We start from the raw sequence: 114,769 nt of genomic DNA, 5'->3' as shown, positions 1-114,769 counted from the left end.
CCGTGGCCCCAGACTGCTGTCGATCGACGAGATCGACGCGGCGTTCGATGAGGAGAACCTGCGGCAGGTACTGGCGCTGCTGCGCTCCTGGGATTTCGATGTACTCGCGACGACTCCGACGATCACTCCGCTCATCAAGCGGGAAGCGGGGCAGGTGGTCGTGCACCAGGTGGTCACCACCGGCCGCACTCGGGTGACCGTGCCATGGCTGTGGCAGGGCTCCGGGGAACCGCGGCCGCTCACGCTGGACCTGTGGTCCGCCGGCACGGACGGGCCGTAGACGTGGCGGCCGATCTTGCGATGCTCGCGGACGATCCCGAGCTGGCGCCGCTGTGGCAGGCCGTGCATGCACGGCTGTGCGCCGGTGAGGCCGCGAATGCCCTCGCGACAGTGCGGGTCGCCGGCATGTCCCGCAGTGGGGTCGCCGCGCTGCGTTCCTGGTTGGACACCACCACCCGACGCCGTCGCGGGCCGTCGGCGGTCCGGACCGACACGGACGGCACGTTGGTGCCATTGCGCGAGCTCCTCGGCGTGCTCGGGCTGGCTGCGGAGCAGCTGCAGGCACTTGTCGAACGCGCCGTGGGCGTTCCCGTGGTCGATCGTAGTGCTGCGCAGCGCCTCGGAGCCGGCCGCCGCGAGCGTCTGTGGGAGGAGGCGGCCGAGCGACTGCCCCAGGTACCCCGCCTGCTTGCCCGTATGCGGGCCGCCGGTGTCGGCGCTGACGACACCGACATTCGTCGGCTTATCGACGCACTCGCCGCGGCACTGGCCCGGATCCCGGCGCGGCCGCCGGTCCCGCTGGCGAAGCTCGCTCACGACACGGCCGGCGACCCGCACTTCTTCGACCTCGACACTACGGCCGGCGGCCGGCTGGTCGCGGCGGTCGCCGAGATATCCGGCCACGAGCAGCCGACCCGACCCGACAGGGTTCGTGCCCTGCTCGCCGGGGCAGGTGTCATCGCTGATCGCCTCTCGGCAACTGTGTTGTTACTCAATGTGGCAGCCAGTGGCGACGGGCCCGTCGACCGAAGGCTGCGGGAGGCGGTTGCGCCCGTCGCCTTGACTCTGCTGGACCTCCTCGAAACACCGCCCGTGCTGTGCCCTCAGCAGCTGACGATCGTCGAGAACCCGTCGGTGCTCGAGATCGCACTGATCCGAGGCGTCCGCAAGCCGCTGGCCTGTACCAGCGGTCATCTCCGTGCCGTGGACCACACGCTGCTCGCCCTCGCTCAGCGTTGCGGAGTCACCCTGCGCTATGCCGGTGACCTTGATGGCCCGGGTCTTCGGATCGCCACCACCGTCGCCCACACATACGGCGCCGAGCTGGTTGCGATGGACAACGCGACGTTGGCGGAAGCCGCCGTGCCGCCATCCGCTGTTCCTCTCGACGCACCGATCTTTGCCGACGACTTGGCGCTCGCCGACGGACTGAACGCACATGGCCGTGCGGTCTTCCAGGAACACGACGAGCTACTGCGCAGAGTTCTCGATCAGAGCTCCTAACCTCCGCTTCGAAGCGCGCGGTCATCGGACCGCCTATCGTCGATCGCCGTCGCATTCGCGACAGGGGCCTGTTGCATTGCGGGAAGGCAAGACATGGATGGCTCTGTCGAGTCGGTGATCAGACCGCGAGGGTGAGACCGGTGAACGCGGCCGAGATCGTCAGTTCGTGTCCGACGTGTCGGAAACGCGACAGTCCAGGGTTCGAACGGTCAGCGACTGACGAAACGCGTAAAGATACTGAAAGGTGGTCGGCCACTGGCGGCTGGAGGTTCCCTTGGCCCAGCACACATCAGCACAGCCGGGCGCTCGGATCCCCCATCCGCCCTGTTCTGACTGCGCCCGGACCCTCGATGAACATGCCGATCGGCGTCTACGCAGAACGCTGTCGAAGCTGTCTGCGGCCCTTGAGATGGGCTCTTCGGGTGTCACCGGCAGGGCCGCTCATGCCGCTCGCCTGTACCGCGATGCGCTGATGCGCCTGCTCACCGATGGCCAGCCGCTCGCGGTGTGCCTGTTCACCTGCTTCGATTCCCGCGTGCCGGCCGACCTGCATGCCACGGCTCTCGGTAGTGACGAGGCTCGGATGACCGCAGTTCTGGAGCGCGGTGGGCGGGAGGCGTTCAGCGTCGTCACGGAGCTGTCGGTTCGCCTGGGATGGCCGGCGGCGCTCGCGACCGCTCGTGGACGCCTCCCGGTCGTGCTCCGCCGCGAGTCGGACCCGGCCGTGCTGACCGCCGTCCTGCTGCGCTGCGCCGACCTGAGGATGCTCGACCGGGACCTGCTCGCGCAGGTGCTACGCGACCACTGTGCTCCGGGGGCGTTGGATCGGGCGGCTCAGGTGTGGAGCGCCTTCTTCGCCTACCTGCCGGTCGATCTCCTGCCGCCGTTGTTCGAGGTGCATCGTTTCCTCGGCCGAGGCGCTGACGCCGTCCGGCTGGCAGACAGCGCTGCCCGGGTCCAGACCGCGCTCGACTGCTGCCTGCGTTCTCCCCGCGTGGATGACGCGGTGGCGGGTCTGGCACTGGCGGAGCGTTCCGGCGCGCAGGCGCCGATCCTGCGCGCGCTGCGCGAGCACGCCGCCGAACTGCATTTCGGCGCGGGCCGGTACGCCGAGGCGCTGCCGCTGTTCCGGGATGCCGACCGCCCGCACCGGCTCAGCGTCTGTCTGGAGGCGCTCGGCCGGGTCGCGCAGGCGCTGGACTGCTGCCCGTCGAACGACCCGGAGCGCATCGCGCGGCTGGTCGACCTGGCGTTGCCGGCTGTTGACGCCGCCGTGCGTCGAGCGGCCTACGCCGAGGCCGCAGGCAGGATCCGGGAGCTGCTTGGCCACCTCGACCGTGCGGCCAGCCCCGGAGATGGGGCCGGGGTGAACGCGGCGGACCCGGCGATCAGCCAGGGCAAGCTGGACGCGCAACGGGAGGATGTGGCCGCGAGGTTGACAGCCGTGCAGGTCACCGGTCGCCGCTACTTCGCCGACCGGCTGGAGACGGCTGCCACGGCGGGAGAGCGGGCCACCGTGAACGCGGCCCTGAGTCAGTTCGAGGAAGCCAACGGTGACTGGCCGAGTGCCGCACTGGCCGCCGAGAAGGCCGGCGATCCCTACCGAGCGCACCTGCTGTACCGGCGAGCGGAGCAGTTCGGGCAGGCCGACCGGGTGTTGCGTGATGACACGTCCCCCGGCGGGCTCGCCGCCCGCGCCGCTTCCGCGCAAGCAGGTGGGGACACGCTGGCTGCGGCTCGCCTGTACGAGCAGGCCGGCCAGGGCGAACAGGCCGCCGAGCTGTTCGCGGCCGCCGGCGAACTCGCCACCGCGGCGTCAGCGCTGCTGCGCGCACACGGTGACTCCGCCCTGGCGGACCCCCGGCTGGGGGACTTCCTGCGCCGCGCCGGTGACGCTGACCAGCTCGTCCGGCTCTGCCTGCGCGTCCTCGAGCCGTCCGCGTCGAGTTCGCCGGGCGCGGGGGTCGTGACGGTCGCCGTCGAGGAACTGCGGCGCCTGCGCGCCGACGGTCTCGTGCCGACGGCCCTGGCCGGCGAGGTCGAGGCGGCGCTGGTGGAGGTGGACGTCGATCGACGGCGCCCGTTCGAGGAGCGAGCCGCCGAGTGGGTCGCCGCCGCCCGCGCCGAGGTCGATCGGCGTTTCGCCGGCATCTGGGGATTGGACCTGGGCACGTCAACGTGCTCGGCCGCCATCTACGACACCGTGCGGGGAGCGGCGGTGTCATGCTCGGGGGGCGGTGAGGCACAGTTCGCCGCGACCCTCAGCCTCGACGCCGACGGGAACGAGGTGGTCGGGCTCTCCGGTGAGGAGACCCTCACCGACCGCCTACTCGGCCACATGAGCGGCGCGAAGCGGCGGATGGGCACATCGACCGTCTATCGCGTCCGGGACCGGACGTACCGGCCGGAGGAGATCGCCGCCCGGCTGATCCGTCATGCTCGCGGACTGGTCGAGGACCACCTCGCCGCCCAGGTCCGGGAGCGGGTCGGCGAGCTCTCGCGAGCGGAGCTGGGGGTCGTCCCGGACGACTGGCTGATCTGGCTGGAGGCCAACCACGACCTGCGTCTGGAGCGGGGCCGGGCGGTGCTGACCATCCCGGCGTACTTCCAGAACAACCAGAAGCATGCCACCCGGGATGCCTGCGCGATCGCGGGTGTCGAGCTGGTCCGGCTGCTGCACGAGCCGACCGCGGCATGCATGAGCGAGGCCCGGCAGCGCCGCCTCGCGGGTCAGGTCGTCGTGGTCGACCTGGGCGCCGGCACCCTCGACGTGAGCGTGCTCGACGTCGACGACGACATGTACGAGGTGCAGGGGGTGACCGGCGACACCGCGTACGGCGGTCGCGACTTCGACGACGCGATCCGGGGGGCGCTTGTCAGCCGTCTCGAACAGCGGGGCATGCGGGCGCCGGCGGCAGGCCGGGCAGGGCAGCGGCTGACGGTCGCGGCCGAGCACCTGAAGATCAGCCTGTCCTCCCGGCGGCAGGCCGACTACGCCCTTGTCGGCTTCGATCGCGGCGCGGACGTGTTCCTGGAACTGGACCGGAACGAGCTGGCAGAGATCCTCGCCGGGTCGCTGCGCGTGCTGCGCGAGGTCTGCGCCCGGGTTCGCTCGGAGCTGGCCGAACGTCCGCGGCACCTGGTCCTGGTCGGCGGGCCGATGCTGTCTCCCGTCGTGCGCGCAGTGGTCGAGGAGGTGTTCGACGCGCACCAGACGATGGTCGCCGACCCGCGAACGGCGGTCTCCGGGGGCGCCGCGATCCTCGCCGCCGTTCTCGACGGCCGGCTGCGGGAGCGGGTCCTGCTCGACGTGACACCGCTGCCGCTGGGTATCCGCGCGTTCGAGGAGGACGACCGCGAGACCTTCTCGGTCCTGGTGGAGGCCGGTACCCACATCCCGGTCGAACGCAAGGGCGTCTACAGTACGCACGCCGACGACCAGACCGTGATCAGGGTGGAGATCTTCAACGGAAGCCTGGAGGCCACCGCGAAGATCGGCCAGTTCCTGCTGGACGGCCTTCGGCCGGCGCCGCGCGGGCAGACCCGGATCGAGGTGACGTTCGCCCTCGACGCGAGCTGCGTACTGGAGGTCACGGCCCGGGATGTGGCGACTGGCCGGTCGGAGACGGTGCGGGTGGACGACACCACTCTGCTGCCACCGGCCGAACGCGAGGCCATGGCCCGGCGCTTCGCCCGTCAGCGCGAGCGGGAGCGGGCGGCGGCCGAGCGCGATGAGCTGCGGGAACGACTGCAGGCACTGACCGTGGAGGCCCGCTCCGACGACGGCGACGAGCTGTTCCGCTCCTTCGAGGACCTGCTTGCGGGTTTCCGGCCCCCTGCGGCCCCGATCGAGGCGGCCACCCAGGACATGCTCGCCGAGATGTTCAATCCGGCGGTGCGGGCGGACGCGGCGGCCGACCTGCGGCTGGCTGGCCAGGTGCTGCGGGACGTGGCGAGGTCGGCAACCGAGTATCTCGCCCGCGACACAAGCACGATCACACACCCGGGAGAGGGTACGGACGGCCCCGGCGACGACGGTCGCGGCGCCGGCGACGAGGAGGGACGTCATCTCGCCGCCGAGCTCGAACGGACGCTCGCCCGCCGGCGTGACCTGCTCAGGTGGGTGCGCCGGCGGATCGCGCTGCTGGAGAGCCTGGCCGCCCGTGACCCCGACCCACTTGGCCTGTTCCGGATTCGTTTCGGCGCCGGGGACCACCTGGGAGCGCTGCGCGCGCTCGGTGCCGAGCTCCCTGAGGACCCGCGCGATCTGCGCCGCCTGCTGCGCTGTCTGGCCGAGGTCGGTGATGCGGACCGCTACCGGCGGACCCTGCTGGTCGCCGGCGACCTGCTCGCCGTGCCCCTGCTCGACCCGTCCGACCCGGGGGCGTTCGCGGCCCGGATTGCGCCCGCGCTCGTGTCAGTGACCACGACCTGGCCCGACGGACGCCGGCGGATCGGGCGGGGGTTCCTGGTCGCCGACCGGCTGGTGGCGACCAACCGGCACTGGCTGATGGATCCCACCGACGACCGGCGGCTCGCCGCACCGGCCGACCGGGTCGAGGTCGGGCACGAGCTCTGGGGCACCCGGGCGGTAGGCCAGGTTCACGCGCCGGCGGCAAGCGGCACCGACCTCGTCCTGCTGGCGCTGCGGGAACCGGCCCCCGCGCGTGGGCTGGGACTGGGTCATCTCCGTCTGCTGCGGCTCGGCGACCGGGTCTGGACAACCGGCACGTCCCCATGGTCGCTCCCGCGGCCCGGCGCGCCCGTGCCGGAGTCCCCGTCCGACGCGGATGGGCCCGGTCTGCTCCGGGACGGCACCGTGGAGAAGTTCGAACACTTCCCCGACGAGGACCTGTATCTCGTCCAGACCGGGATCACCCTGCCGGCGGCGGCCAGCGGTGGCCCGTTGTTCAACGATTCCGGTGAGGTCGTCGCAGTCCTCACCATCCCGGAGCGCCCTGGCACCGGTGCCGGGCCGCCACCAGCCCAGTCCGGGGTGTTCGCGCTCTCAGCCGATGCCCTTGTCCCCCTTCTCGCCGCCGCCGGCACCGACCCGATCGAACAAGCAGCAGGGTGAACCGCTGCAATCACCGGTAGACCGTCGCATGATCGCCGTTTCGGCCCGCGTTCAGCGAGCAGCTCCTCGACATCGCGGTATGACAGCGCGAACCGCAAGTACCACCGCACCGCCAGCACGATCACCTCGGGCGGGAACCGGAAGCCCGCGAACTCCGAGACCGGGACCGGCGGACGGACGACACCTCGACCCATCACCTGATCAGGCCTGGCCGCCAGCACGAAGGTCCCGCCCTGGCCGCATGCAACAGAGCCAGCAAGCGTAGGCGTCTGCCCGCGCCCGACCGGGGACACTGCCGGTTCTCAGCTGTTCCTTGCGTTCCGCGAGGCGTGGGCCGTCGGTGTGTGGGCCCTCGGTGTGGGGGTCGGCGGGCCGGCCGGGACGCCGCTGTTGTCGGTATCGGCGTGGCGGCTGCGGTAGTTGGCGGAGGCGTTGCGCTCGCCGCAGCGCTTCATCGAGCACCAGCGCCTGCCCCCGGAGGGCGAGCGGTCGTAGAAGGCGAGCCCGCAGCCCTCGCAGGCGCGCAGGCGGCTCGGCCCGCGGGTGGTCAACAGGTGGACCGCGTCCCGCGCGAGGACGGACAGCACGCCGGCCAGGTCGGGCTGCGGGACCTCGACCCGCCCCCAGGCATCCCCGCGCAGGAAGAACGTCGGCGTCGGCGCCGCGGCGCAGGTGTTGAGGTGCCCGACGTCCTCGGGATCGGGGCCGGCGCCGGCCCCGGCGAGCCGGGCCCGGACGAGGCGGTCCACGGCGGCGCGCAGTACCTGGACCCGGTCCACGTCACGCGACGTGAGCCCACCCGCCGGGGTCGGCAGGTCGACGGTGTCGAGCCACGCCGCCGCGCCGTCTGCCGTGGCGAGCAGGTCCGGGCCGCCCGGCGTGCGGGTGGCGACGAGGTCGAGACAGAGGCTTCCGGTGTCGACCGGCCTGGCACGGGCGGTCGTGCGCATCGGGGCGGGTTCGGCCGCAACGGATGTGGTCACGTGACTCCTCGGCTTGCTGGACCCTGAAGGTCATCAAGGGATGATGGCATGAGATGAGGGTCGATGTAGCAGGAACATGCTGGTGCTACCCGAACAGAATCATTGGTACATGGGTTGACATTACCGTCCCGGCCGGCTTTGATCGAGCGCGTGACGATCGAGGAAGCGTGGGCAGGTGCGCCGGGCCTTCGTGCGCTCATGCCGCTCGTCACCTGTCGTGAGGTCGACCTCATGCGCACCGGTAGCGCCATCTGTCGATGAGTGGCGGGGGGCCCGGACGGCGCCCCCGAGCGTGAGTGCTCGAACCGCGACCCATACGACATCCTCGCGGGGCCGATTCGCGGTCGCCCGAGAACACGGTCCCTGACGATCTTCGGCAGTAACCCCACAGTCCGCCGCGGCCCCAGAGGCGTGGCCGGGTCCGGACACGTCCCCCCGAGGCACCGTCGCCGGGCACCCTGACCCGGCCGGTCGGTCGGGACGAGGACGACCGCCCCGACACCGACCACCTCGACACCGACCACCCCGACACCGACCGCCCCGACATCGACCGCCCCGACATCGACGTCGACCACCCCGACACCGACGTCGACAACGCCGACGGGACAGGCCTCCCGTCGTCCAGACCATCGCGCCCGCCGCGCGACGGCCGCCGGTGCGGCCGTTGCGGCACGCGAACGATCCCATCCGATCGGAGAGAGATGATCAGAACGACGAAGAGGCGCCTCGGCGTGTTCACCGCGCTGGTGACGGCCGGCGCACTCTTGGCCGGATGCTCGGGCGGCTCAGCCGCCGGCGGGGGGAGTGGCTCGGACACGGTCCACTGGGGGACCAAGCAGATCCCGGTCGCCTGGGACCCGGTCGTCACCGGATCGACCGCGGCGACGAACTACCTCACGCCCATCTACGAGTCGCTGTTCACGCTGGACGAGAAGCGTGAGGTGAAACCAGCCCTCGCCGAGGGCTACGAGTACAACCCGGCTGGCGACAAGATCACCATCCGGCTCCGCCCCGGGCTGACCTTCCAGGACGGGACCCCGGTCAACGCCGAGGCCGTCAAGTTCAACATCGACCGGATCAAGTCGCAGCAGAACTCGGCGCTGAAGGGGTCGTACAACAACGTCAAGGCGGCGACCGTGATCGACGACCGCACGGTGCGGCTCGATCTAGGCCAGCAGGACTACCAGATCCCCCGCCTGCTCGCCGTGCGCGGCGGCATGCTGCCCAGCAAGGCGGCGGCACAGGCGGACCCGGTCAAGCTCAGCCAGACGGCCCCGGTCGGCGCCGGCCCGTTCAAGGTCGTGGAGATCGTCCCGGAGTCGAAGATCGTCCTGGAGAAGTGGGACGGCTACTGGGACGCGGCGAACATCCACGTCAAGCGGATCGAGATCAACTTCGGCATCGACGCGAGCACGCTCGTGCCGGGCCTGCAGTCCGGCGTGTACAACTTCGCCCAGATCGACGGCGCGCAGATCCAGCAGGCTCGCAGCGCGGGGTTCGACATCCTGGCGGGCGTCGACCGCCAGTGGGGGTCGACCTTCCTGAGCCTCAACCTCAACAAGGCGCCGTTCACCGACCCGAAGGTCGTCGAGGCGATCCGCTACGCCGTCAACCCAGCCGAGTTCGCCGACAAGCTCGGGTTCGGCAAGGGCGAGCCGACCCACCAGCCCTTCCCCAAGGGCCACCCGGCCTACGTCGACGCGCTGGAAGCCGAGCACCCCTACAACCCTGCCCGCGCCCGGGAGATCCTCGCGAAGGCCGGCTACTCCGACGGTGAGATCTCCTTCGAGATCGGCGGCGTCGCCAACAACTTCGACCAGGTCGCGGAGGTCCTCCAGGAGCAGCTCAAGGCGGTCGGCATCAAGACGACGATCAAGCTGACCGACTTCGCCAACTGGGGCAAGGGCTACTACGGCAAGACCCTCGCCGCGTCGGTCTTCGGCTACGTCGGCCGCGACTCCCACGTCCAGGCGCTCACCGAGCACTACGACACCGGGGGTGTGCTCAACCTGAGCTCGCCGTACACGTCCGCGCCCTTCCAGCAGGCGCTCAAGGCGGTCCGGGCCACGCCCCTCGACTCGCCGGACTACGGGCCCCGACTGCAGGCCGCCGCCAAGGCCGGCTACGAGAACGGCTCCACGGTGTCGCTCTACACCTACGCCTCCGCCATCGCGAAGAAGAAGTCGCTGTCCGACCTGCCCGCAATCGACGGCTTCCTGAGCTGGAAGGGCGTCACGTTCACCCACGGCGACTGAAGCGGCGCCGGCGGGGCCCGTGAGGACGGGGCCCCGCCGGCCCGCCCGACCCCGCCTGCCCGCCCGACCCCGACGACCAGCGGGTAGCCCGCACGACGGAAGATCAACGGGAGTAGAACCAGTGTCCGCACCGCCGCCTGCGCTCACCGCGCCGCCTTCCGCCCGTCGTGGCGTGGTCGCCCACCGGATCGGCCGGGCGGTCGCCTCGACCGCCCGGCTGCTGGCGATCTTCGTTCCGGTGTTCCTGCTCGGCACCTTCCTCACCTACCTGCTCGGGCATCTCAGCGGGCGCAGCCCCGCCTACCTGCAGCTCGGCGACGCGGCTTCCCCGCAGGCCGTGGCGGCCATCGAACACAAGTGGGGCCTCGACCGCCCCTTCCTCGTCCAGTACGGGGACTGGCTCGGTTCGGTCCTGCACGGCGACCTGGGAACGAGCTGGTACAACGGGCTCAGCGTGGCGCACGCGCTCGGCCAGCGGGCCGCCATCACGCTCTCGGCCGCCGGGGTCGCGCTCGTCCTCGGCATCGTGTTCGGGTTTCTGTTCGGCGCGCTCGCCGCGCACTTCCACACCCGCTGGCCCGATCGGGCGATCACGACCTTCACCACGGCCATCTCGGTGCTGCCGCCGTTCATCGTGGGGATCGGGCTGGCGGCGGTGTTCGCGGTCGGCCTGCAGATCCTGCCGGCTGCCGGCTATGTACCGATCCAGGCCGGGCTGGGCCCGTGGCTGAGCCACCTGATCCTGCCCGCGATCGCGCTGAGCTTCGACACGGCCGCCGACGTCGCCCGGCAGCTGCGCAACGGCCTGGTGTCGGCCTACCGCGGGAACTACGTCACCGGCGCGATCGTGCGCGGCCTCGGCCCGCGCCGGATCTTCTTCGTGCACGTGCTGCGCAACGGCATCGCGCCGGCGTTGGCGGTCCTCGGCCTGAAGTTCCCCAACCTGCTGGGCGGCGCGGTGATCATTGAGGCGATCTTCGGGCTCTCCGGGTACGGCGTGTACGCCAGCCAGGCCGCGGTCCGCGGCGACGTGCCGGCCGTCCAGGGTGTGCTCGTCGTCTCGGTCATCCTCGTCGTGGTGTTCAACCTGCTCGTCAACATCGTGCTCAACCGCGTCACCCCCGACGCTGACCGGGGAGTCTGAGGCATGATCAGAACGCTGTTGCGGCTCACGAGCGCGCGGGTCGCCCTCGCGCTGCTCGCGATCATCGCCCTCGTGACCGTGCTGGGCCCCGTCCTGGCGCCCTACGACCCGCTCAAGGGGAGCGGCCGGACGCTCGCCGGGCCCTCGGGCAAGCACTGGCTGGGCACCGACTACATCGGCCGCGACGTGCTCAGCCGCATCCTCGCCGGCGCGCCGCTGAGCATCGTGAGCACGCTGGAGGTCGCCGGGATCGCCCTGGTGCTCGGCACGATCCCCGGCATCCTGTCGGTCTATCTCGGTTCGGCGTTCGAGTGGCTGAGCCTGCGGGTCGTCGACACGTTCATCGCCCTGCCGTTCCTCGTCTTCGCGGTCGCGATGACGGCGTTGCTCGGCAACGGGATCACCCAGGCCATGATCGTTGTCGGCATGCTCATCGCGCCCGTGTTCTACCGGGTGAGCCGGGCGGCGACGATGTCCGTCGCCCGGTCGCAGTACGTGGAGGCGGCCTCGATCGCCGGGGCGTCGACGGCCTGGATCGTCCGCAGTCACGTGTGGTCCAAGGTGCTGCCGTCGGTCGCCGTCACCCTGGCCCAGACCCTGGGCATCGGGCTGGTGGTGATCTCGAGCCTGACCTTCCTCGGGATCGGGATCCAGCCGCCCACCCCGACCTGGGGCGGGATCCTCGCGTCCGATCTGGGCTACCTCGCCCAGAAGCCGTACGCACCGGTCTTCCCGACCCTGCTCATCCTTGCCGCCGTCCTGGCCTGCAACCTGCTCGCCGACGCCATCCGGGACGCCGCGGGCGAGACCGGTCGCGCCCTGACCGGGGCGAAGACCGCCAGGACCAACAGAGCACGGCGGCTCGCCGCCCCGGCGGACCCGGCCCAGCCATGATCAAGGAGCAACGGATGGCGCCGAGTGCGCACGGCCCCGCCGACCGCGACGCGGCGGTGCTCACGCTGACCGACGTGCGGATCCACAACGACGCCGCCGACACCGAGCTGGTGCACGGGGTGAGCCTGCGGCTCGTCCGCGGCGGGGTCGTCGGCATCGTCGGGGAGTCCGGCAGCGGCAAGTCGCTGACCTGCAAGGCCGTGCTCGGCGTCCTGCCGCAGCACGTCGAGGTTTCGGGTGGCTCGATCGAGCTGCTCGGCCGCGACGTCGCCGGCCTGTCCCGGCAGGAGTGGACGGCCCTGCGCGGCAACTCGATCAGCGCCGTCTTCCAGGACCCGGCGTCGTACCTCAATCCGTCCATCCGCGTCGGCAAGCAGGTCCAGGAGGTGCTGCGGATCAAGCAGGGGCTCAGCCGCGCCGCGGCGAAGCAGCGGGCCATCGAACTGCTCGACGCCGTCCACCTGCGCGATCCCGACTACGTCTACGAGCAGTACGTGCACGAACTGTCCGGCGGCATGCTGCAGCGCGTCCTCATCGCCATCGCGATCTCCCTCGAACCCGAGGTGCTCATCGCGGACGAGGCGACGACCGCGCTCGACACCACGGTGCAGGCCGGCATCCTCGACCTGCTCGTCGAGCTGAAGGACCGGATCGGGCTGTCGCTCGTCGTCGTCTCGCACGATCTCGCCGTCGTGGCCCAGCTCTGCGACGAGGTGCTCGTCATGCGCGACGGGCACGTCGTCGAGCAGGGTGCCACGTCCGAGATCCTGCACGCCCCGCAGCACGAGTACACGCGGCTGCTGGTCGCCGAGCACGAGCAGTACGGCCTGAGCGGTTCCGCCACCGGCCCGCACCCGCCAGTGCCGGTGTCGGTGCCAGCGTCGGTGCCGGTGCCAGCGTCGGTGCCGGTGTCGGTGTCGGTACCGGAGCCCAGGAGTTCGACCGTGCCCGAGTCGGCGGAGCCGGTCCTGCGGGTCGACGGGCTGGGTGTCCACTTCGGCCGCGGCCGCGGGCGCAAGCAGGCGCTCGAGGACGCCTCCCTGGTGATCCGCCCGGGGGAGACCGTCGGCGTCATCGGCGAGTCCGGGGCGGGCAAGTCCACCCTCGCGCGCGCGGTGCTCGGCCTGGTGCGGGTCTCGGCCGGTTCCGTGCACGTCGCCGGGCGGGACATCACCCACCTGTCGGGGCGTGACCGGCGGGCGTTCGGCCGCGACGGCGTCGTCCAGTACGTGTTCCAGGATCCGCTGCGCAGCCTCGACCCGGAGCACACCGTCGCCACGTCCGTCGCGGAACCGCTGCGCATCCGGGGCGGGCTCGACCGGGCGGCGATCGACGACGCCGTCCGCCGCCAGTTCCGCGCCGTCCGGCTCGACGAGTCGCTGCTGGACCGGTTCCCCGGCGAGCTCTCCGGTGGGCAGCGCCAGCGGGTGGCGATCGCCCGCGCGCTCATCAGCTCACCGCGCCTGCTGATCCTGGACGAGCCGGTGAGCGCGCTGGACTCGGCCAACCGCGTCGCGATCCTCGAGCTGCTGCGCGAGCTGCGCTCCACCATCGACGTCGCGATGCTGTTCATCTCCCACGATCTCGGGTCGGTCGCGGGGATCTCAGACCGGACGATCGTGCTCTACCGCAGCCGGATCGTCGAGGCCGGCGACACCTCGCGCATCGTCACCGCGCCCGCGCACCCCTACACCCGGCTGCTCGTGGGGTCGGCGCCGACCCTCAGCTCCGGACCGACCGACCGCGTGCAGCGCGAGCGGTTGCGGGCCGGGCTCTTCGTCTCCTGATTTCGCCGTGCCCCCATTCCGACGATCGCAAGGGAAAACCGTGACCAGACAGGTGCGACTCTGCCTGAACCTGCAGGCGACCGGCCGCCACGACGCGGCCTGGAAGACCCTGCCGCCGACATCGGACTGGATCGCCGGCATCGACTACTACACGGAGATCGCGCGGCTCGCCGAACGGGCCCGCTTCGACGCGATCTTCATCGCGGACCGCCTCGGCTCGCTCGACGCCGCCTCCTACCGCCGGCCCTGGCGCGGGACGGATCCGACCGTCCTGCTCGCCGCGCTGGCGCGCGAGACCGAGCACATCGGGCTCGTGTCGACCAACCCGGCGATCCACGGCAACCCGTTCCTGCTCGCCCGGTCGATCGCGACCCTCGACCACGTCAGCAAGGGACGCGCCGGCTGGAACATCATCACCAGCCAGGAGGACGTCACCCGCGCCGCGCTCGGCGTCGAGGAGGTCCTCGAGCCGGCGGCGCGCTACCGCAAGGCCGAGGAGTTCATCTCCGCCGTCGACGCGCTGTGGGCCTCGCTGCCCGAGGAGGCGGTGGTCGCCGACGCGCAGGCCGACCTCTACATCGACGCGCGGCGCACCCGGCCGGCGGATTTCGCCGGCGAGTACTACCGGACGTCCGGGGTGCTCCCGCTGCCCGGTGGTTACCGGGGCCGCCGCCCGGTGCTCTTCCAGGCCGGGGCGTCGAGGCAGAGCAAGGAGCTGGGCGCCCGCTGGGCGGACGCGCTGTTCACCTCGCAACGGCTGCCGGAGCTGTCGCGGGAGTTCTCGGCCGAGGTCAAGGGGCTCGCGGCGGCAAACGGGCGCAATCCCGACGATCTCCTCGTCCTGCCGGGCCTGTTCACCGTCCTCGGGGCGACGGAGGCCGCGGCCCGCGAGCGCAAGCGGGAGCTCGACGAGCTGCTCGCCGTGGGGCCGCTGGTCGAGCTCCTCACCGCGCAGCTTGAGTTCGACGTCTCCGGGCTGGACCTGGACGCGCAGCTGCCCTACGCCGAGCTGGCGGCGCGCGCGGCCGCACCGGCGGTGACCGCGCGTCGGGACCAGCTCGTCGCCGAGGCGCGCCGCCGCGGGCTCACCGTCCGCCAGCTGCTGTTCCACAACCTCACCGGCGGCCAGCGGATGATCGTGGGAACCCCGGAGCAGGTCGCCGACGACATCGTGGAATGGGTCGACACCCGCGCGTCGGACGGCTTCGTCATCAACATCGACGTCCAGCCCGCGGGGTTCGTCGAGTTCATCGACGGCGTGGTGACGCAACTGCAGGACCGCGGCCGGTTCCGCCGCGAGTACGCCCACGACACCCTGCGGGACAACCTGGGCGTCTCCGGCGCCCCGCCCGGCGGCGCAACCGCGACGGGGGAGTCCAGCGGACCGGTCCGCGGCGGGGGGCGGCGGTAGCCATGCCCGCACGCAACGAGATCAATCGGGGGAAGCGGCAGGTCGACGCCTTCGCGTTCCCGCGGACCGAGCCCGCCGAGCGGGTCGACGTCCTCGTGGTCGGTGCCGGGCCCAACGGCCTCGGCACCGCGCTCGAGCTCCACCGCCACGGGGTGGCGGCCGCGGTGGTGGACGCCGCGGCCGGCGCGACGCTCGTCCGGGCCGGCGCCGCGGGGTACACGCCCCGCGCGCTCGAGGTCATCCGCGGGTGGGGGCTGCTGCAGCGGATCCAGCACGAGTGGACCTTCCCGCCGGAGTGGAACAACGGCAACCTCCTGCTCACCTCGCTCGCCGGGCACCAGCTCGCGGGGACCACCCTGCGGTCGTTCGCGCTCGGCGCGACCAGCCGATACTCGACCGAGACCATGCTGCGCCGGCCGCAGACGGTGCTGCAGCGCGTCTTCCTCGACCGGCTCGCGGAGATCGGGACCGCGGTCTCGGGCGGCTGGCGGGTCGAGGGGCTGGCGAGCGACCCCGACGGCGTGACGACGACGGTGGTCGAGGTCGAGACCGGCCGGCGGCGCACGATCCGCTCCCGGTACGTCGTCGGCGCCGACGGCGGGAAGAGCACGGTCCGCACGCTGGCGAGGATTCCGCGCTCGGGCAGCTACGCCGAGGAGCGGCACTTCCGGTTCGTCGTGCGGACCACCTCGGACACCTCGGCCGCGCTCGGGGCGTTCCCGCCCGCCACCGCGGTCATCTACAACGACCGCTACTGCGGGTTCCTCGCGGCCCTGAACGAGACCGACTGGCGGGCGTACGCCGGGCCGTACCCGCTCGACCGTGACCCGACCACGGACGAGTTGATCGCGCAGGCCCGGGCGGCGTTCGGCTTCGACGTCGACCTCGAGGTCGTGTCGCTCACCCCGTTCTTCAAGAGCACCCGCATCGCCGACACGTTCTACCGCGACCGGATCGCGCTGGTGGGTGACGCGGCGCATGTCCGCACGCCGGGCGGCAACCTGTGCGAGGGCTTCGGCGACGTGGTGAACCTCGGCTGGAAGCTCGCGGCCGTGCTGCGCGGCCAGGCCGGCCCGCGCCTGCTCGACTCCTACGACGAGGAACGGCGCCCGCACAACTGGCGGATCGCCGACTACGCCCTGGCGGAGGACGACAGGCACACGGACGCCTACGAGCGCGTCCGCGCCCTCGGGGTCCCGGACGACGCCGACACCAGCCCGGACGCGGCACGCCGGCGCGCCGAGATCGGCGCGATCCTCGGGGCGGGCCGCAGCCTGCCGCTCGGGGTCGTCTTCGACGAGCGGTACGACGCCTCGTCGGTCATCCGGTACGAGGACGGGCAGGTCGAGTCCGAGCCGCCCTGGAACGCCTTCGCCTACGCCGACGACGCGCGGCCGGGGCACCGGGCGCCGAACGGCAACCTCGACCCCTTCGGGTTCACCCTCTACGACCGGATCGGCTCCCACGTCGCGCTGCTCGTCCTCGCCGACGACGCGGACGCCGTCGGCTCCTTCGAGGCGGCGGCCGACGCCCGGGGCCTCGAGCTCGAGGTCATCCACCTGCCGGATCCCGCGGCGCGCGAGCTGTACGGCGCCCGGTACGCGCTCGTCCGGCCGGACCATCACGTCGCCTGGCGCGGCGACGGCAACGACCTCGACGACCTTGACGCGGGCGCGGTACTGGATCTGGTCTACGGCCGCGGCGAGGCCTCCGGCACCCGCTTCCGGCAGCTCGTCGAGGCGGCCGAACGTTGACGGCCCGCGGCTCGCGGGCCAATCTCCGGGCGCCGGCCGGCGGCCCGGGCTTCCCCACAATCGTGAATCGGAGGTCCCGATGGTGACGGTGGATGCGACGTCCTCTGCGCAGCGCGGCCTGTCGCTGTTCCTGACGATCCCCGCGGACGGTGAGCCCGTCCGTACGTACAGCCAGTCGCTCGAGGTCGTCCGCCTCGCGGAGGAGCTCGGCTACGAGACGGTGTGGGCCGCGGAGGCGCACTTCACCCTGATCGGTCTGCCGTCCGCGCTCACCTTCCTCGCGGCGGCGTCGCAGACCACGACGACGATCAGGCTGGGAACCGCGGTGGTCCCGCTCACCTTCGACAACCCGATCCGGTTGGCCGAGACGGCGGCGCTGGTCGACGCGCTCAGCGACGGGCGGCTGGAGTTCGGCGTCGGCAAGGGCAACGGCGGGGGTTTCTCCACCGTCGCCTTCGAGGCCTTCAACCTGTCCGAGGACGACCGCGAGTCGCTGTACGCCCACGCGCTCGACGACCTGCGCCGGGCCCTCGGCGGCACCATCGCCGCCGGCGACAAGGAGGTGACCCTGTACCCGCCGCCGGCCGGGCTGCTGCCGCGGCTGTGGCAGGCGACCGGGAACCCGCGGACGGCGGCCGAGATCGGGCGCGCCGGCGACAGTCTGCTCCTGCACCGGCTGGTCGCGTCCGGGGACGCCGGCCAGATCCAGTCGGGTCTCATCGACGACTACCTCGACGCCCACACCGGCGAGCGCAGCCCACGGATCGGCATCTCCCGCGTCCTGCTCCCGGCGCAGTCCCGGCAGGAGGCGGTCTCCCTGCTCGAGGCCGAGCTGCGCCGCAACCCCGCCCAGTACGTCACCCCGGGCGGCCCGCCGGGCACGGCCGAGGAGTTCCTGGCCAGGTCGAACGTGAAGTACGGCGACCCGGACGACATCGTGGGGCAGCTGCTGGCGGACGCCGCGTTCACGCGGTCGACCGACTACCTGTTCAGCCTCCCGCTGCCGCAGTCCTCCCCCCGGTTCCGCGACGGGCTTCGGCTGATCGCGCAGGAGATCTTCCCCCGCCTCCCGGCGCACGACCGGGCACCGACGGCATGACCGCAGAGCACGACGTCGCACCTGGACCATCGAACGTGAGGAACCGACCATGACCTCTGTGACCGAGACGGCGACAGCGACCGGGACGGTGACAGTGACCGGGACGGCGACAGTGACCGAGACGGCGACAGTGACCGGGACGGCGAGCGCAGCCGCCAGCGCGACCGCGCGAGCCGAATGGGACGCCTGGCGAGAGGCCTCGGAGCGCCAGCGGCGCGAGCCGTACGGCTTCCTCGCCTACAGCGCGCTGCACTTCCTCGACGGCGAGCCCCGCCGCGTCGAGGGATTCCCGGGACGGTGGGCCACGGGCGAGCAGGGGCCGGTCGTCGACCTCGACGCGGGGGAGTCGCTCGCCGTCGACGGCGAGACCGTGGCCGGGCGCCATGTCTTCGGCGCCGTCCGCGAGCGGGAGTTCCGCAGGGCGGCGTCGTTCGGCGACGTCGTCGTCGAGCTGTCCCGCCGGGGCGGGCACGACCTGCTCCGCTCGCTCGATCCCCGGCACCGGCTGCGCGAGACGTACGTGCGGACGCCGACGTTCGACTACGACCCCGCCTGGGTGGTCCGGGCCGAGTTCGAGCCGTATCCCGCCCCGCGCCCGGTCGAGGTCGCCGCGGCGATCGACGGCATCGTGCACACCCACGAGGCCGTCGGCGAAGCCGTCTTCGCGCTCGACGGCACCGAGCAGCGGCTGGTCCTCTTCCACGCCGAGCACCTGGCGGGGGTCGGTCTCGTCCTGTTCACCGATGCGACGAGCGGAGTCACGACCTACGCGGCCAGCCGCCGGCTGATCGTCCCCCTGCCCGCGCCGGGCAGCACGCAGATCGTGCTCGACTTCAACCGCGCGGGGAACCTGCAGTGCGCCTACACCCCGTACGCCCCCTGCCCGCTCGCCCCGCCGCAGAACCGCCTCACGATCCCGATCGAGGCGGGCGAGCAGATCCCGTCCTTCCGGCCCGAGCACGACGGGACCGCGCAGCGCCCCAGGCCGTGACCGGCGGGCCGGCACCGGCGCCGGAGCCGACGGCCTCGAGCGGCCTTGTCGCGGTGGCTGGTACCCGGGTGGTCTGCAAGGCGGTCACGCCAGCGCAGCCGCCTTGCGCAGCAGCACCGCCCGCTCGCGGACGTTGCGGCACAGCCGGGCGGCGAGTTCCAGCTCGGATCGTGCCTGCGTCGTCCGGCCGAGCTGGCCGAGCAGTTCGCCGCGCACGCTCGGGAGCAGGTACGAGCCCGTCAGGCGGTCGGTGGCGACGAGTTCATCCACGATGGCCAGCGCCTGCTGTGGTCCATTCACCATCGCGACGGCGACGGCCCGGTTGAGCTCGACGACGGGTGACGGGGCCACGCGGCCGAGCGCCTCGTAGAGGAGCGCGATCCGCTCCCAGTCGGTCTGCGGGACCGACGGCGCCGACGCGTGGCAGGCGGCGATCGCCGCCTGCAGCCCATACGGTCCCAGGCCGCGTCCGAGCGCCGCGGCCCGGCCGATGGCTGCCAGACCGCGGCGGATCGCCGAACGATCCCAACGGTGCCGGTCCTGATCCGCCAGGAGTACGGCCTCGCCGTCGGGGCCGGTGCGGGCGGGAAATCGCGCGGCGGTGAGCTCGAACAAGGCGAGCAGCCCGTGTACCTCCGGTTCGGCGGGCAACAGTGCGGCCAGCATCCGGGCCAGCCGGATCGCCTCGTAGGCGAGATCGGGGCGTAGCAGGCTGTCACCGGTCGTCGCCGTCGAACCTTCCGTGAAGATCACGTAGAGCACGCTCAGGACACCGCCGAGCCGCCCGCGTCGTTCCTCGGCCGGCGGCAGGGCGAACGGTACTCCGGCCGCGCCGATGGTCTTCTTCGCCCGCGTGATCCGCGCCTGGACTGTCGACACGGGTACCAGAACCGCCCGGGCGATCTCCTCGCTGGTCAGGCCCCCGACCACGCGCAGGGTCAACGCCACGCGGGCCTCGGGCGAGAGCACCGGGTGGCAGGCTACGAACATCAGCGCGAGGGCGTCGTCGTCGACCCGGTCGGGATCCCATAGGAGGTCGTCCGACCGGTCCCGCGGGGGCGCCGAGCCCGAGCTCGCCTCGCCCTCGGCCAGTTGACCGGCGAGCAGGGCGTACCGCTCGTCGAGTGTCGACCGGCGGCGAAAACCGTCGATGGCGCGCCGCCGAGCGGTCGTGAGCAGCCAGCCCACCGGGTTCGCCGGTACGCCGTCGCGCGACCATGTGACAAGCGCCTGCGCCACCGCCTCCTGCGCAACATCCTCGGCGAGTTCGAAGTCTCCCGTGTAGCGGGCCAGCGCACCGACGATCCGAGCGGACTCGATCCGCCAGACGGCCTCGACAGCCCGCCCCACCGATTCGGTGCTCGGCGGGCCACCGACAGCCGCGGGCATCAGAGCTGGCCGGTCCGCTCGCGCCACGCCCGCTCCTTGATGATCCACTCATTGTCCTGCGGGAACTCGTCGATGGTCGGCACGCGGCGGATCTCGCATTTCGCGCCGGCACTCGCCGGCAGGCGCCGGGCCCACTCCACAGCTTCTTCCTTCGAGGCGACGTCGATCATGTAGAAGCCGCCGAACAGCTCCTTCGTCTCGCCGTACGGGCCGTCGGTGACCACCGGAGTCTCGCCGCTGAAGTCGACCACCACGCCCTGGGCCGGGTCGTCCAGGCCCTCGGCGGCGACGAGCACGCCGGCCCGGATCAGCTCCTCGTTGAAACGACCCACCGTCTCGAGCATCTCCTCGAAGGGCGTCTCCATCATCTTCGCGAGAGACTCGTCCGTGGCTCGCATGATCAGCATGTACTTCGCCATCGTTGATCTCCTTGATCACGGGTCGCCTCCCGACCCTCCCACTCCCAGGTCGAACGGGAAAGCCGCGGATCGACACGGCGGCCGGACGAGGGTCTGCCGAGCGCGGTGCGCAGCGCCTGGTGGACGACGTCTCGACGCCCGCCGCGCGGGTTCACCCGAGGATGCGGGCGGTGCCGAAGCCGGCGGTCAGCGGATCGCCGGTGGTGAACCGGCTGGGGCTGAACGCGGCCAGGCCGGGGGCGGGTTGTTCCCCGGCGAGCAGACCGGCGACATGGTCGCCGAGGACCGGGGCGAGCTTGAAGCCGTGTCCGCTGGTGCCGGCGTCGACCCACACCCGGTCGGTGATCTGCCCGATCACCGGCTGCCAGTCCGGGCTGACGTCGTAGAACGCGGACCATCCGCCGGCCCGGGCCCGCGCCTCACCGGGCCGTCCCGGGCGTCGGCGCAGGGCGGCCTCGGCGAGCTGGGCGAACTCGGCGTCGCCTACTGGAGCGGGCGTGGTGTCCGGGTCGACCGGTGGGGTGGAGTCGAGGCCGCCGAGCAGCCAGCCGCCGTCGGGCTGCGGCGCCGCGTAGTCCCCGCCCGCCACATCGATGATCACCCCGGCGTCGGCGTCGGGCCCGGGGATGCCTGGTGCAGGCGCCCCGCGGCGGGCGGAGCCGCTGCCGGACGTGCCGCCGCCAGCGGCGGAGGCGGCGCAGGCGGGGCCGAGGACGGCGACGACGTGCCGTTCGGCGTGCAGCGGCAGCGTGATGCCGAGCTGGGCGGCCAGGGGCGCCGTCCACGGCCCGGCGGCAAGCAGCAGGCGGCGGGCCCGGTGCGTCGTGCCGTCCGCGGTGGTGAGCTCGACCTGCCCGGGTGTCTCGGCGATCCGGACGACGCGGGCGTCGGTGTGGACCAGCGCGCCGTGCGCCCGGGCCGCGGTGACGAAACCCCAGGTCGTTCGGTAGGGATCGGCGTATCCGGCCTGCTCCTCCCGCACGGCGATCGCGACGTTCCCGTCCCTGCCGTCGGCACCAGGGCCGTTGCCCGCGCCGTCGCCGACGTCGATCCCGGGGAACCGACCCGCCACCTCGTCCGCGTCGAGGGTCTCGAGGTCGATACCCAGGTCGACCAGCGTAGCCGCGGTGCGCCGCGCGTCGGCGACGTCGTCCGGGCCATGCAGGTACAGGCCGCCGGTGCGGACGAAGCCGGCATCGCCGCCGCCGGTGTGCTCGGCGAACCCCGCGAGGAACGCGATGCTGTCGTGGGCGACCCGGGCCAGGAACGGCTGGGTGTAGTAGGCCCGGCAGATGCCGCTGGATCGCCCGGTCGGTCCGCCCGCCGGTCGTCCCTGTTCGAACACGACCACGTCGAGCCCGCGGCGAGCGAGGTGGAACGCGGCGCTCGCGCCGTGCACCCCCGCCCCGATGACGGCGATCTCGGCGGCCGCTCCGCGGGATTGCGCGTGTGGCATCGTCCGTCCTCTCAGCGGCCCCGACCTCGGGGCGGGATAAACGGGGGCCGGAAACTGGATCCGGGTCACGCAGCCCGCGGGTCTGTCCGCTGCCCGAAGTGTCGCACTGGGCAGGGGCGGCGCTCAGACCGATCCGCCCTTCGGCCGCGCGACCGCAGGGCGGGCAAGAGCCGTTGCGCGCCCCGGTTAGGTAGACGGTCTTCGTCGTCCTTCGGCCGGCACGCTGAGGGCCAGGATCGCGGTGTCGTCGTCCAGTCCGTCGCCGAAGCCGTTCAACAGGCCGACCAGGGTGTCGACGGTTGCCGCCGCGGTGGTGGGGGCGAGGCCCGCGGCGAGGTCGAACAGCGCGTCGTCGCCGTAGCGGCGTTGGCCGGCGCCGGCGGTGCGGGCCTCGGTCAGCCCGTCGGTGTAGAGCAGCAGGGTGTCGCCGGCTGCGAGGCGCCCGCGGGTGGTGGAGATCCGGGCGTCGGGCAGGACGCCGATGAGCTGCCCGCCGGGGGTGGACAGAGAGGCGACCGTGCCGTCGGCCCGCAGCAGCAGCGCCGGGGGATGGCCGCCGCTGGCCAACGCGAGGGTGAAGCCGCCGGCGTCCGCGTCCGGGGTGAGCAGCCCGAAGATCACCGTGCAGAAGCGTGGCTCGTAGTCGCGGTACTCGGTGCACAGGACGGTGTTGAGATTGGCCAGCACCGCGGCCGGATCCGGGTCGTACACGGCGGCGGCCCGCAGCGTGTAGCGGACGAGGGAGGTCACGGCCGCGGCGGCGGCACCCTTGCCGCGCACGTCACCGAGGAACAGCCCCCAGGTGCCGGCGGCGAGGGGGAACAGATCGTAGAAGTCTCCGCCGACCTCGTCGAGCGAGGCGATGTGGTAGTGCGCGGCCACCTCCAGGCCGGGCACCGGCGGCAGGACCGGGGGTAGCAGGGTTCGCTGCAGAGAGGTGGTCAGGCGCTGGAGGCGTCCGCGTTCGCGCTCGGACTCCTGCCGGGCGCGCAGCAGCTCCGTCTCGTACGCGCGACGGTCCCTCGCGTCGAAGATCGTGGTGCGGATCAGCAGCGGCTGCCCGTCGCCGCCGGTCCGCACCGTCGAGGTCACCAGGACCGGCAACCGGGTGCCGTCGGCGGCCTTGAGCTCCAGCGCGATGCCGCTGATCTCGCCCTGCATGCGCAGCAGCGGGGCGAAATGGGTCTCGTGGTAGATCCGCCCCCCGACGGTGAGCAGGTCGGCGAAGCGGCGCCGCCCGACCAGCTCCTCGCGCCGGTAGCCCAGCCAGCCGAGCAGAGTGGCGTTGATCTTTGCGATCTGCCCGTCCAGGAGGGTGGAGAGGTAGCCACAGGGCGCGTTGTCGTACAGATCTTCGAGGCTGTCCTCCAGCAGCGCGGCGAACGGAATCTGATCATCGGAGTCCGCGCACACCACGTCGCCTCCGCTCTCGCCCATCACCGCCCGGTGCCCGCGAACGCGACGATCGCCGCCGCCGTGGCCTCCGGCGCGCTCAGCTGCGGGCAGTGGCCGGTCGCCGTCAACGTCACCAGCTCACTGCCCGGGATACTCGCCTGGACAAACGCCCCCACGCCCGTCGGCGCGATCGCGTCGTTCGAGCATTCCACCACCAGGGTGGGTACCCGGACCCGGCCGAGATCGGCCCGGTTGTCCGACAGGAAGGTCGCTCGGGCGAAGGACCGGGCGATGTCCGGGTCGGTGCGGCAGAAGCTGTTCGTCAGCTCCTCGCCCAGCTCGGGTCGGTCCGGATTGCCCATGATGACCGGCGCCATCGTGGCCGACCAGCCCAGGTAGTTGCTCTCCAGCGACGCCAGCAGCTCGTCGATGTCCGCGGCGCTGAAGCCGCCGTGATAGTCGCCGTCCTCGAGGTAGCAGGGGGAGGGGGTGAGCAGGACCAGCCGGGCGAACAGCTCCGGCCGCCGGGCGGCGGCCAGGACTCCGATCATGGAACTCACCGAGTGACCCACGAACGTCACCGGCCCGACGGCGAGCTCCGTGCAGATCTCCACGACATCCTCGGCATAGCCGTCCAGGGTGGCGTAGCGGCGCGGGTTCCAGGCCGACAGATCGGACCGGCCGGCGCCGACATGATCGAACAGGACGACGGTGAACTCGCGGGCCAGCGCGGGGACCACCAGACGCCACATGTTCTGGTCGCAGCCGAACCCGTGCGCCAGCATCACGACCGGGGCGCCCTCCCGGCCGGTGATCATCACATGATTCCTGCTCCGCACGTCCATAGCCGCACATTCTTCACCCGCGACACCGCAGGCGGCCCGGCGAGGAACGTTCGCCGCGGGGCCGAGGCAGGTACCGCAATCCCGACCGACCGGACCAACCGGGTTCGTCCGGCGCTATCTGCACTGGCGGGGCGTGAAGCAGCGTCCCGGCGGGATCACCCGCTACAACCCGGAACCCGGACCGCCCGTGTTCGCGCCGCTGTCGGCCTCGCTCGTCGGCGGGAGCCGGACGAGCCACGGCGCTCGCCCTGGCCGATCACGGCTTCGACACCTCTCGCCTTCATCGGCATCCCGCTGCAGGCCCCGTACTGCGCGGCGAAGTTCGCCTGCCGCGGCTTCTTCGAGTCGGCCCGCGCCGAGCTGCTGCACGACGGCAGCGCAGTGCGCATGTCGATGGTGCACCTGCCCGCGGTCAACACCCCGCCGCGGCGCCGGCAGGCCACTGATGGCCGCGTCGTGATGGCCGCGTCGTGATGGCCGCGTCGTGTTGACCGCGTCGTGATGACCGAGAAGGAGCCGTCAGGGGTACCCGTTAGGGAGTAGTGCGCACGAGCCGTAAAGCATGCGACGATTCGGGTATATCGGGCAGTCTGGAGGTGTCGGTGCCCACCACCCGCTACTTCGACAGGGCCGGCCAGCTGGTGAGCAGGCCGGCGTGGGAGACGTTGTCCGGCCGGTGCGGTTACGGCCACGTCGCGTTGGATGCGGTGGTGGTGGCGGGGACCGGCGTGCAGGTCCACACCTTCTGGACCGGGATGACCAGCGACGACACGGGTAGCCACGGCCGACCGTTGATCTTCCGGACCATGGTGCACGGGTTGCGGCGTGGACTGCTGACCTGGGGCTGGGCCGACTTACGTGCGGCCGCGGCCGGTCATACCGCCGTGCTGGCCTGGGTCCTCGGCGACGGGCCCGTTCCGCCTGCGCCCGGCGGCGATGCCCCGCGGGAGGTTCCGGGGGTCGCCGGACGGTCGACCAACCACCACGGCATCCTGGAGCAGACCAGACGCGAATTGTAACAATCCGGAGGATTCCGGCCCCTGGGCATGCCGGGGTGGGGCCGAGGTGACGTGAGCGGTTGATAAGGCGTGCGCTTGACCTCAACCGGAGTTGAGGTAGCACTGTGAGGTCCCGCGCCGCTCGGTCATGTATCGGTCGCGCAGCGCATCCCAAGGGGGCCGCTCGCCGGCGGCCGTTCTGACCCGTCCTGCGGAGGGACCGCCCCGATGCCTCCCGATCATGTGCTTGTCGCGAGCGAGCCCGACCTGACGCCCAGAGCCGCCCGTGCGGTCCTCGCCGGCCTCCTGATCGGCGTCTTCATGTCGGCGCTCGACGGAATGATCATGGTCACCTCGCTGCGGACCGTCGCGGATTCACTGCACGGACTCACCGCGCTCGCCTGGGTGACCAGCTCCTATCTCATCACCATGACCATCTCGGCTCCGCTGTACGGCAAGCTGTCGGATTTGTTTGGGCGCAAACAGCTTTATCTGATCGGAACCTCGGTGTTCATGGTCGGGTCGCTGCTGTGCGCGGTCGCCGGTTCGGTCTACCAGCTCGCGATCTTTCGGGGCATTCAGGGGCTGGGCGCGGGCGGACTGGCGTCCCTGGCTCTCGCCGCGATCGCCGACCTGTTCCCCCCGGATCTGCGCGTCCGGTACCAGGCCAACGTCGGGGTCCTCTACGGCGTCGCCAGCGTGGTCGGCCCTGTGGCGGGCGGTCTGTTCGCCGGGATGGACAGCCTGCTCGGGCTGGCGGGATGGCGATGGATCTTCCTGGTGAACCTGCCGATCGGGCTGATGGCCCTGGTGCTCGTCGGGCGGCTGTACACGGTCCGCCCGGCACGGATCAGCCATCGCATCGACTTCGCGGGGGCGCTCTGCCTGGTCCTGTTTCTGGTGCCGTTGCTGCTGGTCGCCGAGCAGGGTCGGGAATGGGGCTGGTCATCTCGCCTGGCGTGGGTCGCCTACGCCCTGGGTGGACTGGGGCTGGTTCTGTTCCTGATGGTCGAGCGCGCGGCGGGGGAGACGGCGCTGCTGCCCCTGGACCTGTTCCGCGCCCCCGCCTTCGCGAAGGTCAACGTCGTCAACTTCCTCGGTGGTGTCTGCGCTTTCACCGCCCTCTCCCTGATCCCGCTGTATCTCCAGATCGTCAAGGGCATGTCGCCGATCACGGCCGGTCTGTTGTTGCTGCCGCAGTCGATCGCGACGACGGCGGGGGCGAAACTCTGCGGTCCGGTCGTCGCCCGCACAGGCCGGCACAGGATTCTCCTGGTGCCGGGCCTCGGACTCATGGGCCTGTCCTACGCCGCGCTCGCCATGGTGGGAGCGGAGACGCCGACCTGGCCCATGGTCGGGTTGGTCGCGATGATGGGCCTGGGCCAGGGGATGTTCCTGCAGACCGTGCTCAGCGCCCTGCAGGACAGCGTCCCGCCGGACCACCTGGGTGTCGCCAGTGGTCTGTACGGGTTCTCCCGGCAGATCGGCGGCGTCGTCGGCACCTCGGTTTTCGTCGCACTGTTCTTCTCCCTCGCGACGGGGCGGATCGTCGACAGTTTCCGCGCCGTCGAATCCACGCCGTCGGTGGCCGCGGCCCTCGCCGACCCGACGGTCGTCAACGACCCGGACACCCGTACCGTGGTCGAGGCGTTGCGCGCCGGTACCGCCGCCATCGACCTGAACGACACCTCTGCGTTGGACAGCCTGGACCCGCGGTTGGCCCGGCCCATTCTTGAGGGCTTCTCCGACGCGTTGGGCCCGGTTTTCTGGATTATCGCGGCGTTGGCGGCCGTGGCGGCCGTCCTCGCCCTGACCACGGTGGAGCAGCGGACCACCGCGCCAGCCCCTGCCCCACCCGAGCCGAACTCGGACGTGCTGACGGTGCGGTCCGACGGAATCCGACAGAACAGGAACTCCTCATGAGGGCTGCGGCATTCTTCGCCCCGGGATCTCCGGAGGTGCTACAGATCGTCGCCGGCCGGCGGCGCTGGACTGGGAGATTGCGGGCGGGCTGTCGGGGGCCGGGCGGACCGCGCACACCGCCGTCGAGGAGTTGGAGGTCGGCCCCCGCGACACGTTCCTGATCCACGCCGCCGCGGGGGCGGTCGGCTACCTGGCGGCGGGGCGGCGCAGTCTCGTGGCGAGGCCGGCGTCGCCCAGCGCGGCCACGACCTTGGCGCCGAGTTCGATCATGCGGTCCATGCCCGCGTCGCCGATCGGTTCGTAGGCCAGCGCTGCGAGTTCGTCGGTGCGGTCCTCGATCCAGCGCCGGCGGCGGCGACCCTGCGCCGTCAGCTTCGGCGTCGACTCCGGTGTCTCGGCCTCGGTCAGCCATCCCCGACGGCGCAGGTTCGCGACCGAGGCGTCCCAGGCCGGCGGGTCCCAGTGCCGGGAGTCACGCAGCGCCTCGCCGGGCCACCCCTCGTAGGCGGCGTGGATGACGAGTGCGTCGATTCCGCGTAGCCCTTCGGTGACGAGCCCGGCGATGTGTCCGTCGCCCCGGTGTTCGCGCAGCATCTTGGCGGCGTGCCAGATCACCAGAGGGTCCTCGCGCGGCCAGGGCAGCGATGCGAGCCCGGCGAGCAGGGGGCGGCCCTCCCGGTTCGCCGCGGCGGTCTCGCTGGCCGCGCGTGCGAGTTCGGCGAGCTCGCCGAGTTCCGTCGGGTCGAGTGGCGCGAGCGCCGCGGCGAGCACCGGCGCGAACGCCGCCTGCTGCGCCGCGAGGATCGCCTCGGGTGACGCCGTGCGCCACACGGCGGGAATGACGCTCTCGACCAGCCGGGGACTGACGTTGTAGAAGGTCGCCACCACCACGTCGGCCGGCACCGGGCCCAGCGGCGCGGCGCGCGTCACCAGGTTCACGACCGCGACGTCGTCGAGCCCGAGGTCGAGCCGGTGCAGCGCCGCGTGGACGGCCGGACAGAGCACGCCGGCACCGAAGGTGGGCTCGATCGCCAGCAGCGCGGGACGGGTGCGGGTCACGTCCACCCCGCCCGCTCCGCCGCCGCCGCCCAGGATCTTCGGATCCACGGTCACTGTTCGTCTCCTCTCGTCGCACGGGAGTCCCGCCACAACGGCCACCTGACATGTCGGGCGCGAAGAACCGGCCGAGAAAAGAGGCGCACGCGCGCCGGACATCCGCCGGATGTACCGCGGCGTTGTCGGCCCCGACGACGGCGTTCGACCGCCCGCGAAGGGCGCCGCATACCGCGCGTACGACGTCCGGCGAGGCAAAAGGGAATTGTATCGGCGGGCTACTCGGTCAGAACGATCCCCGGGCCGCGCGACGGCCCGTCCGTGCTACTCGGCGGCCCGTCCGTGCTACTCGGCGGCCCGCGTAAAGGTGGTCCGCCGTCAGTCATGGTGGGCGCAGTGCGTCGCGAAATGATGGTCACGGCGGCACCGTACCACTCTCCAGCCGTGCGGTGAACATCGTTGACTGCGGGCTTCGGAGCATTTTTCCCCGGCCAGGACGGACGGTGCGGTGACCCTGTCCGGCATCACCGACCCGCGGGACGCCGGAAGTAGGCCCGGGTCTGTGACCCTGGACTGCCGCCGCTCTCTTCGCCATCGCTGGTCCGCAGTGGCATTTTGATCATCGGCCGCCGCCGGAGGCGGGGTGTGGTGTCGTGACCCCGGCGCTGCGTTCATCGTCTGATGATCACGATTCTCGGGCGGGGAGACCGGGTGTCCGCAGACCGGTGCTCCGCCGGCCGGCCGGGCCGGTGTCGGTGCGGACGGCGGATCGACGCCGGTCCCGTCCTCTCACCGCGCGGGCGAAGGTCATGGCCGAGCGGCACCGCACCGACGGGTCACCCCGATATTTTCTGGGAAACCACCGGAAGTTCCGCCGACTGTTTCTCCGGGTCCATTCGGACGCACGGGTGAAGCGAGGATTCCCGTCGACGCGCCAGAGCTGGGCCAGTGGCCGGATGGAGCAATTCTTCTACCTCACCAAAAGCCGGTCCGGGCCGTCCGGGTGGTGTACGTCACTCAAATTTCGCGTCGCCCTGGAGGTTGGGAAGTCGATAAAGTGAAACGGTAGAAATGATGATCGGTGACGATGAGGGGCGAGATGGGCACCGGAGTGCTGGGCGTCGACTGCTGTGCGCCGGAAACGGAAATCGACAACAGTCGGATCGCTGAATGGACCGGTGCCGAACCGGAATGGATAGAAGAGCGCACGGGTGTGAACAATGCGGGCCTCACGCTGGACGAGGTCGACCGGGTCATCCTGCACCAGGGAAACGTGCGGATGGTCGAGTGGCTGGCTCGGCACCTGGGCTTCGACCCGGACCGCGTCGAGATCTCCGCGGACAGATACGGCAACACCGCCGCCGCGTCCGTTCCGATGACGTTGGCCCTGAGCCACCAGAGCCGCCGGCTTCAGCGTGGCGAGGTCGTGCTGCTGGCCTGCGTCGGTGGAGGCATGACCGCGGGAGCGGTGCTGATCCGTTGGTACTGACACCCCCGCCGGCACGCCGGCGGGGGTGCGCGGGTCGGGTCGCCGGACCCGGCGTCAGGCCTCGTCGAGACTGTTCATCACCGTGACGCTGCGTTCGAGGAACTCGTCGAATGCCGCCCGCTCGGTGTCGGAGTAGGCCGCGCTCAGCGCCCCCTCGACTCGCAGGATCACCTCGTCGGCCTCCTCGACGAGGCTACGACCGCGTGCGGTCAGGGCGTTGACGACGACCTTCTGGTGCAACGCCGAGCCGTGCCGCTCGATCAGGCCACCGCGCTCCAGGTTGAGCAGGATCGTCGCCATCGTCTGCGGGGTGACCATGCACTCCCGCGCCAGTTGGGCCGCCGACATCCCCTCCATCGAGGCGAGCAGCAGCAGGGCGGCATACTGCGGCACCGTGAGCCCGAACCGACGCAGCACCCGCGTCTTGCGGGCGATCATGGCCTGCTCGGCCCGCTTGATCGCGTGCCCCAACCGCTCGGCGGCGACGGCCGCGCCCGGGGAAATCGCAGGGACAACCCTGCTGGTTGGTGCGTCCGACATCTCAACAGCCTTGCACACACGCTCTACGGTGGTCTACGTGGCGCGGGCGGGGCGTCGTGGCTGGGGGGTCGCGCAGGTCAGGCGGGCCGTGCAGGTGCGCCGCCCCCGCTCGTCGCTGATGACGATCTCGTAGGTCGCCGTGCCGCCGCCCACGTGCAAGGGGCGGCAGACGCCGGTCACCGTGCCGTGCCGGACGGCGCGATGGTGGGTGCAGGACAGTTCCTGGCCCACGATGATCCGGTCCGTGCCGGCGTTCACCCAGGCCGCGAGGGAGCCGAGCGTCTCCGCGAACGCCGCGTTCGCGCCGCCGTACATGATGCCGATCGACTGCCGGTTGCCGGCGACGGGCATCGTCGCCACCACCAGGTCGGGCCGGCAGGTCTCCACCACGATGCCGAGCCGGTCGGCAGGCTGCTCCGCGGCGTACCTCGGGAGCACCGGTACCGGCCCGAGTGTCGCCTCGGGCCGCTGCCTGTCGACATCCATCGCGGTCCTCCTCGCGCCGACGCCATGAAACTGTATTCTGTCTTATGACAGGGTACTGGTAAAGGAATCCGGGAGGAATCGGATGCGCGTCATCTCGCTGGGCGGCTCCGGGCCGCCGGTCGGCGTCGTTGGTCTGGGCTGCATGGGCATGTCCTGGGGCTACGATCGGCTCGGCCGGGACGACGACGTGTCCGTGTCGGTCATCCACCGGGCGATCGAGCTTGGCTGCACCCTGATCGACACCGCGGACCAGTACGGGCCGTTCACGAACGAGGAGCTCGTCGGCCAGGCCCTTCGCGGCCGGCGCGACGAGGTCGTCCTCGCCACCAAGTGTGGGCTGGTGGTGGACGATCCCGCCACGTTCGCGAGCCATCGCGACGGCCGCCCCGAGCACATCCGCGCGGCGATCGAGGCGAGCCTGCGCCGGCTGGGGACGGACCACGTCGACCTCTACCAGCTTCACCGGATCGACCCCACCGTCGGCGTCGAGGACACCTGGGGGGCCATGGCGGAGCTCGTACACGCGGGTAAGGCGACGGCGATCGGGCTGTCGGAGGCCACCGTGGACGAGATCGAACGCGCGCGGCAGATCCACCCGGTCGCGAGCGTGCAGTCCGAGCTTTCGCTGTGGAGCCGGGAGCCGTTGTCCGACGGCGTGCTGGAGTACTGCCGCAAGCACGACATCACCTTCATCGCCTACTCGCCGCTGGGTCGGGGATTCCTCGCCGGCACGATCAGCGGCAGCGGCGACCTGCCGGTGGTCGACGGTCGCCATGCCACACCCCGCTTCCAGGCGGAGGCGATCGCCGCGAACCAGGCGATCGTCCAGCCCGTGCGTGAGCTCGCCGCCCGGCGCAACGTCACCGCGGCGCAGGTGGCGCTGGCGTGGGTGCTGCATCAGGGCGAGCACGTGGTCGCGATTCCCGGCACGAAGACGATGCGCTACCTCGAGGACAACCTTCGGGCGGCCGACCTGCTGCTGTCCGAGGACGCGCTTGCGCTGTTCGACAATCTTCCCGCACCGCGGGGCACCCGGTACTGAGCGCCTCGCCGGCCGTCCGCTGGGCTTTCCTGCCCAGCGGACGGCAATCCTTTGAAACTGTCACACGATCTAGTCGACGCGGCGGGGGCAACCGGATAGATGGATCCTTCTTCCGATGATCGGCCGCCGCTCTGACCCGCTGCCGGCCAAGGAGTGATCTTCCGTGCTCGTCCTTGATTTCCCCGCCGGCTCCTTCACGACGAACGCGTACATTATCGCGCCAGCCCCCGGAAGCGGCTGCCTGATCGTCGATCCCGGTCAACGATCCGCCGAGAAGATACGGACCCTGATCTCCGGGCACCGGCTCGTCCCCGAGGCCGTGCTCCTCACGCATGGCCATATGGACCACACCTGGGACGCCGTCCCCCTCTGTCGGGATTTTGACATACCGGTCTACATTCATCCGGGCGACCGCTTCATGCTCGGCGTGCCCGAGGCCGGACTTCCGGACTCGTTTCCGGCGGATCTGCTGGAGGGGCATCCCCACCGTGAGCCGACCGACGTACGCCATCTCCCCGGACCGGAATCGCCGTTGTCCATAGCCGGGATCACCGTGCACAGCCATCACGTCGGAGGCCATACTCCGGGTTCGGTCATTCTCCACTGCACGGCCGAGGACGACGTCCTGCTCACCGGGGACGCGCTGTTCGCCGGATCTATCGGCCAGGCCTTTTCGGGTAACCTCCGGTCGTTGCAGGAGGCGGTCGCCGAGGTGTTCGGACCGATGCCGGACGGCGGCTCGCTGCTACCCGGTCACGGGGATTCCTCGACCGTCCGGCAGGAACGTCGGCGTCAACCGTTCCTGAACCTGCGGCGCTGATACCGCGACGGTACCCGGCGGCCCCTGGTGCATGATCCCTGCCGCCTGGGCGCCGTCGTCGGTGTCGGGCCGTCCGAGCAGGCCGGCCACCTTGTGACCGGTACTGGTGCCGGACCTGGGAGTATGCAGGATCAGCCGGATGTCGGGCCGGTCCGGCAGGTGCAGCGTGATGGAGTCGAAGACCAGGCGCCCGATGGCTGCATGGTTGACCTCCTTGATGTTCCGCGTCGTCGCCGTCACCTCGTGACGCGCCCACAGGTCGGCGAACTCCGGGCTGATCCGCTGGAGCCGGGCTGCCAGCCGGTCGCACCGAGTATTTTCCGGGAAACGCGCCACGTCGCGGCGGAACTCCGCGACGAGATTCAGGGCGAGCTCGTCCCAGTTCCCGATCCGCTCCCGGTAGGACCGGTTGACGAAAAAGGACACCAGGCAGTTGTGGTCCTCGGCGGTGAACCCGAAAACCTCCCGGGCCGAGCGATTTGTCGCCAGTATGTCCCAGTACTGGTCGATGACATGGGCCGGGCTCGGCATCCAGTGGTCCACCAGGCGGGTCAGCCATTCCGCGGTGGGCATCTCGCGTAGTACGGCCTGGGGAGGACTGACCCCGGCCAGACGATAGAGGTAGTCCCGTTCCAGCGGAGACAGGCGTAGCGCGGAGCTGATCGCGTTCAGGACGTTGGCCGAGACCGTGATGTCACGCCCCTGTTCCAACGCCACGTACCACGAGGTGCCGATACCGGCCAGCACCGCCACCTCCTCACGGCGAAGGCCGGGTGTGCGGCGCCGACCACCGCCCGCCAGTCCGACGTCCTCCGGCGACAACCTTGCCCGTGCAATCTTAAGGAAGTGACGTAGATCATCTCGGCGACGCGGTCGGGTGGGCGTCGGATCCTGGGTGGTACTCACAGGGGTAGGATAATCTCCAGCTTCTCAAGAGGGCCGGCCTGCGCGAGTCTCGTCGTATGACCATGGATTCACTGGAGAACGATGCGCCGGCCCGGTTCGGTACCAGGCAGTGGCTGGTGGTTGTCCTATTGTGCGGCACCCAGTTCATGCTCGCGTTGGACTTCTCCATTCTGAGCGTGTCGCTACCGAAGATCGGTGATGATCTCCACTTTCAGGTCAAGGACCTGCAGTGGATCATCACTGCCTTCGCGTTGCCCTCCGGCGGACTGCTGCTCCTGTTCGGTCGGGCCGCAGATCTTTACGGCCGCCGACGGTGGTACCTCGCGGGCATGGCGCTTTTCATCACGTCCTCCCTGGTCGGGGGTCTGTCGGTATCGCCCGGCATGCTGCTGGCCGCCCGGGCGGGCCAGGGCGTGGCGTCGGCGATGCTCACCCCCGCGGCGATGTCGCTGCTCACCACGTCCTTCCCGGAGGGCAAGCTGCGTGCCCGCGCTCTGGGGATCAACGGCACGCTGCTTTCCCTCGGATTCCTGATCGGCGTGGTCCTGGGCGGGGTCATCACGGAGCTGACGAGCTGGCGCTCCACCCTGTTCATCAACGTTCCGTTCGGGCTGCTCGCACTCGTCGGCGCGACGATCCTGATCCGGGAGAGCCGTAACCTGGAGACCCCCCGACTGGACGTCGCCGGCGCGATCACCGTCACCGGTGGCCTGCTTCTGCTCATCTTCGGGGTCACTTCGGGTGAGCGGGCCGGCTGGGGCGACCCGGTGACTGGCAGCACCATCGTCGCCGGGGCGGTGCTGCTGATCATGTTCCCGCTGATCGAGTCACGGATCGCCGCGCCACTGATCGATCTGCGCATCCTGCGGCGGCGCACCGTCATCTGGGGAAACCTGACCGGCATGGTCACCTTCTCGATGGTGACGGGCGTGGTGTTTCTGCTCACCCTCTACATGCAGCAGGTTCGCGGCCTGTCCCCCCTCGACACCGGTTTCTCCTTCGCTGCGCTCGGCTGCATGGCAGTGATCGGCGGCCTGTTCGCGGCCCGGGTCATCGCCCGCCTCGGCGTCCAGATGACGCTGGTACTCGGTCTGCTCCTTCAGGCGGTCAGCACCGCCGCCCTGCTCGGGATCCGGACCGACGGTGGGCTGGCGATCCTGCTGGTGGCCACGGGAGTCGTGGGGCTCGGCCACGTCTTCGCCGTCGTCGGCTACATGGTCATCGGCACCTCGGGTGTGGCGGACGAGGAACAGGGGATGGCGACCAGCCTCACCTACACCGCGCAGCAGCTCGGCCTCACCATCGGCACGCCCGTCCTCTCGACGATCGCCGCGACCCGCCTCGGCGCCGGGCCGACCGCCGCGCGGACAGTCGACGGCGTGCACCTCGGCGTCCTCGTCGATGTCGTCATCGTGGCGGTGGCCGTGGTCATCGCCCTGGTCCTGCTGCGGCCGCGGTCCGCGCCCGCGGCGGCGCCGGTGGTCGCTCGCCCTGTTGGCGACGATGTCGATTGCCGTGGGTTCCCGGTATCGAAGCGTCAGGCCGCGTCCGCGAGCTCGGACCGGGTGTGACCGGCCTCGAGCCCGGGCAGGCGGTCGCCGCGTTGACGATCGACACCGGTGGCGCCTACGGAGAGGTGGCGGTGACCAACGCGGTGCTCGTCGCGCCGCTGCCCCCCGGGCTCGATCCCGCCCTGGCCAGGGCGGTGCCGTCGAACACCACGACCGCTCTGCTCTCGCTCGAACGGGTCGGCTACCTGCGTGCCGGGGAGTCCGTGCTCGTCCAGGCCGCGGCGGGCGGCCTCGGCTCACAGCTCGGCCAGGTGGCCAGGCTGCGCGGGGCGGGTGGTCGGCGCGGGGCGGGTGGTCGGCGTCGTGGGAAGCGAGGCGAAGCGGCAGGAGGCGCTCAGGCTGGGCTTCAATCTCGGCGCGCTCAGCGCCACCCAGCCCGAACTCGTCGGCGGCTACCTGCGCCGCGCCCTGCGCCTGGTCGCCACCGGTGAGGTCGCCGTCCGCGTCTCGGACGTCGTGCCCATCCAGCGCGCGGCCATGGTGCTCACCGACCTGCGTGCCGGTATCACCGTCGGAAAGACCGTCTTCGCGCACCGCCCCGGCTGATCGCGTACGCCGCCGTGCCCAGGTAGACCGCCGGCGAGGTGCCCGCCCTGGTGGCGGGGCCCTCCCCGCTGACCAGCGGTGGGACGGGGGCGTGCCATGTCGTCGCTGCGCGCAGTGCGACAGCTGCCGTCGGCCTCCGGTTGACGCATGGACCTCGGCAACGTCGAGTTGACGCGCGGGCCGCCGTGGACTGGCTCGAACGTGCCATGCGCGCGGATTGAGGATGTTCCACCAGGAAAGATCCCGTAGCCTCGCCGAGACGTACACGGAGGGAGAACCGTGAGCCAGGATGAGCAGGTCAGGGCCTGGTTGGAGCGGGAGCTCGACGGCACCGTCGTGGCCTTCGAGCGGCAGGAGCGGTGGCGCGCCGCCTGGTTCGCCGAGCTGAAGAATCAGGGGGAGCTGCGCAGCTACTACGTGCGCGGCCATCGCGGCGGCAACTTCCGGGAGATGATCACTCTCGGGCAGGAGGCCGACATCAACCGGGTGCTCCACCGGCACGGCGTGCCCGTCCCGCGCGTCCACGGGATGATCGACGACCCGCCCGCGATCGTCATGGACCGGCTGCCCGGCCGGGTCAACCTTGCCACCGCGCTCGACGACGCCGAACGCGAGGCCGTGCTGGACCAGTACGTCGACGCCATGTGCCGCATGCACGCGATCGACGTGAACGAGTTCGGGGCACTCGGCCTGCCCGTCCCGGCGGACAACCGGGCCGCGGCGCTGAACATGTACGCCACCGGCGAGCGCAACTACCGCCGGGCCAAGACCGCGCCCAGCCCGATGATCGAGTTCATGTGGCGGTGGCTGTGCCGCAACGTCCCGGCCGGGCGCACGCAGCAGGGGCTCATCCAGGCCGACGCGGCGCAGTTCCTGTTCGAGCAGGGCAGGATGACCGGCCTGATCGACTTCGAGGCCGCCTACATCGGCGACCCGATCGCCGAGTTCGCCGCGATGCGCAGCCGTGACTGCGAGGAGCCCCTCGGCGACATCGGCCGGATCGCCCGCCGGTACGAGGCCGTCACCGGCGAGCCGGTCGACCGCGACGCCGTGGAGTTCCACACCGCCGGCTGGTCGCTGATGACCCCGTTCCAGTGGGAGGACTCCGTGCGCAACCCCGCCCCCGGGGACAGCTGGCTGGAGTACTTCACCTGGCTCGTCGGCTGTGGCCGCTGGGCGCTGGAAGCCATCGCCGCGGTCGCGGGCGCGCCGCTGCCCACCGTCGAAGCACCCGCACAGCGCCCGTCGTCCTACTCGAGCGCCGCCTACACCAACCTGATGTCGCTGCTTGACGAATGGCCCACCGCCAGCGCCTACGAGGGCTTCCGGGCGGACAGCGCCCGCGCCGTGACCCGGTTCGCCGAGCACGTCCACGCCTTCGGCGCCGATCTGGAAGGCGCCGCCGTCGAGGAGATCTCCGAGCTGCTCGGCACCCGCCAGCCGGATCTCGCCACCGCCGAGGCGGCGTTGGAGCAGTTCGTGCTGCGCGCCTCCCCGGACCTCGATGTTGCGCTGGTGCAGTACTTCCACCGCTGGACGCAGCGCCAGCAGTTCCTCATCGCCGGCACGGGTGCCCGGCACGAGAAGCTCATCCACCTGAGTCTGCAACCGCTCACCGCAGACGCCTGGCAGGCCGAGGGCCAGTCCAGGAGGCACGCATGACCTTGCACATTGACGGCGACGGGCCACCGCTGTTGGCGGAACTGGCCGCGGTGATGCCCGCCGCGCCGGCGCTCGTGGACCGCCTCGTGGCCGAGTTCGCGCCCACGGCGGCCACGATGGCGACCCCGCAGGCGTACTGGGTCGGGCTCAACGGCTGGATGACCGACCGGCTGTCCGGCCCGATCATGCGGGGCACGGTCTCCGCCGACGAGGTCGGCGAGCAGGCCTGGGCGATCCTGGCCTCCAGCTACTGGGGCGGCATGGAGCTGCGCGAGCACTGGGGGATGCCGCCGGTCATCGAGCGGCTCGGCATCGCCCTGTCGCCGCCGTTCGCCGAGGTCGAACAGGGCATCGTCGCGCAGATGGGGCAGCGGCTGGCGGCCCTGCGCGACGGCGGCGAACGCTGCCTGGAGATCCTGCCCTCGATCCTGCGGGAGGACGCACCGTCGGGTCCCGTCCACGGCATCGCCTACAACGCCGGGGTGCAGGTCGTGAAGACCGAGGACCCGCCGATCGGTCAGCGCCGCCCGCACCGAGCGCCCAGGCCGTCGGCGGTGCGCATCAACGCGCGTCACTTCATGCGGGTCGACTACGACCTGCCGACCCCGGACTATCTGAAGGTCTGGCGCTCCGCGTTCGAGCGGGCCGTCGCCGCCGACCCGGACGCCTACGAGAAGGCGATCGTCGGCGAGGACACCCAGGCCGACCTGCGCGACATCTGGGCCCGCGCGGTGGCCTTCGGGAACACCACCTGGGGTGGGGAGGCCCAGGACGTCTGGACCGACGCCTACTTCTCCGAGACCATCCGCTGGAGTTCGATTCTGACGTTCGGCCTGGAGGCGGCGGGCCTGGCCGCGTTCGTCGCGCTGATCAACCAGGACCCCGAGGCGGCCACGGTCGCGGTCCTGTGCAACGCGCTCTACCTGGGGGCCACGCCGGGCTGGCTGATCGGCCTGCTCGACACCGGCGCGACCTTGCCCCGGGTCGCCGGGGGATAGGGCGGGGGAGCCTGGCGGCGGACCTGGCCGACGGCGAGGCGTGGCGGACGACGCCGACGTCGTCGCACGGTGGCTGTCGCCTCCGGCCTCGCCGGCGCCAGTCGATGAGCCTCAGGCGAGGGCGGCGGCTCGAGTCGAGGCGATGGCCGGGAAAGAGCTCGGGGAACGGCTTCGCAATTGCCGCTCCCTTCCATTTTAGGCTCGCTTAAGTGACGTCCGAGAGAATTGTCGAAGTCGTACGGGCGATCGCGATTCCGAGGACGTCGAAACCGGGAACGACTGAATCCCCGCTTTGTCGTCACGGCCGGTACCTGTCGGAAAATCTGGGGGATCTTTTCGTGGTAACGCGCGGTTTCTGGTCCGTTCATGTACTTTCTGTTGGACTGGCCGCCACGCTCGGATTCGGTCTCGCCGGGTGCGGTGGCAGCGGTGGTCCGGCGGGTGCCGGGGGCGACGGGTCGCCGCGGACGGGGGGGAACCTGCGCCTCGGCCTCGGTGTTGATCCGGTCTGCCTCGATCCTCAGCAGTCGGGGATCGCCGACGCGATCAACATCGAGCGATCGATCGTCGACTCGCTGACCGCGCAGGACCCGAAGACGAACGCGATCGTTCCGTGGCTCGCCACGTCGTGGCAGGTCAGCCCGGACGCCGCGGGGTTCACGTTCCACCTGCGGTCGGGGGTCACGTTCAGTGATGGTTCGGCGTTGACCGCGACCACGGTGCGGGACAACTTCGACGCGGTCGTCCGGGCGGGCGGACGGGCCCCACTGGCGGCGAGCTACCTCGCCGGCTACCGCGGGACGGACGTCATCGACCCGCTCACCGCCAGGGTGCGCTTCGGCCAGCCCAACGCGCAGTTCCTGCAGGCGACGTCGACGGTGAGCCTGGGGCTGCTGTCCTCGGCCACGCTCGCCCGGCCGCTGGCCGACCGCTGCGTCTCCGGGATCATTGGATCCGGGCCGTTCGTGCTGGACTCCTATGTGCCCCGGCAGTCCGTCACCGTGCATCGGCGTGCCGGCTACCGCTGGGGCCCGGCGACCGCGCGGCACACCGGCGACGCCTATCTGGACAAGATCACCTATTCGATCATCCCCGACGGCGGGGTGCGGGCCGGTGCGCTCAGATCCGGCCAGGTCGGCGGGGTGACCGCGTTGCCGGTGCAGGACACCTCCCAGGTCCGGCAGGCTGGCCTCACCGTCGCCAGGAAGATCATCCCTGGGGTGGTCGCGTGCCTGTCCGTGAACCCGTTCGTCTCCCGGCCCGCCATCGACGACTCGAGTGTCCGGCGTGCCGTGGTCAAGGCGGTCAACCGTGCGGAGGTCGTCGGCACGGTGCTCAGCGACGACTACAAGGTCGCGACCAGCATCCTGTCCGCCTCGACCCCGGGCTACGCCGACCTCGGCGCTTCCCTCGCCTACGATCCGGCCGGCGCCAGGAAGCTGCTCGACGCCGCGGGGTGGACGGCGGGGCCGGACGGGATCCGGCGGCGCGGCGGGCAGCGGCTGACCCTCGCGGTCGCCTGGACGACCAACGGCGGCCCCGACCAGGAGGTGCTGGAGCTGATCCAGCAACAACTGCGCCAGGTGGGCATCGAGCTGACGCTACGGCAGTTCGTGACCGGGCAGGCCTTCCCGGCGATGCAGCGCGGAATCGGTGACTACGCCTGGGGCGCCGGGGCCTTCCGGACGGATCCCGACATCCTCCGGGCCAAGATCGTGCTGCCTGGGCCCGTCGTCCCGCCGGCGCCCGGGTCTCCCGCGGACCGCCTCAACGCCGCCCTGGCCCGGCAGGCGGCGACCGTGGACGACGCGCAGCGCAGGAAGGTGGTCGACGAGGCGCAGCGACTCGCCGTCGACGCCGGCATAACGGTGCCGGTGTACGAGATCCCGGCCGTGGTGGGACTGGCGAAGGACGTACGCGGATTCGCCTTCACCGCCTCCGCGAACCTGTTCCTCTACGACACCTGGCTGGGCAATGGCTGAGCTGGTCGCGGTCGCCCCCGAACTGGGACGGGGCGGCGTGGTCGGGCGTTACCTGGCCGTCCGGCTGGCGCATTCGGTGTTCGTCGTGTGGGCGGCGTACACGCTGTCGTTCGTCATCCTCTACCTCGTTCCCGGGGATCCGGTCGAGATGATGGTGAGCAGCAGCGGCGTCATCTCGGTGACCGCACAGCAGATAGCCCAGCTGCGGGCGGAGTACGGCGTCGACCGGCCGCCCCCCGCCCAGTATCTGACGAACCTCTGGCATGCCCTGCACCTGGACTTCGGCCGGTCGCTGCAGCGCGGCCAGTCGGCGCTCGACATCATCGGCGGCGCACTGCCGTCGACCCTCGAGCTCGCCGGCGCCGCGCTCCTGCTGGCCGTGCTCGTCGGTTGGGCGCTGGCGCTCGGTGCCACCGTCACCCGCGTCCGCTGGTTGCAGCGGTTTCTGCTGGCACTTCCGGCACTCGGGGTAGCCGTCCCGTCGTTCTTCATCGGGCTGGTCCTTCTGCAGGTGCTGTCCTTTCGCTGGCACCTGCTGCCTGCCTTCGGCGACGACGGGCCGCGGGGCCTGATCCTGCCCGCGATCACGTTGTCGGTGCCGACCGCCGCGTTTCTCGCGCGGATGCTGGCGCAGAGCCTGTGGCGAGTCCTGGCCGATCCGCACGTGACAACCGCGCGGGCGAAGGGACTCGGCCGGTGGCGCATCCACCTGCGTCACGCCCTGCGCAACGCGCTGCCGCCGGTGCTGGCGGTCGCCGGGGTGTTGGTCGGCAACCTGCTGGCGGGGTCCGTCGTGGTGGAGACCGTGTTCTCCCGCCCCGGTCTGGGCCGTGTGGTCGAGGCCGCCGTGACCTCGAAGGACATCCCGGTCGTGCAGGCCCTGGTCGTGCTGTTCGCGGTCGTGTTCGTCACCGTCAACCTCCTGGTCGATCTGGCGTACCACCTCCTCGACCCGCAGGTCACGGTGGCCATGGTGAGACGCCGATGAGCGGGCTCGGGGTGCCGTCCGAGTCCGTTGCGCACGACGGGGGCCTCGGTGGGCCACCGGCGCAGCGGCGTCGGACCGGCCTGTCTCGGCGGGGCCGGGAGATCTGTCGTGGTGTCCTGCGCCAGCCGATACTCGCGGCCTGCGTCGTCGTCGTCGCGGTGGCCGTCGCGGCGGCGCTGGCCCCCGCCGCGTTCACCGGCGCAGACCCACTGCGGGTACGGCCCACCGCGAAGCTGCACTCGCCCGACGGCACGCACCCGTTCGGCACCGACCAACTCGGCCGCGACCTGTTCGCGCGGGTCGTGCACGGGGCGGGGCTGTCCCTGTCCTGCGCGGCCATCGCCGTTCTGGTCGGTCTGATCGCCGGGTCGCTCGTGGGCCTGACCGCGGGCTTCGTCGGTGGGGCACTCGACGCCGCGGTCATGCGGCTCGTCGACGTGCTGCTCGCCGTGCCGTCCCTGCTCCTGGCGACAACGCTGGTGACCACGTTCGGCTTCGGCCCCGTCCAGACGGCCCTCGCGGTCGGCACGAGCTCGGTCGCGGGCTTCGCCCGGCTCATGCGCGCGGAGGTGCTGCGGGTGCGGGAGCAGGCGTATGTCGAGGCTGCCCTCGTCGCGGGCGCGCGGCGGCTGTCGGTGCTGCGCCGCCACATCCTGCCCCACACCAGGGGCGCCGTGCTCGCGCTGACCGCGCTGGATTTCGGCGGGGCGATCCTGGCAGTGTCCGCATTGGGATTCCTCGGCTTCGGCGCCCAGCCGCCGACCCCGGAGTGGGGGGCGCTCGTCGCGGGTGGTCGGGGCTATCTGGACACCGCCTGGTGGATGACGGCCGCGCCCGGCCTCGCCGTCGTGCTGACCGTCCTGGCCCTCAACCGGATCTCCCAGGCCTTCGACACCCCGACCGGCCCGCGCTGATGACCGGCCACCCCCGCCCGGCGCGCCCCGGATCCCGCGCCTGCCGCGCTGCGGCCTCCGCGACCCCCGCGACCCACTCGGCCGCTCGGTCGCCGCCGGACGGACCGGCCGTCACCCGACCGGCCTTCACTCCACCAGGATTTCAGCCGACCGGACCTACAAGGAGACCCGTGACCGATATCGGGGACATCCGTACGCTCATCGCGCGGTTCGCGTACCTGCGCGACCGCGAGCGCCACGACCAGTGGGCCGACCACCTCGTCGCCGACGATTTCACCTATCGGGCGGTGGACGATCCGTTGCCGGGGGGCGGCGGTTCGTACCAGGGCCGGGACGAGGTCCTGGCCCACTTCCGCGCTGCGGCGTCCGACCACTGGCGCGCCACGCACTTCCTGAGCGAACCGGTGATCGACGTCGCCGGCGAGCGGGCTCACGCCGCCACCGACTTCGCCCTCCTGCGGCTGAGGGACAGTCTGCCGGCGGCTGCGGTGCCGGGTGCCGGGGCCGCAGCGGCGCACGCCGATTCCGCCGACCACCGGTACTCCGCCGACCATCGGTACTCCGCCGACCATCGGTACTCCGCCGACCACCGGTACGAGGTCGCCGCCGCGGGCCGCTACGAGGACGACTTCGTCCGCGACGCCGACGGGCGGTGGCGGTTCGCCGCCCGGCTGGTCACCCACCTGCCGCTCGGCGCGAGCCGGCAGGCCGGCGCGAGCCAGCCGGCCGGCACCGAACACTCGCTCGCGGCCGGGAGCGCACATGAGTGACGCTCAGGACGTCGCGACCGTGTTGGCCCGGGTTGCCCAGGCCCACGGCGACCACCGTGACGAGGAATGGATCGCCCAGTACACGACCGAGACGACCATCTGGGGCGCCCTGGCCGAGGGGTCGCGATCGGTGCGCGCCCTGCTGGGGCTCGCGTCACCCGCCGAATCCCACGCGGTGCACTTCCAGAGCATCCCGGTCATCGAGATCGACGGGCCCGTCGCCCATGCCTGGACCGACAGCTTCACCGTCAGCCTTGACCCGGCGGGCGGCTTCGCGATCACGTCAGTGGTCCGGCTGGAGGACGAACTGGTCCGGGACGGTGCCGGCCGCTGGACGTTCGCCCGGCGGCTTCCCACCCCCCTGCTGCCCCCGGCCTCCCCACCGGCTGGCCGGCCGGCGAAAGTGACGGGGCGACAGCCATGAGTGACACCGAGCGCGACATCGAGCGCGACGGTGATACCGAGCGCGACATCGAGCAGATCCGCCTTCTCATCGCTCGGCTCGTTCAGCTCTACGACCTTCATCGCCACGACGAGTGGATCGCCGCGTACCTGACCGACGACACGGTCCTGACCTCTCCGGGCGGCACCCTGTACGGCCGGGAGGCGATCCGAGCGGAGATCAGCAAGGTCCCCGACAACGGTTGGAGTGGCGTGCACCTGCTCGGAGAACCGGCGATCACGGTCACCGGTTCCAGTGCGCATGCCCTGACCGACGTCGTCAATATCAAGGTCACCGAGGCCGGGACCTACGCGGTGACCGGATTCGGCCGCTACGACGACCGGCTGGTCCGCGCTGCCGACGGTACGTGGCGGCTCACAGTCCGGAATCGTTCCATCGCCGGCGCCGCGGCACCGGTCGCGGACTGACGCGGCCCCGAGCCGAGCTCCGTCATCCACCGTGATGCCGAGAGAGCCGAGAGAGCCGAGAGATGCCGAGAGATGCCGAGATCGTGATGAGCCACGACTGGACAAGTGATCGTGGTGTTCCGCGGAACCGCGCCTCGGCTCCGACCCCAGCGATGATCACGGTGTTCCGCGGAACCGCGCCGGGTCGCCGGGGAATTCAGACCGGACCGGTGACGGCGGCCCGTTGACAACATGAGGCATGCTCAGGTTGGCTGATCACGCCGATATCGAGGCTGCCTCGGATTCTGCTGAGGTGCAGCCAGGAGAGGAACCCGATGGTTGAACCCACCTTCGTCTCGGCGCACGACACGGTGCCGGTGTGGCGGTCCGGTACGGCCGCCGACGCGTTGCGGGACACCGTGGACCTCGCCCGTGCCGTGGAGGCGCTGGGTTACCGCCGGTACTGGGTCGCCGAACATCACAGCACGCCCGCGCTCGCCACCTCGGCTCCCGCCGTGCTCGCCGGCCAGATCCTCGCCGTCACCGCAACGATCCGGGTCGGCTCGGGTGCGGTGCTGCTGCCCAACCATGCGCCGCTCGCCGTGGCGGAACAGTTCGGCGTGCTCGGGTCCCTGCACCCCGGGCGGGTCGACCTCGGAGTCGGCCGGGCCGTGGGGGGAGCGGCCGCCGCGGGCGCGCGGCTCGGTGACCCGCATCCGCGTGATTTCCCAGCCCAGCTCGACGAGCTCGTCGGGTATTTCCACCGCGAGGGTGGGGCGTCGCAGGTACGTGCCGTACCCGAACCGGCGGTCGCACCCGAGTTCTGGATGGTCGGCTCCAGCCCGAGCAGCGCCGCGTTCGCGGGCGCGCGCGGTCTGCCCTATGTCTATGCGCACACGATCGTGCCGGGGCTCGCGTCCGTCGCACTCAACGCCTACCGCAAGGCGTTCCGGCCGTCGGTGCACCTGGAATATCCACGCGGCGCGGTGTCCGCCATCGTGGTGCTCGCCGACTCGGACGAGCGTGCGCACTCTCTCGCCGACGCGTTCGTCCTCGGCCAGATCCTCATGCGCACGACCGATCCCGACACCCTGCTGCCGACCGAGGAGGAGGCCCGGCGGCACCGCTTCGGCGGGGCGGAGGAAGGCTTCCGCCGCGAGCGGATCGACCCGCAGCTCGTGGGCTCGTTGGCCACCGTGGCCCCCAGGTTCGAGGCACTGGTGCGTGAATCCGGAGCGGACGAGTTCTTCGCCCTCTCGCAGATCCCCGGGCTGGAGCAACGGATCCGCTCCTACGAGCTGCTCGCCAAGGCCGCCGCCTCCCTCTGATCGAGGAGACCAGCGGCCTCCGCGATCGAGCGGTGCCACGTGTGGCCGTCGGCGATAAGGGCGTCCTGGTGGGCCACCTGTGGGAGCCCGTCGAGGATGTCCCGCACCCCGGCCGAAGCGATTGACAGGTGGGCAGGAATTCCGGCGGTCGCGTCGAGCCGGCCCGGCGCGTGGCCCGACTTCAGAATGGCTTTAGACGGCGACCGTAATGTCATGGCCGGCGGAGCATCCGCAGGCCACCGACTTATCCGCGTTTTTTCGGCTGCGGCCTCCGGTGGCTTTTCAAGGATTTCCCGGTACGGTGGCACACCGTTTCGGTGCCGCGGGAATCCACCGTGCCGCCGGCGTCCGCGGCCGCCCTGTGCTCAGCTCTGCGCCGAGGCCCGTCGCCGAGGTCAATCCGTCAACTCGATTAGACGATTATGGATGTTGGATGATTTCCGGAGTTCGGTTTAGTGTGGCTTTGAGGAGACGGGCGGTGACGGCGGTCGCGGTCGGCGCCGTCCTGGCGTTGGCGGCGTCCTGCGCCGGCGGATCGCAGACCAGCGCGGACGGGGGCACCCCCCGGGACGGCGGAACCCTGAACCTCGCCATCGGCAGGGAGCCCAACTGCCTGGACCCGCATCAGAGTCCGAGCGCCGCCGCCCGCGTGGTATCCCGACCGATTGTGGACTCCCTGGTGTACCAGGACCGGAAGGGGGCGATCAAGCCCTGGTTGGCCAGTCGCTGGACCATCGCCGAGGATCGCAAGGCCTACACCTTCACCCTCCGGGACGACGTGCGGTTCACCGACGGTGCACCCTTCGACGCCGCGGCGGTGGTGGCGAACCTGGAACACATCGTCGCCCCGAAGACCAAGTCGCTGCTTGCGGCAAGCCTCATCGCCAGCTACGAGTCGTCGCGGGCGATCGACGCGCACACCGTGGAAGTGCGACTCTCCGAGCCGTCCTCGTCGCTTCTGGACGTGCTGGCCACCCCGAATCTCGGGATGGAATCGCCCGCCACCCTTACCCGGAGCAATGACGCGCTCTGCGCCACCATCGTCGGCACGGGTCCCTTCGCCAGCCCGGGCGGCTACCGTCAGCAGCAGGGAATCGAGTACGTCCGCAACCGCGACTACGCCTGGGCGCCGGCCGGCCTGGGACACACCGGCCCCGCCCGTCTGGACGGGATCCGGATCCGGGTCGCCTCCGACAACTCCGCCCGGTACGGAGCGCTGAGCAGCGGACAGGTCGATGCGATCACCACCCTGTCCCCGGTGAACCTGCGTGAACTCCGCACCGCGGACGGGTTCCACCTGTTCTCGGTGCCATTCCCGGGCATCCCCTACAGCTACTTCCCGAACACGGCGTCCGGAGTGCTGGCGGACGTTGGTGTCCGCAAGGCCTTCCGGGCGGGAATCGATTGGGCCCAGATCGTCAAGAATGTCTATTTCGGTGTCTACCCGTCCGCTCGCGGGGTCCTGACGTCGACGACGCTCGGCTACGACAGGTCCCAGGAGTCGGCGTACGCCTACAACCCGACCGAGGCCGCCCGGCTGCTCGACCAGGCGGGTTGGACGGGGCGTGACGCCAAGGGGTATCGGACGAAGAACGGCGCGCGCCTGACGCTGCGCCACCTGTGGTCCGACCCGTCCATCGAGGACCTGGCCGTTCAGGTGCAGGCTGCCGCCAAGGAGCTCGGGATCGAGATCGTCGAGGAGAACATCGACGAGGGCACGTACGTCGACCGGATCCTGTCCGCCGACTACGAGCTCGCCGACACGAACTTCGCCTCCCCCGGCCCGGAGGTTCTCAAGGTCCTCTACGGCTCGGCCAACGTTCCCTCGCCTACCCGAGGACTGGCCAACAACATCTCCCGCTATGCCAGCGGCGCGCTGGACAAGCTCTTCCTGCAGGCCGCGGCCAGCGAAAGCGTGACGGACCGGCTGCGAATCTATGGCCAGGCCCAGCGCCAGCTCACCGCGGACGCCGCGGTGTTTCCCATCTACTCGCCCCTGTCCACCGTCGCGGCCCGCTCCGGAGTCCGGGATGTCACCTTCGACATCGACGGTAGCCCGAGCTTCTACGACACATGGCTGACCTCCTGACCTCGACGGCACCGAGGGACGAGGGCCTCGACGGGACGCCGGGCGGCGGCGGGCGCCGCCGCCTCGGCGCCCCGTTGGCCCGGCTGGTGCTGACCCGGGTGCTGGCCTCCGTGGCGGTGCTGTGGGGAGCGGTGACAGCGACCTTCTTCCTGCTCGAGCTGATGCATGGCAACACGGTCGATGTGCTGCTCGCCCAGTCCCAGGCCGGCCCGGAGGTGCGTGCGGAGATCATCTCGCGCTACCACCTGGACGATCCGTTGCCGGTGCGGTACTTCGCCTACCTCGGCCGAGTGCTCCGCGGCGACTTCGGCGAGTCGTACATGCTGCGCAAGCCGGTGTGGCAGGCGATTACCGAGCAGCTTCCGGACACCCTCGTCCTGGTGGCGACGACGGTCCTGACCACGGTGGTCGCGTCGGTACTGTTCGCGGCGCTCAGCGCCACCCGCCGTCGCTCGCTGCGTTCGGTTGTCGCCGCCGTGGAGTCGCTGGTCGTCGCCGTTCCACCGTTCTGGCTGGGGCTCGTCCTGCTGACGGTGTTCTCCTTCTGGCTGCACTGGTTTCCCGCCATCGGGTCGTCCGCTCCAGCCGGGCTCGTGCTGCCCACGATCGCGCTGGCCGCGGGGCCGGTGGCGGTGACCACCCGGGTGCTGCGGGAGGGGATGGTGCGCGCGTTGGACGAGCCCTTCGTGATGACGGCCCGGACCCGGGGGATCAGCGAGCCGGCGGTGCGCCTTCGGCACACGTTGCGCCACGCCCTGTTGCCAGCCACCGCCCTGCTGGGCTGGATCTCCGGCTCCCTGATCGGCGGGGCGATCATCATCGAGACGGTGTTCTCGCGCCGCGGGATGGGCCGGCTGGTCCTCTCCGCAGTCCAGAACCGGGACATGCCCGTCGTGATCGGGATCGTCCTCGTCGCGGCGACGACATTTGTGATCATCACCGTCCTGGTCGACATCCTCACCTGGTTCATCGACCCGCGGACGCGGACCTGACCGACCTGACCGACCTGACTGACCAGGAAGGGAGACACCGATGACAGTCGCGCAGAGATCCACCCGGGTGTCGACGACGCTCGACGCCGAGCGTCCTGAGACGGGGGTCGGGCTGATCCCCGGACGGGTCGGTGCGGGCCGTCCCCGCCGGCGGTCCGTGGTCGGGCTCGGGCTCGGGCTCGCGGTACTGGCCCTGCTGGCCTGCGTCACCGCCGCTCCCGGGCTGTTCACCGGGGTGGACCCGAACGCCGTCGATCTGCGTCAGACGCTGCGGGCGCCGAGCGGGGACCACTGGTTCGGCACCGACCAGAACGGTCGGGACCTCTACGCGCGGATCGTGTACGGCGCCCGTCCTTCGCTGCTGATCGGGGTCGGGGCGTCCTTGCTGGCGCTGGTCGGCGGCGTCGTGGTGGGAGTTCTCGCCGCCCAGTCGAACAGCGTGGTCGACCAGGTGATCAGCCGACTGCTCGACATCGTCATGTCGGTGCCCGGACTGTTGCTGGTCTTTCTCATCGTCGCCGTCCTCGGCACCGGAAGCACAAACGCCGCGGTGGGCCTGGCGGTGGTCGGCCTACCCGGATTCGCGCGGGTGACCCGGGCGGAGGTCATCCGCGTCCGGTCCTGTGACTACGTCGAGGCCGCGCATGGACTGGGCTGGAGCAAAGTGCAGGTGGTGGTGCGCCACGTCGTCCCGAACACCGTCGGACCGATCGTCGCCCTCGCCACCGTCGGTCTCGGCAGCATGATTGTGGCAAGTTCGTCGTTGAGCTTTGTCGGGCTGGGCCCCCGGCCACCGACCGCCGAATGGGGGGCGATGCTGGCGGGTAGTCGCAACTACCTCGAGGTGGCATGGTGGCCGGCGGTTTTCCCCGGCCTGGCGCTCACCGTCGCCGTGCTCGCCGTCACCGTGGTGGGGGAGCGGATCCAGGGGCTGACCCGATGAGCCGCGGGAATACGCCGCAGGAGCAGGACGAGCCGTTGCTCGCGGTGCGCAATCTCGCCGTCTCCTTTTCCCGTGAGCACCAGGTTGTGGAGGCGGTGCGGGGAGTCTCCTTCGAGATCCGACGAGGCCAGATCGTGGCGATCGTCGGAGAGTCCGGATCCGGCAAGAGCGTGACCGCCCGCAGTCTGGTGGGACTGGCCGGCGACAACGCGGCGGTGCGCGCGCAGGCGTTGTCGTTCGACGGCATCGATCTGCGCGTACTGGGATCGCGGCAGTGGCGCTCGGTGCGCGGCGGCAGGATCGGCTTCGTCCTGCAGGACGCGATGGGCTCACTCGACCCCCTGCGTTCCATCGCCGCCGAGGTCGCCGAGCCGCTGCGAGAGCACCGCACGGTCGAACGCGGCCACGTCGAGGAGGAGGTTGTCCGCCTGCTGGCGGAGGTGGGCATCCCGCAGCCGCGGACCCGGCTGCGCCAGTACTCCCACCAGTTGTCCGGTGGGCTGCGTCAGCGCGCCCTGATCGCGTCCGCCCTCGCCGCCAGGCCGGATCTCCTCATCGCGGACGAGCCCACCACGGCGCTGGACATGACGGTGCAGAAGCAGGTGCTCGCGCTGTTGCGGGAACGGACCGCGGACGGCACGGCGATGCTGCTGATCAGTCACGATCTCGCGGTCGTGGCTGAACTGGCCGACCACGTCTACGTGATGCGGGGCGGGGTCTTCGTCGAACAGGGGACCACCCGGACCGTGCTCGACGCGCCCCGGCACACCTACACCCGCCAGCTCCTCGCGGCGGCCTCGGCGCTGGGCGCACACGGCAGCGGTACGCCGGCGCCCTCGGCGTCGGCGTCGGCGACACCGGTGTCCGTGAGCCTGCCGCCCGACCCGGCGGTGCCCGCCGATCCGGCTCCGGTGGTGCTGGCGGCCCGCGGACTGGTCAAGACCTACCACCTACCCGGCCGGCAGCGACTGACAGCGGTCGACGACGTCTCCTTCGTCGTGCGGGCGGGGGAGACCGTGGGGCTCGTCGGAGAGTCCGGATCGGGCAAGACCACGGTCGGCCGGATGCTGATGGGGCTCGTCGCGCCGGACGCCGGGGAGGTCAGGGTGGACGGCGTCGGGTGGAACACGCTGGACCGCGCCGCCCGACGCGCGACCCGTCGACGTGTCCAGATGATCTATCAGGACCCGCTGGGCTCGTTCGACCCCCGCTACACGGCACACCAGATCCTCGCCGAACCGCTGCGGGTGTCGTCGATGTCGTCCGCCGACCGGGCGAAGCGGGTGAGGGAGCTGTTGGAGCATGTCGGGCTCGGGCGGGAGGTCCTGCCCGAGCGGGCCCGGGCGCTCTCCGGGGGCCAGCGGCAGCGACTGGCGATCGCCCGCGCGCTCGCGCCCGAGCCGGAGGTGATCGTCTGCGACGAACCGGTGTCGGCCCTGGACGTCTCGATCCAGGCACAGGTACTCGAGGTTTTCCGGGACGTCCAGGCCCGCCTGGGCGTTGCGTACGTCTTCATCTCCCACCATCTGGGCGTCGTTCATTACCTCAGCCATCGGGTGGTCGTCCTGCACCGGGGGCGGGTGGTCGAACAGGGAGCGGCGGAGCAGGTGTTCGGCGCCCCGCGGCATCCATACACCCAGGCGCTGCTCGCCGCGGTCCCCCAGCTGGAAACTACATTCTGACGGTGGCCCTCGCCGTTCGATCCGGGTCATGATTTCGGTGCTGTCCCCCGGTGGTCCGGTTGACCGCGACAGCCAGCTCCACCATGGAGCTCAATCCGGTCTTCCGATAGATTCGGGTCAGATGGACGTCGACCGTTCTGATACTTATAGTCAGTCGCTCGGCGATCTCCCGCCGTTTCATTCCCGACGAGATGAGGAAGGCGATCTCGCGCTCGCGCCGGGTGAGCGCGCCGAGTATCTCGGGTTCGGCGGGGTCCCGCGGTTGCGGCCGGCCTGGCCGGCCGTCCTGGCGGCCCAGCCAGTGCAGCAGGGTCAGGGCGCCGCGGCGCCCGGCGATCTCCGCCGCCAGGTTGGCGAGGTCCGCGGCCTGCGTGGCGCGGCCGAGCGATCGCAGCGCCGCGGCTGCGAGTCCGAGGGAGTAGCACTGGTCGATCGGCATGCTGGCCGAGGCGAACAGCGCGGCCGCCTCCAGGTAACACCCGGCGGCGTCGGCGGTCCGGCCGGTCCCACGCAGCACGTGGCCGCGAGAGAGGAGCGCGTAGGCGTGGTGAAAGGGCAGCGATACCGCGCGCGCGTGCCGCTCGTTGCGTGCGGCCCACTCGGCGATGGGCAGTCCGGCGTCGAGTCCGGCCGCGCAGAGCAACTCCCAGCCTCTCCCGCGTTGCAACAGCGGCAGTCCCGTCAGCTGCGGCCCCTTGCCCTCGTTGAGCAGCAACGTCACGCAGTGCTGGGAATCGCCGTCGAGCCAGGCCGAGATGGCCAGGGACAGGACCGCCATCGACGCGCTGCCGTTGATGTCACCGCGGACTGGCACCTGCGACTCCAAGGGGTACCCGGACAGCGCCTGTTTCGCCAGTGCCCGCGCTCGCCCGCTGCCCGGCGGCTGCAGCCACACCTCGCTGAGCGACTGCAGGGCGAGTGCCTGGGGCCAGCGCAGCGTGCAGCTGGATCCGGCCTCGTGGTGGGCCGCCTGCGCCGACTCGCGCGCCTGGCGGAGCAGCCCGAGGCTGCGCTCGGCCTCGCTGAGCATCACCAGCAGGCCCGGCAGGATGAAGGTCCGCTGCGACCGGCTGGCTGTTGCCACCCCGCGTCTGAGCTGGTGGCGGGCATCTGACCACCGGCCGAGATAGAGGTTGGCGAGACCGACCGCGAAGACGTACTCCAGCCGTTGGCTGACCAGCCGCTCCGGGCACCGGGAAAGCGCCTCCCCGGCGGCGGAGGCGTCCGTGTGGGCGGCGTCGAAGTCCCCCGCCTGCATCGAGGCGAGCGCCCGGATGGCAAGCAGCCCGCAGATGTCCGCGTCCGCCCCGTTGTGCCGGGCGACCTCGACCGCGGCGTCGAGGAGCTGGCGGTCGTACGTCCCGACCCTCATCGCCAGCCGCAGGCCGTGGGCGAAGACCATCCGGGGCCAGGCGATCGAGGAACGCGCCGCGGGCAGGTCCAGCTGCTCGCCGAGCAGGCCGAGGGTCTGGACGTCGTGGCTGGCGATGCCCTCCACAACGCAGACGAAGGCGACCTGATCGGCCCAGCCGGCCTCGTGGAGATCCTCCTGGTGCCGGTGGATGTCGAAGAGCAGGTCGCGGCTTTCCGTCATGCGCCCGGAGATTCCGAGCGCGGCGACCAGGGCGAGTCGGGCCTGTCGTCCGATCGCACTGGTGGGGGAGGTCCACTCGGTGACGGTGGTGAGCCACGAGAGGGATTCCGAGACATCGGACTCCATGACGTCCCACGCCGCCGCGACGAGCTGCGCGAGTTCCTCGGGGCGCGCGCGGAAAAGCGAGTGAACGAGGTGGAATCCGAGCTCCCGACTGGTCAGGCCCCGGCTGGCGAGGCTGCCGATGGCGCGCCGATGGGCGTTCTCCGCCCAGATCGGGTCCATCGCCCGGTGCAGGAGCGCGCCGAAGACATCGTGGCGTACGGAGAAGCCTCGTCCGACTCCGTCCGGCCGCAGCAGGTCGCGACGCACGAGCGCCCGTACCGCCGCGGAGACCTGCGCATGGTCCAGCTCGGCAACCGCCGAGAGCAGCTCGACGTCGAAGTGTTCCCGCAGCACCACGGCGGCCTGCAGCACGCGGTGTTCCTGCGCGCCCAGACCCTGGGTCTCGCTGAGGGCGGCGCGTTCGAAGGGCGCGACGATCGTGTCCCGGTGGTGCCGCCGGCTCTGTTCGAGAGCCTGCAGCGCGCGGAGGTTGAAGGGATTGCGGTCGCCGTGGCGGATCTCCTGCGTCAGTGGTCGCGACAGCAGGGCGACGACCTGCTCGTCGGTCAGCGGCGCCAGGTCGATGCGACTGGAGTGGCCGAAGGTGACGCCGAGCGCTATCGCCTCGGCCAGCTCCATGGGGGTCTGGCGGGGCCGCAGCGAGACGACCACGTCCCACCGGGGGCGGATCTTTCCCGCCGCGATCGCCGTCAGCTCCCGTATGGTCGCGACGTTCGCGAGGTGGGCATCCTCCAGGACGAGCAGGTCCCGGCTGGCGGAGCCGGGTCGCAGCCGCGAGACGTTCCCGGCCGGCAGGTCCGGTGCGCCGGGCGCTGGTGGCGGCGTCAGCGCAGGGTGCAGCGGGCTGTGCGGGTCCTGGTCGTGGCCCGGGGTGAACCGGTAGACGGTGGCTGGGCGCTCGCCGCGGTACCGATCGCGCACCAGAGCGGCCAGCAGATGCGTCTTGCCCGACCCCGGTTCGCCGACGACCGCGATCAACCTGCCCGCACGGCCGGGTTCGCGCACCAGGGTCTGCAACAACTGGAGCTCGGCCGTCCGCACGACGGTGGGACCGGACCGGTCGAGGTGCGCGGGTGCACAGGGCGTCATGGCGTGGAGCGACGACTCCATCGGGCATTCCCCTTGTCCCCGGATGCGTCGGGCCGGGCGACGGAGCCGCGTCCGTCGCCCCGCTGACGCGTTGATCGTGTCGCATTCTCTCGGCCTCGTCACGAGGGCCGGTCACCGGGGCGACCATGCCCGGCGCCGGCTCAGCCGTACCGTCGTCGAGGTGGCGGTACGGCGGGGTGCGGCGGCGAGATCCGTGTGCGGATCTGTACATGGCCCGGCCGCCGGAAAGGCGGCCCAGGCCGAAAGTATCGGCGCCCCGACGTCAGAGGTCTGGACAGTCAGCCTTCGGACACAAAGCACTGGCCACGCGGGCGAAGTCAACGTGGACGCGGCGCGAAGGACTGCGGAGCACCTACGCATCGTATGAGGAGCCTCTTCGTATCGTCCACCGTTTCGATTCGTTGCGACTGCTCCCCGGGGCGACCGGTTGGCGGGCGGACCGAGACCACCCATGATCAGGGCCCGGCCGGCTCGTCGAGTACGTACAAGGCCGCACCGAAGATACGCACTTCCGCTGATGTGCCCGCTTCTCCCGTCCCTGACAATGGCCGACGCCAGGTGAAGCGGACCTCGGTCCGTCTCCCCGTCCGTGGAGGACAGACTGTGGAAGCCACGCGATACGAGCTGCTCGGGCCACTCCAGATCATGAACGGGAAACCCCGAAGGATCAGCGCGCCGAAAGTCGAGATCCTGCTCGCCGCGCTTCTTATCAGGGCGAATCGTTCGGTTTCCGCCGAGGAGCTCATCAGCGAGATATGGGGAGACGACCGCCCCAGCCGGGTCCGGGCCGGACTGTATGTCTACGTCTCCCAGTTGCGTAAGATCTGCCCCGGCCCGGACAGCCAGGGCGCGGTCATCGCCACTCACGCACACGGCTACGTCCTGCGAGTGGACGACTCGCTCACCGACGTCTACGACCTGCAGCGGCTATATGCCCGCGGGCGTGCTGACTTGGCCGGCAACCCAGAGCGGGCGTTCGTCAGCTTCACCGCGGCGGCCGCGCTCTTCCGTGGGCCGGTACTTGCCGGGATACGGGACGGCGCGATAGTCAGCACCTTCATGCGATGGGCCGAGGAAATGCGGTTGGGGTGCCTGGAGTCGATCGCCCGCTGCTCGTTGCGGACCGGACGTCACCGGGAGTTGGTGTGCGATCTCACCAACTGGATCGACGAGTATCCGTTCCACGAGGCCTTCCGGGAACTGCTGATGCTGGCCCTGCATCTGTCGGGTCGACGGGCCGAGGCGCTGCGCGAGTTCCAGTGCGCGCGGCGCCTCATGCGGGAGGAACTCGGGCTCGAGCCGAGTGAGACCATGCGCCGGCTGCAGAACGCAATCCTGAACGACCGGCGTGACCTCGCGGTGGCGGTCTAGCGCGCCCGATCCCGCCGATTCCACTGAACAGTCCCTGGTAGCCGACCGGCTGGGCGACATCGACGGCGTCCCGACCTGCCAACCCCAGTCCGGCTGTTCCGGCCGGTGCCGGCGCGCGACGTGCGGTTCCTGGTGACCATCGGTGGCTGCGGGGAGGTCAGGTGAGCAGGTCGGGCTGCTCCTCGATGATGATCTCGTAGAGGGCGTCGAAGGCCCAGCGGTCCGGGTCGTCGCTGCGCCCCTGGCCGGCGGTGAAGCTGGCGGTCTCGTGGTCCAGGATGTGCAGCGGCCCGGCCGCCGCCGCGATGAGCTGGGTCCTGGCCGCTCGCTCGGCAGCGATGTACCGGGAGGCCGCCGCCTCCACACTGGTGCCGACGGTGAGCAGTCCGTGATTGCGCAGGATCGCCAGCTTGTGGGGGCCGAGCGCGGCGGCGATCTTCCGGCCCTCCTCCTCGCTCAACACGACCCCGTTGTACTGGTCGAAGACCACATGCTGCTGGTAGAAGGCGCACGCGTCCTGGGAGATCGGATGCAGCGGCACGCCGAGCGCGGACAGCGCCCGCCCGTACGGGGAGTGGGTGTGCGCGGCGCCGACGACGTCCGGGCGGGCGGCGTGGATCTGCGAGTGGATCGCGAACGCCGCGGTGTTCAGCGGCGGCCGCCCCACCACGACCTCGCCCTTCGCGTTGACCAGCAGCAGACTGGACACCGTGACGCGGCTGAAGTCGAGGCCGAACCGGTTCACCCAGAAATGGTCGGTCAGCTCGGGATCGCGGGCGGTGATGTGGCCGGACAGGCCCTCGGCGAGGCCGAGCTTGGCGAAGATCCGGTACGCCGCGGCGAGCTTCTGCTTGCGGTGCAGCCGCTCCTGCTCGACCGTGCGGACCGGCACCGGGCGGGGCCACTGGCCGCCCTCGGCGGGGGAGACCAGTCCGGCCCAGGGGTACCCGCGTCCGTCATCGGGCGCCGTATCGCGGGGTGCCGTGGCGTCGGACGTTGCGGCGACCGGGCTCGCTGGCGCCGTCGCTGGTGCCGGGGGCGCATCGTGGGGGGAGAGCGTCATTCGGTCGGGTCCTTCCATCTCGAGGGACGATCGATCCATGGCCCCAGCGAGCCGGCGCCCGACGTGCAGGCTGGCGGTGTGTGGGGTTACCGGAGCAGGTGCCGGATCTCATTATGTGGTGTACGTCACTGTATTGTCTCACTTGACCGATCGACAATGCGGGGTCATGTTGGGGATGTGTTGACGATCGCCTTTCTGGCCAGGCGCGAGCACATCGACCTGCTGCGAGTCACCTCCGCGAGCTGTCCGGATCGCCGCGGCTGACGCCGACGCCCAGCGCCGATGCTCAGCGCCGACGCCCAAAGTCCGACCAGTCTCGACCCCCGGTAGCCGGCGGCCGGACCGCCGCCCGCCCGGGTTTCTCCGCCGCCCGCCCGGGGCGCCACGCCGCCCGCCCGGGGCGCCACATCGTTCGCCTGGGGCGCGACGCCGTCCGCCTGCGGCGCTGCGTTGTTTGCTGAGGCGCTACGTCGTCCGGCGCGTCCCGCGGGCGACCCTTGCCTCGGCCAGGGGAACTCACGGCCGGGCGACCAGACAACCGACAGGGAGCACGAGTGGATCTCCAACTTGCGGGCCGACGGGCGATCGTCACCGGTGGCAGCCGCGGCATCGGGCGGGCGATCGCCGGCGCGCTGCTCGCCGAAGGAGCCCAGGTCGTCATCGCCGCCCGTGACGCCGACGTCCTGAAGGCCGCCGCCGCCGAGCTGTCCGCCGCGGGCGGTGCGACGGTGGTCCCGGTGGTCACCGACACCGCCAGCGACGCCTCCGTCCAGGCCCTGGTCGAGAGCACCGTCGCCGAACTCGGCGGCGTCGACATTCTCGTCAACAACGCGGCCCGACCCGGCGGCGCCGGCGGACCCGGGGGGGTCGGCGCCCTGTCCACAGCGGACGCCGCCGCCGACTTCAACGTCAAGGTGCTCGGCTACCTGCGCACCGCCCAGGCGGTCACGCCGCACTTCGTCGCGCAGGGCTGGGGGCGGATCATCAACATCGGCGGGCTGGCGGCCCGCCAGGTCGGCCTCGCCTCCGGTTCCATCCGCAACGTCGGCGTCGCTGCCCTCACCAAGACCCTGGCCGACGAGCTGGGCCCGCACGGCGTCACCGTCAACGTGGTGCACCCGGGGCTGACCCTGACCGGCGACCACGGCGGGAGCTTCGTTCTTTCCGACGAGCAGATCCAGGCCGCCGCGGCGCGCATCTCCATCGGGCGGGCCGTCACCGCCGACGAGGTCGCCGCGGTCGTGACCTTCCTCGCCTCCCCGCTCGCGGTCGCCGTGACCGGCGAGGCGATCGCCGCCGGCGGCGGCACCCTGGGCCCCATCCACTACTGACCTGCATTACCCGACTGATCGGCATCATCCGACTGATCGGCATCACCCGACCGATCTGCGTTACCCGACCGATCTGCGTTACCCGACCGATCTGCGTTACCCGACCGAAGGGACAGACAGTGACCACTGTCGTGGAGGCACCCGTCCAATCGCCGCTGACCGTCCGGCCGCTGCAACCCACCATCGGCGCGGAGATCGACGGCGTCGATCTCGGCCAGCCGCTGCCGCCCGCGGTGCGTGACGAGATCAGGGCGACCCTGCTGAAGTACAAGGTTGTGTTCTTCCGCAATCAGGACCTGACCCAGGAAGGGCACGAGGCCTTCGCCCGGCAGTTCGGTCCCCTCTACACGCACCCGGGTGCCGCGAAGGCCGATCCCCGCGCCGCCGCCATCCACCGCATCTCCTCCGACGACTTCGAGAAGTACGCGAAGGTCCACACCCCGCAGGCCGGTGACGACGTCTGGGACCCATACCACACCGACACGAGCTGGCGGCTCGTTCCGACCTGGGGTGCGGTGCTACGGGCGGTGCACCTGCCCGAGGTCGGTGGGGACACCATCTGGGTCGACGCCGCGCTGGCGTACCAGGGTCTGTCCGACGAGGTGAAGGAGCGGCTCGAAGGCCGCCACGTCACCCACGACTTTCGTGCCGCGCTGGCCGCCTCCGGGCACGACTATCCGGTGGTCGCACATCCGGTCGTCCGGATCCACCGGGAGACCGGCGAGAAGATCGCGTGGGTGAACTTCACCCAGCGCCCGACGATCATCGGGCTCGACCGCGCCGAAAGCAGGGAGCTGCTGACCGCGGTCATCGACCAGTACCGCAAGCCGGAGAACCAGGTGCGCTTTTCGTGGCGTCCGGGCTCGGTCGCGTTCTGGGACAACCGGGCCACCGTGCACTACGCGGTTCGCAACTACGGAACGACGCCGCGCCTGCTGGAGCGCATCCTCATCGCCGACGAGCCGCTCTACGGCGACCTGTAAGCCGCTGTCCGCCGGCAGGTGTACCCGCGTCCGGTGAGCTACCGATCTTCAATGCGTGGTGTCGGTTGATGGTTCATGATGATGGTTCCCGGGTCGGTCCCGGTGGCGGCGGGTGTTGATCTGTCTGGACGTGGGCGGTCGCGGTGACCCGGGTGACCGCTGGGACCTTGGCGTGGGGCAGGGTGCCGGCGGCGCACGCCGCCCGGATCGCGGGGGGCTGTTCCACGGCGTGGGCGGTGGCCAGATATTGCCGGGCGGCACGTAGCCCGATCGATCATGGTGTTCCGCGTCCGGGTCGATCCCCGGCCCGCGTCGACCCCCGCCCAGACCCGACCCCCGCCCAGACCCGACCCCCGCCCAGACCCGACCCCCGCCCAGACCCGACCCACACCGTCACCGCAACACGGGCCCTGTCGGTGCTCGCAGGCGGTGGCGGGACGGTGCGCCGTGGGTTCACGGTCTGATCGGCTCGAGGCTGACGGCCAGATCGCGTAGATCCTGGTGGCCGCGGCCCTGGATCCAGATCTGGGTGCCGGCCCGTTGGAACCGTAGGTGGCCCTGCTCGGGGTCGTTGTCGGGCGACCACCAGCGGGCGGGGGTGCCGTCCGGCAACTCGATCGCGTCCCACTCGGCGGGGTCCGCGATCCTCGCTCCCCGTGACTGGATGAACGACAGGAGACGGTGGGATGGGTGTCCTGCGGCGGGGTGCGCCATCACGGCGACCCCGTCCTCGTCAGGTTCGACGAAGCCGGAGTAGGCCTCGCCGCGGGGGCTGAGCACGGTGAAGTCCGTCTCGCCAGCCAGCGCGGCCAGTGGCCGGGCCTCGGGGAAGGCTGGTTCGGTCTTGTCGACCGTGCCGACCGTGTCCGGGTCGAAGCGGGCCGGGTCAAGCGGGCCGGGTCGAGCGGGCCACCGAGCTGCGGGTTGCGCGGGGTGGCCCGTTCGATCTCTCGCTCGTCGGACCAGGCGGCCAGTTCCAGCAGCAGACCGGTGGTGCCCTCGACGACGAAGTCGTAGGTGTCTGCTTCGGGAAGGCGGTGGAGGTGACGGAACAGGTGGAGCTTGCCGTCGCGCGGCACCCCGCGCAGCCGGGTTGCCCGCCGCCCGTCCCATTCCCGCCCGTCCCATTCCCGCCCGTCCCATTCCCGCCCGTCCCATTCCCGAGCGTCCCATTCCCGAGCGTCCCATTCCCGAGCGTCACGGATGGACAGGTGCAGGGAGGACAGGACCTGCCAGGGCCGCACGAGGATGAGCTCGGGTACCCAGAGGGCAAGGAGCCGGTTACCGAGTTCGGCGGGCTGTAGATCCGTCCGGACACGCCCTGCGCTGCCATGGCACCGAAGGCAGCCGCCAACGTGACCGCGAGGATCTTGACCAGCCGGTTGCGACGCTTGGACGCGCTCGGGCTCACGACGACCATCCCGTCCACGATCTCGATGCCCGCGCACTGCTCCTGATCCCTGCGAACCAGCGGAGCGCGGTCGTCGCGTTGTCTCGGCGCCTGAACACCCGGCCGGACAGCCGGGACCTGCGCCACGCACCGCCGCGATCGAATCCGCCATGCCACCCGAGGTTCGGCCCGGACAGCCGGCGGGTGGGGGAGGACGAGCCGACCGCCGCCCGCCCGGACCTCAGCCGTGGTTGGTCAGGCCGCCGTCGACGAGCAGGTCGGCGCCGGTGATGAAGGAGGCGTCGTCGGAGGCGAGGAAGACCGCGGCCCGCGCGACCTCGTCCGGATCACCGAGCCGGGGGACGAGCGAGAGGCTCAGCAGCGCCTCCCGGGCGCCAGGCAGGGCGAGCTGCTCGGCCGAACCTGGGGTGTCCATCGCGCCCGGGCTGATGCTGACGGCGCGGATACCGTACGGCGCACCCTCGGCCGCGATGACGTGCGTCATCGCCAGGACGGCGGCCTTGGTCGCCGAATGCGCGATCCCGCCCGGACCACCGCCGTGCCCGGCCACCGACGCCGTGTTGATCACTACCGGTCTCGCGCCCGCGCCGGCGCTCGCGGTCAGGTGCCGCCAGGCCGCCTTGGTCACGAGAAAGACGATGCTCAGCTCGTTGCGGATCGAGAAGTCCCACTGCTCGACCGTCATCGAGTCGATGGTGGCGAACACGCACGCCGAAGCGTTGTTCCACAGCACATCGATGCGACCGTGGGCCCGCACGGCCTGGTCGACCCAGCTCTCGCACGCGGCGTAGTCGCCGAGGTCGACCGGCGCCATGCCGAGCATCCGACCGCCGGCCGCGGCGACCATGGCCTCGGTCTCGGCATTGCCCTCGGCGTTCAGGTCGCATCCGACGACGGTGGCGCCCGCGCCGGCGAACCGTAGCGCCCCGGCCCGGCCCATGCCGCTCCCGGTACCCGTGATCAGTACGACCTTGCCGTCCAGCGAACCCGCCATCCTCAGACCCCCGCCCCGGCAACGGCGGCAACCCCGGCAACGGCGGCCCCGGCAACGACGGTGCGGGCCTGGGCGATCGTCTCGATCCGACACAGTTCGGCCTGCACGTCGCCCGCGCGGTGGGAGGTCACGCGCGCGGTGGCGAAGTACGTCCCCGGACGGTCGTAGGCATGCGTGGTCGAGACGCTCAGCTCGGCGGCACTGCCGTCGATCTCCTCATGGCGGAACGGATAGGTTCCGGTGCCGTCGAAGTCCCACTCGATCGAGATGATCCTTCCGGCGCCCGGCGGGACGGCGGCGGTGACGGTCAGGGTCACCGGTTCCCCCACACCGACGTCGGCCCGGGACCCGCCGTTCGCCGTGGCCGACGCGACCGGCTGGATGCCGCCCCGCTCGGCCGCGCTCGACGGCAGGTGCACCCGGCCGTCGGCGAAGGTGTAGTTGGTCCCGCTCGGCTCGACGCCGTTCTCCACCCAGTCGATCAGGTCGATCATCGACTGCTCGGTGATGCCACGAAAGTCGATGAGCCGGGTCGCGGCCACGCGGTTCGGTTCCGGCGGGACCATGCCGTACGGGCCGTGCTCGGCATACTCGGTCCAGCGGATCCGGAAGTTCTGCCTCGCGCCCGATTCGCCCTGGGCCTGGCGCACGGCCCGGTGGTACAGCGTGCCCCACGCGGGCCAGACCGACGAGTCGTGCGTGTGGTGGATCCAGAGCACCTTGCCCTCGTACTGGCCCGAGTAGCAGACACCCATCAGCGAGGACATCCGCGGCACGGGGTGCTGCGGATAGATCGGCCGGTCGTCGACCAGCAGGTGCGCGAACGCGGGGTCGTCGGTGACGTGATGGCGGGCGAAGTAGCAGTAGGCGAGGAACCTGCGGTTGTCGACGAGCACCTCATCGCCCGGCCCGACACCTTTGAACCGCAGGACGTTCGCGTCGCCCTGCCCGTCACAGGCGAAGACGTCGCCGGCCGCGCCGGTGGCGTACAGCGACCGCCCGGCGGCCTTCCCGGTCAGGATCTTCACGCCGGTCCCGACGCGATAGCCGCCGTCGAGCCCCTCGATCTCGACGGCGTAGGGGAAGTCGTACGCCTCGCCGCCCGCGCCGACGATCGCCGCCAGGATCCGCATGGTCTGGAACTCGGGTCCGGCGAAGTCGGACGACTCGTTCAGGTCGCGGGCCGACAGCGTGCGCACGACCCGTCCCGTCTGGTGGATCAGGTCGCCCTCGACCAGTTCGGGTGCGTCGTGCCCGACGTAGCCCGGCTTCGTCCAGAAGTTCGCGAAGTAGTCCGGGTCGTCGCGGTACAGCTCGTCGGCCAGGGAGGTCCACAGCCACATCTGGCCCATCGGCTCACTGATCATGAACTCGTTGCCGCGGGCGAACCCCTGCCGGTACAGCGACGCCAGTTCCTCGCGCTCGTGCGTGCCGAGCCCCTCGAACGGGTCGCCGCTGCCGCCCGGCGCCATCCGGTCCGCCAAAGCGATGATCTTGTCGCGACCGAGCAGCCGTTGGACGTTGAACATCTGGCCGAACGACATGATGCTGCCGGCCTTGACCCGCTCGGTGTTGCCGGGCTCGGCGATCTCGCCGCCGCTGGTCGACGGCATGCACCCGTCCCACACGCCGGGCGCGTTCTCCAGGCAGAGCGGGGAGCGCCGCCCGCCGCCGCTGCCTCCCCACACGTAGCTGTGATGAGGGGCGCCGCCGTAGACCTGGGTGGCGACGTACTTGGATAATCGCGCGGACTCGGCACTGGCCCGGTGACCGTAGAGCGTCGGGTCCTGTCCGGCCTTCGGGTCATAGTCGTCACCCTGGTGGCCCTGATTCGACTCGACCATGTAACCACCCAGCCGAGCACTCATGGCGATGCGTTGGAACATCTCGCCGAGAATTCCTCCACCGAAGGTGACCGCATGGCCGCCGTTGCCGCCCTCCAACGGCTGGAACATGCGGCCCGTGTAGTACTGGGCGGGGGGGAAGTAAAAGGCGAACTCCGTATCGGTACCCCCGAATCCTCCTTGCACAAAACGATGGGGCGACGGACGCTCACGCTCCTCGTCCACCGCGATGAACGGCGCCCCGAAGAAGGAGTCGGTGACCTCGTACCCGGACAGATCGATCGCGCTCATGAGACAGCTCCGCCTTCGTCGCCCTCGGGCCTCGCCAGCTGTGGGAGCTGCAGCGTCGCAGAGCGGCCGCGGCTATGTCAACGCTGTTCACTCACCCGTGTGGCGCACTCCCTACCGCGATGACGAAGTCAAGCCCACACAGGTGCCATTGCCCGTAGCGCGGGCCAACGGTGAAGGACCTGCTGCGGACGCACAGCCGGATATGTCTCCTGATCCCGGACCGGTGGCGAACCCGCGGTGACCGGGCTGGCAGCCCCGGAGCGCGACACGACCCGGTGCCGCGTGCCAACTAAGGGGATCGTGTCCGATGGTGTCGAGGACGCCCCGGTGCGCTGGCCGTGCCGGCTACCTGGAAAGGGCCGGCGACGGCCAGGCCGAGGCCAACGCGCTTGTCCGGGCCTCATCCGCGGGTGATCGACGTACGGGAAGAGATCACGTTAGCGGTCGAGAGTCGGTCCGTGCAGCCCGGAGCGGTCGTTGAGCTTGGGCGGGACCGCCAGTCCTGCCCCGGGGCCACTCGGGACGCGGGCTAGCCGTCACGTCGTGGGGGCCGCCACCAACGACAACACCGGACTCGCCTGGGACGAAGACCAGCGAGATTACAGCGGGAGGTTATTGCGGTTTCGCGACCAAGCCGCTGCTGGCCCTGGACATGGTCCGCCGGTTCTGGGTGACGCACCGGGAGCTCGGCCGGGTCGCCGGCGACGAGGCGTACGGCGTGGACCCCGAGCTCCGTGACTGGCTGGAAGAACACCGGATCGGCTATGTTCTCGCCGTCAAGAAGGACACCCCTGTGCCCACGGCCGTCGCCGCGTCGACGTCCTCGCCGGGAAGGTCCCCGCCCGGGCCTGGCAGACATGTTCCTGCGCGGATGGTTCGCAAGGACCCCGGCTGTACGACTGGGCGCTGGTCGACACGATCGACCGCGCCGGCCTGGACAACCGGCCCCAGCAGATCCTGATCCGCCAGGCCGCCGTCCCACCGGCCGTGATCACCTGGTGGTCGGACTGGCGTCGCGGCCACCAGGCACGCGCCCGCTATCACCACTTCCAGACCAGGATCCGGGCCGCCCAGCGGATCGTCAGGCCGGCCGCGGCCACATAAAGACCACTGTGACTGCAGTACTAGGTTCGATAGAGGGAGGGGCTACTGCTGCTTCCGGCCGGCGAGCGGAAAGACAGGAGGTCGACGGCCGCTTACCAGCCCCGGCGTGAACCGAGTCTCGGCGGCGGCGAGCTGATGGTCAGCGTCGTCGGGTACATGAATCGGGACTACTCCAGCCGGCGGTGGCGTCCAACCTGTCCGAGCGAGTGCCGACAGACGGCCGACGATCCGCGTCTGCCCGTCCGGCAGAACAATCATTGCGGCGTAGGCGTCGTCGGAGACGGCGACTAGCTGCGCCCCGTCATCCCGTACTGCCAGTACCCGAACGTCCATTAGCTATCACCTCGCCTCACCGTCCACGATATACCTAGTTCCTGCAAGCGGCCCGCGAGATTTGCCGTCGGGTCGGATGGCAGTATAACCCGGTCGATGTCATCGAGATGAACGCCGCCGTGGATCTGCGCTTCAACGTAGGTCTGCTCGCGGAAGCCGGAATCCGAGTAGTCCCGATCCGGTGGTAGTAGCCCCGGCGATGCCGACTGCCAGACCGGCGCGGCTAGCGGGCTCGGCAGCCCGTAGTCAACGTGGTCGAGCGAATCTCCCACCATCGCCGTGGTACGTCCAACGATCTCGGGTCGCATCACGATCTGGAGACGGTCGTAGCCGGACAGGGCATCCTGGTGGACGGACCCGGCGGCGCGTTCGCCATCGACCATCAGGTAGCCATAAACGGGCCTCTGTGCGAGGGTGGATTCGGAGGGGGTCGTTCCGAACCACTGATCTTCAAATTGGGATCGCATTGCCGGGGCGAGTGCGCCGAGTGAGGTTCCCGTCTCGTGCTGGTTTTTCAGCCGCCCTTCTTCGAGTATCGACTGGAGGGTCGCACCCGTGACGCGAACAGCGACCTCTTCGCCGGCGAAAAGCTGTTCGACGTAAGCTTGCATTTCGGCGCGGAACTGGTCCGACGTGAGATGTGGGCGGCTCTCCTGCCGGGCGGCCTCGGTTGTGTTGTCGATCGCAACGTATTGCACAACCCGTGCGTAATCGAGAGGGTGGTCCCCCTGGAACTCGAACGCGGCCTCATCGTCCGGGTCGAACTCCATGTCGTCGATGTCGTCTGGATCGTCGACGGGAGGCCGCTCAAGCGTTCGTCTGACCGCCTGCACTCGCGGGTCGTCCCAGAAGGACGGGGCAGGATGCCAGAACGGCGCCGACCCGCGGGGAGATGTAGGCCGCGGCTTCCCGACTGCCTCATCCCGGTGTGAATCGCCGCCGGGCATGTCGACCCAGCGGCCGTCCGGCCCACGGACCTGCCGGGGGTTGAACGCCTTGGCGATCTCCGGCCACGAGGGCACCACCGTGCACCGGCACGCCGGATGCACAGGGGGATCGCCCTTTGGGAACTCGGCGGAAAGCGGGATCGCTCCGGCGTCCGCGTTCCGATGGCACCGGGGGCAGACTCGATCCGTCTGGGTGATCTTCCCGCCGGGGCCGATGATCGTGTCCACCGGACTGATCACGAATTCGCGCGCTGGTACGCCCTGCTGCTGGTAGGTGTCCAGGGCGGCGGCGGTCATCGCCCGGTTCATCTCGGTCGTCGCGACCAGATCCGCCCAGGTCGTTCGGTCCAGCACCTCGAGCAGAGTCCGCTCGAGGGCCCGGGTCGAGTCGCCACGGGCGACCGCGTCAACGACTGCCGCGGCGAGGACATCGAGCTTGCGGTCCTCGATCGAGGCGAGCAGCGACCCGCGGGCGGTCGCCCGCCGAGGCCAGTCCGGCTCGAGGCCGACGGCCTGCGCGATGAGCAGTGCCAGGTTGCGGGCCATCGTCGCGCCCGTCGCGGACCCGGGCTGCCAGGTGTTCCAGTCGATCTCCGCCTCGAGATCGAAGCGAGGCTGGGGAGGGGATGTCACATCCCCTCCGAGGGTCAGTAGAGGGGCGCCGCCGACGCGTCGACCGGTGGGAGCACGACATCGTCGTGGGGGCCGCGGTCGGCACGGCCGTCGATCCGGTCTGACGCATCCTCATAGCCGGGGTCACCCGGGTTCAGGGTCGCGACCTCGTCGCCGATGAAGCCACCAGGCCCAGTGACGGTTCGAGGCACCTGGATGCGGCCGTCGGCCAAGCGGCGAGGCGTGAACATGCCCCCGAGTTTAGAGGTTGTCTCGTGTGGGGCTGCGCCGGGTATATACCCGATCATGGATGTGATGGAGAACAGCCTCGCTCAGCCCCAATCCGGTCGATAGCGGCGAAACCGGCTCGAAAATTCATGTCCTGACCGACGCCGATGGCCTACCGCTGGTCGTGGCGGTCTCCGGGGCGAACCTGCACGACAGCCACGCCCTCGTCCCCTTGGTCGCCAGCATCCCCGTGATCCGGTCCCGGCGTGGGCCGCGGCGACGCCGACCCGCCAAGCTACGGGCCGACAAGGGCTACGACTACCCGTACCTGCGCCGTTTCCTACGTCGGCGCCGCATCGCCGTGCGCATCGCCCGACGCGGCGTGGAGAGCACCGAACGCCTCGGCCGGTACCGGTGGAAGATCGAACGAACGATCGCCTGGCTTGACGGGTACCACCGGCTGACCGTCCGCTACGAACGCAATGGCCACAGCTTCCTCGGGTTCCTCCGCCTCGCCGCCGCGATCACCTGCTGGAAGAAACTCCCCACCTGAGACAACCTCTTACCGCCCTGCCGTCTGGCGGTCGTCCTTGGCGATCGCTTCGCGTACGGCCGGGACGATCTCGTTGGCCCAGCGGCCGACGCTGACGATGTCCTGCGCGCCGCCGCTGGCCGAGAAGAGGATGAAGCCGGAGGCGTCGTGTTCCAGCACGGCCCCGGTTAGTTCCTCGATCCATTGGTCCACGGAACCGCCGAGCCAGCGGCCGGTGTGGTCACGCGTGGCGGCCAGCGGCCGGTCGGTGATGTTTCCGGTGAAGTTGTAGACCGTGCGGATCTCGCGCGGATCGCGGCCCACGGCCGCCGCCGCCTCGTCGATGACCGGCCGCGACTGCCGGTATCTTTCGCTGCGCCAGTCCGCGGCGTGGCCGGGGATCCAGCCGTCGGCCACCCGGCCGGTGGCGGCCAGCGACTTCGGCCCGACCGATCCGGTCCACACGGGCGGCGCGGCCACCGGTGCCGGCTCGATCTGGTTCACCTGGTAGAAGCGGCCCCGGTAGGTGACCGGCGGACCGCCGCCGGACAGCTTCTTGACCAGGACGATCGCTTCTTCGAAGGCGTCCACGGCGTCGCCGGCGGACAGCCGCGGCACTCCCAGGTCGGAGATCCGATCCCACAGCCCGCCCGCTCCCAGGCCGAGCACGACGCGGCCGCCGGAAAGCGCCGACAGTGACGTCACCGCCCGGGCCAGGAGGGGAGCGGGCCGGCTCGGCAGGTTGCTGACGTTGGCGAAGCCGGCGATCTGCCGCGTGCCACCGAGAATGAAGCCGATGGCGGCGTAGGCGTCCAGGCGCCCGCCGATGTAGGGGTGGTCCGACAGCGAGAAGATGTCAAGCCCGTCACGGTCGGCCTGCTGGACTGTGCGCAGCAGCTCCGGCCCGTCGTCGATGCCGGTGTGCGCACCGAAACCGAAGACGACCTGTTGTACAGACAATGCCCTGTCTTTCCTTCGGGGGCCCGCCGGTGGGCGTGCCGAGTGGAGGGTGGAAAGATGGTGCCGAGGCTCGGCGAGTTCACCTGGTCTGCCGGTTACGGGATGGTTCCGGCGGCGGGGGAGCCGAGCTGTCCGGCGGTGCGGCCGGATCACCCAAGATCTCACGCTTCCGCGCTAAAGAGCAAATTTTCGTGCCACGAACTATAACTGTTCACGCTACGGACTGCAAGTTCGGTGCCGTGACACGCGGCATCCCGGTCTCAGCGCCCGTGGGCGGCGAGTGCTCCTTCGTCCAGCTCCGTGAAGACCGCCGGGACCTTGTTGTCCAGCACGACGCGACCGAGCAGGCTCGCGAGCGCGCCGCGCTCGGCCGCGTCGAGTCCCGCCGGCAACTTCTCGATCCGCCGGCAGGTCTCGGCATAGAATTTCGCCGCGAGCCCGCCGCCCTGCGGAGTGAGCGCGACACGCACGGCCCGCGAGTCCCGCGGGTCGGGCTCGCGCCGGACCAGGCCGTTGCGCTCGGTACGATCCACGAGACCGGTGACGCTCGACTTGGCTAACCCCAGGATGGCGCCCAGCTCGCCCATGCCGCACGGCTGCGCCATCAGCACACACAGCAGCTGTCCCTGCTGGGAGGTGATGCCGTGCTCCCGGCTCGACTCCGCGTACACGGCATTCACCAGGAATGCCGACCGCACCAGCGCGGCCACAACTCCGATCTGGCCATCGCCATGCGCGCCCACCCCACCAGCTTAACATCCCGCGCCAAGAAATTCGCGCGACGAACTATCTGCGTGCGGACCGGCGTAGGGCGGCAGGCGGCCGGGGGACGATCTCCAAGGCCGGGCCCTGGCCGCGGTCGGCCACGCCTCGCGTCCCGGGCGGACCGGGTTCGACGGCCCGCGGGCTCCGTCCCCCGAGTCGCGGCCGCCGGCTGGGCACCGCCGCCGGAGGCTGGGCACCGCCGCCGGAGGCCGCGCTCGCCAGGGGCCGCGCTCGGCCGGGCCACCTCCTACTACCGCGGGCGGCCGTCGACGCGCTGGTCGCCGGCCGGTCGGCCGCCCTGTCCGCGCTGGTGGGCGGCCGACCATGCCTGGCGCACAAAGTTCACGTTGACAACAGTTCACGGAGCAATCTACACTTATTCGAGTGACAAGGGGGAAATTTCACCAGTCAACCTCAGAGCAGGCAGCGCCGCGGGCAGCATGCGTGTAGCGGTCGTCGGCTCATCGGGCGACGAACCGGACTCGGGCCCCGGGCGTGGCCTCCCCAGGCTGGTGCGCATATCCGCTGTGAGCGAGCGACGCGGGGGTATCACGTGGTGCGACAGTTGAACACTTACCTGCGCCGTCACGTCGACTTCGCGCGGGTGAAGAGCTCGCTGTGTCCAGCGTCGACCTCCCTGATTCGTGAGCTCATCGGCTAGGTCACCTGAAGCCGGCATACGATCGGCCTCGGCGCTCACCCGTTCCCCGCCAGCCGCCCGGTGCGCCGGGCGGTCCATTCCGGATTACCCGGGGCGGTTCAGTCCGACGGGGTAGAAGGCCGCACCCACCTCGGTCCAGCATGACCGACACTTCATCCTCGGTACTGAGCTAGGAGACGACGTGTGTCCGCACACTGAATCGGCCGGCGTGTTCCGCCTGCCGGGAATCGCGGCGGCCCGGTGGAGGACGACGCAATCGGTTCGGCGATGCGTCGCTACGTAACGAGGCGTCTGGCGCAGGCCGTCGGCGTGCTGTGGGCCGCCTATACAGTCTCGTTCTTCGTGCTGTACTACCTGCCTGGCGACCCGGTCGCGGCGATGTTCGGTGGGGGCCTGGACTCGACTACGGTCAGTCCCGCTCAGATTGCCGAGCTTCGCCACCGGTACGGCTTCGACAAGCCGGTATTCGTACAGTACATCGACTATCTTGGCAAAGCGGTTAGAGGCGACTTCGGGAACTCGGTGTCGACGGGGCGCTCGGTCACCGCGACGCTGGCCGGCGCGTTGCCGCAGACCTTCGCGCTGGCCGGACTGGCCCTGCTGCTGTCGGTGGTAATCGGTGGCGCCCTGGCGGTGTCGGCCAGCTACACGCGGCGGCGTTGGCTGCGGCAGGTGCTGCTGTCCCTGCCGTCATTGGGCATGTCGCTGCCGACCTTCTGGGTCGGGTTGATGCTCATCGAGCTGCTTTCCTTTCGCATAGGGCTGTTCCCGGCCTTCGGCGACGGCGGATTGCGCGGGCTGGTGTTGCCGGCCGTGACGCTGGCGGTCCCGCCCGGGGCGCTGGTGGCGCAGGTACTGGCCAAGAGCCTGCTGGCGGCGCTGGACGAGCCTTATGTGCAGACCGCGCAGTCGAAGGGGGCCAGCCGGTTGCGTATCCACCTGCGCCACACCCTGCGTAACGCCTCACTACCCACGCTGACGGTGGTGGGACTGATCGGCGGGCAGTTGCTGGCCAACGCGGTGGTCGTGGAGACCGTCTTCTCCCGCGAGGGCATGGGCCGGGTCACCGCGAACGCGGTGACCACGCAGGACATCCCGCTCGTGCAGGGCGTGGTCGTGTTCGGAGCGCTGGTTTTCGTCCTGCTCAATCTGATTATCGATCTGACCTACCCGTTGCTTGATCCACGCATCATCGCCACCCCCGGTTCACGAGGGGCGATCGCGGGGGTCGGAGCATGATCAACGAGCTGACCGGGCAGGCCGCGGCGACCGTCGACCCCGTCGTCGACCCTGTCGCCGACCCCGTTGTCGACCCCGTTACCGTTGATATCCAGCCGGGCCTCGGTGCCCGGGTGTACCGCGCGATCCGCTTCTTCGCGCACCGTCCGGGCCTGCTGCTCTCGATCGTCCTGGTGGTCCTGGTCATCGTGGCCGCGTTCTGGCCCGGCTGGCTCAGTGGGCGGGACCCGCTGCGGGGTGATCCCTCCGACAGCTTCCGTGCGCCGAGCGCGGCGCACTGGTTCGGTACGGACGCACTGGGACGCGATGAATATTCCCGCGTCGTGCACGGGGCGCAGCTGTCGTTGAAGGCGACTCTCATCGCCGTCGCGGTCGCCTTCGTCGTCGGTGCCCTGCTCGGGCTCGTGGCCGGATGCGCGGGGCGCTGGGTCGAAGGCCTGCTGATGCGCTTCGTGGACGTGCTGCTCTCGATTCCCGGGCTGTTGTTGTCCTTGGCGATGGTGACCGCGTTGGGTTACGGAACGGTGAAGGTTGCGATCGCGGTGGGCATCGCGAGCGTCGCCGCCTTCGCCCGGGTCATGCGGGCCGAGGTGCTCCGGGTGCGGCACGCGACCTACGTGGAGGCCTCGCGCTCGTGCGGTGCCCGCTGGTATTTCGTGCTGCGGCGGCACGTGCTGCCCAACTCGATCGGCCCGGTGCTGGTGCTGGCCACGCTCGATTTCGGGGCCGCGATCCTGTCCGTGTCCTCGCTGAGCTTTCTCGGTTATGGTGCGCCGCCGCCGGCGCCGGAGTGGGGGACGTTGGTGGCCACGGGACGGAACTATCTGGCCAACGCCTGGTGGCTGACCGCGCTGCCGGGACTGACGATCGCGGCGACGGTGCTGGCGACCAACCGCATAGCCCGCGCTCTGGACGGCGAATGGGCGCGGCAACGGTGACGCGGGCGACGATTGCCGACCCCGACGAGGAGAGCGCGCTGCTCCAGGTTCGCGACTTGTCGGTCTCCTATCGGACACACGGCGGGCACATCCGCGCCGTGCGCGGCGTCGACCTGGATGTGCGCCGCGGGGAAGTCGTGGCCGTCGTCGGCGAGTCGGGGTCAGGGAAGAGCACCACCTCGCATGCGATCATCCGGCTCCTGTCGGACACCGGCAGTATCGACACCGGCAGTGTGCGCTTCGGTTCGGGCGAGCTCACCGGAATGTCGGAGCGGGAACTGCGGACCGTGCGCGGCGCTCAGATCAGCCTGATACCGCAGGATCCCGCCGTCTCCTTGAACCCGGTCCAACGCATCGGTGAGCAAGTGGCCGAGGTGCTGCGTATCCATGGCCTCTCCACGCGCCACACCGCCCGCGCCGACGCGATCGAGGTCCTTGAGCGGGCCGGCCTTCCCGACCCGGCTACTCGAGCTCGCCAGTATCCGCATGAGCTGTCTGGTGGTATGCGTCAGCGCGTCCTGATCGCCATCGCGATCGCCGCCGGGCCGAAGCTGATCATTGCTGACGAGCCGACCAGCGCCCTGGACGTCACCGTGCAGCGCCGCATCCTCGACCACCTCCAGCAGCTGACCGCCCAGTCGGGCACCGCGGTCCTGCTGGTGACCCATGACCTGGGCGTCGCGGCCGACCGGGCGCGCCGCATCGTGGTGATGTCGCAGGGACGCGTCGTCGAGGCCGGACCCACCCGCGAGGTTCTCGACAACCCCCGGCACGAGTACACGCGCCGGCTGCTGGCCAGCGCGCCGAGTCTCAACACCGCCTATTCCAGGGTGTCGGCTTCCAGGGTGTCGGCGGCGGAGGTCCCGGCCCCGGCAGCACCTGGCGCCGAGGCGGTCGCGGACGTGGCCCATCTGGTCAAGGACTTCGCCCTGCCGCACACCGGCGGCCCGCGGCGGGCGTTTCGCGCCGTCGACGACGTCAGCTTCACCCTTCGTCGAGGGCAGACCCTCGCGCTGGTGGGCGAGTCCGGCTCGGGCAAGTCCACTACCGCCCGCCTCCTGCTGCGGCTGACCGATCCGAGCGCGGGTCGCATCCTCTTCGGCGGTCTGGACGTCACTACCGCGCGCGGCGAGCAGCTACGACAGCTGCGGCGCCGGGCGCAGCTGATCTATCAGAATCCGTATGCGTCGCTCGACCCTCGGTTGTCCATCGGCGAGGTGGTCAGCGAGCCGTTGCGGGTCTTCAAGGTGGGCGATCGGGCTGCCCGGGTGGCTCGCGTCCGCGAGTTGCTGGACCGCGTCGCCCTGCCGTCGACGGTGATCAACCGCCGCCCGGCAGAGCTGTCGGGCGGTCAGCGTCAGCGGGTCGCGATCGCGCGCGCTCTGGCCCTGCGGCCCGAGCTGGTCGTCTGTGACGAGCCGGTCTCCGCCCTGGACCTCTCCGTGCAGGCGCAGGTGCTGGCGCTGCTCGCCGAACTGCAGAACGAGCTCGGTGTGGCGTACCTGTTCATCTCGCACGACCTGGCGGTCGTCCGGCAGATCGCCCACGAGGTCGCGGTCATGCAAGCGGGGCGCATCGTCGAGCAACGCGGCACCGAGGAACTGTTCACCGACCCGACTCACGAGTACACGCGCGAACTGCTCGCCGCCATCCCTGGCCGAGGTGCCGGTTCGACGTGGGGCCGGCATCCGGGACACGCGAGATGACGAGCGAATCACATAACAGATGAGGAAGACATCGTGGATCTCGGGCTGATCACCTTCGGTAGCCTGCTGCCCGACCCTCACACGGGCACCCTGCTCAGCCAGCGGCAACGGCTGCGCGACGTGGTGCGCGCGGCGCAGGCCGCGGAGCACCTGGGTTTCGCCTGGTACGCCTTAGGCGAGCACCATTTCGGCGAGCGCGATGTGATCCCCTCGCCCGCGGTCGTACTGGCCGCGATCGCCGAGCACACCAGCTCGATCCGGCTGGCCACCGGCACCACCCTGCTCACCAACCGCGACCCGGTGCTGGTCGCCGAGGACTACGCCCTGGTCGACCTCCTCTCCGAGGGGCGGCTGGAGCTGGTCGCCGGCAGTTCCTTCTACCCGCACGCGTGGACGGTGTTCGGGCAGGACTCCACCAGCAAGGCCGCCCGCAAGCGGGAGAACGTCGAACTGCTGCTGCGGCTGTGGGGCGAGGACCGGGTCACCTGGACCGGGCAGTTCCGACCACCCCTGGATCAGGTGAGTCTGCGGCCCCGACTCGCTCAGCCCCGGCCACCGTTGTGGCTGAGCGCCGGAGTCGGCTCCGAGTCCGTCCCACTCGCCGTTGAGCACGGGCTGCCGGTAGTCATCGGTACCATCGGTCGGCCACCCGTCGACTACGTCGACGTCTTCGGCGACTACCGCCGGCAGTGGCGGCTGGCCGGGCGGACCGACCCACCCGGACGCATCGGGGCGGTCAGCCACTTCTTCGTCGCGCGCACATCCCAGGCCGCCCGCTCGCTGTGGTCCAAGTACATCAACAACTATCTGTCGGTGAACGTGGCCGGGCCCGGCGTGACCCGCGGTCCGCTCGACTTCGACGCTCACATCGGCCCGGACGGGCCGGCGATCTGCGGCAGCCCGGCCGAGGCTCTCGACAAGCTCGGCCGGCTGCACGAGCTGTGGGGTCACGACCTGCACCTGCTGGGCATCGACCTCGGCGGCATCCCCTACGCCGAGGTACAGACGGCGACCGAGCTGGTCGCCTCCGAGGTCCTGCCGCACCTGTCCAGTCTCGGCACGACGTCGGCCGTGCCGCGGCCGACCGCGGCCGAGGTGGCCGAGGTGGCCGCCGGGGCGGTGGCCGCCGATGCCTGACGCCGAGATCTTCGCGGTAGGGGATCCCGCGATTGGCGGCAAGGAAACACATCCATGCCGTTCTCGGCGCGTCCGGTAGCGAGCCGTCGCCTCCTGGCTGGCTCCGGATTCACGTACGTCTTCGCCCTGGACTGAGCTGGACCTCCGCCTGGAGATCCGGGCGAAGTAAACCACCATCAGCACCCCGCGGACCTGTCCGCCGGCACCGTGCTGTACACATCAGGAGAAACTGTGCCCGCACTGAGTTCACTGCGTCGGGGACCGCGCCGCATCAGCCCGTTTGTCCTGGCCGCAGCCCTTCTCGCGGTCCCTTTGAGTGCCTGTGGCAGCGACGACTCCGGGTCAACCGGTGGCGCCGCGGCGACCTCGTCCAACGCTCCCGGCCAGTCTGGCGGCACCCTCGCGATCGCCGTGGGTACCGATGTCGGATGCGTGGACCCGCAGCAGGTCCGCAGTTCGGACACGCTGTACTCGCTGCGCCAGACCGTCGATTCGTTGACCGACCAGAATCCCACCACCGGGCAGATCGTGCCCTGGCTGGCGCGGAGCTGGGAGGTCAGCGCGGACGCGACGACGTTCACGTTCCACCTTCGAAACGGCGTCACCTTCAGCGACGGGACGCCCGTCGACGCGCGGGTGGTGAAGGACAATTTCGACGGCATCACCACGAAGCTCGGAGGGCTCGCCAGTCTCGGTGTGAACTACCTGACCGGCTACGCCGGTACGACCGTGGTCGACAACCTTACCGCGCAGGTGAAGTTCAGCCGCCCCAACGCCGCCTTCCTCCAGGCGACGTCGACGCCTTCGCTGGGATTGATCGCCGAGGCCAGCCTCGCGAAGCCGCCGGCCCAGCGCTGCTCGGGGGGCATCGTGGGCTCGGGTCCGTTCACACTGTCCAGCTACCGGCCAAACCAGTCGATCACACTCGCCAAACGTCAGGGCTATGACTGGGGATCGTCCCTGTGGACGAAGCGCGGCGAGGCGTACCTGGACAAGCTGCTCTTCCAGATCGTGCCCGAGAACGGGGCGCGGACCGGCGCCCTGCAGTCAGAGCAGGTCAATCTGATTGCCAATGTGATCCGCTCGGACGAATCGGGGCTGAAGGCCGCCGGTAAAACTCTGCGGACAGTCACGTTGTCGGGCACGAACGCACTGTGGGTCAACCACGCGGCCCCACTCCTGAAGGATGTGAAGGTTCGTCAGGCCATCATGTTCGGGATCGACCGGAAGGCTGTCACCGGTCTGTTCCCGTCTGGAACCACGCCGGCCACCAGCATCCTGTCGCCGAAGACACCGGGCTACGCCGACCAGTCCTCGTTCGTCGCATACGACCCGGCCAAGGCCAAGTCACTTCTCGACGCCGACGGCTGGCGGGTCGGCGGTGACGGTATTCGGACCAAGGACGGCGTCCCACTCGAGATCACCATCGGCAACCCTGGGGCCATCAGCAGCGTGGACACGGAGCTCGAACTCATTCAACAGCAGTTGAAGGACGTCGGCATTCGAATCAAGATCAAGGAAATCCCGGTCGCCGACATAAACAACATTCAGCAGTCGGGATCCTACGACATCCTGATCGCCAACGCGCAGCGTCCCGACCCGGACATCCTGCGTACCCAGTTCTCTACCAAACTGAACAACACCTACCGGCTCAGCCCGTCCGCGCTGGACACGCTGCTCGAGCAGCAGGCCGCCACGACGGACCAGGTCAAGCGAAAGGAACTGGCCGCCGAAGCGCAACGCCTGCTTCTGGAGAACGCCGACGTCATTCCGATCGTGAACTACGTGGTCGAGTTCGCGTTCTCGCCCAAGGTCCGTGGTCTGGAGTTCAACCCGTCCGGCCATCCCGAACTCCACGGCACGTGGATCAGCCGATGACCGCCGGGCCGGCCGACCCGCGGGCGGCCCGCCCGCGGGTCGTGTTCGGTACCAGCCTGAGCACGGCGCTGAAGGCGACGGCCGAGCGGCTGCGTCATGCCGAGCAGGCCGACCGCGGCGGCCTGGACCTCGTCACCCTGTCCGACCATCCGTACCACGCCGACCGTATCGACGCCTACGCCGCCGTGGGAGTGCTTCTCGGCCGCACCTCCCGCGTCGCGGCCGGCGTCAGCGTCACCAACCTGCCCACCCGCTCGGCCCCGATGCTGGCCCGCACCCTCACATCCCTGTCAGCGCTGTCGGGTGGACGGATCGTGCTCGGGATAGGCGCCGGCGGGTTGTGGGACGAGATCGTCAAGTTCGGCGTCCGCCGATTGTCTCCGGCCGCGGCGGTCCGGGCGCTGGAGGAGGCGATCCTGCTGATCAGAGCCCTCTCCGGCGGCGGCGGCCCCGTCGATTTCGACGGTGAGTTCTACCAGGTCGAGGGGCTGGTCCCCGCGCCGGTACCGACGCCGCCGATCTGGACCGGCTCGCTCGGCACGAAGTCGCTTGCCGTCACCGGCCGGGTCGCGGACGGCTGGATTCCGGGCCTCGGCGTCGTTCCTGGCCACCCCGCGGACTGGCGCAGCGCCAGGGTCGCGTGGTCGCGTCCCGTCATCGACGAGGCCGCCGTGGCCGCGGGAAGGCGGCCGGCTGACATCGCCACCATCTACAACGTCACCGGCCGTATCACCGACACCCCCCTGGCCGTCACCCGCGACGAGAACGGTCGCTGGTTGGGAGGATCGGTGAATCAGTGGGTCGACGAACTCGTCACCGCGGTGCTCGACCACGGGGCGGCCGGCTTCGTCCACCATCGGGTCGATGACCCGACCCCGGCCGATCTCACGATTGGACGCTGGACTCATGAAGTCGTTCCGAAAATACGGGCCGCGATCGAACGTGGGTGACGGCGCGCCGTGCCCGGTAGCGCGCCGCGCGGCCGAGATGGGCGCGATGCTGGCCGGCGCCCGCGGCTGACCGCGCGCGAGATCCGGGTCGCCCGAGCCGTCGGCCGGTGGCCGGCTCCACCACCCCCGCCCCGAGGCCCGAAGGAAGGAAACCCATGTCGGAACAACGCCCGCGGCTGGCCGTGATTATCGGTTCGGCCCGCGAGGGCCGGACCGGTACCGCCATCGCGACCTGGTTCATCGAAGAGGCCCGCTCCTACGGCCTGTTCGACGTGGACGTCGTCGACCCGGCCGGGATCGACCTGCCCCTGTCGCTCAGCCAGGGCCCGGAGCCGGGGCTGGCGGGCGACGACGTCGGCCGACGGCTGGAGCAGGCCGACGCGTTCGTCGTCATCACGCCCGAATACAACCACAGCTTCACCGCGCCGCTGAAGAACCTGATCGACTGGCACCGCACGCAGTGGCAGGCCAAACCGGTCGGGTTCGTGTCGTACGGCGGCCTGTCCGGCGGCCTGCGGGCGGTGGAACACCTGCGCCAGGTGTTCGCGGAACTGCACGCGACCACGATCCGCGACACCGTCAGCTTCCACACGGTCTGGGAGCACATCGACCAGGACCGGAAGCTGCGGGCGTCCGATGCCACCGTCCCGGCGAAGGTGATGCTCGAGAAGCTCACCTGGTGGGCCGTCGCCCTCAAGGACGCCCGTGCCCTGCGCCCGTACTCCGCCTGACCTTCCTGGGTGGAACCCGGGCCGGCACCGTCCGCTGGAGGTGCCGGCCCGGGCGGCGGCCCCGCGATTTCATGGCCGGGCCGGGTGGGTTGGTCAGGAGGGGCTGAACTGGGCGGCGAAGCGGCCGGTGAAGATGTCGGCGCCCTTGTATTCGGCGACTGTTGCCGCTGGGGCGAGGACCGGGCCGTCGGGTGAGGGTAGCTGGCCGACGCCGCCGCGGGGGCCGAGGGGGAGCAGGATCATCGGGAACGGCAGCGGCTGGTAGGTGGCGGTGGGCTGCTCGCCACGCAGTTGGGCGAGGATGTTCTGGGCCACGATCTCGGCGTGCTGCAGGGCGTAGCCGGCCATCTTGGCTTCGGCGATGTCCGTGATGTCGCCGACCGCGTAGACGTTCTGGTGTCCGCGGACGTTGAGGGTCTCGGTGACGGGGACCTGTCCGCGTGGGGTGAGGGGTGTGAGCCGGCCGTCGGTGAGATAGTCGTTGGCGATCTTGACTCCGTAGGCCTGGAACCAGATGTCGGCGGTGATCTCGTCGCCGGTGGTGGTGGTGACGGTGAAGGGCTTCGCCGTGCCGGGTTCGGTCGAAGGGGGTGCGGTCAGGCTTGTGTCGAGGCGCAGCGTGATGCCGAGCTCGTTGAGCTGCCGGTAGAGGTCCTCGCGGACTTCGGGCTGAAAGCCGGTCAGAAGCTCGGTGATCGGGTCGATGATGGTGACCTGCTTCTCGGGCCAGACGTCCTTGATTTCGCCGGCCAGTTCCAGGCCGACCGGGCCGGCGCCGAGGATCAGGACCCGGGTGGAGTCGGCTACCTCCTTGTGTGTCCGGCGGAGGTCGTCCAGGGCTTCGTTGGTGGCGTGGGCGTCGGGCTTCGACGGGTACGGGTAGTCGGAGCCGGTGGCCAGCACCAGGTAGTCCGCCTCGACGCGCTGGCCTGAGGCGAGGGTGACACCGCCGGGGTCGACCGAGACCGCGCGGTCGCGGATCGCGGTGCCCCGGGTGAGCCACGTCGCGAACGGGAAGAAGATGTTGGGTGCCCAGTCGGGCTTCACCAGGCCCCGCAGCGACGCCGCCGAGTTGACGAACGCGTCACGAGGATCGATGAGGACGACGTCGGCTTCGGCGTCCAGCGCCTTCGCAGTCGCCGCACCCCCGTATCCTCCACCGATGACCGCGACCGTACGACTCATGGTCTCACACTCCCATAGACGAAAAGCTGAGTTCGTGCTACGAACTTGATCGACACCCGCAATGCATGTCGGTCGTGGTTCGCGGTAAGAACCATACCAGTTCGTGTCGCGAACTGGTATGTCGGGCGCGACTGCGTCGGGCATCCGGTCGTGGCCCGATAATTTCCACTCGGATCGCGGGGCCGTCCGGTCGTCGGTCGGACCGGACGGACCCGGTACCCCCGCCACGGGGGAAGTCGTCCCGGTGGCCGGTGGCGTGGCCGGCGGTGGTCCCCGCCGACGGCGCGCCGCGGGGATGCCGCCGGCCGGGCTCCATGATGATCACGATGACCAGGTCGGCCGGCGCCGGGCCGGTCGTGCCCGGGCGGTCGACCAGGCCGATGGGGCTCGATCTGGCCGGCCCCGGCCCCGGCACCCACGCCGCGGGGCTGCGACTCCAATTCCCAAAGCGGTCTCCCCGCCGGGGGTGAGCCCTGCTCGCGACCCCACTCGGCAGGGCGTTCAGCGGGAGCGGAGAGCGCGCCGGGGCCACCATCCGGTGATCTGACCGGCAGCCGCTCGCGCACCGCCTGCTCGCGCACCGCCCGCTTGTGCACCGCCCGCTTGTGCACCGCCCGATGACAACACCGGGGCAATATATTTCGTCAGACGAATTTCCGGCGCTTATGTCTGTAATTCTGTTTCGGTACGAATAATAATTTCGGCGCAGGCTGCCGCCTCGCGATCTGGAACTCGCGATCTGGAACTCGCGATCTGGAAATGGAAGGAGAAACGGGCCGGCGGTGTCGAGCCCGGCCAGGTCGGCGCGGGAGATTGAGCGTGGAGTCGCGTCGCCGCCCGTCCGCGCCCGAGCCGTCGTGCTTTCGGCGTCCTCGTCCAGCTGGCCGGGGGCCAACCTGGCTGCGCGCGCCGGCCCGGCGCCGACAAAAGATCAGCAAATGGCCGACCGGTTACGATTGTCGACAGCCGCAGACCGTCCGTCAGCCTGGGGGGCGCAGACACCATGACAGCAACGCCGGCCGAGACCGGGATCCGCGCGCCATCCCAGGACGCGGGGCTGGCCGAGGCGCTGGTCGACCTGTCGCATCACGTCCTGCACCTGTTCGCCGACGCCGGCCGCGACCACAAGCTCAGTCAGCAGCAGGTCGAGCTGGTCTGCGCGGTCATCGTCCGCGGGTCGGTCGGCATGACCGAGCTCGGCCGGCTGCTGCACGTCGAAAAGTCGAACCTGAGCAATCTGGTCGACCGGCTCGAACAACGGGGCTTGGTCGTCCGCACCAGGGACCCCAACGACCGGCGGGCCACCCAGGTCACCCTCACCGACGAGGGCACGGCCGTCGCGATGAAGACCTACCAGGACGTGGCCGCGCGGGTGCGGCGGCTGCTCCACCGGCTACCACTGGACGACCAGCGCAACCTCGCGGCGGTCGCGCGGAAGATCGTTCGAGACGAGCCGGCCTAGAGGGCCTGGTAGAGCCGCTCGGCGCTTGGAGCGGCCTAGAGCGGCCGGCACCCCAAGGCGACGCGGCCCATTCCCCGCATGGCGACCCGGGCCTCGCGGCGACCGTCCGTCTCGCCCCTACCCGTCGGCCACCGTCACTGCCGCAGACGGCGTGCGATCGCAGACGGCTCCCTTCCGGCGAGCACCCAGCCCGCCGCCGCGGCCGCCAGGGGGATCCCGACCAGGAGAATCAGCGGGTAGACCGGCGGTACCCGGCCGAAGACGTCCAGGTCGTGCCGATACACCGCGACGAGACCGAGACCGGCACCGGCCGTACCGAGAACCACGCCGGCCACGGCGAGCCCGGCCGCCGTGGCCGCGGTCAGGGTGCGCCTGATCCGGGCGTTCGCTCCGACGGCGGTCAGAGTGCGCAGGTCGGCGGCGACGTGGCGGGCGGCGGCGAGCTGCGCGCCGGTGAGGGGCTGCGCGGACTCCAGCAGCCAGCCAGCCAGCCGGCCCGGACCGGTGTCAGGTGCCGGCGGGCAGGTGCGCCGCTGGTCAGCAGGGTGTCCGGCAGCGAGGTGTGATCGGGGAGATGGGCCCGGGTGGTGGGCCAGCCCTGATCTCCGCGTGCCTGGTCGAAGCTGACCAGGTTCTGCGTGCGGCCGGTGACCACGTCGGTCGACGGGGGAATCGTGGCCGGGTCGGCTCCCATGAGCCGCAGGAGTTCCGGCGTGGCGATGTAGGCCGGGACCCCCTCGTACGTGTGCTCGCCCCGGGGAATGCCGAGTTCCTGGGCGTGCCGGACGGGTTCGCTGTTCTGGAGGCTGACCTCCGCCGGGGCGCTCGGGTCGTAGGCCATGTCGAGCGGGACGACGGTCGGATCCGACAGTCCCGCCGCGATCCGGTCGACCCGGTGACCGCTCGCCCGCTCCAGTCAGGAAGCGACCGGTGTCCAGGCCAGCAGCCCGACGGCGGTGCCGCCCGCGGCCGCGACCACACCGACCAGCAGGCCGGTGGCGGTCAGCACCGACCGGACCTGCCGATCGGTGGCGCCGAGGGCGCCACCACGACGAAGTCGTCCGCCAGATCGCTCGGGTTCTCGGCGATACCGACGATCGTGCGGGCATGGCCGTCGAGGGTGAGCGCGCCGTCGAGGCGCAGGCCGAGCAGCCGGGCGAGGCCGTCGGTGAGCGCCGCCTCGTTCGGCCCGGACGGGTAACGGCCGCGGTGCAGGGCGAGGAGATGCTCGGTGTAGGCGCCGTGCGGCGGCTGGGCGCGGTAGTCGACCGTCCGGGCGAGACCGGGGGCCCGCAGCGGGGTGTGGCCGACCACGTCGATGGTCCCGTAGGCGCGGCGCAGGGCGGCGACTCCGAGCTCGCGGCGAGCAGCGACTCCGGACCGGCCGCCGGACCGGCCCGGTCCACGGCCACTCCGTCGCGGACGAACAGCACGCGGTCCGCCCACGCGGCGAGCGCGGCGTCGTGGGTCGCCAGCACCGCGGCGGCCCCGCCCTTACAGGCAGTCCGCAGCAGCCGCCTGACCCCCTCGCCGGCGACGGTGTCCAGCGCGCCGCTCGGTTCGTCGGCCAGCAGCAGCCGGCGCTCGCCGACCAGCGCGCGGGCGACGGCCACCCGTTGGCGCTGCCCGCCGGAGAGCTCGTCGGGGTAGCTGCCGGCCCGGTCGGCCAGCCCCAGGTCCTCCAGGGCCCGCCGCCGTCTGCGCCGCCTTCCTGGCCCGGGTGCCGTCCAGTTCGAGGGGCAGCGCGATGTTCTCGGCGGCGGTGAGGCCGGGCAGCAGGTTGAAATCCTGGAAGACGTAGCCGATGTGCCGCCGGCGCGTCTGGGCCCGGTCGCGCGCCGACGTGCCGGTCAGGGAGGCTCCCTCGACCAGGACGTCGCCGGTGGTCGGCTGCTCCAGGCTGCCCGCGATGGTCAGCAGGGTGGACTTGCCCGATCCGCTGGGTCCCATGATCGCGACCATCTCACCGGCCTGGACCGACAGGTCGACGCTGGTCAGTGCGTGGACCTGGGCCGTTCCCGAGCCGTATACCTTCGTCACACCGCGTAGCTGGAGGATCGGGGTCGCCGGTGTCGGGATCCTTCGTACCGGGGTCATCGGGTGGCCCTCGCGCGGCGCCGTGGCGCCGCGGGCGCCGTAGGGGTGGCGGGGGTGGCGGGGGCGGCGGGGATGGCGGGGATGGCGACGGGCGGGCGGTGCCGGAGCCGGACCTCCGCTGTGTCCAGCCAGCGGACGAACGCCTCCAGCCGGAGGATCTCGGCGTCCGCGACCAGGAGCAGTCCGAGGTCGGCGTCGGCCGCGTCCTCCTTCAGCCGGGTGTAGCGGCTCATCGCCTCGATCAGATGCCGCCGGTGCGTCTGGAGGATCGAGGTGACGTCGACCCCCGGCAGCCGCAGCGCCACGAGCACCTTGATGACCAGCTCGTCGCGGGGTGGCACGTCGGCGGCGGGCGGCGTGGTGAGCCAGGCGTCCAGCTCCACGCGGCCCTCGGGCGTGATCCGGAAGCTCTTCTGCGGGCCGGGTTCCTCGCCGTCGTCGGAGGCCACCAGGCCGTCGCGTTCCAGGCGGCCCACGGTGGTGTAGACCTGGCCGACATTGAGCGGCCAGACCTCACCGGTGCGCGCCTCGAACTCCTGACGCAACTGCAGTCCGTACTTCGGGCCCTCGCTCAGCAGGGCCAGTAGGGCATGCCGCACGCTCATGAGCACCCATCCCATTGGAGAATACTCGGTATCATACCCGGTATACATCCGATCGGACCATGCCCCTACGTCACGGGGCCCGCGGAACACCAGAACGAAAACCGGCACTGCCTGCCCGCTCAAGGAGCCGGCTGGATGCAACAGACCCGCCTTCGGGAACACCGCCTGGGCAGGGACGCGCGGGACGTCTGGAGCGACGCCTCCTTCGAGGAGACCATCCGCTGGAGCTCGATCCTGACGTTCGGAATGGAGGCGGTGGGCCTGGCCGCGATCTCCCCGCCGTGGGGGATGCGTGACGGTCGCGGCGGGGAGACCCTTGGCATGCGAACCGACGTCGGCGACCGCGGCGATCTCCTCGACGGCCGCCGTGACCATGACAACCGCAACGGTCACCAAGGCCACCCAGGACATCCCGGCCGCGGCGATGGTGAGGACCAGCGTGACGGCTGCGGCCTGGCCGATCTGCGGGCCGAGATCGCCGAGCTACGGGCTGGGCTGGCCCGCGCCGAACGGCTCCTGGCCGGCTGGCTCGACCACGGCCAGCAGCGGGACGCGCAGCCGGGCGCACGGCCTCCCACCGGCGCCGCCCCCACCGGCGCCGCCCCCATCAGTGCCGTCGCCGGTGCTGCGGTTCCCGGTGCTGCCGTTCCTGCCGCCGGGGCCGGTTTCGCCGTGCATTATCCGGCGTTCACCGACCGGTTCCGGGGCGGTGAGGAGGAGATCAGTCGGCGGCTGGAGGTCTATCTGCCCGACGTCGACCGTTTCGTCGCGGGCCGGGGTGTGCTCGATCTCGGTCCCGGGCGCGGTGAGTGGTTGCGGATGCTCGCCGCCCGGGGGGTGGACGCGGTCGGGGTCGATGCCGATCCGACGTTCGTGGCGGCGGCGCGGGTGCGGGGACTGTGCGTCGTCGTCGGGGATGTTCTCGATCATCTCCGTACGGTTGGTGATGGCACGCTGGACCTCGTCACCGCGTTTCACGTCGTGGAGCATCTGGCGACCGACGAGCTGCTTGCCGTGCTGGTGCAGGCTCGTCGGGTGCTGCGTCCGGGTGGTGGGCTGATCCTGGAGACGCCCGATCCGACGAATCTGGCCATGGGGGCTTGCAACTTCTACCTGGATCCGACCCATCGGCGGCCTGTTCCACCGGCGCTCGCCGAGTTCCTGGTGACTACCAGCGGCTTCGCTGGTGTGGAGATCCGCCGGCTGCATCCCCGTGAGCAGGTCGATCTGTCCGCCCTGCGGTTGGACGGCGTGGAGGAGGCGACCGCGCGGCTGGTTGGTGCCGCGTTGACCTCGGCGCTGTTCGGGCCGCAGGACTACGCGGTCGTCGCCGTCGCGGCCTGAGCTCTGTTGCACTGTGCGAAGTCAAGGCCCGTCTCACGGTGTCGGGCCGCGGTCAGGTGTCGACGTAGGCCGCGAGGTGCTCGCCGGTGAGGGTGGAACGGGCGGCGACGAGCTCGGCCGGTGTGCCCTCGAAGACGATCCGGCCGCCGTCGTGGCCGGCGCCGGGGCCGAGGTCGATGATCCAGTCGGCGTGTGCCATGACCGCCTGGTGGTGCTCGATGACGATGACCGACGTGCCGGCGTCGACGAGCCGGTCGAGCAGGCCGAGCAGCTGCTCGACGTCGGCGAGGTGCAGGCCGATGGTGGGCTCGTCGAAGACGTACGTGACGTCGGTGAGCGAGGAGCCGAGGTGGCGGATCATCTTGACGCGTTGCGCCTCGCCGCCCGACAGCGTGCCCGACGGCCGGTCGAGCGAGAGGTAGCCCAGCCCGATCTCCACGAACGCCTCGAGGGTGTGATGCAACGCCGCGAGCAGCGGCGCCACCGACGGCTCGGCCAGACCGTGCACCCACCCGGCGAGGTCGCTGATCTGCATCGCGCAGGCGTCGGCGATGCTGATCCCGGAGATCTTCGACGATCGAGCGGCCTCGCTGAGCCGGCTGCCGCCGCAGTCGGGGCAGGTGGTGAAGATCACCGCCCGCTCCACGAACGCGCGGATGTGCGGCTGTAGCGCGTCGACGTCCTTGGACAGGAACGACTTCTGGATTTTCGGGATCAGACCCTCGTACGTCAGGTTGACGTTGTCGACCTTGATCTTGGTCGGCTCCTTGTGGAGCAGGTCGTGAAGCTCGGTCCTGGTGAAGGTGCGGATCGGCCTGTCCGGGTCGAAGAAGCCGCAGCCGGCGAAGATGCGCCCGTACCAGCCGTCGACGCTGTAGCCGGGGACGATGAGCGCACCGGCGTTGATCGTCTTGCTGTCGTCGTACAACTGCGTCAGGTCGAAGTCGGTGATCGCGCCCCGGCCTTCGCAGCGCGGACACATGCCGCCGGTGCGGGTGAAGGTCTTCCGCGCCGCCTTGGCGGCGCCGCGTTCGACCGTGATCGCACCGCTGGCCCGGACCGAGGGGACGTTGAAGGAGTACGCGCCCGGCGGGCCGATGTGCGGCTGGCCGAGCCGGCTGAACAGGATGCGCAGCATCGCGCCTGTGTCGGTGACGGTGCCGACCGTGGAACGGGCGTCGGCGCCCATCCGCTGCTGGTCGACGATGATCGCGGTCGTCAGTCCTTCGAGTACGTCGACCTCGGGCCGCGCCAGCGTCGGCATGAAGCCCTGCACGAAGGCGCTGTAGGTCTCGTTGATCAGCCGCTGCGACTCCGCGGCGATCGTGGCGAACACCAGCGAGCTCTTGCCCGAGCCGGAGACGCCGGTGAACACTGTCAGCCGGCGTTTCGGGATCTCGATGCTGACGTCGGCGAGGTTGTTCTCACGCGCGCCCTGCACGCGGATCAGATCGTGGCTGTCGGCAACGTGCAGCGCAGGCGACCGCGTGTCCGTCCTCGTTGCCATGCTCATCGTGTCTCCATCTGTTAAGCGGGCCCGGCCTGCGCGGCCTGCGCGGTCTCCGTCGGCGTCGCCTGGCTCGATCTGACCAGCTTCGAGCGGTACATCTGGTTCTCCTTCGCTTCGGCCCGTGGAGCCTCTGGGCCTCGGCCACGCGGCCAGGGTGCGAGGGTGCCCCGGATCAGGGGGCGAGCTCCTTGCCGCACAGATCCGGCGCCACGACGTCGAACGCGGTGCCCCTCGGGTTGGCCTGGACGAAGGAATAGCAGGTGGTCGGTTTGCCGAGGCCCGTCTTGATGTTGATCGGACTGATCAGACCGCCCGCGTCGTAACGCGTCACGGATCGCAGCGCGGTGATGAAGCCCTGCCGGGTGGGACAGTCGCCGGCGAGTTCCAGACCGCGGATGAACATGTCCGCCTCGATGTAGGACGTCACGGCGAGATCCTGCTCCGGGGCATCGATCTGGGGTGAGTACCGCGTCATCGCCGTGGTGTAGGCGGCGATCGCCGGGCCGCCGGACTCGAAGGGCCGGTAGAAGACGGGAACGACGAGTCCCGCCACCCGCGGGCCGTAGGTGCGCAGCAGCCGCCGGTCGTAGCCGCTCGCAGACAGGATGACCTTCGGGCTTCTGCCCGCGGCGCGAAGCGTGTCGAGGACCGCGACGAGAGCGTCCGGCTGGATCACGCTGATGATGGTGTCCGGGTCGAGGGCGGCGATCCGCTGGGCGACCGTCAGCGGACTGTCCGCGCCCGGGGTGTAGTTCAGCGTGTCGAGGACCTGCACGCCGGCGCCGTCCAGGCTGCGCGCGTATCTCGCCGACGCGTTCGAGACGCCGGTCGACAGCGCGGTCTGCAGCACGACCGCTCGACTGCCACCCTGGGACCGCACGAACTGCCCGTACGTGTCGGTGGGAGCGGCGCTGACGTAGGAGAAGGCGAACATGTTCTCGTACTTCGACCAAACCTGCTCGGCTGCCAGTCCGGTCACCGGAATATCCCGGTCCGCCAGGTACTGCGCGCTGCCGCTTGCCGCGAGGGTCGCCTCGATGATGCCGAAGACGCGCCGGCCGTCGACGAGATCGCGGGCGGCGGTTTCATTCGTGGCGGCCGCGCCCTGGTCGTCCCGCCATTCATAGGTGATTTTGCGGCCGTGGACGCCGCCGGTGGAGTTCACCACGCCCAGTCGGGCGTCGATTCCGGAGCGGACGGCGCCGAAGGCGCTCGCGACCGCTCCCGTGTCGGGGTAGAGGACGCCGAGGTTGACCTGGTCAGCCGTCACTCCCGGGGTGTCGCAGGTGGACGCCGAGGCCACGCCGGAGGTTGAGCAACCGCCGGCACCGGCGACCACCAGAAGTAACATGGCGCTCACCGCCAGGGGTTTGGAATGGCGGCACGTGAACATGGGGCTCCCTGAGACCATCTGTAGGCGGAGGTATCAATCGGGTGGCTGGACGGAACATCCGCCGACGACTCGGACCTGGCGCCGTCGAGGCGGATTCAATGTCCGCGCACCCGATCCTGTACTGATCGATTCCGCGGGCCTGATCAGTGCGCCAACATTACCCAGGGCGGCTTCCGTGGCCAATGCCGGGTTGGCATATTCGGGAGTCACCGTCTCCGCCGGGTGCGGAAAACGAGGTGAACTTCTCGCGAGCGGGTGGCGAGCGTCGCGCCCGACATATTGTCGCCAATGTCCAAGTTGCGCCCGATCCGCCTGGCGGTAACGGAGGCACCGCCCAGCAGGCCGGCGGGACGCGGGGTCGCGGCCGGCCTGTCCGCCGCTCGGGATCGGTCGCGGGGGAGCGGGGCCTGCGCCGTCGCCGTTCTGGTGACTCGGGCGCCATCTCCCCCGAACAGCCATCTCACCCGAACAGCCATCTCACCCAAACAAAGGTCGGAATCCCCCGGACGAAGGTCGGACAGCCTTCGCTCGGGGGATGTCGGTAACCCGTCCGCCCGGCATCCTCGGGGGCGACGCGGTGGGGTGATCCTCGCCCTGCGTCGGGAGACGCCCGGTGCCAGGCGAACGTGCTGCCGCGGAGCCGTAACCCGACTGCCGCCATGACCTTCGAGGCGTCCCGGCGTTCCGTGATCCGGTGCAGGACACGGCCCGCGACTGCGACGCCGGCCGGCCTGAGGAGGCTGTCGTGTCCTTTCGACGTTGGTCCATTGCCTGGGCGGTGGTGGGGATCCTGCTGGTGGCGGCGGGGCTGATCCTGCGGTTCGTCCTGGTTCCGATCGCCACCCGGCTGCCTGGCGACACCGATCTGACCGTTCACTACCAGGGCACCGCGAACCTGCTCGACAGCAGGGCCTTACAGGCTGGCAAGGCGAGTTCCGCGTTACGCTCGCACCTGCCCATCACGGTGGACCGCCGGGTGCAGGTGCTGTCCACCGCCGGGGACACCGCCGTGCTCTCCGACGCGCTCACCGTGCACGCCCCCGGTCAGGATCTACCCAGCAGCTACCTCTATGCCGTCGACAGGTCGACGCTGAAGGGCGTGAAGCCACCCGCCGGGAGAAAAGTCGAGCCCGCGACGGGCGCGCTGACCTCGGCTTTTCCGCTCCACCCGAAAAATGACAGCTCGTACACCTACTATGACCCGGCCACCCGGACCGTCGTCCCGATGACCTACGCCGGGCATGACACCCGCGGTGGCCGGTCCGTCAACGTCTACCGGTTCTCGCCCTCGGGCCCGGTTCGCAGTCCCGACCTGCTCGCCTCCCTTCCGCCGGCTCTGCCCAAGAGCCTCGTCGTCGGTCTGGCGCCCCTGCTGCCCGCCGACGTCCGCGCGGCCCTGGCCCCGGCGACGGTCGCCGCGCTGCCCGACCCGATCCCGCTCACCTACACCGGCAAGTCCGCCATCGTCGCCCATGTGGATCGCCAGACCGGCGTCGCGATCGACGAGACCATCTCCCAGCAGGTCATCGTCAACGTGACGGTCGGCGGCCGGACCGTGAGCCTGCTGCCCGTCGTCGCCCTCGACTTCCGCATCACCCCCGCCAGCATCGCCGATCTCGCCGACAAGGCGAAGTCCGCGGGAATCCTGCTGATCCTCGTCGGCCTCGTGGCGCCGCTCGTCCTGCTGGCGCTCGGCGTGGCGTCGATCATGCTGGCCGTGCTGCGCGAGCGACGTGTGTTGCGCGTACTCCCGGGTGTGCGGCTGCGCGGGCGGGGGCCCGGCGGCCCGGCAGGCGGCGGCGTGGGGTCGGCGGACGGCGTGAAACCGGTGAACGGCACCGGGCCGGCGGGCGGCGGTGAGCCGGTGGGCAATACCGGCGACGACGGTTCCGGCGACGCCGGGCACACCACGCCGCAGTCCGCGCGATCTCTCGACTGACCCGCACATCGGACGCCCACGGCGTCCTGGCGAAAGGATCGCATGGGAACGACGCAGGTGACTCCTCTGACGGTTGAAGCCGTCGGCTTCTCAGGCCGCCTGAGCGTCGGCCTGACGGGCACGCCCTGCCCGGAGAAGGGTGACGGCCGCGTTCTCGTCCGCGTCCGCGGTGTGCCCGCACCGCACGCAGGCGAACTCGGCCTGGGTGGGCCGGTTGTCCTCGGTGACGTGGTCGCAGGTCGCGCAGCGTTGGGAGGTATGGCGGGCATTCACTTCGACGACGACCCGTCCGGCTCTTTCAGCCTTGGCGCGCAGCACCCCGAGGAACACCCCCCATCCGGCGTCGTGGATCGACCTGTTCAGCCCGGACTTCGCCGCCTGCCCGTTGGGCAGGAACGCCCTCGGGGTGTCCGGGTCGGGCCTGGGCTTCGCCCGCCGGGTCATGCCCGTGACGGTGAGCTTCTCGACGGCGATCAGATCATGGTCGCGGGCCAGCCCGAGGGCGGTCTTGTGGGCGTGGTCGAGCCGCTGCCGGGCAACCCGCCGGCTGATCATCCCCACCCGGGCGGCGGCCTTCCGGCGCCGTGCCGAGCCGCGCCTCCCGCGGGACAGGTCCCGCTGGGCGCCGCCCAGCCGGCCCGCGGACCGGTCCAGACATGTCGGGTTCGGGTCGTGCTCGCCGGCCGAGGTGGTCAGGAACGCCGCGACGCCGACGTCCACACCGACCGCGACCCCGGTGGGCGGCAGCGGCTCGGCCGGGACGTCGCAGGACAGGATCACAGACCAGCGCCTGCCCTCACGTGTGACGCTGATCGTCTTGACCCTGCCGAGCACCCGCCGGTGCTGGTGGACCTTGACGTGACCGATGCCCTGCAGGCGCACTGGTTGGCGATCTACGACGGGGAGTGCGTCGGGTGAGCCTCGACGAACGGGTGAACATGGTCCGGTTCGATCTTCAACGCGACGACCGGCCAGTCGTGCTCGGCGCACCGCTGGCGGACGAGCGCGTCAAGGCGGTCCCCGACCGGTCCGGTCCGGCCAGGAGGGGACGGGCGGTACTACGGCCACCACACGACGTGACAGCCAAGCTCGCAGGCGCCACCCACGCCGACCGTCACCCGACGAGACATGCATCTGGCTACACCAGCGTTGCTGGTCCAACCGGTACGGGCCCGTACCGGATTCCCCTGACGCCTGAAGGCGACAGTCCCCTCCGGAGGTCTTTGATGGAGACGCTCAACGTCCGACGGCCGCGGACCGGGGTCGCCCTGGTGACCCTGGAACGCCCCGAACGGCTCAACGCGTTGAATCGGCCGATGCTTCATGAGCTCCGGGAAGTCGCCGAGGAGCTGGCCACCGACGCGTCGGTGCGGGCCGTCGTCCTCACCGGGGCCGGCCGCGGATTCTGCTCCGGGTACGACCTCGACGGCGCGGAGGAGTTCGCGACTCTCGGTCCGACGGGCGGGCTGGCGTTGCAGGACACGGCCAACCGGATGCTGCACACCCTGCACACGTTGCCCCAGCCGCTGATCGCCGCCGTCGGCGGCCCGGCCATCGGCGGAGGCATCAGCCTCGCCCTGGTCGCCGACATCCGCATCGCGGCCGTCGATGCGCTGTTCCAGCTGGCGTTCGTCCGGATCGGCATGTCGGGTGGCGATCTGGGTGCCTCCTGGCTGCTGCCGCGGATCGTCGGGCGAGGACTCGCCGCCGAGCTGATGTACACGGCGCGGCCGGTCGGCGCGCAGGAGGCGGTGCGCATCGGTCTCGCCAACCGGGTCGTGCCCACCGCTTCGCTGCTCGACGCCGCGCTCGACCTTGCGGAGCAGATCGCCGTCCACCCCCCGCTGGGCGTGCAGCTGTCCAAGCGTGCGCTCCAGGCCAGCACGGACTCGCCGTCACTGTGGTCGGCCCTGGAGACGGAGGCCCGTGGTCAGGCGCTGCTGATGGGGCATCCGGACACGGCGCGGGCGATCGCCGCCCTGCGGGAGAACCTGGCGGCGGCCCGCGAGACGAAGGTCTGACTCCGCGGGACACGAACGACGGGGGCCGGATCGGCGTGGATCCGGCCCCCGTCCCGGCCGGGTCAGCTCGCTCGCAGCCGGGACACGAGATCCTGGCGCACCTCGTCGGCCAGGTCGTAGGGCAGATACAGGGTGAAGCGGTCGATCAGCCCGGTGAAACGACGGCGGATCTCCCGGGCGACCGCGGCCGGTTCGCCCACCGCGGCGAAGGTGTGGAGCACGGTGTCGTCGACGAGCGCGGTCATGGCGGCCCAGTCGTTCCGCCGGGACAGCAGGTGGAGCTCCGTGTGCAGATCACCCCAGCCGTGCAACTCGAGCACGCTGCGGTAGGCGGGCGTCGCGCCGTAGAAGGCGATGCGCTCGCGGACCGCCCGCACCGCCTTCTCGATGTTCTCGTCATCGGTCCCGGTCGCCACCAGGCCGGGGTAGGACAACGTGAACCGCTCGCGGGTCTTCCCGTTCTCGCCGAGCACGGAGGTGAGCTGGGGGAGCGTGACCTCCCGCAGGTAGCGCTCGCTGGTGAAGGAGTGCACCAGCATGCCGTCGGCGACCTCGGCCGCGACCGACGTCATCTTCGGCCCGACCGCGGCGATCAGTACCGGCGGTGGCCCGAAGGGGTTGGGCCCGGGATTGAACATCGGCGTCATCAGAGTGTTCTGGTAGATCTCGCCGTGGAAGTCGAGTGGCTTGCCGTCGTGCCAGCTCCGCCAGATGGCGCGCAGGGCCAGCACGAACTCCCGCATCCGTTCGGCGGGTGCGGACCAGGGCATGTCGAAACGCCGTTGGATGTGCGGTCGGACCTGTGAACCGAGGCCCAGGGCGAAGCGGCCGGCGCTGAAGGTCTGCAGATCGTTGGCGACGGTGGCGGTGGTCATCGGGTTGCGGGCGAACGCCACGGCGATGGCCGTCCCAAGGTGCAGCCGGGGTGAACGGTCCGCGGCCAGCAGCAGGGGGAGGAACGGGTCCCGGTTGACCTCGGTGCTCCACACCCCGTCGTAGCCGATGCGATCGGCGTGCGCGACCTGCGCCGTGAGATCGGCGATGTCCGCGCCGCGGGTGCCGTCGGTGGATCCGCCGATATGGCCGTCGACCAGCACGTGCCGGCTCCTTCTGATCGTGGCGGGTTCGGTTGGCGGACCTGTCGGGACGTGCCGGGGAACGGGGGAAGTAAAGCAAGAGTAACCTTGTGGGGTCAACAGATCCGGCTGGTCCAGCGAGGGGAGGCGGTAAGCCCGTGACCGGAGGAAGCGCCTCCATGGCGGGCCGTCCTTGCCGCGTGCGTCCATCGACCAGGACGGGCGACGCGGGTGGCGCGGGGGGGAATCGGCGGCGATCCGGGTCGGTTCGGGTTCCCGGCGGGAGTACCTGGTGAGCACGCGGGCCGGCCGGGCGCCGATCAGGCGGACCCCCCGGCCGCGCGACCGTCGAGCGCAGATCCTGGCCGCGGCCAGTGACCTGTTCTATCGCTTCGGTTATCACAACGTCGGCACCGAGGACATCGCCACGGCGGTCGGCATCACTCCCGGCGCGCTCTACCGCCATGTCCGCAGCAAGGAAGAGCTCCTGGCCAGCGCACTGTCGGACAGCTTCGAGCGGGCGACGACCGTCGTCGACCGCCAGCCGCCCGGCGGCTTCGCCGCGGTGGTCGCCGACCTGGCCGAGACGGCGGCGCACGGGCGCGAGCTCGGGGTGCTGTGGACGCGGGAGACCCGCCATCTCCGCGCCGAGTACCGCGCGCCGATGCTGGAACGGTTCTTCGTGTTCCTGGCGAGCCTGACCGCCGGGCTGCGTGACGCCCGCGGCGAGCTGAGCGGGGACGACGCGGAGCTGCTGGCGTGGTGCCTGCTCGCCGTGCTCACCAGCGCCTCCTACCACTCGGCCGCCGCCACCCCGGAGGTGATGGCCACGGTGCTGCGCGACATGGCCCTGTGCGTGTGCGAGGCGCGGATCGACACCTGCGGGGTGTCCGAGGAGCCGGTCGCGGCCTGCGGGGAGACCGGCCTGCCGCCCCGGGTGCGCCGGGAGGCGCTGCTGGCCGCCGCGGCCCGGCTGTTCGGGGATCGTGGCTACCAGTCGGTGACGATGGAGGAGGTCGGCGCGGAGGTCGGGGTGACCGGCGCCGGCGTCTACCGGCACTTCGTGACCAAGGCCGACCTGCTGACCGCGATCGTGGCGCGCGCCACCGAGTCGTTGCAGCTGGGCATGTCCCGGGCCCTGTCCGCGGCCGCGACCCCGGCCGACGGCCTGGCGAATGCGGTGGCCGCCTACATCGACTTCGCGATGGCGCACACCGACCTCGTGAACGTCCTGGTCGCCGAGGTGATGAACGTGCCCCAGCCGTACCGCCACCGCATCCGCCGCGCCGAGCACGACTACGTCGCCGAATGGGTCTGCCTGCTGGCCGCGACCCATCCGGAGCTGGACCGCACCGCGGTTCTCTTCCGCGTCCACGCGGTCCTCACCGTCGTCAACGACGTCGCGCGTACATCTCACCTGCGCGGACGACCTGGCCTGGTGGACAAGGTGCGGCTGGTCGCGGCCGGTGTACTGCACGCCTGACGGCCGTACCTCGAGGTGGGGTCATCCAACGGTCTTGACGGAGTGAACTGGGTCACTTATGGTCCAGAAAGTAAATCCTGCGACACACAGCCTCGATCCTGCCGGCGTCGGTGTCGGTGTTGCGCCGGGAATCTCGTGATGGTGCCGTGACCACGGGCAGCGGTGCTCGGACTGGGAGGGTGCACAGCCTTGAGAGCGCCGGACTCTGCGATCGTGTCGATGCAGGTGGAGGTTCGGGATCGACGACGGGAACTGGTCTCGGCGCTGCGCGCCGCGGCGGGGGCGCAGCTGCCCGCCTTCGACGACGGTCCGGCGGCGGCTCTGGCGGCCCGGCTCGATCGGCTCGCGGCCGAGTCCGCCGACGCCGAGCTCCGTGCCGCCCTCGGCGCGGGCCGCTTCGACCGGATCGGCGATCTGTTCGCCGAGCTCGGCGAGGTGCGGTCGGAGCTGTGCGCGCGGGCGGTGGAAGGGCCGTTCCAGGCGCTGAGCCGGATCCGCGACCAGCTCACCCTGCTGCGCCGGGAGACAAGCTCCGGGCGGATCACCCGGGCCGCCCCCGCCGCACTGTGCACGGCCGGCGGCTTCGACCGAGCGATGATCTCCAGTCTGCGCGGTTCGACCTGGCTGCCGGTCGCGCTGCACGCCGAGGTGGATGCCGACGGCCCCGTCAACGAGGCCCTGCGCCGTTTCCTCACGGACGTGGAGATACCGCTGGCGTCGTCGATGCCCGAGACCGAGCTGGTCCGCCGGCGGGCGCCCGCGTTGATCCGGCGTGCCCAGTCGGAGGGCCGCGTCTTCCGGCCACTGATCGAGATCTCCGGGACGCGGGAGTACGTCGCCGCGCCGATCGTCGCGGGCGGCTGCGTCCTCGGCTTCCTCCACGCCGACACCTACTCCTCGGGGCGGGGCCTCACCGAGGCCGACCGGGATCACATCCAGACGTTCGCCGACGGTCTCGGACTCATCCTCGAACGGACCGTCCTGCTGGAACGCTCGCGGCTGCAGCGCGATCGGATCGCGGACGCGCTGCGCGCCGTCCGCGCCACGAGCGAGGTGCTCGGTACCGCGCCGGTCCAACTGGCGCGCACGATCAAGCTGTCCACGCAGCGCCGCGCGGCGGTGGCCGGGCGCTCCTCGCCCCCACCGTCGGCTCTGATCGCGGCGGCACCCCCGATCCCCGACGGACTCACTCCGCGGGAGCGTGAGGTGCTCCGCCTCCTGGCCGCGGGTGCGACCAACGCACAGATCGCCAACGCCCTCACAGTCTCCGAGACGACGGTGAAATCCCACGTGAAGCACATCCTGCGCAAACTGCGCGCCTCGAACCGAGCCGAGGCGATCGCTCGGTACCTGTACCTCGCCCGCACCGCGGACCGCGCGTTATGACCGTGACGGCCGGCGACCGCCGGCACAGCATGTTCCCGGCACCCGCCGGCGACCGGGGCTGGCGGCGGCGCGAACGCGAACTCGGCGCTCGGTTGGCCTTCCTGCACGGCGAGGTCCGTGCCGCTCTCGGCATCGAACCGTCGCGCGGCACCGTCCTCGCCTCCTCGGCGTCGTGGACCGAGGTGGTCTCGGACCTCGTCCGGCTCTGCGTCGACCGGCTGCGCGCGATGGACGGTCACGCCGGCGCCACCGGCCTGCGGATCTGCCTGCTCGTCCTGGACCTGCACGAACTCGCCTTCGACCTCGGCCAGCACGAACGAGACCAGCGCATGCGTCGACTGGCCGCCTGCTCCGAGGGACTCGCGCGCATGCGGGTGCTGCCGCACTCGACGGATCTGCTGGACCACGCATGCGAGGAACTGGTCCGGCGCTGCGGATTCGGCCGCGCGGTGCTGTCCCGGGTCGACGAAGGCGTCTGGCGGCCGTGGTTGGCCTACTTCAGCAACGGCGACGAGTTCGAGTCGTGGTTCGGGAGGTGGGTCGACCAGCCGATTCGGCTCGAAGGCCGCATCCCCGAGACGCGGCTGCTCACCGAGTGCCAGCCCGTCGCCGTCTACGACACGGCGAGCACCGCCGTGCACCGGTCGATCATCGTGGACTCGGGTCGCTCGGACTCCTACGTGGTGGCCCCCTTGATGCACGGCACCTCGGTGGTGGGCTTCCTCCACGCGGACCACCATCCGGCTTCGCGGCGCGTGGACGACTTCGACCGGGACGTCCTCTGGGCCTTCGCGGAGGGTTTCAGCCACCTGTACGAGCGGATCGTTCTGGCCGAGCGTCTGCGAACCCAGCGCGACCAGGCTCGGGAGATCCTGTCGTCGGCGGTCGAATCGGTGAGTGACTTCTGCGACGCGAGTATCGACTTCTCGCCGCACGCGGCCGTAGGAGCCATGCCACGGACTTCCGTTCCCCCCCATCCGGTCCCCACCGGGCATCCCGGTGGGGAGCTCACCGCGCGCGAGTCGGAGGTCCTCGAGCTGATGGTGGCGGGAGCGACGAACGGTGCCATCGCCGAGACGCTGGTCATCTCCGAGGACACCGTGAAATCGCACGTGAAACACATACTGCGCAAGCTCGGAGCGGTGAACCGGTCGCAGGCGATCGCACGGTCCCTGGGAATCGCCGTGCACGGCGACGGCGGCTGAGGCGGCCGGTCACCGTGGCCGCCCCGGGCGCGGCCGGGCGTTCCTCGCCGCCCGGCCGCGCCCGGCGTTCCTCACGGCGCGCCGAGCAGCCCCAGTTCGGCACGTCCGAGCAGGTCGTAGGCCTGGTCGGTGGTGAGCGGATGGAAGGGGCCGCCGCGGGCGTCCCGGTAGAGGCGTTCGAGCACGTGTCCCCGTCGGAAGGAGGACCCACCGACGAGCCGGAGCGCCGCGTCCGTCACCCTGATCGCGGTCTCCGTCGCGGTGACCTTGGTGACGTCGATCAACGCCGTGCGCGCGCTCGGGTTCCACTCGGCGTCGCGGCCCTCGATGAGGATCCGGCCGGTGGTCTCCAACGCCCGCGCCGCGGTCTCCACGTCCACCAGCATCTTGCCGAGTCCGTACTGGACGAAGCCGATCCCCTTCAGGGCGACGTCCTTGCCCTCCATCGTCGCGCCGAGGCTCTTCTTCTTCAGGATCTCCCGCGTCTCGGCGTAGGCCTTCTCCGCCAGGCCCAGGTACACGGACGCGAAGCTCATCGACGCCCACTCGAACTCGCCGAACAGCCCGTTGCGGAAGTTCCCGCCGTAGGAGCCGGCGGGCGCCGGCACGTCGTTGAAGACGATCGTGTGGGTGCCGGTCGCCCGCATCCCCATGGTGTCCCAGGTCTCGATGATGCTGATCCCGGGGCTGTCCATCGGCAGCACGAAGACGGCCTCCCGGGCCGCGTGCTCGGTGAAGTCCGCGGGCAGCTGCCCGTCGGTGTCCGTGATCGTCGCGTTGAAGGCGACGATGTCGGCTCCCAGGCAGAGGGTGGCCCACGTCTTCTTCCCGTGGATCCGCCAGCCGCCGCTGCCGTCGGGAACCGCCTTCGTGTCGGCGAGGCCGCTCAGACCGGCCCGGTCCTCGCTGAACGGTCCGCAGATGATCTTTCGTTCCCCGACGACCTCGGAGAAGACGCGCTCCCTGGTGGCCTCGTCGAGCAGGCCGCGGAAGATACCGATCATCGTCTGGTGCATGTTGAACGCCAGCGCGATCGCCGGGTCGCCCTTCGCGAGCTCCCTGGAGACACCCGCCGTGGTCGCGATGTCGGCGCCGAGGCCGCCGTACTTCTTGGGAACCGCGATCGCGGGCAGGCCGCTGTCCTTGTAGAGCGGCACGAGCTCGGTGGGAAAGCGGTTCTCCGCGTCGGCGGACGGACCGGCCACCGCGAATTCCTTCGCCAGCGTACGGGCCGTCTCGAGCACCTCGTCCCGTTCGGCTGGCGTTATCTCCACATCGTGTTTTCCCATGCCGCAGCTCACTCCTCGTCGTTGATGACCGCGTACTGGTGAACGTAGACCGGATATGCACGTGTTGAAATCTCCCCGCGGGAGAGCTTCTGCCCTTCGATGGGGTGACACGTCGCAGGGGTCCCGACCCGCCGGGCGCCGGCTCCGCGCTCCCTGCTCCCTGCTCCCGTAGCTGGCCGGGGGCGGTCTTCCGACCGTTCGGATGCTCACCCGAACGGGCAAGGTGTTTAACCCCGAGGGATGACGCGTCCTGTCTCGTCCGGCCCTACCGTTGGGTCATCCCCGCCGGCGCTGCGCCGGCCATCGACTGGTCTATCCCCGTCGGCGTGAAGGAGCATGGCCAGATGTCGTCCTACCGGTTCGCCGTGTTATGGCTCAAGGCATTTCGTGAAAGCGCGGAGAAGGTTTGCGCCCTGTATGCCGACGACTTCCTCTTCGAGGATCTGATCCTTGACCAGTCGATCACCGACAAGGAGGATCTGCACCGGGTCTTCGCGCCGTACGCGAACAAGGACCTGACCAACGGCATCGGGATCAACCTGTTCCGGATCGACGAGTACATCGGCGACGCCCGCAGCGGGATCATCCGCTGGACCTGGGAGCCCGAGGGCTCGGCCGCCTTCCTCGGCGTCCCCACGGAGGGGAAGACGTTCAGTACCTCCGGTCAGACCTTCCACCTCTACGACGCCGACGGTCGCATCAGGCGTGAGTCGACGTACTGGGACGCCGTCTCCCCGCTGCACACGCTGGGCCTGCCGGTGTCGATCCACGGCGGCGTCACCGCCCCGGTCCCCGCGTCCGCCGCGGTCCCTGCGTCCGCCGGGGTCCCTGCGTCCGCCGCGGTCTGAGGCCCCGAGACCCGAAGCGAAGGGAACACGTCGATGAGCAAGGCCACCGACCACGCGCAGCGCTGGGCGCAGGCGCTCACCACGGACACCGAGGCCGCCGTGGCCCTGTACGCGGACGAGGTGCTCTACGACGACCGCCGGGCGGTCGACCACGTCCACGACACCGCTACCGACCGGGCCGAGCTGCGCGAACGCCTCGCCCCGTACGCGAACGGCGACGCCGGCAACGGCGTCGGGATCCATCGTTTCGAGGTACTCGAGGCCATCGAGACCACCGGGGGTAACGGGGCGCCCGCCGTGACGATCCTCTGGCGTTGGACCGGTGAGCACCTCGCGGGCTTTCGGGGAGTGCCGACCGGCGGCCGGACGCTGTCCACCCGTGGCCAGACCTGGCACCAGTTCGATGCGGACGGCCGGATCGACCGTGAGCTGACCAACTGGAACGACACTCCGGTACTCCAGAAACTCGGCCTGCCGGTCCTCACCCCGCACTACTGGGACAAGGATTTCGACCCCGGCCTGCTCCCGGGGTGATAGCCCCGTTCGCCGTGAATCCCGCGACGGCCGGCGACGCGGCCGCTTCGCCGGTGTTCGGCAACGGTGGTGAGATCCCGTTTTTCGCGGGCCGGTGGACGGCAGTTCGATCTGGAGGTTCAGCAGTCATGTGGGGCACCCTGCCAGAGGTGTTCGATCGGGTGTGTCTGTACTACGCGGACTCGACGGCGATCATCGACGATGATCGCCGGCTCACCTACCGGCAGATGCGGAGCTGGGCCAACCGGGTGGGGAACGGGCTCGGGGCGCTGGGCGTGGAGAAGGGCGACCGGGTCGGCCTGTTGCTGCCCAACATCCTGGAGTTCATCCCGACCCAGCACGGCATCTGGAAGGCCGGGGCGGTGCTGGTGCAGATGCCGACGCGGTCCGCGGCCGGCGGGCATCGCGCCATCCTGGGACAGGCCGGCGCCACCACCCTCATCTATCACGCCCAGTTCGACGCGGTCGTCGCCGAGCTGCTCGACGGTCTGCCTGACGTCAAGCGGGTCATCCGCCTGGCCGATGGCCACGGGGCCACCGCCGGTGCCGGTGGCGGGCAGGCAACGGTCCTCGACGCCCTCGACGTTCTCGACTACCGGACCTTCTTCGACTCGCAACCGGATTCGCCGCCGTCGACGTCCCTGTCCGAGGACGACGACGCGTATGTGCTGTTCACGTCCGGGAGCACGGGTGAACCGAAAGGGGTGGTCAATTCTCACTTCACCTGGGCGCATTACAGCATCACGGCGGGACTCGAGATCGCCGACATCCGGCCGGGCGAGATCTTCGCGCACGGGGCTCCCCTCACCCACTTCACGCAGATCTTCGTGATGCCGACGTTCCTGCGCGGCGGGGTGAACGTGATGCTGCCGGGACTCGACGTCGACGTTCTCCTCAAGACGATCGAGAAGGAGCGGGTGACCGCCACGGCCGTGGTCCCGACGATCATCTACCTCCTGCTCGACCACCCACGGCGGACGTCGTTCGACCTCTCGTCGCTGAACACGATGATCTACGCGGGTGCTCCGATCGCCCCGGAACGCCTCCACGAGGCGCTCGACGCCTTCGGTCCGATCTTCGTCCAGACCTACGCCGGAACCGAACCGGGCTACGTGTCGTGCCTGCGCAAGGAGGACCACCGGGCGGACACCGACCAGGGTCTGCGACGGCTGGCCTCGGCCGGGCGGCCGATCCCGTACGTGAAGGTCACCATCCAGGACGAAAGCGACCAGCCGCTCCCGGTCGGCGAACCTGGGGAGATCTGCTCGCGGCAGTTCGGGCAGATGCTGACCTACGTCGACCCCGCCCGCAACGCCGAGGCGTTACGGGACGGCTGGGTCCACACCGGCGACATCGGTTTCCTGGACTCCGACGGGTTCCTCTACATCGTCGACCGCAAGAAGGACATGGTGGTCAGCGGCGGATTCAACGTCTTCCCACGTCAGGTCGAGGACGTGCTGTTGACCCACCCGGCGGTGGCCCAGGCCGCGGTGGTCGGCGTACCGCACGAGAAGTGGGGCGAGGCCGTGCTCGCGGTCGTGGTTGCCAAGCCTTCCGAGACGGTGCGGGAAGGCGACCTGATCGCCCACGTCAAACGTGAGCTCGGCAGCGTGCCGGCGCCGAAGTCGATCGTGTTCCGCGACAGCCTCCCGGTGAACCCCGCGGGCAAGGTCGACAAAAAGGCGATTCGCGCGCCGTACTGGGCGGGCCGCAGCCGGGAGATCGGATAACTCCATGGAAACGACGATGAGTTCTCACAGCCATTCGGGTCTGTCCGGTTCCGACCGCACCCGTGCCGACCAGAGCGCCGCCAACTCGGCCGGGCCGGGGGCGCGGCCCGCGCCGCCGGCGCCGCTCGTCGACTCCGCCGCCTTCCGCGACGTCCTGTCGCATTTCGCCACCGGCGTCGTCATCGTGACGGCGATGGCCGGGGGCCGACCGGTGGGCCTGACCTGCCAGTCGTTCACGGCCCTGTCCCTCGATCCGCCGATGATCCTGTTCTGTCCCGCCCGGACCTCCACGTCCTGGCCGGTGCTGGCGGGCTCCGGGCGGTTGTGCGTCAACATCCTCAGCGCGGACCAGCACGAGATCAGCAATGGATTCGCGCGCAGCGGCGCGGACAAGTTCGCCGGCGTCGCGTGGACGCCGCTGCCGAACGGCGCACCCGCGCTGGACAGCGCCGCCGCGCACATCGGCGCGACCGTCGCCGAGGTCCACGACGGCGGCGACCATCACATCGTCACCTGCCACGTGCAATCCCTGCGGGCCGGCGAGGGCGGCGCTCCGCTCCTGTACTACCGCAGCGAGTACCGCCACCTTCGGCCCCGGGACTGAACCCCGCCATCTCTGAGGGAGAAAAGGTGTCCGCACCGCACTACCCGTTGTTCATCGGCGGGGAATGGCTCGATTCCGCCGAGCGGTACGAGATCAGAAGTCCGGCCACGGGCGAACTCGTGGCGACCGTCGCGAAGGGCGGGGTCGCACACGTCGACCGGGCGGTCGCCGCGGCCAGGGCCGCGCACGAGGCGGGCGTGTGGCGGCACACCGCGCCGCAGGAACGCTCGGCGTTGCTGCACGCGGTGGCCGATCGTCTCACCGAGCGCCTGTCCGAGCTCGCGGCCCTGCAGAGCCGGGAGAACGGCGCGACGATCCGCGTCACCGGCGCCCTGCACCTCGGCCTGTCGATCGGTCAGCTCCGCTACCTCGCCGATCTCGCGAAGTCCTACGAGTTCGAGAAGGCCGGACCCGAGATCGGCCCGATTCCGGCCGCGGGAGTACTGCGCCGGGAACCGCTGGGCGTGGTGGCCGCGATCGTGCCCTGGAACATCCCACTCCTCGTGATCATCTGGAAGGTCGCCCCGGCGCTCGCCGCCGGGAACACCGTCGTGCTCAAGCCCGACGAGCACGCGCCGCTGCTGGCTCTCGAGCTCGCCAGGGAGTTCGAGGCGGCCGGTCTGCCCGCCGGGGTGCTCAACGTCGTCACGGGCGACGGCGACCCGGCCGGCGCCCACCTCAGCGGCCACCCCGACGTCCGCAAGGTGGCCTTCACCGGCTCGACCGAGGTCGGCAAGGCCATCCTGAGCGCGTCCGCCGACACGGTGAAGCGGGTGACACTGGAGCTTGGCGGCAAGGGGCCGAACATCGTCCTCGACGACGCGGACCTGCCGCTCGCCGTCGACGGGGCGCTGTTCGCGGTCCTGGCCAACAACGGGCAGGCCTGTGAGGCGGGCACCAGGCTGCTCGTCCCGGGCGTGCTGAAGGACGAGTTCGTCTCCCGGCTGGTGGAGCGGGCGAAGACGCTGCGGCTCGGCGATCCGCTGGACCCGGCGACCGACGTCGGCCCGGTGATCAGCGCCGGACAGCGGGACCGCATCCTGGCCTACCTGGAGTCGGCCCGCCAGGACGGCGCCACCATCGCCCTGGGCGGCGGCGTCCCGCAGGGCCCGGGGTTCGAGACGGGCAACTGGGTCGAACCCACCGTCGTCACCGACGTCACCAACGATGCGCGAATCGCCCGCGAAGAGGTCTTCGGCCCGGTGCTCACCGTGCTGACGTACGACTCCGTCGACGAGGCGGTCGCCATCGCCAACGACACCGACTACGGCCTGTCGGCCGGCGTGTGGGGCCGCGACGAGCAGCGCGCCCTGGCCGTGGCCCGCCGGCTCGACGCCGGCATGGTGTACGTCAACGACTGGCACGTCATCCACCCGGCCTACCCGTTCGGCGGATTCAAGCAGAGCGGCCTGGGACGCGAGGGCGGCCCCGACGCGCTCGACGCCTACACCGAGCAGAAGTTCATCTCGCTCGCCCGGTCCGGCGGGCTGGCGGACCGGGCGACCTTCGCCCTGGTGCTGGGAACGCCGCCGACCGCCTGACCACCGAAACAGGGACGGATCAACGATGGAGCACGTCAGCACCGCCGGCGTCATCGGCTGGGACCGGGGCGCCGAGGGAACGGTGATCCTGACCGTCGACGGTCCGCCGGCGTCGGCCGACCCCGGCGGCCGGGACCTCGTCGCGTCGCTACGGGACGTCGTCGACCGGCTTGAACGAGAGCAGGACTCGATCGCCGGCGTCGTCGTGACGTCCCCGGCGCCGGCCTCGGGCGGTGGCGGTCCTGGCCACGCGCACGGCGCTCGGGAGGAACTCGGCCTGCTGCGTGCCGAGGACGCCGCCGCCGTGCTGCGCGGCGTCCTCGCGAACCACCGGGCCCAGGTCGGCCCGCTGACCGGCCGGGTGGTGCGCAACCAGATCCGGGCGTTCCTCGACCTGCGACACGTCCGGGCCGGTGGCAGCCGCCCGCCCGGATTCGACCGGTTCCAGGCCACGAGGCTTGGCGTTCTCGGGGCCGGGATGATGGGCGCGGGCATCGCCTACGTGGCCGCGCAGGCCGGCATCGAGGTGGTGCTCAAGGACGTCAGCCTCGCCGCGGCGCGCCGCGGCAGGGCCCACGCCGAGAAGCTGGAGGCGAAGGCGCTGGCCCGGGGCCGCACCTCGCCGATCTCGCCGATCTCGCCGACCTCGCCGAGCGGTTGCTGTTCGCCGAGTCGATCGAGGCCGTCCACGCGATGGATGAGGGCGTCGTCGAGTCGGTGCCCGACGCGAACGTGGGCTCGTTGCTCGGTATCGGCTTCCCGTCCTGGACGGGTGGGGTCTTCCAGTACGTCAACCAGTACGACGGGGGACCGGCGGGATTCGTGGCCCGGGCCCGCGAGCTGGCCGACCGCCACGGCGACCGCTTCACCCCGCCCGACTCGCTGGTGGCCCGAGCGGCCACCGGGACGCCGTATGCGTAGCGGCGCGGCCCGCAGCCGGTTCGACAGACGATCAATTGCTGGGAGGCGTTGTGGACTTCGGTGAGGACGCGGAGCTCGCGGCTCTGCGGGAGACGGTCGCCGCGATCGCGAAGCCGTTCGGCGGTGCCTACTACACCGAGCGGTCGCAGGCGCGCAGGCCGACCAGCGAGGTGTGGGCGGCGCTCGCGCAGGCCGGTTTCCTCGGCGTGAACCTCCCCGAGGCCTACGGCGGTGGTGGCGGCGGCATCGTGGAGCTCGCGGCGGTCTGCGAGGAGACCGCCGCGGCGGGCTGCCCGCTGCTGCTCCTGGTGGTCTCGGCCGCGATCTCCGGCGAGGTCATCTCCCGCTTCGGCAGCGAGGAGCAGAAGCTGCGATGGCTGCCCGGCCTCGCCGACGGCAGCCACAAGATGGTGTTCGCGATCACGGAGCCGGGCGCCGGGTCGAACACCCACCGGCTGACGACGAAGGCGGACCGCGACGGCGACGACTGGGTGCTGACCGGGCAGAAATACTACATCTCCGGGTTCGACGAGGCCGCGGCCGTCCTCGTCGTCGCCCGGACCGGCGTGGACGAGGCCACCGGGCGGGCGCGGCTGTCGCTGTTCGTCGTGCCGACCGACACCCCGGGACTGGTCGCCCACCCGCTGCCGGTCGCCGCGCAGATGCCCGAACAGCAGTTCACGTTGTTCTTCGACGACGCCCGGGTGCCGGCGGACGCGCTGATCGGCGTCGAGGGCGAGGGCTTGCGGCAGGTGTTCCACGGCCTGAACCCGGAGCGGATCACCGGCGCCGCGATCTGCGTCGGCATCGCCCGGTACGCGCTGGGCAAGGCGGCCGACTACGCGCGTCACCGGCAGGTGTGGGACGTCCCGATCGGCGCCCATCAGGGGGTCTCCCACCCGCTGGCGAAGGCGAAGATCGAGACGTCGCTCGCCGCGCTGATGACGCAGAAGGCCGCGTGGTCGCATGACCACGGCCTGCCCGCCGGGGAGCCGTCGAACATGGCGAAGTACGCCGCCGCGGAGGCCGCCCTCGCGGCCGTCGACCAGGCGATCCAGACCCACGGCGGGAACGGGATGGCCGTCGAGTACGGCCTGGTGCCGCTGTGGGGGATGGCGCGCACGCTGCGGATCGCTCCGGTCAACCGGGAGATGATCCTGAACTACGTCGCGCAGCACACCCTCGGCCTTCCCCGCTCGTACTGAGGGGCTCCGGTCGCATCGAGGGGCTCCGGTCGCGTGGAGGAGCTCCGGTCGCATTGAGGAGAAAGCGATGACGTATTCCGCCACGAGATGGGCGACGGCGACCGCGCCGGGCGGGCCGGCGGCGCAGGCGCGGGCTGCCGAGGGCACCGTCCTGCGGTCCCGCCTGGACACCGCCTCTGAGTCGTACCGCACGAACCGCGCCGCCCAGCTCGCCAACCTCGCGCAGCTCGCGGAGCAGCTCGAGAGGGCGCGGGCGGGCGGCGGCGAGCGCTACCGAGACCGACACCGCCGGCGCGGCCGGCTGCTGGTGCGCGAGCGCGTCGAGCTGCTGCTCGACCGGGACTCCCCGTTCCTCGAACTGTCCCCGCTCGCGGCCTGGGGAACGGAGTTCGCCGTCGGCGCGAGCGTCGTCACCGGCATCGGGGTGGTGTCCGGGGTCGAGGTCGTCATCATCGGGCACGACCCGACGGTCCGCGGCGGCGCGATGAACCCGTACTCGTTGCGCAAGACGCTGCGCGCCCTTGACATCGCCAGGCGCAACCGGCTGCCGGTCGTGAACCTCGTCGAGTCCGGCGGTGCCGACCTGCCGAACCAGTCCGACCTGTTCGTCCAGGCCGGGAAGATCTTCCACGACCTGTCCGCGCTGTCGGCCGACGGCATCCCCACCATCGCCCTGGTCTTCGGCAACTCCACCGCGGGCGGGGCGTACGTGCCGGGCATGTGCGACCACGCGGTGTTGGTCGACCAGCAGGCGAAGGTGTTCCTCGGCGGGCCGCCGCTGGTCAGGATGGCGACCGGCGAACAGGCCGACGACGAGGACCTCGGCGGCGCGGCGATGCACGCGCGGGTCTCCGGAGTCGCGGACTACTTCGCGGTCGACGAGCCCGACGCGATCCGGATCGGCCGACGGATCCTGTCCGAGATCAACTGGCGTAAGCGCGGACCCGGGCCGAGCCTGCCCGCCGACCCGCCCGTGTACGACTCCGACGAGCTGCTGGGGATCGCGCCGGCGGACATCCGGGTGCCGTTCGACCCGCGCGAGGTGCTCGCCCGGGTCGTCGACGGCTCGCGGTTCGGCGAGTACAAGCCCGACTACGGCACCAGCCTGGTGACCGGCTGGGCCTCGATCCACGGTTTTCCGGTCGGGGTGCTCGCCAACGCCAACGGCGTGCTGTTCAGCGCGGAGGCGAAGAAGGGCGCCGAGTTCATCCAGCTCGCCAACCAGGTGGACACGCCGCTGATCTTCCTGCAGAACACCACGGGCTTCATGGTGGGTACGGCCTACGAGCAGGGCGGCATCATCAAGGACGGCGCCAAGATGATCAACGCGGTGACGAACAGCACCGTGCCGCACCTGACCATCAACATGGCGGCGTCGTTCGGCGCCGGCAACTACGGCATGTCGGGGCGCGCCTACGATCCGCGGCTGATGTTCGCCTGGGTGGGTGCCAAGCTCGCCGTCATGGGCGCCGCCCAGCTGGCCGGGGTGCTGTCGATCGTGGGCCGGGCCGCCGCCGAGGCCGCCGGCCGACCGTTCGACACCGCGGACGACGACCGACGCCGCGCCGAGATCGAACGCCAGATCGGCGCCGAGTCGCACGCCTTCTTCATGAGCGGGAAGCTCTACGACGACGGCGTCCTCGACCCGCGCGACACCCGCACCGTGCTCGGCATCGCCCTGTCCGCCGCGCACTCGGGCCCGATCGAGGGACGCCGTGGCTACGGCGTCTTCCGGATGTGAGCCCCTTGCGCTCGATGACACCACCGAGCCCGGCGACATCAGAGAGCCGAGCGATCCCAGGGGGCCGAGTGATCACAAAACTGCTGGTCGCGAACCGGGGCGAGATCGCCGTCCGGATCATCCGGACCGCGCACGCGATGGACATCGCCACGGTCGCGGTCTTCTCCGACCCCGACGCGGGCGCCCCGTTCGTCGCCGCGGCCGACGAGGCCGTCCGGCTGCCCGGGGCGACGCCGGCCGAGACGTACCTGCGTGGCGACCTGGTGATCGACGCCGCGCTGCGGACGGGGGCCGACGCCGTCCATCCCGGCTACGGCTTCCTGTCCGAGAACGCGGACTTCGCGCGGGCGTGCGCGGACGCGGGGATCGTGTTCGTCGGACCGCCTCCGCAGGCCATCGAGGCGATGGGGTCGAAGACCCGGGCGAAGGAACTGATGGGCGCGGCCGGCGTGCCGGTCCTGCCCGGTCTGATCGTCGACGACGAGCTGCTCGCCGAGCCCGACCGGCTGGCGAAGGCCGCGGCCGAGCTGGACTTCCCCGTGCTGGTCAAGGCCGTCCACGGCGGGGGTGGGCGCGGGATGCGCATCGTGCGCGACGCCCGCGCGCTCGCCGACGCCGTGGCGGGTGCGCGGCGCGAGGCGGCCTCGGCGTTCGGCGACGGCACGGTGTTCCTGGAGCACTACGTTTCCCGTCCCCGCCACGTCGAGGTGCAGGTCTTCGCCGACGCCCACGGCGACGTGGTGCACCTGTTCGAACGGGAGTGCTCGATCCAGCGGCGCTACCAGAAGATCATCGAGGAGGCGCCGTCCGTCGCGGTCGACGAACACCTGCGGGAGCGCCTCGGCTCCGCCGCCGTCGCGGCCGCCGCGGCGATCGGCTACGTCGGTGCCGGCACCGTCGAGTTCGTACTCGACCGCGGCGGGCGGTTCTTCTTCCTCGAGGTGAACACCCGGCTGCAGGTCGAGCACCCGGTGACCGAGCTGGTGACCGGGCTCGACCTCGTCCGGGCGCAGCTGCTGGTCGCGCAGGGCGCGCCGCTGCCGGCCGAGCTGCGCCACGCCCGCATCACCGGCCACGCCGTCGAGGCCCGGCTGTACGCCGAGGACGTGCCCGCCGGATTCCTCCCGGCGACCGGGACGATCCACCGCTTCGACGTGCCCGCGTCCGACGGCGTTCGGGTCGACAGCGGGGTCGCGGACGGGTCGGTCGTCGGCGTCCACTACGACCCGATGCTCGCCAAGGTCATCGCGCACGGCGCGACGCGGGACGAGGCGATCCGCCGGCTCGCCCGCGCGCTGGCCGGCACCCGCGTGCACGGGGTGACCACCAACCGGGAGCTGCTCGTCGCCGTTCTGCGCGACGAGGCGTTCCGCTCCGGCGACATCGACACCGGTTACCTCGACCGGCACGACGCGGTCGCGATGGGTTCGCCCGTGACGTCTGCCGACGTCCTCGCGACCCACCTGGTGGCGGCCGCGCTCACCGCGGCGGCCGAGCGCCGGGCGAACGGGATCCTCCCGAGCGCGCCCCCCGGCTGGCGCAACGTCCCGACCTCCCCGCAGCAGGCCGCCTTCACGCTGTCCGGCCCGGGATCATCGCAACGCGGCGCCGGGCGCCAGGTGGAGGTGTCGTACCGCTGGCGCGCGGACCGGGTCGACGTCACCGTCGACGGCCGGGCACGGGACGTGGTGGTGCACCGCCTCGACGGCGAACAGGCCGATCTCACCGTGGACGGCGTTCGCTCGACGGTCCGGGTGCACCGCGTCGGGCCGGAGGTCTACCTGGACGGTCGCGGTGGGTCGACGGTGGCCCGGGAGACACCCCGGTTCGTCGAGCCGGGCGCACGCGCCGCGGCGGGATCGCTGACCGCGCCGATGCCGGGAACCGTGGTCCGGGTCGCCGTCGAGCGGGGTGCGGCCGTGACCGCCGGAGAGGTCGTGCTCGTTCTGGAGGCGATGAAGATGGAACACGCGGTGACCGCACCGCACGACGGCGTCCTGCGCGCGCTGGACGTGCGTATCGGCCAGACCGTCGACGGCGGGCATGTCCTCGCCGTCATCACACCGGGCGACACGCCGACCGGTGCCGAGGAGCAGGCCGTCGCCGTCGCGGGGACGGCGCGATGACGTCGCCCGCGGTCACCTACCGGCGCGACGGCCGGGTCGCGTGGCTGACCATCGACCGGCCGCAGGCCCGCAACACGCTCTCCGCCGAGATCCGCCGGGGCCTGTGGGACGGTCTCGCCAGGTTCAACACCGATCCGGCCGCGGCCGTTCTCGTGCTCACCGCCGCGGGCGATCGGGCGTTCTGCGCCGGGGGCGACCTGAAGGAGATGGCGACCCAGGCACTGGGGGTACCGCCACCGGACTACGTGCCCCAGCCCGGCCGGAACATCGAGGTCGACAAGCCCGTCGTCGCCGCCGTCAACGGCGTCGCCTACGCCGGCGGATTCCTCCTGACGCAGTGCTGCGACCTGGTCGTCGCCGCCGAGCATGCCAGCTTCGCGATCACCGAGGTCAAGGTCGGCCGCGGGGCGCCCTGGGCCGCGCCGCTGCCCTACCTGCTGCCGCCCCGGATCGCGATGCAGATGCTGCTCACCGGCGAGCCGTTGACCGCCCGGCGCGCCTACGAGCTCGGCCTCGTCAACGAGGTCGTCCCGGGAGCCGACCTCGCCGGTCGGGCGCGGGAACTCGCCGAGACGATCGCGGCCAACGCGCCGCTGTCGGTGCGGGCCGCGAAGCGAACCGTCGGTCTGCTCGCCCAGCTTCCCCTGTCCGAGGCGTACCGCGAGGCGGAGCGGATCTGGGAGCCGGTGTATCTCAGCGCCGACGCCCAGGAGGGGCCGCGGGCGTTCAGCGAGAAGCGCCGGCCGGTCTGGAGCGGGCGCTGATGGCCGCCGACCAGCCGATGCGGCGTGCGGTCCGCATCGCCAACTGCTCGGGCTTCTACGGCGACCGGGTCGACGCCGCGCGGCTCATGGTCGACGGCGGCCCGATCGACGTGCTCACCGGCGACTATCTCGCCGAGCTGACGATGCTGATCCTGTGGAAGGCCCGCCGGCGCGACCCCGGTGCGGGCTACGCGCGGACGTTCCTCGTCCAGCTCGAACAGATCCTCGGCACGTGCCTGGACCGGGGGATCCGCATCGTCGTCAACGCGGGCGGCCTCAACCCCGCGGGCCTGGCCGAACAGGTCACCAAGGTCGCCGCCGGGCTCGGCCTGTCACCTCGGGTCGCCCACGTCACCGGAGATGACCTGACGGACCGGATCGGGTCGTTGCGGGCCGCCGGCGAGTCCTTCACGCACCTGGATACCGGGCGTCCGTTCGCCGAGCTGGCCGCGAGCGGGGTGGAGCCGGTGACCGCGAACGCCTACCTCGGCGGCTGGGGCATCGCCGCCGCGCTGGACGCGGGCGCGGACGTCGTCGTCACCCCTCGGGTGACCGACGCGTCCCTCGTCGTCGGCCCGGCGGCCTGGTGGCACGGCTGGGCGCGCACCGACTGGGACCGGCTCGCCGGCGCGGTCGCGGCCGGCCACGTCATCGAGTGCGGACCGCAGGCCTGCGGCGGGAACTACTCGTTCCTGGCGGAGATCACCGACCGGCGGTATCCGGGGTTCCCGATCACCGAGGTCGCCGCCGACGGCTCGGCCGTCATCACCAAGCACGCCGACACCGGCGGACTGGTGTCCGTCGGTACGGTCACCGCCCAGCTGCTCTACGAGATCGCCGAGCCCGCCTACCCGAACCCCGACGTGGTCGCACACTTCGACACGGTGAGCCTGACCCAGGCCGGTCCGCACCGGGTGCGGATCTCCGGCACCCGGGGAAGCCCCCCGCCGGGCACGTTGAAGGTCGCGATGAACTACCTCGGCGGCTACCGCAACACGATGACGCTGGTGCTGACCGGTCTCGACATCGAGGCGAAGGCCGCCTGGGCCCGCCGGGAGCTGTTCGACCTGCTCGGCGGCGAGAACGCGTTCGACGCCGTCGACGTGCGCCTGCTGCGGTTCGACCATCCCGACGCCGACGACAACGCCCTGGCGACGGCGCACCTGCGGATCACGGTGAAGGACCGTGATCCGAAGCGGGTGGGCCGGGCGTTCTCGGACGCGACGATGGCGCTGGCCCTGGGCGGGTACGCCGGCTTCCACACGACGACCCCGCCGACCGCCGAGAGCGCGTACGGCGTGTACTGGCCGACGCTCGTCGGGCGGGACGCGGTGGAGCAGCGCGTCATCCTCGACGACGGCCGCGGGATCGCCATCCCGCACAGCCCGGCCACCCCGGCGCCTTCTGCGTGGACGTCGCCGGTGACGCCATCCCCGAGTGCTCCGCCGTCCCCGAGTGCTCCGCCGTCCCCGGGTGCTCCGGGTGGCACGGTACGGGTCCCGCTGGGTCTGCTGGTGGGCGCCCGCTCCGGGGACAAGGGCGGCAACGCCAACGTCGGTGTCTGGGCCCGCGACGCCGAGACCTACGCCTGGCTCGCCGCCGAGCTGACCGCGCGGCGCTTCGCCGAGCTGGTGCCGGAGGCCCGGGGGCTGGAGGTTCGGCGCTACGAGCTCGCGAACCTGCGGGCGGTGAACTTCGTCGTCGTCGGCCTGCTCGGCGAGGGGGTCGCCTCGGCGACCCGTCCCGACCCGCAGGCGAAGGGGCTTGCCGAGTACGTGCGTTCGCGCCACGTCGAGGTGCCCGTCGGGCTCGTGGAGGTACGCGGGTGAATCCCCTTCAGGTCCCGTTCCGCTTACGTAACGGGGTTCTGTTCGTCATGCGGTCCTCCCTCAGGGAATCAGGTGGCTGACATCGTGAACGAGTTGCATCATTTTGTGGCGGGCAAGCCGCTGCCCGGAACATCCGGCCGATTCGGCGACGTGTTCGATCCGAACACCGGTCGGGTCCAGGCCCGCGTCCCGCTGGCGTCGCAGGCCGAGGTCGACGCCGTCATCACCGATGCGGCCGCGGCCCAGCTCGAGTGGGCGCGGTGGAATCCGCAGCGCCGGGCGCGGGTGTTGATGCGCTTTGTGGACCTGGTCCGCGCCGAGCAGGAAAGCCTGGCCCGGCTGCTGTCGTCCGAACACGGTAAGACGATCGCCGACGCGGTCGGCGACATCGAACGGGGCCTGGAGGTGGTCGAGTTCGCGATCGGCATTCCGCATCTGCTCAAGGGCGATTTCTCGGCGAGCGCGGGCACCGGGATCGACGTCTATTCGATGCGCCAGCCGCTCGGCGTGGTTGCCGGGATCACCCCGTTCAACTTCCCGGCGATGATCCCGTTGTGGAAGGCCGCCCCGGCCATCGCCTGCGGCAATGCGTTCGTTCTCAAGCCGTCCGAGCGCGACCCGTCGGTGCCGCTGCGGCTGGCGGAGCTCTTCGCCGACGCCGGCCTGCCGCCGGGGGTGCTCAACGTGGTGAACGGCGACAAGGTGGCCGTGGACGCGCTGCTCACCGACCCGCGGATCCAGGCGATCGGGTTCGTCGGTTCGTCGGCGATCGCCGAGTACATCTACGCCACGGCGGCGGCGCACGGCAAGCGCGCGCAGTGCTTCGGCGGCGCGAAGAACCACCTGATCGTGATGCCGGACGCCGACCTCGACCAGGTCGTCGACGCCCTCGTCGGAGCCGGTTACGGGTCCGCGGGACAGCGGTGCATGGCCATCTCGGTGGCGGTCCCGGTCGGGGAGGCCACGGCGGACGCGCTCGTCGAACGGCTCGCCGCGCGGGTGCGCGCCCTGAAGGTCGGCGCCTCGGACGACGCAGGCGTCGACTTCGGCCCGCTGGTCACCGCGGCCGCCGTCCAGCGGGTGCGCGATTATGTCCGCAGCGGTGTCGAGGAGGGCGCGGACCTGGTCGTCGACGGTCGCGAGCACGTCGTTGCCGGCCATGAGGGCGGCTTCTTCCTCGGCGGCACGCTGTTCGACCATGTCACCCCGGACATGCGCATCTACCGGGAGGAGATCTTCGGCCCGGTGCTCACGGTGGTCCGCGCCCGGGACTACGCCGAGGCGCTGCGGCTGCCGAGCGAACACGAGTACGGCAACGGGGTCGCCATCTTCACCCGCGACGGTGACACCGCCCGAGATTTCACCAGCCGCGTCAACACCGGCATGGTCGGGGTGAACGTGCCGATCCCGGTCCCGATCGCCTATCACACCTTCGGCGGCTGGAAACGGTCCGGTTTCGGGGATCTCAACCAGCACGGTCCCGATGCGATCCGGTTCTACACGAAGACCAAGACCGTCACCTCTCGCTGGCCCGGTGGCACCAAAGAGGGCGCCAGCTTCGTCATCCCGACGATGAGCTGACGGCCCTCCGATGATCCTCACCGACACCCAGCACGCGCTGCGCGAAACCGCGGCCGCGTTCGCCGCCGAACACCTCGAACCGAACGCGCTGCGCTGGGACCAGACCAAGCACTTTCCCGTCGACGTGCTCCGCAAGGCCGCGCAGCTCGGCATGGGCGGAATCTGCGTCGCCGAGGACGTGGGCGGCAGCGGACTCGGTCGGCTCGACTCCGCGGTGATCTTCGAGGCGCTGGCGACGGGGTGCCCGTCGATAGCCGCCTATCTCTCCATTCACAACATGGTCACCTCGATGATCGACCGGTATGGCGACGCGGCGCAGCGCGCCCGCTTCGTCCCGGCGCTGTGTTCCATGGAGCACCTGGCCAGCTACTGCCTGACCGAACCGGGAGCAGGTTCCGACGCCGCCGCCCTGTCGACGCGGGCCCGGCGCGAGGGTGCCTCCTACATCCTCGACGGGGTCAAGCAGTTCATCTCCGGCGCCGGGGCCGCCGACATCTACGTGGTGCTCGCCCGCACGGGCGGTCCCGGTCCGAAGGGGATATCGGCGTTCGTCGTCGACCGGGCGACCCCGGGACTGTCCTTCGGCCCGAACGAGACGAAGATGGGCTGGAACGCCCAGCCGACCCGCCAGGTCATCCTCGACGGCGCGCGGATCCCGGCGGACCGCCGGCTCGGTCCCGAGGGCGGCGGGTTCGCCGTCGCGATGTCCGCGCTGGACGGTGGGCGGCTGAACATCTCGGCGTGTTCGCTCGGCGGGGCGCAGGCCGCGTTGGGCAAGGCGGTGCGGCACCTGCTGGAGCGGGAGGCGTTCGGCGCGAAGCTCGCCGACGCCCAGGCGTTGCGCTTCCGGCTGGCGGACATGCGCACCGGGTTGGAGGCCGCGCGCACCCTGCTGTGGCGCGCCGCGGCCGCGCTGGACGCCGGTGAGCGTGACGCCACCCCGCTGTGCGCGATGGCGAAACGCTTCGTGACCGACACCGGATTCGAGGTCGCGAACCAGGCCCTGCAACTGCACGGCGGCTACGGATATCTGAGCGAGTACGGCCTGGAGAAGATCGTCCGCGATCTGCGGGTCCACCAGATCCTGGAAGGAACGAACGAGATCATGCGGGTCATCGTGTCCCGTTCGATGCTGGCGGCGGCGCAATGACCGACGTGCTGGTCGCGGTTCAGGGTGGCCTGGGCCGGCTAACGCTGAACCGGCCCCGCGCCATCAACGCGCTGACCCATGGCATGGTGCGGACCATCACGGACGTGCTCGACGGCTGGGAGCACGACTCCCGGATCCGCGCTGTGCTGATCGAGGGCGCCGGGGACCGGGGACTGTGCGCCGGGGGTGACATCCGCGCGATCTACGACGACGCCCGGTCCGGGGGTACCGGTTCGCTGGACTTCTGGGCCGAGGAGTACCGGCTCAACGCGCGCATCCACCGGTACCCGAAGCCGTATGTGGCGTTCATGGACGGGCTGGTGATGGGCGGCGGGGTCGGGGTTTCCGCGCACGGCGCGCTGCGCGTCGTGACGGAACGTTCCCGCCT

89 protein-coding genes and 9 pseudogenes (2 of these 98 cut by a window edge) are annotated in these 114,769 nt (G+C 70.8%); 67 read left to right on the top strand and 31 right to left on the bottom strand.

Annotated elements, in window-relative coordinates; all coding sequences use genetic code 11:
* The 3 genes from FRAQA3DRAFT_RS10275 to FRAQA3DRAFT_RS10265 form a co-directional block, all read left to right on the top strand.
* Positions 1-280: the 3' end of an SbcC/MukB-like Walker B domain-containing protein gene (locus FRAQA3DRAFT_RS10275; protein WP_009738991.1), read on the top strand. The gene continues 4,697 nt to the left of window position 1, outside the view; 280 of the gene's 4,977 nt are visible here — the last part of the coding sequence; the start codon falls outside the window, past its left edge; the stop codon is at positions 278-280.
* A 20-nt stretch (positions 281-300) separates the two neighbouring features.
* Complete coding sequence (locus FRAQA3DRAFT_RS10270; protein ID WP_009738990.1) at positions 301-1,503, top strand: TIGR02679 domain-containing protein; 1,203 nt, start codon at positions 301-303, stop codon at positions 1,501-1,503.
* Between the two features lie 583 nt (positions 1,504-2,086).
* Entirely contained in the window at positions 2,087-6,580 is a 4,494-nt protein-coding gene (locus FRAQA3DRAFT_RS10265; protein WP_198287061.1) for an Hsp70 family protein, read from the top strand.
* Positions 6,581-6,624: 44 nt separating this feature from the next.
* Here FRAQA3DRAFT_RS10265 and FRAQA3DRAFT_RS32890 read toward each other — a convergent pair.
* Together FRAQA3DRAFT_RS32890 and FRAQA3DRAFT_RS10260 are read right to left on the bottom strand one after the other, a co-directional pair.
* Positions 6,625-6,774: pseudogene (locus FRAQA3DRAFT_RS32890) on the bottom strand (IS6 family transposase); the annotation flags it as partial.
* A 108-nt stretch (positions 6,775-6,882) separates the two neighbouring features.
* A complete protein-coding gene (locus FRAQA3DRAFT_RS10260; RefSeq protein WP_009738988.1) occupies positions 6,883-7,563 on the bottom strand; it encodes an ABATE domain-containing protein in 681 nt (226 codons plus the stop codon).
* A 701-nt stretch (positions 7,564-8,264) separates the two neighbouring features.
* On the opposite strand from FRAQA3DRAFT_RS10260, the gene FRAQA3DRAFT_RS10255 reads away from it, so the two are divergent.
* From FRAQA3DRAFT_RS10255 to FRAQA3DRAFT_RS10220, 10 genes and pseudogenes are all read left to right on the top strand, one after another.
* Positions 8,265-9,818 (top strand): ABC transporter substrate-binding protein, encoded by a 1,554-nt coding sequence (locus FRAQA3DRAFT_RS10255; RefSeq protein ID WP_063820789.1) that lies wholly within the window; start codon positions 8,265-8,267, stop codon positions 9,816-9,818.
* A gap of 121 nt (positions 9,819-9,939) precedes the next feature.
* Positions 9,940-10,962 (top strand): ABC transporter permease, encoded by a 1,023-nt coding sequence (locus tag FRAQA3DRAFT_RS10250; RefSeq protein WP_009738986.1) that lies wholly within the window; start codon positions 9,940-9,942, stop codon positions 10,960-10,962.
* A 3-nt stretch (positions 10,963-10,965) separates the two neighbouring features.
* Positions 10,966-11,856: an ABC transporter permease gene (locus FRAQA3DRAFT_RS10245; protein WP_009738985.1), complete on the top strand. Its 891-nt coding sequence runs from the start codon at positions 10,966-10,968 to the stop codon at positions 11,854-11,856.
* Positions 11,853-12,632 (top strand): annotated as a pseudogene (locus FRAQA3DRAFT_RS38640) (ABC transporter ATP-binding protein); the annotation flags it as partial. The gene FRAQA3DRAFT_RS10245 and the pseudogene FRAQA3DRAFT_RS38640, both read left to right, overlap by 4 nt.
* 84 nt (positions 12,633-12,716) lie before the next feature.
* A pseudogene (locus FRAQA3DRAFT_RS38635) lies at positions 12,717-13,499 on the top strand (ABC transporter ATP-binding protein); the annotation flags it as partial.
* Positions 13,476-13,643: a hypothetical protein gene (locus FRAQA3DRAFT_RS38630; protein ID WP_369809456.1), complete on the top strand. Its 168-nt coding sequence runs from the start codon at positions 13,476-13,478 to the stop codon at positions 13,641-13,643. The pseudogene FRAQA3DRAFT_RS38635 and the gene FRAQA3DRAFT_RS38630, both read left to right, overlap by 24 nt.
* A gap of 40 nt (positions 13,644-13,683) precedes the next feature.
* A complete protein-coding gene (locus FRAQA3DRAFT_RS10235; RefSeq protein ID WP_009738983.1) occupies positions 13,684-15,054 on the top strand; it encodes an NtaA/DmoA family FMN-dependent monooxygenase in 1,371 nt (456 codons plus the stop codon).
* A gap of 2 nt (positions 15,055-15,056) precedes the next feature.
* The gene (locus FRAQA3DRAFT_RS10230) at positions 15,057-16,808 is read left to right on the top strand and encodes an FAD-dependent monooxygenase (protein WP_009738982.1); all 1,752 of its coding nucleotides are present in this window, start codon (positions 15,057-15,059) and stop codon (positions 16,806-16,808) included.
* A 79-nt stretch (positions 16,809-16,887) separates the two neighbouring features.
* On the top strand, positions 16,888-17,907 hold the full coding sequence (locus tag FRAQA3DRAFT_RS10225; protein WP_009738981.1) for an LLM class flavin-dependent oxidoreductase: 1,020 nt from the start codon (positions 16,888-16,890) through the stop codon (positions 17,905-17,907).
* A 49-nt stretch (positions 17,908-17,956) separates the two neighbouring features.
* Positions 17,957-18,898 (top strand): DUF1684 domain-containing protein, encoded by a 942-nt coding sequence (locus FRAQA3DRAFT_RS10220; protein WP_009738980.1) that lies wholly within the window; start codon positions 17,957-17,959, stop codon positions 18,896-18,898.
* 84 nt (positions 18,899-18,982) lie between these two features.
* On the opposite strand, the gene FRAQA3DRAFT_RS10215 is transcribed toward FRAQA3DRAFT_RS10220, so the two are convergent.
* From FRAQA3DRAFT_RS10215 to FRAQA3DRAFT_RS10195, 5 genes are all read right to left on the bottom strand, one after another.
* Positions 18,983-20,287 (bottom strand): RNA polymerase sigma factor, encoded by a 1,305-nt coding sequence (locus FRAQA3DRAFT_RS10215; RefSeq protein ID WP_198287145.1) that lies wholly within the window; start codon positions 20,285-20,287, stop codon positions 18,983-18,985.
* Entirely contained in the window at positions 20,287-20,706 is a 420-nt protein-coding gene (locus FRAQA3DRAFT_RS10210) for a YciI family protein (RefSeq protein WP_009738978.1), read from the bottom strand. The genes FRAQA3DRAFT_RS10215 and FRAQA3DRAFT_RS10210 overlap by 1 nt, the downstream gene beginning before the upstream one ends.
* A 151-nt stretch (positions 20,707-20,857) precedes the next feature.
* The gene (locus FRAQA3DRAFT_RS10205; protein WP_009738977.1) at positions 20,858-22,162 is read right to left on the bottom strand and encodes an FAD-binding oxidoreductase; all 1,305 of its coding nucleotides are present in this window, start codon (positions 22,160-22,162) and stop codon (positions 20,858-20,860) included.
* Between the two features lie 186 nt (positions 22,163-22,348).
* Positions 22,349-23,599, bottom strand: coding sequence for a PP2C family protein-serine/threonine phosphatase (locus FRAQA3DRAFT_RS10200; RefSeq protein WP_035920798.1), 1,251 nt, complete (start codon positions 23,597-23,599; stop codon positions 22,349-22,351).
* Positions 23,599-24,402: an alpha/beta fold hydrolase gene (locus tag FRAQA3DRAFT_RS10195; RefSeq protein WP_009738975.1), complete on the bottom strand. Its 804-nt coding sequence runs from the start codon at positions 24,400-24,402 to the stop codon at positions 23,599-23,601. Before FRAQA3DRAFT_RS10195 ends, FRAQA3DRAFT_RS10200 begins: the two co-directional genes overlap by 1 nt.
* On the opposite strand from FRAQA3DRAFT_RS10195, the gene FRAQA3DRAFT_RS37045 reads away from it, so the two are divergent.
* The 3 genes from FRAQA3DRAFT_RS37045 (at position 24,379) to FRAQA3DRAFT_RS10185 (ending at position 27,323) form a co-directional block, all read left to right on the top strand.
* A complete protein-coding gene (locus tag FRAQA3DRAFT_RS37045) occupies positions 24,379-24,876 on the top strand; it encodes an SDR family NAD(P)-dependent oxidoreductase (RefSeq protein WP_232291996.1) in 498 nt (165 codons plus the stop codon). The two genes, FRAQA3DRAFT_RS10195 and FRAQA3DRAFT_RS37045, sit on opposite strands and share 24 nt — an antisense overlap.
* Before the next feature lie 128 nt (positions 24,877-25,004).
* Complete coding sequence (locus FRAQA3DRAFT_RS10190) at positions 25,005-25,421, top strand: hypothetical protein (RefSeq protein ID WP_009738974.1); 417 nt, start codon at positions 25,005-25,007, stop codon at positions 25,419-25,421.
* A gap of 207 nt (positions 25,422-25,628) precedes the next feature.
* The gene (locus FRAQA3DRAFT_RS10185; RefSeq protein WP_009738973.1) at positions 25,629-27,323 is read left to right on the top strand and encodes an MDR family MFS transporter; all 1,695 of its coding nucleotides are present in this window, start codon (positions 25,629-25,631) and stop codon (positions 27,321-27,323) included.
* 186 nt (positions 27,324-27,509) lie between these two features.
* On the opposite strand, the gene FRAQA3DRAFT_RS10180 is transcribed toward FRAQA3DRAFT_RS10185, so the two are convergent.
* The gene (locus FRAQA3DRAFT_RS10180) at positions 27,510-28,436 is read right to left on the bottom strand and encodes a hypothetical protein (RefSeq protein WP_009738972.1); all 927 of its coding nucleotides are present in this window, start codon (positions 28,434-28,436) and stop codon (positions 27,510-27,512) included.
* Positions 28,437-29,475: 1,039 nt separating this feature from the next.
* On the opposite strand from FRAQA3DRAFT_RS10180, the gene FRAQA3DRAFT_RS10175 reads away from it, so the two are divergent.
* Positions 29,476-29,865: a 3-oxoacyl-[acyl-carrier-protein] synthase III C-terminal domain-containing protein gene (locus FRAQA3DRAFT_RS10175; RefSeq protein WP_035920794.1), complete on the top strand. Its 390-nt coding sequence runs from the start codon at positions 29,476-29,478 to the stop codon at positions 29,863-29,865.
* A gap of 54 nt (positions 29,866-29,919) precedes the next feature.
* Here FRAQA3DRAFT_RS10175 and FRAQA3DRAFT_RS10170 read toward each other — a convergent pair whose 3' ends face one another.
* Together FRAQA3DRAFT_RS10170 and FRAQA3DRAFT_RS10165 are read right to left on the bottom strand one after the other, a co-directional pair.
* A complete protein-coding gene (locus FRAQA3DRAFT_RS10170) occupies positions 29,920-30,405 on the bottom strand; it encodes a MarR family winged helix-turn-helix transcriptional regulator (protein ID WP_009738971.1) in 486 nt (161 codons plus the stop codon).
* A 33-nt stretch (positions 30,406-30,438) separates the two neighbouring features.
* On the bottom strand, positions 30,439-30,891 hold the full coding sequence (locus tag FRAQA3DRAFT_RS10165; protein WP_009738970.1) for a hotdog fold thioesterase: 453 nt from the start codon (positions 30,889-30,891) through the stop codon (positions 30,439-30,441).
* A gap of 82 nt (positions 30,892-30,973) precedes the next feature.
* Between FRAQA3DRAFT_RS10165 and FRAQA3DRAFT_RS10160 the strand changes: the two genes are divergently transcribed.
* A complete protein-coding gene (locus FRAQA3DRAFT_RS10160; RefSeq protein ID WP_009738969.1) occupies positions 30,974-31,933 on the top strand; it encodes an aldo/keto reductase in 960 nt (319 codons plus the stop codon).
* Positions 31,934-32,096: 163 nt separating this feature from the next.
* On the top strand, positions 32,097-32,753 hold the full coding sequence (locus tag FRAQA3DRAFT_RS32880; RefSeq protein WP_009738968.1) for an MBL fold metallo-hydrolase: 657 nt from the start codon (positions 32,097-32,099) through the stop codon (positions 32,751-32,753).
* Here FRAQA3DRAFT_RS32880 and FRAQA3DRAFT_RS10155 read toward each other — a convergent pair.
* Entirely contained in the window at positions 32,679-33,659 is a 981-nt protein-coding gene (locus tag FRAQA3DRAFT_RS10155) for a helix-turn-helix transcriptional regulator (RefSeq protein WP_009738967.1), read from the bottom strand. The two genes, FRAQA3DRAFT_RS32880 and FRAQA3DRAFT_RS10155, sit on opposite strands and share 75 nt — an antisense overlap.
* A gap of 56 nt (positions 33,660-33,715) precedes the next feature.
* On the opposite strand from FRAQA3DRAFT_RS10155, the gene FRAQA3DRAFT_RS10150 reads away from it, so the two are divergent.
* The 15 genes and pseudogenes from FRAQA3DRAFT_RS10150 (at position 33,716) to FRAQA3DRAFT_RS10075 (ending at position 50,973) form a co-directional block, all read left to right on the top strand.
* Entirely contained in the window at positions 33,716-35,230 is a 1,515-nt protein-coding gene (locus tag FRAQA3DRAFT_RS10150; RefSeq protein ID WP_009738966.1) for an MFS transporter, read from the top strand.
* A pseudogene (locus tag FRAQA3DRAFT_RS38625) lies at positions 35,170-35,776 on the top strand (NADPH:quinone reductase); the annotation flags it as partial. The gene FRAQA3DRAFT_RS10150 and the pseudogene FRAQA3DRAFT_RS38625, both read left to right, overlap by 61 nt.
* A gap of 279 nt (positions 35,777-36,055) precedes the next feature.
* Complete coding sequence (locus FRAQA3DRAFT_RS10140) at positions 36,056-37,438, top strand: phosphotransferase (protein WP_009738965.1); 1,383 nt, start codon at positions 36,056-36,058, stop codon at positions 37,436-37,438.
* On the top strand, positions 37,435-38,436 hold the full coding sequence (locus FRAQA3DRAFT_RS10135) for a hypothetical protein (RefSeq protein WP_009738964.1): 1,002 nt from the start codon (positions 37,435-37,437) through the stop codon (positions 38,434-38,436). Before FRAQA3DRAFT_RS10140 ends, FRAQA3DRAFT_RS10135 begins: the two co-directional genes overlap by 4 nt.
* Before the next feature lie 338 nt (positions 38,437-38,774).
* Positions 38,775-40,418, top strand: coding sequence for an ABC transporter substrate-binding protein (locus FRAQA3DRAFT_RS10130; protein ID WP_009738963.1), 1,644 nt, complete (start codon positions 38,775-38,777; stop codon positions 40,416-40,418).
* Positions 40,411-41,406, top strand: coding sequence for an ABC transporter permease (locus FRAQA3DRAFT_RS10125; RefSeq protein WP_009738962.1), 996 nt, complete (start codon positions 40,411-40,413; stop codon positions 41,404-41,406). The genes FRAQA3DRAFT_RS10130 and FRAQA3DRAFT_RS10125 overlap by 8 nt, the downstream gene beginning before the upstream one ends.
* Entirely contained in the window at positions 41,403-42,320 is a 918-nt protein-coding gene (locus FRAQA3DRAFT_RS10120) for an ABC transporter permease (RefSeq protein WP_009738961.1), read from the top strand. The genes FRAQA3DRAFT_RS10125 and FRAQA3DRAFT_RS10120 overlap by 4 nt, the downstream gene beginning before the upstream one ends.
* A gap of 170 nt (positions 42,321-42,490) precedes the next feature.
* Positions 42,491-43,090 (top strand): nuclear transport factor 2 family protein, encoded by a 600-nt coding sequence (locus FRAQA3DRAFT_RS10115; RefSeq protein ID WP_009738960.1) that lies wholly within the window; start codon positions 42,491-42,493, stop codon positions 43,088-43,090.
* Positions 43,083-43,514, top strand: coding sequence for a nuclear transport factor 2 family protein (locus FRAQA3DRAFT_RS10110; RefSeq protein ID WP_009738959.1), 432 nt, complete (start codon positions 43,083-43,085; stop codon positions 43,512-43,514). Before FRAQA3DRAFT_RS10115 ends, FRAQA3DRAFT_RS10110 begins: the two co-directional genes overlap by 8 nt.
* Positions 43,511-43,960 carry a nuclear transport factor 2 family protein gene (locus FRAQA3DRAFT_RS10105; RefSeq protein ID WP_009738958.1) on the top strand — a complete coding sequence of 150 codons (450 nt, stop codon included), beginning with the start codon at positions 43,511-43,513 and terminating at the stop codon, positions 43,958-43,960. The genes FRAQA3DRAFT_RS10110 and FRAQA3DRAFT_RS10105 overlap by 4 nt, the downstream gene beginning before the upstream one ends.
* A 314-nt stretch (positions 43,961-44,274) precedes the next feature.
* Positions 44,275-45,267, top strand: a complete 993-nt coding sequence (locus FRAQA3DRAFT_RS10100; RefSeq protein ID WP_009738957.1) for an LLM class flavin-dependent oxidoreductase — start codon at positions 44,275-44,277, stop codon at positions 45,265-45,267.
* A gap of 478 nt (positions 45,268-45,745) precedes the next feature.
* Complete coding sequence (locus FRAQA3DRAFT_RS10090) at positions 45,746-47,356, top strand: ABC transporter substrate-binding protein (protein WP_009738955.1); 1,611 nt, start codon at positions 45,746-45,748, stop codon at positions 47,354-47,356.
* Positions 47,341-48,348 carry an ABC transporter permease gene (locus FRAQA3DRAFT_RS10085; RefSeq protein WP_009738954.1) on the top strand — a complete coding sequence of 336 codons (1,008 nt, stop codon included), beginning with the start codon at positions 47,341-47,343 and terminating at the stop codon, positions 48,346-48,348. The genes FRAQA3DRAFT_RS10090 and FRAQA3DRAFT_RS10085 overlap by 16 nt, the downstream gene beginning before the upstream one ends.
* 40 nt (positions 48,349-48,388) lie before the next feature.
* Positions 48,389-49,291 (top strand): ABC transporter permease, encoded by a 903-nt coding sequence (locus tag FRAQA3DRAFT_RS10080; RefSeq protein ID WP_009738953.1) that lies wholly within the window; start codon positions 48,389-48,391, stop codon positions 49,289-49,291.
* A complete protein-coding gene (locus tag FRAQA3DRAFT_RS10075; protein WP_009738952.1) occupies positions 49,288-50,973 on the top strand; it encodes an ABC transporter ATP-binding protein in 1,686 nt (561 codons plus the stop codon). Before FRAQA3DRAFT_RS10080 ends, FRAQA3DRAFT_RS10075 begins: the two co-directional genes overlap by 4 nt.
* Here the strand turns inward: FRAQA3DRAFT_RS10075 and FRAQA3DRAFT_RS10070 are convergent.
* Positions 50,963-53,803 carry a LuxR family transcriptional regulator gene (locus FRAQA3DRAFT_RS10070; protein WP_009738951.1) on the bottom strand — a complete coding sequence of 947 codons (2,841 nt, stop codon included), beginning with the start codon at positions 53,801-53,803 and terminating at the stop codon, positions 50,963-50,965. The two genes, FRAQA3DRAFT_RS10075 and FRAQA3DRAFT_RS10070, sit on opposite strands and share 11 nt — an antisense overlap.
* A 603-nt stretch (positions 53,804-54,406) precedes the next feature.
* Here FRAQA3DRAFT_RS10070 and FRAQA3DRAFT_RS10065 point away from each other — a divergent pair.
* Complete coding sequence (locus FRAQA3DRAFT_RS10065) at positions 54,407-55,174, top strand: AfsR/SARP family transcriptional regulator (protein ID WP_009738950.1); 768 nt, start codon at positions 54,407-54,409, stop codon at positions 55,172-55,174.
* A gap of 157 nt (positions 55,175-55,331) precedes the next feature.
* Here FRAQA3DRAFT_RS10065 and FRAQA3DRAFT_RS10060 read toward each other — a convergent pair whose 3' ends face one another.
* Positions 55,332-56,237 carry a class II aldolase/adducin family protein gene (locus FRAQA3DRAFT_RS10060; RefSeq protein WP_009738949.1) on the bottom strand — a complete coding sequence of 302 codons (906 nt, stop codon included), beginning with the start codon at positions 56,235-56,237 and terminating at the stop codon, positions 55,332-55,334.
* Positions 56,238-56,791: 554 nt separating this feature from the next.
* Between FRAQA3DRAFT_RS10060 and FRAQA3DRAFT_RS10055 the strand changes: the two genes are divergently transcribed.
* Positions 56,792-57,568: an SDR family NAD(P)-dependent oxidoreductase gene (locus FRAQA3DRAFT_RS10055; RefSeq protein ID WP_009738948.1), complete on the top strand. Its 777-nt coding sequence runs from the start codon at positions 56,792-56,794 to the stop codon at positions 57,566-57,568.
* Between the two features lie 119 nt (positions 57,569-57,687).
* A complete protein-coding gene (locus FRAQA3DRAFT_RS10050) occupies positions 57,688-58,551 on the top strand; it encodes a TauD/TfdA family dioxygenase (protein ID WP_009738947.1) in 864 nt (287 codons plus the stop codon).
* Between the two features lie 453 nt (positions 58,552-59,004).
* Here the strand turns inward: FRAQA3DRAFT_RS10050 and FRAQA3DRAFT_RS10045 are convergent, their stop codons facing one another.
* From FRAQA3DRAFT_RS10045 to FRAQA3DRAFT_RS10035, 3 genes are all read right to left on the bottom strand, one after another.
* A complete protein-coding gene (locus tag FRAQA3DRAFT_RS10045; protein WP_035920790.1) occupies positions 59,005-59,331 on the bottom strand; it encodes a hypothetical protein in 327 nt (108 codons plus the stop codon).
* Between the two features lie 851 nt (positions 59,332-60,182).
* Positions 60,183-60,956 carry an SDR family NAD(P)-dependent oxidoreductase gene (locus FRAQA3DRAFT_RS10040; protein WP_009738946.1) on the bottom strand — a complete coding sequence of 258 codons (774 nt, stop codon included), beginning with the start codon at positions 60,954-60,956 and terminating at the stop codon, positions 60,183-60,185.
* Positions 60,957-60,958: 2 nt separating this feature from the next.
* On the bottom strand, positions 60,959-63,091 hold the full coding sequence (locus FRAQA3DRAFT_RS10035) for a PKD domain-containing protein (protein WP_009738945.1): 2,133 nt from the start codon (positions 63,089-63,091) through the stop codon (positions 60,959-60,961).
* A 652-nt stretch (positions 63,092-63,743) separates the two neighbouring features.
* Between FRAQA3DRAFT_RS10035 and FRAQA3DRAFT_RS38620 the strand changes: the two genes are divergently transcribed.
* Positions 63,744-64,052: a hypothetical protein gene (locus FRAQA3DRAFT_RS38620; protein ID WP_083873555.1), complete on the top strand. Its 309-nt coding sequence runs from the start codon at positions 63,744-63,746 to the stop codon at positions 64,050-64,052.
* 475 nt (positions 64,053-64,527) lie between these two features.
* Here the strand turns inward: FRAQA3DRAFT_RS38620 and FRAQA3DRAFT_RS10030 are convergent, their stop codons facing one another.
* Positions 64,528-66,108, bottom strand: a complete 1,581-nt coding sequence (locus tag FRAQA3DRAFT_RS10030; RefSeq protein ID WP_009738943.1) for a DUF3626 domain-containing protein — start codon at positions 66,106-66,108, stop codon at positions 64,528-64,530.
* Between the two features lie 316 nt (positions 66,109-66,424).
* Here FRAQA3DRAFT_RS10030 and FRAQA3DRAFT_RS10020 point away from each other — a divergent pair.
* Positions 66,425-66,868 (top strand): annotated as a pseudogene (locus FRAQA3DRAFT_RS10020) (IS5 family transposase); the annotation flags it as partial.
* Positions 66,869-66,877: 9 nt separating this feature from the next.
* Here FRAQA3DRAFT_RS10020 and FRAQA3DRAFT_RS10015 read toward each other — a convergent pair.
* Both FRAQA3DRAFT_RS10015 and FRAQA3DRAFT_RS10010 read right to left on the bottom strand, forming a co-directional pair.
* Positions 66,878-67,807 carry an LLM class flavin-dependent oxidoreductase gene (locus tag FRAQA3DRAFT_RS10015; protein WP_009738940.1) on the bottom strand — a complete coding sequence of 310 codons (930 nt, stop codon included), beginning with the start codon at positions 67,805-67,807 and terminating at the stop codon, positions 66,878-66,880.
* Positions 67,808-68,067: 260 nt separating this feature from the next.
* Positions 68,068-68,550, bottom strand: coding sequence for a MarR family winged helix-turn-helix transcriptional regulator (locus tag FRAQA3DRAFT_RS10010; protein WP_009738939.1), 483 nt, complete (start codon positions 68,548-68,550; stop codon positions 68,068-68,070).
* Positions 68,551-69,500: 950 nt separating this feature from the next.
* Here FRAQA3DRAFT_RS10010 and FRAQA3DRAFT_RS10005 point away from each other — a divergent pair.
* The 7 genes from FRAQA3DRAFT_RS10005 to FRAQA3DRAFT_RS09975 all read left to right on the top strand — a co-directional run bounded on the left by FRAQA3DRAFT_RS10005 (position 69,501) and on the right by FRAQA3DRAFT_RS09975 (position 77,812).
* The gene (locus FRAQA3DRAFT_RS10005; RefSeq protein ID WP_035922687.1) at positions 69,501-70,472 is read left to right on the top strand and encodes an ABC transporter permease; all 972 of its coding nucleotides are present in this window, start codon (positions 69,501-69,503) and stop codon (positions 70,470-70,472) included.
* Positions 70,469-71,410, top strand: coding sequence for an ABC transporter permease (locus tag FRAQA3DRAFT_RS10000; RefSeq protein ID WP_009738937.1), 942 nt, complete (start codon positions 70,469-70,471; stop codon positions 71,408-71,410). Before FRAQA3DRAFT_RS10005 ends, FRAQA3DRAFT_RS10000 begins: the two co-directional genes overlap by 4 nt.
* Positions 71,392-73,116: an ABC transporter ATP-binding protein gene (locus tag FRAQA3DRAFT_RS09995; protein ID WP_009738936.1), complete on the top strand. Its 1,725-nt coding sequence runs from the start codon at positions 71,392-71,394 to the stop codon at positions 73,114-73,116. Before FRAQA3DRAFT_RS10000 ends, FRAQA3DRAFT_RS09995 begins: the two co-directional genes overlap by 19 nt.
* 33 nt (positions 73,117-73,149) lie before the next feature.
* On the top strand, positions 73,150-74,253 hold the full coding sequence (locus FRAQA3DRAFT_RS09990) for an LLM class flavin-dependent oxidoreductase (protein WP_009738935.1): 1,104 nt from the start codon (positions 73,150-73,152) through the stop codon (positions 74,251-74,253).
* Positions 74,254-74,484: 231 nt separating this feature from the next.
* A complete protein-coding gene (locus FRAQA3DRAFT_RS09985) occupies positions 74,485-76,131 on the top strand; it encodes an ABC transporter substrate-binding protein (RefSeq protein ID WP_009738934.1) in 1,647 nt (548 codons plus the stop codon).
* Positions 76,128-77,081: an LLM class flavin-dependent oxidoreductase gene (locus FRAQA3DRAFT_RS09980; RefSeq protein WP_009738933.1), complete on the top strand. Its 954-nt coding sequence runs from the start codon at positions 76,128-76,130 to the stop codon at positions 77,079-77,081. The genes FRAQA3DRAFT_RS09985 and FRAQA3DRAFT_RS09980 overlap by 4 nt, the downstream gene beginning before the upstream one ends.
* A 155-nt stretch (positions 77,082-77,236) precedes the next feature.
* Positions 77,237-77,812 (top strand): NADPH-dependent FMN reductase, encoded by a 576-nt coding sequence (locus FRAQA3DRAFT_RS09975; protein WP_009738932.1) that lies wholly within the window; start codon positions 77,237-77,239, stop codon positions 77,810-77,812.
* A 93-nt stretch (positions 77,813-77,905) separates the two neighbouring features.
* Here the strand turns inward: FRAQA3DRAFT_RS09975 and FRAQA3DRAFT_RS09970 are convergent, their stop codons facing one another.
* Positions 77,906-78,997 (bottom strand): NAD(P)/FAD-dependent oxidoreductase, encoded by a 1,092-nt coding sequence (locus tag FRAQA3DRAFT_RS09970; protein ID WP_009738931.1) that lies wholly within the window; start codon positions 78,995-78,997, stop codon positions 77,906-77,908.
* Between the two features lie 1,003 nt (positions 78,998-80,000).
* Between FRAQA3DRAFT_RS09970 and FRAQA3DRAFT_RS09965 the strand changes: the two genes are divergently transcribed.
* Complete coding sequence (locus tag FRAQA3DRAFT_RS09965; RefSeq protein WP_009738930.1) at positions 80,001-80,459, top strand: MarR family winged helix-turn-helix transcriptional regulator; 459 nt, start codon at positions 80,001-80,003, stop codon at positions 80,457-80,459.
* 134 nt (positions 80,460-80,593) lie between these two features.
* Here the strand turns inward: FRAQA3DRAFT_RS09965 and FRAQA3DRAFT_RS35920 are convergent, their stop codons facing one another.
* The 5 genes and pseudogenes from FRAQA3DRAFT_RS35920 to FRAQA3DRAFT_RS09935 form a co-directional block, all read right to left on the bottom strand.
* Entirely contained in the window at positions 80,594-80,785 is a 192-nt protein-coding gene (locus FRAQA3DRAFT_RS35920; RefSeq protein ID WP_198287238.1) for a hypothetical protein, read from the bottom strand.
* Between the two features lie 74 nt (positions 80,786-80,859).
* Positions 80,860-81,300, bottom strand: coding sequence for a hypothetical protein (locus tag FRAQA3DRAFT_RS35915; RefSeq protein ID WP_009738928.1), 441 nt, complete (start codon positions 81,298-81,300; stop codon positions 80,860-80,862).
* Between the two features lie 161 nt (positions 81,301-81,461).
* Complete coding sequence (locus FRAQA3DRAFT_RS35910) at positions 81,462-81,773, bottom strand: hypothetical protein (RefSeq protein WP_009738926.1); 312 nt, start codon at positions 81,771-81,773, stop codon at positions 81,462-81,464.
* Between the two features lie 44 nt (positions 81,774-81,817).
* A pseudogene (locus tag FRAQA3DRAFT_RS38615) lies at positions 81,818-82,556 on the bottom strand (ABC transporter ATP-binding protein); the annotation flags it as partial.
* Positions 82,553-83,161 carry a PadR family transcriptional regulator gene (locus tag FRAQA3DRAFT_RS09935; RefSeq protein ID WP_035922680.1) on the bottom strand — a complete coding sequence of 203 codons (609 nt, stop codon included), beginning with the start codon at positions 83,159-83,161 and terminating at the stop codon, positions 82,553-82,555. The gene FRAQA3DRAFT_RS09935 and the pseudogene FRAQA3DRAFT_RS38615, both read right to left, overlap by 4 nt.
* 135 nt (positions 83,162-83,296) lie before the next feature.
* Between FRAQA3DRAFT_RS09935 and FRAQA3DRAFT_RS31420 the strand changes: the two genes are divergently transcribed.
* Positions 83,297-84,505, top strand: coding sequence for a bifunctional 2-polyprenyl-6-hydroxyphenol methylase/3-demethylubiquinol 3-O-methyltransferase UbiG (locus FRAQA3DRAFT_RS31420; RefSeq protein ID WP_009738923.1), 1,209 nt, complete (start codon positions 83,297-83,299; stop codon positions 84,503-84,505).
* A gap of 73 nt (positions 84,506-84,578) precedes the next feature.
* On the opposite strand, the pseudogene FRAQA3DRAFT_RS09925 reads toward FRAQA3DRAFT_RS31420, so the two are convergent.
* Positions 84,579-86,018, bottom strand: a pseudogene (locus tag FRAQA3DRAFT_RS09925) (excinuclease ABC subunit A); the annotation flags it as partial.
* A gap of 169 nt (positions 86,019-86,187) precedes the next feature.
* Entirely contained in the window at positions 86,188-87,408 is a 1,221-nt protein-coding gene (locus FRAQA3DRAFT_RS09920; protein ID WP_009738921.1) for an ABC transporter substrate-binding protein, read from the bottom strand.
* Positions 87,409-88,153: 745 nt separating this feature from the next.
* Here FRAQA3DRAFT_RS09920 and FRAQA3DRAFT_RS09915 point away from each other — a divergent pair.
* Positions 88,154-89,347 carry a porin PorA family protein gene (locus FRAQA3DRAFT_RS09915; protein WP_009738920.1) on the top strand — a complete coding sequence of 398 codons (1,194 nt, stop codon included), beginning with the start codon at positions 88,154-88,156 and terminating at the stop codon, positions 89,345-89,347.
* A gap of 90 nt (positions 89,348-89,437) precedes the next feature.
* Here FRAQA3DRAFT_RS09915 and FRAQA3DRAFT_RS09910 read toward each other — a convergent pair whose 3' ends face one another.
* Complete coding sequence (locus tag FRAQA3DRAFT_RS09910) at positions 89,438-90,229, bottom strand: transposase (protein WP_232291994.1); 792 nt, start codon at positions 90,227-90,229, stop codon at positions 89,438-89,440.
* Between the two features lie 11 nt (positions 90,230-90,240).
* A pseudogene (locus FRAQA3DRAFT_RS37030) lies at positions 90,241-90,321 on the bottom strand (IS200/IS605 family transposase); the annotation flags it as partial.
* 252 nt (positions 90,322-90,573) lie between these two features.
* On the opposite strand from FRAQA3DRAFT_RS37030, the gene FRAQA3DRAFT_RS09905 reads away from it, so the two are divergent.
* Complete coding sequence (locus FRAQA3DRAFT_RS09905) at positions 90,574-91,368, top strand: enoyl-CoA hydratase/isomerase family protein (RefSeq protein ID WP_009738919.1); 795 nt, start codon at positions 90,574-90,576, stop codon at positions 91,366-91,368.
* Positions 91,369-91,430: 62 nt separating this feature from the next.
* Here FRAQA3DRAFT_RS09905 and FRAQA3DRAFT_RS09900 read toward each other — a convergent pair whose 3' ends face one another.
* Positions 91,431-92,465 (bottom strand): TIGR03617 family F420-dependent LLM class oxidoreductase, encoded by a 1,035-nt coding sequence (locus tag FRAQA3DRAFT_RS09900; RefSeq protein WP_009738918.1) that lies wholly within the window; start codon positions 92,463-92,465, stop codon positions 91,431-91,433.
* Between the two features lie 271 nt (positions 92,466-92,736).
* Between FRAQA3DRAFT_RS09900 and FRAQA3DRAFT_RS09895 the strand changes: the two genes are divergently transcribed.
* The 3 genes from FRAQA3DRAFT_RS09895 to FRAQA3DRAFT_RS09885 all read left to right on the top strand — a co-directional run bounded on the left by FRAQA3DRAFT_RS09895 (position 92,737) and on the right by FRAQA3DRAFT_RS09885 (position 96,518).
* Entirely contained in the window at positions 92,737-93,927 is a 1,191-nt protein-coding gene (locus FRAQA3DRAFT_RS09895; protein WP_009738917.1) for a TetR/AcrR family transcriptional regulator, read from the top strand.
* 219 nt (positions 93,928-94,146) lie between these two features.
* Positions 94,147-95,313, top strand: a complete 1,167-nt coding sequence (locus FRAQA3DRAFT_RS09890; protein WP_157467267.1) for a LuxR C-terminal-related transcriptional regulator — start codon at positions 94,147-94,149, stop codon at positions 95,311-95,313.
* On the top strand, positions 95,310-96,518 hold the full coding sequence (locus tag FRAQA3DRAFT_RS09885; RefSeq protein ID WP_009738915.1) for a helix-turn-helix transcriptional regulator: 1,209 nt from the start codon (positions 95,310-95,312) through the stop codon (positions 96,516-96,518). The genes FRAQA3DRAFT_RS09890 and FRAQA3DRAFT_RS09885 overlap by 4 nt, the downstream gene beginning before the upstream one ends.
* A gap of 71 nt (positions 96,519-96,589) precedes the next feature.
* Here the strand turns inward: FRAQA3DRAFT_RS09885 and FRAQA3DRAFT_RS09880 are convergent, their stop codons facing one another.
* Entirely contained in the window at positions 96,590-97,807 is a 1,218-nt protein-coding gene (locus FRAQA3DRAFT_RS09880; RefSeq protein WP_009738914.1) for an acyl-CoA dehydrogenase family protein, read from the bottom strand.
* A gap of 344 nt (positions 97,808-98,151) precedes the next feature.
* Between FRAQA3DRAFT_RS09880 and FRAQA3DRAFT_RS09875 the strand changes: the two genes are divergently transcribed.
* The 14 genes and pseudogenes from FRAQA3DRAFT_RS09875 to FRAQA3DRAFT_RS09800 form a co-directional block, all read left to right on the top strand.
* Positions 98,152-98,655 carry a ketosteroid isomerase-related protein gene (locus tag FRAQA3DRAFT_RS09875; RefSeq protein WP_009738913.1) on the top strand — a complete coding sequence of 168 codons (504 nt, stop codon included), beginning with the start codon at positions 98,152-98,154 and terminating at the stop codon, positions 98,653-98,655.
* Positions 98,656-98,688: 33 nt separating this feature from the next.
* On the top strand, positions 98,689-99,189 hold the full coding sequence (locus FRAQA3DRAFT_RS09870; RefSeq protein WP_009738912.1) for a ketosteroid isomerase-related protein: 501 nt from the start codon (positions 98,689-98,691) through the stop codon (positions 99,187-99,189).
* A 128-nt stretch (positions 99,190-99,317) separates the two neighbouring features.
* Positions 99,318-100,919: an AMP-binding protein gene (locus FRAQA3DRAFT_RS09865; RefSeq protein ID WP_009738911.1), complete on the top strand. Its 1,602-nt coding sequence runs from the start codon at positions 99,318-99,320 to the stop codon at positions 100,917-100,919.
* A 16-nt stretch (positions 100,920-100,935) separates the two neighbouring features.
* Positions 100,936-101,523: a flavin reductase family protein gene (locus FRAQA3DRAFT_RS09860; protein ID WP_157467264.1), complete on the top strand. Its 588-nt coding sequence runs from the start codon at positions 100,936-100,938 to the stop codon at positions 101,521-101,523.
* Positions 101,524-101,549: 26 nt separating this feature from the next.
* The gene (locus FRAQA3DRAFT_RS09855) at positions 101,550-103,064 is read left to right on the top strand and encodes an aldehyde dehydrogenase (RefSeq protein WP_009738909.1); all 1,515 of its coding nucleotides are present in this window, start codon (positions 101,550-101,552) and stop codon (positions 103,062-103,064) included.
* 340 nt (positions 103,065-103,404) lie between these two features.
* A pseudogene (locus FRAQA3DRAFT_RS37025) lies at positions 103,405-103,985 on the top strand (3-hydroxyacyl-CoA dehydrogenase NAD-binding domain-containing protein); the annotation flags it as partial.
* Between the two features lie 50 nt (positions 103,986-104,035).
* Positions 104,036-105,190: an acyl-CoA dehydrogenase family protein gene (locus FRAQA3DRAFT_RS09835; RefSeq protein WP_009738907.1), complete on the top strand. Its 1,155-nt coding sequence runs from the start codon at positions 104,036-104,038 to the stop codon at positions 105,188-105,190.
* Between the two features lie 67 nt (positions 105,191-105,257).
* Positions 105,258-106,931: an acyl-CoA carboxylase subunit beta gene (locus FRAQA3DRAFT_RS09830; RefSeq protein ID WP_009738906.1), complete on the top strand. Its 1,674-nt coding sequence runs from the start codon at positions 105,258-105,260 to the stop codon at positions 106,929-106,931.
* A gap of 14 nt (positions 106,932-106,945) precedes the next feature.
* A complete protein-coding gene (locus FRAQA3DRAFT_RS09825; RefSeq protein WP_051054242.1) occupies positions 106,946-109,057 on the top strand; it encodes a biotin carboxylase N-terminal domain-containing protein in 2,112 nt (703 codons plus the stop codon).
* Positions 109,054-109,821: an enoyl-CoA hydratase-related protein gene (locus FRAQA3DRAFT_RS09820; RefSeq protein ID WP_009738904.1), complete on the top strand. Its 768-nt coding sequence runs from the start codon at positions 109,054-109,056 to the stop codon at positions 109,819-109,821. The genes FRAQA3DRAFT_RS09825 and FRAQA3DRAFT_RS09820 overlap by 4 nt, the downstream gene beginning before the upstream one ends.
* Positions 109,821-111,650 (top strand): acyclic terpene utilization AtuA family protein, encoded by a 1,830-nt coding sequence (locus FRAQA3DRAFT_RS09815; protein ID WP_009738903.1) that lies wholly within the window; start codon positions 109,821-109,823, stop codon positions 111,648-111,650. The genes FRAQA3DRAFT_RS09820 and FRAQA3DRAFT_RS09815 overlap by 1 nt, the downstream gene beginning before the upstream one ends.
* 81 nt (positions 111,651-111,731) lie before the next feature.
* A complete protein-coding gene (locus tag FRAQA3DRAFT_RS09810) occupies positions 111,732-113,231 on the top strand; it encodes a CoA-acylating methylmalonate-semialdehyde dehydrogenase (protein ID WP_035922670.1) in 1,500 nt (499 codons plus the stop codon).
* 10 nt (positions 113,232-113,241) lie between these two features.
* Positions 113,242-114,381, top strand: a complete 1,140-nt coding sequence (locus FRAQA3DRAFT_RS09805) for an acyl-CoA dehydrogenase family protein (RefSeq protein ID WP_009738901.1) — start codon at positions 113,242-113,244, stop codon at positions 114,379-114,381.
* Positions 114,378-114,769, top strand: the 5' portion of a protein-coding gene (locus FRAQA3DRAFT_RS09800; protein ID WP_009738900.1) for an enoyl-CoA hydratase/isomerase family protein. Its footprint extends 676 nt past the window's final position; only the first 392 of its 1,068 coding nucleotides appear in the window; its start codon is at positions 114,378-114,380; its stop codon lies off the right edge, out of view. Before FRAQA3DRAFT_RS09805 ends, FRAQA3DRAFT_RS09800 begins: the two co-directional genes overlap by 4 nt.

Source organism: Frankia sp. QA3 (assembly GCF_000262465.1).
Classification (GTDB): domain Bacteria; phylum Actinomycetota; class Actinomycetes; order Frankiales; family Frankiaceae; genus Frankia.
The sequence above is the reverse complement of the archived record's forward strand: the minus strand, read 5'-3'. Positions and strand labels throughout refer to the sequence as shown.

Excerpts from the sequence above, each read along its gene's own strand:
- FRAQA3DRAFT_RS10075 (WP_009738952.1), top strand. The coding sequence starts at position 49,288 with ATGAGCCGCGGGAATACGCCGCAGGAGCAGGACGAGCCGTTGCTCGCG.
- FRAQA3DRAFT_RS10230 (WP_009738982.1), top strand. The coding sequence starts at position 15,057 with ATGCCCGCACGCAACGAGATCAATCGGGGGAAGCGGCAGGTCGACGCC.
- FRAQA3DRAFT_RS10080 (WP_009738953.1), top strand. The coding sequence starts at position 48,389 with ATGACAGTCGCGCAGAGATCCACCCGGGTGTCGACGACGCTCGACGCC.
- FRAQA3DRAFT_RS10125 (WP_009738962.1), top strand. The coding sequence starts at position 40,411 with ATGGCTGAGCTGGTCGCGGTCGCCCCCGAACTGGGACGGGGCGGCGTG.
- FRAQA3DRAFT_RS10040 (WP_009738946.1), bottom strand. The coding sequence starts at position 60,956 with ATGGCGGGTTCGCTGGACGGCAAGGTCGTACTGATCACGGGTACCGGG.
- FRAQA3DRAFT_RS09880 (WP_009738914.1), bottom strand. The coding sequence starts at position 97,807 with ATGGGAAAACACGATGTGGAGATAACGCCAGCCGAACGGGACGAGGTG.
- FRAQA3DRAFT_RS10135 (WP_009738964.1), top strand. The coding sequence starts at position 37,435 with ATGACCTTGCACATTGACGGCGACGGGCCACCGCTGTTGGCGGAACTG.
- FRAQA3DRAFT_RS10150 (WP_009738966.1), top strand. The coding sequence starts at position 33,716 with ATGACCATGGATTCACTGGAGAACGATGCGCCGGCCCGGTTCGGTACC.
- FRAQA3DRAFT_RS09885 (WP_009738915.1), top strand. The coding sequence starts at position 95,310 with ATGACCGTGACGGCCGGCGACCGCCGGCACAGCATGTTCCCGGCACCC.
- FRAQA3DRAFT_RS10165 (WP_009738970.1), bottom strand. The coding sequence starts at position 30,891 with ATGGATGTCGACAGGCAGCGGCCCGAGGCGACACTCGGGCCGGTACCG.
- FRAQA3DRAFT_RS09975 (WP_009738932.1), top strand. The coding sequence starts at position 77,237 with ATGTCGGAACAACGCCCGCGGCTGGCCGTGATTATCGGTTCGGCCCGC.
- FRAQA3DRAFT_RS10070 (WP_009738951.1), bottom strand. The coding sequence starts at position 53,803 with ATGGAGTCGTCGCTCCACGCCATGACGCCCTGTGCACCCGCGCACCTC.
- FRAQA3DRAFT_RS10205 (WP_009738977.1), bottom strand. The coding sequence starts at position 22,162 with ATGCCACACGCGCAATCCCGCGGAGCGGCCGCCGAGATCGCCGTCATC.
- FRAQA3DRAFT_RS09890 (WP_157467267.1), top strand. The coding sequence starts at position 94,147 with ATGCAGGTGGAGGTTCGGGATCGACGACGGGAACTGGTCTCGGCGCTG.
- FRAQA3DRAFT_RS10060 (WP_009738949.1), bottom strand. The coding sequence starts at position 56,237 with ATGACGCTCTCCCCCCACGATGCGCCCCCGGCACCAGCGACGGCGCCA.
- FRAQA3DRAFT_RS10270 (WP_009738990.1), top strand. The coding sequence starts at position 301 with ATGCTCGCGGACGATCCCGAGCTGGCGCCGCTGTGGCAGGCCGTGCAT.
- FRAQA3DRAFT_RS37045 (WP_232291996.1), top strand. The coding sequence starts at position 24,379 with ATGATTCCTGCTCCGCACGTCCATAGCCGCACATTCTTCACCCGCGAC.
- FRAQA3DRAFT_RS09860 (WP_157467264.1), top strand. The coding sequence starts at position 100,936 with ATGAGTTCTCACAGCCATTCGGGTCTGTCCGGTTCCGACCGCACCCGT.
- FRAQA3DRAFT_RS09965 (WP_009738930.1), top strand. The coding sequence starts at position 80,001 with ATGACAGCAACGCCGGCCGAGACCGGGATCCGCGCGCCATCCCAGGAC.
- FRAQA3DRAFT_RS10245 (WP_009738985.1), top strand. The coding sequence starts at position 10,966 with ATGATCAGAACGCTGTTGCGGCTCACGAGCGCGCGGGTCGCCCTCGCG.
- FRAQA3DRAFT_RS10175 (WP_035920794.1), top strand. The coding sequence starts at position 29,476 with ATGGGCACCGGAGTGCTGGGCGTCGACTGCTGTGCGCCGGAAACGGAA.
- FRAQA3DRAFT_RS09865 (WP_009738911.1), top strand. The coding sequence starts at position 99,318 with ATGTGGGGCACCCTGCCAGAGGTGTTCGATCGGGTGTGTCTGTACTAC.
- FRAQA3DRAFT_RS10185 (WP_009738973.1), top strand. The coding sequence starts at position 25,629 with ATGCCTCCCGATCATGTGCTTGTCGCGAGCGAGCCCGACCTGACGCCC.
- FRAQA3DRAFT_RS10120 (WP_009738961.1), top strand. The coding sequence starts at position 41,403 with ATGAGCGGGCTCGGGGTGCCGTCCGAGTCCGTTGCGCACGACGGGGGC.
- FRAQA3DRAFT_RS09830 (WP_009738906.1), top strand. The coding sequence starts at position 105,258 with ATGACGTATTCCGCCACGAGATGGGCGACGGCGACCGCGCCGGGCGGG.
- FRAQA3DRAFT_RS09820 (WP_009738904.1), top strand. The coding sequence starts at position 109,054 with ATGACGTCGCCCGCGGTCACCTACCGGCGCGACGGCCGGGTCGCGTGG.
- FRAQA3DRAFT_RS10110 (WP_009738959.1), top strand. The coding sequence starts at position 43,083 with ATGAGTGACGCTCAGGACGTCGCGACCGTGTTGGCCCGGGTTGCCCAG.
- FRAQA3DRAFT_RS09870 (WP_009738912.1), top strand. The coding sequence starts at position 98,689 with ATGAGCAAGGCCACCGACCACGCGCAGCGCTGGGCGCAGGCGCTCACC.
- FRAQA3DRAFT_RS10035 (WP_009738945.1), bottom strand. The coding sequence starts at position 63,091 with ATGAGCGCGATCGATCTGTCCGGGTACGAGGTCACCGACTCCTTCTTC.
- FRAQA3DRAFT_RS10100 (WP_009738957.1), top strand. The coding sequence starts at position 44,275 with ATGGTTGAACCCACCTTCGTCTCGGCGCACGACACGGTGCCGGTGTGG.
- FRAQA3DRAFT_RS10170 (WP_009738971.1), bottom strand. The coding sequence starts at position 30,405 with ATGTCGGACGCACCAACCAGCAGGGTTGTCCCTGCGATTTCCCCGGGC.
- FRAQA3DRAFT_RS10105 (WP_009738958.1), top strand. The coding sequence starts at position 43,511 with ATGAGTGACACCGAGCGCGACATCGAGCGCGACGGTGATACCGAGCGC.
- FRAQA3DRAFT_RS10000 (WP_009738937.1), top strand. The coding sequence starts at position 70,469 with ATGATCAACGAGCTGACCGGGCAGGCCGCGGCGACCGTCGACCCCGTC.
- FRAQA3DRAFT_RS09920 (WP_009738921.1), bottom strand. The coding sequence starts at position 87,408 with ATGTTCACGTGCCGCCATTCCAAACCCCTGGCGGTGAGCGCCATGTTA.
- FRAQA3DRAFT_RS09875 (WP_009738913.1), top strand. The coding sequence starts at position 98,152 with ATGTCGTCCTACCGGTTCGCCGTGTTATGGCTCAAGGCATTTCGTGAA.
- FRAQA3DRAFT_RS09970 (WP_009738931.1), bottom strand. The coding sequence starts at position 78,997 with ATGAGTCGTACGGTCGCGGTCATCGGTGGAGGATACGGGGGTGCGGCG.
- FRAQA3DRAFT_RS10160 (WP_009738969.1), top strand. The coding sequence starts at position 30,974 with ATGCGCGTCATCTCGCTGGGCGGCTCCGGGCCGCCGGTCGGCGTCGTT.
- FRAQA3DRAFT_RS10225 (WP_009738981.1), top strand. The coding sequence starts at position 16,888 with ATGGTGACGGTGGATGCGACGTCCTCTGCGCAGCGCGGCCTGTCGCTG.
- FRAQA3DRAFT_RS10195 (WP_009738975.1), bottom strand. The coding sequence starts at position 24,402 with ATGGACGTGCGGAGCAGGAATCATGTGATGATCACCGGCCGGGAGGGC.
- FRAQA3DRAFT_RS10200 (WP_035920798.1), bottom strand. The coding sequence starts at position 23,599 with ATGGGCGAGAGCGGAGGCGACGTGGTGTGCGCGGACTCCGATGATCAG.
- FRAQA3DRAFT_RS09980 (WP_009738933.1), top strand. The coding sequence starts at position 76,128 with ATGACCGCCGGGCCGGCCGACCCGCGGGCGGCCCGCCCGCGGGTCGTG.
- FRAQA3DRAFT_RS10210 (WP_009738978.1), bottom strand. The coding sequence starts at position 20,706 with ATGGCGAAGTACATGCTGATCATGCGAGCCACGGACGAGTCTCTCGCG.
- FRAQA3DRAFT_RS09935 (WP_035922680.1), bottom strand. The coding sequence starts at position 83,161 with ATGAGCGTGCGGCATGCCCTACTGGCCCTGCTGAGCGAGGGCCCGAAG.
- FRAQA3DRAFT_RS10255 (WP_063820789.1), top strand. The coding sequence starts at position 8,265 with ATGATCAGAACGACGAAGAGGCGCCTCGGCGTGTTCACCGCGCTGGTG.
- FRAQA3DRAFT_RS10220 (WP_009738980.1), top strand. The coding sequence starts at position 17,957 with ATGACCTCTGTGACCGAGACGGCGACAGCGACCGGGACGGTGACAGTG.
- FRAQA3DRAFT_RS31420 (WP_009738923.1), top strand. The coding sequence starts at position 83,297 with ATGCAACAGACCCGCCTTCGGGAACACCGCCTGGGCAGGGACGCGCGG.
- FRAQA3DRAFT_RS10085 (WP_009738954.1), top strand. The coding sequence starts at position 47,341 with ATGGCTGACCTCCTGACCTCGACGGCACCGAGGGACGAGGGCCTCGAC.
- FRAQA3DRAFT_RS09825 (WP_051054242.1), top strand. The coding sequence starts at position 106,946 with ATGACACCACCGAGCCCGGCGACATCAGAGAGCCGAGCGATCCCAGGG.
- FRAQA3DRAFT_RS38620 (WP_083873555.1), top strand. The coding sequence starts at position 63,744 with ATGGTCCGCCGGTTCTGGGTGACGCACCGGGAGCTCGGCCGGGTCGCC.
- FRAQA3DRAFT_RS09995 (WP_009738936.1), top strand. The coding sequence starts at position 71,392 with ATGGGCGCGGCAACGGTGACGCGGGCGACGATTGCCGACCCCGACGAG.
- FRAQA3DRAFT_RS10215 (WP_198287145.1), bottom strand. The coding sequence starts at position 20,287 with ATGCCCGCGGCTGTCGGTGGCCCGCCGAGCACCGAATCGGTGGGGCGG.
- FRAQA3DRAFT_RS10265 (WP_198287061.1), top strand. The coding sequence starts at position 2,087 with ATGACCGCAGTTCTGGAGCGCGGTGGGCGGGAGGCGTTCAGCGTCGTC.
- FRAQA3DRAFT_RS35915 (WP_009738928.1), bottom strand. The coding sequence starts at position 81,300 with ATGGCCTACGACCCGAGCGCCCCGGCGGAGGTCAGCCTCCAGAACAGC.
- FRAQA3DRAFT_RS09805 (WP_009738901.1), top strand. The coding sequence starts at position 113,242 with ATGATCCTCACCGACACCCAGCACGCGCTGCGCGAAACCGCGGCCGCG.
- FRAQA3DRAFT_RS09815 (WP_009738903.1), top strand. The coding sequence starts at position 109,821 with ATGGCCGCCGACCAGCCGATGCGGCGTGCGGTCCGCATCGCCAACTGC.
- FRAQA3DRAFT_RS10005 (WP_035922687.1), top strand. The coding sequence starts at position 69,501 with ATGCGTCGCTACGTAACGAGGCGTCTGGCGCAGGCCGTCGGCGTGCTG.
- FRAQA3DRAFT_RS09905 (WP_009738919.1), top strand. The coding sequence starts at position 90,574 with ATGGAGACGCTCAACGTCCGACGGCCGCGGACCGGGGTCGCCCTGGTG.